The sequence below is a fragment of the Chloracidobacterium sp. genome (assembly GCA_016715795.1).
In the GTDB taxonomy this organism is placed as follows: domain Bacteria; phylum Acidobacteriota; class Blastocatellia; order Pyrinomonadales; family Pyrinomonadaceae; genus OLB17.
Window position 1 is genome coordinate 345,249 of record JADJXP010000001.1, and the last position, 115,343, is coordinate 460,591.

The 115,343-nt window shown below is 56.5% G+C and carries 95 protein-coding genes and 3 pseudogenes (1 of these 98 only partly in view); 39 read left to right on the top strand and 59 right to left on the bottom strand.

The window, feature by feature from the left end; all coding sequences use genetic code 11:
- The 4 genes from IPM59_01620 to IPM59_01635 form a co-directional block, all read right to left on the bottom strand.
- Positions 1-808, bottom strand: partial view of an RHS repeat-associated core domain-containing protein gene (locus IPM59_01620; GenBank protein MBK9214292.1) — the start only. Its footprint begins 1,199 nt before the window's first position; the window shows 808 of its 2,007 coding nt (coding positions 1-808); its start codon is at positions 806-808; the stop codon falls past the left edge of the window.
- Between the two features lie 153 nt (positions 809-961).
- Positions 962-1,444 carry a DUF4265 domain-containing protein gene (locus tag IPM59_01625; GenBank protein ID MBK9214293.1) on the bottom strand — a complete coding sequence of 161 codons (483 nt, stop codon included), beginning with the start codon at positions 1,442-1,444 and terminating at the stop codon, positions 962-964.
- A gap of 9 nt (positions 1,445-1,453) precedes the next feature.
- The gene (locus tag IPM59_01630; protein ID MBK9214294.1) at positions 1,454-4,876 is read right to left on the bottom strand and encodes a hypothetical protein; all 3,423 of its coding nucleotides are present in this window, start codon (positions 4,874-4,876) and stop codon (positions 1,454-1,456) included.
- Between the two features lie 2,083 nt (positions 4,877-6,959).
- On the bottom strand, positions 6,960-8,075 hold the full coding sequence (locus tag IPM59_01635) for a VCBS repeat-containing protein (GenBank protein MBK9214295.1): 1,116 nt from the start codon (positions 8,073-8,075) through the stop codon (positions 6,960-6,962).
- Between the two features lie 748 nt (positions 8,076-8,823).
- Here IPM59_01635 and IPM59_01640 point away from each other — a divergent pair.
- The 7 genes from IPM59_01640 to IPM59_01670 all read left to right on the top strand — a co-directional run bounded on the left by IPM59_01640 (position 8,824) and on the right by IPM59_01670 (position 14,077).
- Entirely contained in the window at positions 8,824-9,438 is a 615-nt protein-coding gene (locus IPM59_01640; GenBank protein ID MBK9214296.1) for a hypothetical protein, read from the top strand.
- A gap of 144 nt (positions 9,439-9,582) precedes the next feature.
- Entirely contained in the window at positions 9,583-10,647 is a 1,065-nt protein-coding gene (locus IPM59_01645; protein ID MBK9214297.1) for a hypothetical protein, read from the top strand.
- 4 nt (positions 10,648-10,651) lie between these two features.
- The gene (locus IPM59_01650; protein ID MBK9214298.1) at positions 10,652-11,311 is read left to right on the top strand and encodes a M15 family metallopeptidase; all 660 of its coding nucleotides are present in this window, start codon (positions 10,652-10,654) and stop codon (positions 11,309-11,311) included.
- Positions 11,308-11,703 (top strand): hypothetical protein, encoded by a 396-nt coding sequence (locus IPM59_01655; GenBank protein MBK9214299.1) that lies wholly within the window; start codon positions 11,308-11,310, stop codon positions 11,701-11,703. Before IPM59_01650 ends, IPM59_01655 begins: the two co-directional genes overlap by 4 nt.
- A gap of 21 nt (positions 11,704-11,724) precedes the next feature.
- Positions 11,725-12,414: a YceI family protein gene (locus IPM59_01660; GenBank protein MBK9214300.1), complete on the top strand. Its 690-nt coding sequence runs from the start codon at positions 11,725-11,727 to the stop codon at positions 12,412-12,414.
- On the top strand, positions 12,411-12,929 hold the full coding sequence (locus IPM59_01665) for a DinB family protein (protein ID MBK9214301.1): 519 nt from the start codon (positions 12,411-12,413) through the stop codon (positions 12,927-12,929). The genes IPM59_01660 and IPM59_01665 overlap by 4 nt, the downstream gene beginning before the upstream one ends.
- Entirely contained in the window at positions 12,926-14,077 is a 1,152-nt protein-coding gene (locus IPM59_01670; GenBank protein ID MBK9214302.1) for an NAD(P)/FAD-dependent oxidoreductase, read from the top strand. Before IPM59_01665 ends, IPM59_01670 begins: the two co-directional genes overlap by 4 nt.
- Positions 14,078-14,257: 180 nt before the next feature.
- On the opposite strand, the gene IPM59_01675 is transcribed toward IPM59_01670, so the two are convergent.
- Both IPM59_01675 and bshB1 read right to left on the bottom strand, forming a co-directional pair.
- Complete coding sequence (locus IPM59_01675; protein MBK9214303.1) at positions 14,258-15,082, bottom strand: J domain-containing protein; 825 nt, start codon at positions 15,080-15,082, stop codon at positions 14,258-14,260.
- Positions 15,079-15,813, bottom strand: coding sequence for a bacillithiol biosynthesis deacetylase BshB1 (gene bshB1, locus IPM59_01680; GenBank protein MBK9214304.1), 735 nt, complete (start codon positions 15,811-15,813; stop codon positions 15,079-15,081). The genes IPM59_01675 and bshB1 overlap by 4 nt, the downstream gene beginning before the upstream one ends.
- Before the next feature lie 41 nt (positions 15,814-15,854).
- On the opposite strand from bshB1, the gene IPM59_01685 reads away from it, so the two are divergent.
- Positions 15,855-16,619 (top strand): MBL fold metallo-hydrolase, encoded by a 765-nt coding sequence (locus IPM59_01685; protein ID MBK9214305.1) that lies wholly within the window; start codon positions 15,855-15,857, stop codon positions 16,617-16,619.
- Here the strand turns inward: IPM59_01685 and IPM59_01690 are convergent.
- Positions 16,616-17,041 (bottom strand): hypothetical protein, encoded by a 426-nt coding sequence (locus tag IPM59_01690; protein ID MBK9214306.1) that lies wholly within the window; start codon positions 17,039-17,041, stop codon positions 16,616-16,618. The two genes, IPM59_01685 and IPM59_01690, sit on opposite strands and share 4 nt — an antisense overlap.
- Positions 17,042-17,142: 101 nt before the next feature.
- Between IPM59_01690 and IPM59_01695 the strand changes: the two genes are divergently transcribed.
- Entirely contained in the window at positions 17,143-17,820 is a 678-nt protein-coding gene (locus tag IPM59_01695; GenBank protein ID MBK9214307.1) for a redoxin domain-containing protein, read from the top strand.
- A 2-nt stretch (positions 17,821-17,822) separates the two neighbouring features.
- Here IPM59_01695 and IPM59_01700 read toward each other — a convergent pair whose 3' ends face one another.
- The gene (locus tag IPM59_01700; GenBank protein ID MBK9214308.1) at positions 17,823-18,341 is read right to left on the bottom strand and encodes a hypothetical protein; all 519 of its coding nucleotides are present in this window, start codon (positions 18,339-18,341) and stop codon (positions 17,823-17,825) included.
- Positions 18,342-18,384: 43 nt separating this feature from the next.
- Here IPM59_01700 and lipB point away from each other — a divergent pair, with 43 nt between their 5' ends.
- From lipB to IPM59_01715, 3 genes are read left to right on the top strand one after another with little or no spacing between them, the layout of a single operon-like run.
- Positions 18,385-19,101 (top strand): lipoyl(octanoyl) transferase LipB, encoded by a 717-nt coding sequence (gene lipB, locus IPM59_01705; protein ID MBK9214309.1) that lies wholly within the window; start codon positions 18,385-18,387, stop codon positions 19,099-19,101.
- Positions 19,098-20,021, top strand: a complete 924-nt coding sequence (locus IPM59_01710; GenBank protein ID MBK9214310.1) for a hypothetical protein — start codon at positions 19,098-19,100, stop codon at positions 20,019-20,021. The genes lipB and IPM59_01710 overlap by 4 nt, the downstream gene beginning before the upstream one ends.
- 50 nt (positions 20,022-20,071) lie before the next feature.
- On the top strand, positions 20,072-20,761 hold the full coding sequence (locus tag IPM59_01715; GenBank protein MBK9214311.1) for an esterase: 690 nt from the start codon (positions 20,072-20,074) through the stop codon (positions 20,759-20,761).
- Between the two features lie 28 nt (positions 20,762-20,789).
- Here the strand turns inward: IPM59_01715 and IPM59_01720 are convergent, their stop codons facing one another.
- The 16 genes and pseudogenes from IPM59_01720 to IPM59_01795 form a co-directional block, all read right to left on the bottom strand.
- Positions 20,790-23,360 (bottom strand): PBP1A family penicillin-binding protein, encoded by a 2,571-nt coding sequence (locus IPM59_01720; protein MBK9214312.1) that lies wholly within the window; start codon positions 23,358-23,360, stop codon positions 20,790-20,792.
- Positions 23,361-23,371: 11 nt separating this feature from the next.
- Positions 23,372-24,493 carry a rod shape-determining protein RodA gene (locus IPM59_01725; protein ID MBK9214313.1) on the bottom strand — a complete coding sequence of 374 codons (1,122 nt, stop codon included), beginning with the start codon at positions 24,491-24,493 and terminating at the stop codon, positions 23,372-23,374.
- Positions 24,494-24,496: 3 nt separating this feature from the next.
- Positions 24,497-26,389, bottom strand: coding sequence for a penicillin-binding protein 2 (gene mrdA, locus IPM59_01730; GenBank protein MBK9214314.1), 1,893 nt, complete (start codon positions 26,387-26,389; stop codon positions 24,497-24,499).
- Position 26,390: 1 nt separating this feature from the next.
- A complete protein-coding gene (gene mreD, locus IPM59_01735; protein ID MBK9214315.1) occupies positions 26,391-26,939 on the bottom strand; it encodes a rod shape-determining protein MreD in 549 nt (182 codons plus the stop codon).
- Positions 26,940-26,958: 19 nt separating this feature from the next.
- Positions 26,959-27,855 carry a rod shape-determining protein MreC gene (mreC, locus tag IPM59_01740; GenBank protein ID MBK9214316.1) on the bottom strand — a complete coding sequence of 299 codons (897 nt, stop codon included), beginning with the start codon at positions 27,853-27,855 and terminating at the stop codon, positions 26,959-26,961.
- A 17-nt stretch (positions 27,856-27,872) separates the two neighbouring features.
- Positions 27,873-28,919, bottom strand: a complete 1,047-nt coding sequence (locus IPM59_01745) for a rod shape-determining protein (GenBank protein ID MBK9214317.1) — start codon at positions 28,917-28,919, stop codon at positions 27,873-27,875.
- A gap of 220 nt (positions 28,920-29,139) precedes the next feature.
- Positions 29,140-34,671 (bottom strand): M36 family metallopeptidase, encoded by a 5,532-nt coding sequence (locus IPM59_01750; GenBank protein ID MBK9214318.1) that lies wholly within the window; start codon positions 34,669-34,671, stop codon positions 29,140-29,142.
- Positions 34,672-34,959: 288 nt separating this feature from the next.
- The gene (lon, locus tag IPM59_01755) at positions 34,960-37,422 is read right to left on the bottom strand and encodes an endopeptidase La (GenBank protein ID MBK9214319.1); all 2,463 of its coding nucleotides are present in this window, start codon (positions 37,420-37,422) and stop codon (positions 34,960-34,962) included.
- The gene (locus IPM59_01760) at positions 37,422-37,781 is read right to left on the bottom strand and encodes an Hsp20/alpha crystallin family protein (GenBank protein ID MBK9214320.1); all 360 of its coding nucleotides are present in this window, start codon (positions 37,779-37,781) and stop codon (positions 37,422-37,424) included. Before IPM59_01760 ends, lon begins: the two co-directional genes overlap by 1 nt.
- Entirely contained in the window at positions 37,782-38,249 is a 468-nt protein-coding gene (locus IPM59_01765; protein MBK9214321.1) for a CBS domain-containing protein, read from the bottom strand.
- A gap of 109 nt (positions 38,250-38,358) precedes the next feature.
- Positions 38,359-39,474, bottom strand: coding sequence for a quinolinate synthase NadA (nadA, locus tag IPM59_01770; GenBank protein MBK9214322.1), 1,116 nt, complete (start codon positions 39,472-39,474; stop codon positions 38,359-38,361).
- A gap of 5 nt (positions 39,475-39,479) precedes the next feature.
- Complete coding sequence (locus IPM59_01775; protein ID MBK9214323.1) at positions 39,480-39,722, bottom strand: type II toxin-antitoxin system HicA family toxin; 243 nt, start codon at positions 39,720-39,722, stop codon at positions 39,480-39,482.
- Positions 39,719-39,928, bottom strand: a complete 210-nt coding sequence (locus IPM59_01780) for a 2-oxoisovalerate dehydrogenase (GenBank protein MBK9214324.1) — start codon at positions 39,926-39,928, stop codon at positions 39,719-39,721. Before IPM59_01780 ends, IPM59_01775 begins: the two co-directional genes overlap by 4 nt.
- A pseudogene (nadA, locus tag IPM59_01785) lies at positions 39,925-40,174 on the bottom strand (quinolinate synthase NadA). The gene IPM59_01780 and the pseudogene nadA (IPM59_01785) overlap by 4 nt, the downstream one beginning before the upstream one ends.
- 95 nt (positions 40,175-40,269) lie before the next feature.
- Positions 40,270-41,346 carry an inorganic phosphate transporter gene (locus tag IPM59_01790; protein MBK9214325.1) on the bottom strand — a complete coding sequence of 359 codons (1,077 nt, stop codon included), beginning with the start codon at positions 41,344-41,346 and terminating at the stop codon, positions 40,270-40,272.
- 10 nt (positions 41,347-41,356) lie between these two features.
- Entirely contained in the window at positions 41,357-41,977 is a 621-nt protein-coding gene (locus IPM59_01795) for a DUF47 domain-containing protein (protein MBK9214326.1), read from the bottom strand.
- 194 nt (positions 41,978-42,171) lie between these two features.
- Here IPM59_01795 and IPM59_01800 point away from each other — a divergent pair, with 194 nt between their 5' ends.
- Genes IPM59_01800 through IPM59_01820 form a run of 5 tightly spaced genes read left to right on the top strand, consistent with a single transcriptional unit; the run spans position 42,172 to position 46,323 of the window.
- Positions 42,172-43,584 (top strand): M48 family metalloprotease, encoded by a 1,413-nt coding sequence (locus tag IPM59_01800; GenBank protein MBK9214327.1) that lies wholly within the window; start codon positions 42,172-42,174, stop codon positions 43,582-43,584.
- A gap of 19 nt (positions 43,585-43,603) precedes the next feature.
- Positions 43,604-43,795 (top strand): DNA gyrase inhibitor YacG, encoded by a 192-nt coding sequence (locus IPM59_01805; GenBank protein MBK9214328.1) that lies wholly within the window; start codon positions 43,604-43,606, stop codon positions 43,793-43,795.
- A complete protein-coding gene (locus IPM59_01810) occupies positions 43,792-44,055 on the top strand; it encodes a hypothetical protein (protein MBK9214329.1) in 264 nt (87 codons plus the stop codon). Before IPM59_01805 ends, IPM59_01810 begins: the two co-directional genes overlap by 4 nt.
- Before the next feature lie 10 nt (positions 44,056-44,065).
- Positions 44,066-45,331 (top strand): MFS transporter, encoded by a 1,266-nt coding sequence (locus tag IPM59_01815; GenBank protein ID MBK9214330.1) that lies wholly within the window; start codon positions 44,066-44,068, stop codon positions 45,329-45,331.
- Between the two features lie 14 nt (positions 45,332-45,345).
- Positions 45,346-46,323 (top strand): hypothetical protein, encoded by a 978-nt coding sequence (locus tag IPM59_01820; GenBank protein ID MBK9214331.1) that lies wholly within the window; start codon positions 45,346-45,348, stop codon positions 46,321-46,323.
- Positions 46,324-46,397: 74 nt separating this feature from the next.
- Here the strand turns inward: IPM59_01820 and IPM59_01825 are convergent, their stop codons facing one another.
- Both IPM59_01825 and IPM59_01830 read right to left on the bottom strand, forming a co-directional pair.
- Positions 46,398-47,423, bottom strand: coding sequence for a site-2 protease family protein (locus IPM59_01825; GenBank protein MBK9214332.1), 1,026 nt, complete (start codon positions 47,421-47,423; stop codon positions 46,398-46,400).
- Positions 47,424-47,498: 75 nt separating this feature from the next.
- Positions 47,499-47,774: an integration host factor subunit beta gene (locus tag IPM59_01830; protein MBK9214333.1), complete on the bottom strand. Its 276-nt coding sequence runs from the start codon at positions 47,772-47,774 to the stop codon at positions 47,499-47,501.
- Between the two features lie 189 nt (positions 47,775-47,963).
- On the opposite strand from IPM59_01830, the gene IPM59_01835 reads away from it, so the two are divergent.
- The 3 genes from IPM59_01835 (at position 47,964) to IPM59_01845 (ending at position 49,885) form a co-directional block, all read left to right on the top strand.
- Positions 47,964-48,794, top strand: a complete 831-nt coding sequence (locus IPM59_01835; protein ID MBK9214334.1) for a neutral zinc metallopeptidase — start codon at positions 47,964-47,966, stop codon at positions 48,792-48,794.
- 189 nt (positions 48,795-48,983) lie between these two features.
- Positions 48,984-49,277: a TM2 domain-containing protein gene (locus tag IPM59_01840; GenBank protein MBK9214335.1), complete on the top strand. Its 294-nt coding sequence runs from the start codon at positions 48,984-48,986 to the stop codon at positions 49,275-49,277.
- Positions 49,278-49,288: 11 nt separating this feature from the next.
- Positions 49,289-49,885 (top strand): riboflavin synthase, encoded by a 597-nt coding sequence (locus IPM59_01845; GenBank protein ID MBK9214336.1) that lies wholly within the window; start codon positions 49,289-49,291, stop codon positions 49,883-49,885.
- Between the two features lie 282 nt (positions 49,886-50,167).
- Here IPM59_01845 and IPM59_01850 read toward each other — a convergent pair whose 3' ends face one another.
- From IPM59_01850 to pilB, 4 genes are all read right to left on the bottom strand, one after another.
- Positions 50,168-51,400 (bottom strand): type II secretion system F family protein, encoded by a 1,233-nt coding sequence (locus tag IPM59_01850; GenBank protein ID MBK9214337.1) that lies wholly within the window; start codon positions 51,398-51,400, stop codon positions 50,168-50,170.
- Positions 51,401-51,488: 88 nt separating this feature from the next.
- Entirely contained in the window at positions 51,489-52,694 is a 1,206-nt protein-coding gene (locus IPM59_01855; protein MBK9214338.1) for a type IV pilus twitching motility protein PilT, read from the bottom strand.
- A gap of 27 nt (positions 52,695-52,721) precedes the next feature.
- The gene (locus tag IPM59_01860) at positions 52,722-53,528 is read right to left on the bottom strand and encodes a hypothetical protein (GenBank protein ID MBK9214339.1); all 807 of its coding nucleotides are present in this window, start codon (positions 53,526-53,528) and stop codon (positions 52,722-52,724) included.
- Positions 53,529-53,544: 16 nt separating this feature from the next.
- The gene (gene pilB / locus IPM59_01865) at positions 53,545-55,383 is read right to left on the bottom strand and encodes a type IV-A pilus assembly ATPase PilB (protein MBK9214340.1); all 1,839 of its coding nucleotides are present in this window, start codon (positions 55,381-55,383) and stop codon (positions 53,545-53,547) included.
- 472 nt (positions 55,384-55,855) lie between these two features.
- Between pilB and IPM59_01870 the strand changes: the two genes are divergently transcribed.
- A complete protein-coding gene (locus IPM59_01870; GenBank protein ID MBK9214341.1) occupies positions 55,856-57,958 on the top strand; it encodes a carboxypeptidase regulatory-like domain-containing protein in 2,103 nt (700 codons plus the stop codon).
- Between the two features lie 4 nt (positions 57,959-57,962).
- A complete protein-coding gene (locus IPM59_01875) occupies positions 57,963-61,937 on the top strand; it encodes a hypothetical protein (GenBank protein MBK9214342.1) in 3,975 nt (1,324 codons plus the stop codon).
- 1 nt (position 61,938) lies between these two features.
- Here IPM59_01875 and IPM59_01880 read toward each other — a convergent pair whose 3' ends face one another.
- From IPM59_01880 to IPM59_01900, 5 genes are read right to left on the bottom strand one after another with little or no spacing between them, the layout of a single operon-like run.
- Positions 61,939-63,831 carry an NAD(P)-binding domain-containing protein gene (locus IPM59_01880; GenBank protein ID MBK9214343.1) on the bottom strand — a complete coding sequence of 631 codons (1,893 nt, stop codon included), beginning with the start codon at positions 63,829-63,831 and terminating at the stop codon, positions 61,939-61,941.
- Position 63,832: 1 nt separating this feature from the next.
- The gene (locus tag IPM59_01885) at positions 63,833-65,242 is read right to left on the bottom strand and encodes an FHA domain-containing protein (protein MBK9214344.1); all 1,410 of its coding nucleotides are present in this window, start codon (positions 65,240-65,242) and stop codon (positions 63,833-63,835) included.
- A gap of 1 nt (position 65,243) precedes the next feature.
- Positions 65,244-67,721 (bottom strand): cyclic nucleotide-binding domain-containing protein, encoded by a 2,478-nt coding sequence (locus IPM59_01890; GenBank protein ID MBK9214345.1) that lies wholly within the window; start codon positions 67,719-67,721, stop codon positions 65,244-65,246.
- Positions 67,722-67,750: 29 nt separating this feature from the next.
- Positions 67,751-68,215 carry a zinc ribbon domain-containing protein gene (locus tag IPM59_01895; GenBank protein MBK9214346.1) on the bottom strand — a complete coding sequence of 155 codons (465 nt, stop codon included), beginning with the start codon at positions 68,213-68,215 and terminating at the stop codon, positions 67,751-67,753.
- Entirely contained in the window at positions 68,215-68,946 is a 732-nt protein-coding gene (locus IPM59_01900) for a hypothetical protein (protein MBK9214347.1), read from the bottom strand. Before IPM59_01900 ends, IPM59_01895 begins: the two co-directional genes overlap by 1 nt.
- A 455-nt stretch (positions 68,947-69,401) precedes the next feature.
- Between IPM59_01900 and IPM59_01905 the strand changes: the two genes are divergently transcribed.
- The 3 genes from IPM59_01905 (at position 69,402) to tnpA (ending at position 72,022) form a co-directional block, all read left to right on the top strand.
- The gene (locus IPM59_01905; protein ID MBK9214348.1) at positions 69,402-69,872 is read left to right on the top strand and encodes a hypothetical protein; all 471 of its coding nucleotides are present in this window, start codon (positions 69,402-69,404) and stop codon (positions 69,870-69,872) included.
- Between the two features lie 80 nt (positions 69,873-69,952).
- Positions 69,953-70,831 carry a hypothetical protein gene (locus IPM59_01910; protein MBK9214349.1) on the top strand — a complete coding sequence of 293 codons (879 nt, stop codon included), beginning with the start codon at positions 69,953-69,955 and terminating at the stop codon, positions 70,829-70,831.
- A 738-nt stretch (positions 70,832-71,569) separates the two neighbouring features.
- A complete protein-coding gene (gene tnpA / locus IPM59_01915) occupies positions 71,570-72,022 on the top strand; it encodes an IS200/IS605 family transposase (protein MBK9214350.1) in 453 nt (150 codons plus the stop codon).
- Between the two features lies 1 nt (position 72,023).
- Here tnpA and IPM59_01920 read toward each other — a convergent pair whose 3' ends face one another.
- The 3 genes from IPM59_01920 to IPM59_01930 all read right to left on the bottom strand — a co-directional run bounded on the left by IPM59_01920 (position 72,024) and on the right by IPM59_01930 (position 73,537).
- Entirely contained in the window at positions 72,024-72,383 is a 360-nt protein-coding gene (locus tag IPM59_01920) for a hypothetical protein (protein MBK9214351.1), read from the bottom strand.
- 218 nt (positions 72,384-72,601) lie between these two features.
- Positions 72,602-72,838 (bottom strand): hypothetical protein, encoded by a 237-nt coding sequence (locus tag IPM59_01925; GenBank protein MBK9214352.1) that lies wholly within the window; start codon positions 72,836-72,838, stop codon positions 72,602-72,604.
- 249 nt (positions 72,839-73,087) lie between these two features.
- On the bottom strand, positions 73,088-73,537 hold the full coding sequence (locus tag IPM59_01930) for a hypothetical protein (GenBank protein ID MBK9214353.1): 450 nt from the start codon (positions 73,535-73,537) through the stop codon (positions 73,088-73,090).
- A gap of 739 nt (positions 73,538-74,276) precedes the next feature.
- Here IPM59_01930 and IPM59_01935 point away from each other — a divergent pair.
- Positions 74,277-76,820, top strand: coding sequence for an Rne/Rng family ribonuclease (locus tag IPM59_01935; protein ID MBK9214354.1), 2,544 nt, complete (start codon positions 74,277-74,279; stop codon positions 76,818-76,820).
- A gap of 36 nt (positions 76,821-76,856) precedes the next feature.
- Here the strand turns inward: IPM59_01935 and IPM59_01940 are convergent, their stop codons facing one another.
- The 4 genes from IPM59_01940 to IPM59_01955 are packed head-to-tail and all read right to left on the bottom strand — an operon-like array spanning position 76,857 to position 81,181.
- On the bottom strand, positions 76,857-77,723 hold the full coding sequence (locus tag IPM59_01940; GenBank protein MBK9214355.1) for a hypothetical protein: 867 nt from the start codon (positions 77,721-77,723) through the stop codon (positions 76,857-76,859).
- Positions 77,724-78,674 (bottom strand): hypothetical protein, encoded by a 951-nt coding sequence (locus tag IPM59_01945; GenBank protein ID MBK9214356.1) that lies wholly within the window; start codon positions 78,672-78,674, stop codon positions 77,724-77,726.
- 59 nt (positions 78,675-78,733) lie between these two features.
- Positions 78,734-79,516 (bottom strand): hypothetical protein, encoded by a 783-nt coding sequence (locus IPM59_01950; protein ID MBK9214357.1) that lies wholly within the window; start codon positions 79,514-79,516, stop codon positions 78,734-78,736.
- A gap of 6 nt (positions 79,517-79,522) precedes the next feature.
- A complete protein-coding gene (locus IPM59_01955) occupies positions 79,523-81,181 on the bottom strand; it encodes a heme-binding protein (protein ID MBK9214358.1) in 1,659 nt (552 codons plus the stop codon).
- Between the two features lie 155 nt (positions 81,182-81,336).
- Between IPM59_01955 and IPM59_01960 the strand changes: the two are divergent.
- Positions 81,337-82,486 (top strand): annotated as a pseudogene (locus IPM59_01960) (ISNCY family transposase).
- Positions 82,487-82,630: 144 nt separating this feature from the next.
- Here IPM59_01960 and IPM59_01965 read toward each other — a convergent pair.
- Positions 82,631-82,846 (bottom strand): hypothetical protein, encoded by a 216-nt coding sequence (locus IPM59_01965; protein MBK9214359.1) that lies wholly within the window; start codon positions 82,844-82,846, stop codon positions 82,631-82,633.
- Positions 82,847-83,051: 205 nt separating this feature from the next.
- Here IPM59_01965 and IPM59_01970 point away from each other — a divergent pair, with 205 nt between their 5' ends.
- On the top strand, positions 83,052-84,272 hold the full coding sequence (locus IPM59_01970; GenBank protein MBK9214360.1) for a diguanylate cyclase: 1,221 nt from the start codon (positions 83,052-83,054) through the stop codon (positions 84,270-84,272).
- 55 nt (positions 84,273-84,327) lie between these two features.
- On the opposite strand, the gene IPM59_01975 is transcribed toward IPM59_01970, so the two are convergent.
- Entirely contained in the window at positions 84,328-84,993 is a 666-nt protein-coding gene (locus IPM59_01975; GenBank protein ID MBK9214361.1) for a dienelactone hydrolase family protein, read from the bottom strand.
- Positions 84,994-85,043: 50 nt separating this feature from the next.
- The gene (locus IPM59_01980) at positions 85,044-87,218 is read right to left on the bottom strand and encodes a TonB-dependent receptor (GenBank protein ID MBK9214362.1); all 2,175 of its coding nucleotides are present in this window, start codon (positions 87,216-87,218) and stop codon (positions 85,044-85,046) included.
- 162 nt (positions 87,219-87,380) lie between these two features.
- Here IPM59_01980 and IPM59_01985 point away from each other — a divergent pair, with 162 nt between their 5' ends.
- From IPM59_01985 to IPM59_01995, 3 genes are all read left to right on the top strand, one after another.
- A complete protein-coding gene (locus IPM59_01985) occupies positions 87,381-87,737 on the top strand; it encodes a hypothetical protein (protein ID MBK9214363.1) in 357 nt (118 codons plus the stop codon).
- Positions 87,738-88,298: 561 nt separating this feature from the next.
- A complete protein-coding gene (locus IPM59_01990; protein MBK9214364.1) occupies positions 88,299-92,966 on the top strand; it encodes a carboxypeptidase regulatory-like domain-containing protein in 4,668 nt (1,555 codons plus the stop codon).
- Between the two features lie 68 nt (positions 92,967-93,034).
- Positions 93,035-97,309, top strand: a complete 4,275-nt coding sequence (locus IPM59_01995) for a carboxypeptidase regulatory-like domain-containing protein (protein ID MBK9214365.1) — start codon at positions 93,035-93,037, stop codon at positions 97,307-97,309.
- Between the two features lie 16 nt (positions 97,310-97,325).
- Here the strand turns inward: IPM59_01995 and IPM59_02000 are convergent, their stop codons facing one another.
- Positions 97,326-97,646: a hypothetical protein gene (locus IPM59_02000; GenBank protein ID MBK9214366.1), complete on the bottom strand. Its 321-nt coding sequence runs from the start codon at positions 97,644-97,646 to the stop codon at positions 97,326-97,328.
- A 107-nt stretch (positions 97,647-97,753) separates the two neighbouring features.
- Here IPM59_02000 and IPM59_02005 point away from each other — a divergent pair, with 107 nt between their 5' ends.
- Positions 97,754-99,154 (top strand): L-seryl-tRNA(Sec) selenium transferase, encoded by a 1,401-nt coding sequence (locus IPM59_02005; GenBank protein MBK9214367.1) that lies wholly within the window; start codon positions 97,754-97,756, stop codon positions 99,152-99,154.
- Here the strand turns inward: IPM59_02005 and serC are convergent.
- Positions 99,151-100,239, bottom strand: a complete 1,089-nt coding sequence (gene serC / locus IPM59_02010; GenBank protein ID MBK9214368.1) for a 3-phosphoserine/phosphohydroxythreonine transaminase — start codon at positions 100,237-100,239, stop codon at positions 99,151-99,153. The two genes, IPM59_02005 and serC, sit on opposite strands and share 4 nt — an antisense overlap.
- A gap of 184 nt (positions 100,240-100,423) precedes the next feature.
- On the opposite strand from serC, the gene IPM59_02015 reads away from it, so the two are divergent.
- Both IPM59_02015 and IPM59_02020 read left to right on the top strand, forming a co-directional pair.
- Positions 100,424-101,716 (top strand): carboxypeptidase regulatory-like domain-containing protein, encoded by a 1,293-nt coding sequence (locus IPM59_02015; GenBank protein ID MBK9214369.1) that lies wholly within the window; start codon positions 100,424-100,426, stop codon positions 101,714-101,716.
- A gap of 61 nt (positions 101,717-101,777) precedes the next feature.
- Positions 101,778-102,254 (top strand): GNAT family N-acetyltransferase, encoded by a 477-nt coding sequence (locus IPM59_02020; protein ID MBK9214370.1) that lies wholly within the window; start codon positions 101,778-101,780, stop codon positions 102,252-102,254.
- Positions 102,255-102,411: 157 nt separating this feature from the next.
- Here the strand turns inward: IPM59_02020 and IPM59_02025 are convergent, their stop codons facing one another.
- The gene (locus IPM59_02025) at positions 102,412-103,068 is read right to left on the bottom strand and encodes a YceH family protein (GenBank protein ID MBK9214371.1); all 657 of its coding nucleotides are present in this window, start codon (positions 103,066-103,068) and stop codon (positions 102,412-102,414) included.
- Between the two features lie 41 nt (positions 103,069-103,109).
- Here IPM59_02025 and IPM59_02030 point away from each other — a divergent pair, with 41 nt between their 5' ends.
- The gene (locus tag IPM59_02030; GenBank protein ID MBK9214372.1) at positions 103,110-103,697 is read left to right on the top strand and encodes a hypothetical protein; all 588 of its coding nucleotides are present in this window, start codon (positions 103,110-103,112) and stop codon (positions 103,695-103,697) included.
- Positions 103,698-103,786: 89 nt separating this feature from the next.
- Here the strand turns inward: IPM59_02030 and IPM59_02035 are convergent, their stop codons facing one another.
- On the bottom strand, positions 103,787-104,254 hold the full coding sequence (locus IPM59_02035) for a PaaI family thioesterase (GenBank protein MBK9214373.1): 468 nt from the start codon (positions 104,252-104,254) through the stop codon (positions 103,787-103,789).
- A gap of 126 nt (positions 104,255-104,380) precedes the next feature.
- Between IPM59_02035 and IPM59_02040 the strand changes: the two genes are divergently transcribed.
- A complete protein-coding gene (locus tag IPM59_02040) occupies positions 104,381-106,057 on the top strand; it encodes a carbon starvation protein A (GenBank protein ID MBK9214374.1) in 1,677 nt (558 codons plus the stop codon).
- Between the two features lie 14 nt (positions 106,058-106,071).
- Entirely contained in the window at positions 106,072-106,443 is a 372-nt protein-coding gene (locus IPM59_02045) for a hypothetical protein (GenBank protein MBK9214375.1), read from the top strand.
- Positions 106,444-106,453: 10 nt separating this feature from the next.
- Here the strand turns inward: IPM59_02045 and IPM59_02050 are convergent, their stop codons facing one another.
- From IPM59_02050 to IPM59_02085, 8 genes are all read right to left on the bottom strand, one after another.
- Entirely contained in the window at positions 106,454-107,047 is a 594-nt protein-coding gene (locus tag IPM59_02050) for a hypothetical protein (protein ID MBK9214376.1), read from the bottom strand.
- Positions 107,048-107,162: 115 nt separating this feature from the next.
- On the bottom strand, positions 107,163-108,974 hold the full coding sequence (aspS, locus tag IPM59_02055) for an aspartate--tRNA ligase (protein MBK9214377.1): 1,812 nt from the start codon (positions 108,972-108,974) through the stop codon (positions 107,163-107,165).
- Positions 108,975-109,223: 249 nt separating this feature from the next.
- Positions 109,224-110,072, bottom strand: coding sequence for a phosphatidate cytidylyltransferase (locus IPM59_02060; GenBank protein ID MBK9214378.1), 849 nt, complete (start codon positions 110,070-110,072; stop codon positions 109,224-109,226).
- A gap of 72 nt (positions 110,073-110,144) precedes the next feature.
- Positions 110,145-110,930, bottom strand: coding sequence for an isoprenyl transferase (locus IPM59_02065; protein ID MBK9214379.1), 786 nt, complete (start codon positions 110,928-110,930; stop codon positions 110,145-110,147).
- A 3-nt stretch (positions 110,931-110,933) separates the two neighbouring features.
- Positions 110,934-111,230, bottom strand: coding sequence for a DUF952 domain-containing protein (locus IPM59_02070; GenBank protein ID MBK9214380.1), 297 nt, complete (start codon positions 111,228-111,230; stop codon positions 110,934-110,936).
- A 4-nt stretch (positions 111,231-111,234) separates the two neighbouring features.
- A complete protein-coding gene (gene truA, locus IPM59_02075) occupies positions 111,235-111,990 on the bottom strand; it encodes a tRNA pseudouridine(38-40) synthase TruA (protein ID MBK9214381.1) in 756 nt (251 codons plus the stop codon).
- Positions 111,987-112,457 carry an ASCH domain-containing protein gene (locus IPM59_02080; GenBank protein MBK9214382.1) on the bottom strand — a complete coding sequence of 157 codons (471 nt, stop codon included), beginning with the start codon at positions 112,455-112,457 and terminating at the stop codon, positions 111,987-111,989. Before IPM59_02080 ends, truA begins: the two co-directional genes overlap by 4 nt.
- Positions 112,454-113,044, bottom strand: coding sequence for an orotate phosphoribosyltransferase (locus IPM59_02085; protein ID MBK9214383.1), 591 nt, complete (start codon positions 113,042-113,044; stop codon positions 112,454-112,456). Before IPM59_02085 ends, IPM59_02080 begins: the two co-directional genes overlap by 4 nt.
- Before the next feature lie 40 nt (positions 113,045-113,084).
- On the opposite strand from IPM59_02085, the gene IPM59_02090 reads away from it, so the two are divergent.
- Both IPM59_02090 and queF read left to right on the top strand, forming a co-directional pair.
- A complete protein-coding gene (locus tag IPM59_02090) occupies positions 113,085-113,906 on the top strand; it encodes a 3'-5' exoribonuclease (GenBank protein ID MBK9214384.1) in 822 nt (273 codons plus the stop codon).
- Positions 113,896-114,324 carry an NADPH-dependent 7-cyano-7-deazaguanine reductase QueF gene (queF, locus tag IPM59_02095; protein MBK9214385.1) on the top strand — a complete coding sequence of 143 codons (429 nt, stop codon included), beginning with the start codon at positions 113,896-113,898 and terminating at the stop codon, positions 114,322-114,324. Before IPM59_02090 ends, queF begins: the two co-directional genes overlap by 11 nt.
- On the opposite strand, the pseudogene IPM59_02100 reads toward queF, so the two are convergent.
- Positions 114,321-114,673: pseudogene (locus tag IPM59_02100) on the bottom strand (four helix bundle protein). The gene queF and the pseudogene IPM59_02100 overlap by 4 nt on opposite strands.
- Before the next feature lie 51 nt (positions 114,674-114,724).
- A complete protein-coding gene (locus IPM59_02105; protein ID MBK9214386.1) occupies positions 114,725-115,258 on the bottom strand; it encodes a hypothetical protein in 534 nt (177 codons plus the stop codon).
- Positions 115,259-115,343 lie beyond the last annotated feature (85 nt).

The following is a 115,343-nucleotide window of genomic DNA, read 5'->3' on the forward strand; positions in this document are numbered from 1 at the left end:
CGAGCGTAACACTCGACGAGTTTTTGACCTCGACCTGTTTGTTTTCTGCATCGTAGGTAAAGGTCTGGTAATTTCCGTCTCGCGTCGTATTTCCGGCGTTATCGTAAAGCCATCCCGTCGAGGTTAAGCGATTATTCGATGTGCTGATCGTCGGATTGCAGATCGCTTCTGTGCAGCTTGATACAGGGACTGTCGTGTTTCCGCTCGTAAAATCAAAGCGTCGGTTTCCGTATCGGTCGAAGGTGAATGTCTGCTTCCACGATTGCGTTTGCGACCCGCCGTTAGGGGTGAGATTCTCGGTTGCGTCTTTCAATCGATTTAGCGAATCGTACGAATAGGTTTGCACAGCCGTGAAGCCTGTGTTTGTCCCAACTGTCGGAACGCTGATGGTCTGCGAAAGAACATTGCCATTGTTTGCCGTCGTTCCGTAGGCGAATTCGAGTTTGAGTTTGTCTGTCGTTCCCGGCGTGGTTCCCAAAGCGATCTGCGTCGGCTGGAGACGGCTGTTGAACGTCGTCGATTCCCAACGCCCGTTCCCAAGCTGCATCGAGGTCACCGCACCGGCGGCGTTGTAGGTGAATGCGTCGGCGTAGTGCCAATAGCCCGCGGCAGAGTTCTTCCTGCTCTCGACTATCAAAAGGTCGCCCGAGTTGTCGAGCACATTCTTCACAACCCGCCCCGACGGATATGTTTCCTCGACTAACGCACCAGCCAGATTGTAGCTGTAGCCCGTCGTGTATTGCTGTCCGTCCGTAGTCTGCTTATGCCCCGTCACACGTCCTAAGATGTCAAACGAAAGAAGGGTCATCCTCTTGTCACTCAAACTCACGCCAACTGATCATCGCCCACCCGATGCCAGCACCCGTGCGCTTGACTAACGCTCTAACTTCATAGATGACCCCATCCGCTTTATTCGCATCAGTGGTTGTCAGCGGCATGCCGGAGGCGTTGCCTTAGGGTTCTATGAGCCATTTTCCCAAAACAATGTGTCTCCGATTGCGAATGAATCTAGAATCTGCTCTAGCTCGCTCCGTATCTTTAACGACGGCGCGTCAATAGAAATTAAACGTGCAGTTCTAAATCGTCGTTCGATCATGCATCCCGCTGACTCAATGGATTCTACTAAACTCTCGTCGACCTTGTCCCGGAACCAAACACGGAGCGTAAAGTGGCCTCTAGTCTTCAATCTTTCTGAAATTACGAATCGTTTCTGTTCGTCAGGACGTGTAGCTACAATGTCCCCCAGAGCGATGCCGTAATAAAAAAATGGAATACAGCAAATCTCAAACATGTTCTCTCCAAGCTCGCGAGCCCACAATTGCTCCCAAACAAAACCCTTCTGAACAGCCTCCTCATCAAGTTTGGCTACAATGATAAAGTTGGCACGCTCCCGCCACGCAGGATTTTCATGCGTGATAACCTCCGATTTATCCGGAATCATCATTATTCTCTCCTACCTCCACCACCACGATGGAGGAAATGGTCCTTCATATCCGGGTGCAGGATTCTTAGGTACCCTTCCCGATCCTTTCGAAGCGTTGCAAAAACGGCATGTTACCTGAGCGTTCTGAATTGTTGCGTTTCCTCCCCGAGAAGCTGCAACAGCGTGATCAATCTCAGTACCCACACCCCTGCAGAATACGCACAAGTTGTTTTCCGCAAACGCCTGTTGTCTAACAGATTCTGGAAAGCGTTGTCCCGCCGTTGGGCCACCCACGCTGCCAGCCTTGATCGGGGCAAAAATCTGACCTTCCGGGACGACCGAAGCTGCCGACGAACCGCCAAAGATAGCTCCTCCGGCGACTCCTAAACCTACCAGTGTTCCGGTGCTTCCAGCCGATCCGTAACTTGCTTCTCTCGCATTATTGAATGCGAACGGGAGCGGTACTTCTAGCGGATTTGAACCCTGGAAATACGCTCCTTGGATACCGGAATTAAAAAGGCCGCTAGTCACGCCGTTCAGACCGACGGCCGGAGCATTCCCAATCCCTTTTCCGATTCCGGTCACACCATCGTCTACGCCGTTAGATACGCCAGTCGCCAGAGCGCGTATGGCCTGGTTTTCCGCGGAGGGAACGGTAAATTCCTCCTTGTTCTTAACGTGAATGATTTCGACATGCCCGTCACCCTCCGGAACGATATTTCGATAGTCCACCTCTGCATAATAATATTTGCCGTCGTTCTTCCCATCACTACCAATGTAATTCAAATCTCGAGTGTAATAATCGCCCGTAATCTGTCCGGTTGGATCGACCAGGATCAATGGGTTATTGCGGACATAGATAAATCGATTAAAAGTCTGCGGATCGGCAGACTTCCCAGATGCTAAGAGCGGATCAATGGCTGTAAACCTGCCAAAACGGTTCTCGTACATCCTCGCTTCGGCGAAATCAAGTGAGCTTTCCGAATCCCTTTGATACCCGGTGAATTTCTGACGGATACTGTCGTCTGCGCTGCCATAACCGAGTCCGGCCGTTCTGCCACCTACGTTGACGGCGAGTTCCTCACCAAAGGGCATGAAATCGCGGCGAGAAATCATATCAGTGTTTTGACCTGTCAGGACGCGTGGACTCGCAAGATGATCTGTCGTCACGTATGAGACTTTGGCATCCTCAATCGGAACGACTTCGGTCGAGTATTCCGCAACGAGTTTCCCGGCTGAATAGACAAAGATGGTCGTTTCCGTGTCCGTAACTTTCTTGATTCTTTTCCCTTCACCGTCATAAAAATACTTGCCGACGACGTGATTTGAGGCTGTGACATCCTTTACCTCGGTTTGCTTATTGTCACCGTTGAAAGTGAATGAGCGAGTGTGCGAGTTTAAGGGATCGACATCCTGCGTGATGCTTCCGTTCTTGTCGTAAGCGAACCCTTGACTTCCACTGAACCGATTCGTGCCGGCGTCGATGCTCGGCGTCGTGTTGATCGTTGTGCTGCCGATAGTTTGGCTAAAACTGGTGCGATTCCCGTACACGTCGTAACCAAATTGCTGTATCCAATTCTGCGTCGAACTAGTTGTTTCCTTCGCCTCGGTAACTCTATTTTGCGAATCGTACTTGTAACCCTGAACAAAGTACGTCCCCGGCACGGTCAACGTCTGTTTGCCAATATTTCCGTTGTTCTTTGCCACGTCGACGCTTCCGTTTGTTTGTAACTCGCCAAACTCATAGTTAACTTTCCATAAACCGTAATCGGTCGCCGAAGCACCAAGTCCCAATTGCACAGGTTGTAACCGTGAATTGAAGCTAGCGGTTTCCCATTTGCCGTTGCCCAGACGCATCGACGTTATCGCCCCAGCGGCGGAGTATGAAAAGTTGTTAGCATAAGGGATGAATACGCCGGAACTGTTTTTCTGGCTCATGACCTTTGATAGGTCGCCGCTTTGATCAAATTCACTCTTTACCTTTCGCCCCGACGGATATTCTTCCTCGATCAACATGCCGGACAGATTGTAGGTGTATTTCGAAGTGTAGGTTTGAGCGTCGGTTATCTGCTGAAATTGTTTTAGGCGACCCGCGACATCAAATTCAACATATTTCGATTCCGAAACGCTGCTACTGACTTTCGTGAGCTTACCTTTTGAGAAATCCGGTGTCGGAGATACACCGACGCCGTCGTAACTGAAAGTTACCGTTGGGGTTTGAGGATTGTCGTTGTAGGTGCGTGACGTAGCCCGGTTTAGGGCGTCGTAAGTGTTCGTGATCGTCGTGCCTTTTGCGTCGGTGGTCGTCAGAACATTGCCATTGCTGTCGTAGGTAAAGCCTGCCGACCACGCATTGTTATTAGGGTTGCCGCTGGTGTTGAGGCCGGTGTTAACCTCCTGCTCCGGCTGTTTGACGCGCAGCATTCTGCCGACGGTATCATACTTGAAATAACGGTTCTGGATCCCCTGCTGAACGCGAATCATCTGTCCAAGCGTGTTGTAGGTATAAAGTGTGGCCTGATTTGGAGAATATATGTTTCCCAGCGCAGTTCCGCTAGTGGTCGGCTCGTCAACACGAATGAGCTGTCCTAGCGCGTTCGTAATACTTCTCCGTTGTTTGTCGGCCTGATCTTCGACCGTGACGACCGTTCCGATCTGGCCGCCAGAGGTGGCGACGGAGTAGGTTGTCTCGACAACCGCACCATCCGGCGTTGTGATCTTCCAAGGACGGCCTGCGGTGTCGAAGGTGTTTGTGGTCCAGAAGATGTCGGATGTGCCGTTAGCCGTCGAGCAATCCTGATCTGTGAGTCCGCGAAACGGATTCGACGCCTTTGAAACACGACCCATATTGTCATAACACGTCAGCACAAACACATCGCCGTCGTCGTCAACCGCCTGAGTCTTTTCAGTTCTGCCGAGGCCGTCGAACCACGTATATGCTTCCTTCCAGTTCGCCGAGTCGACCTGGCTCTTGACCTTTACAAAGCGTTCACCCGCAGGGTACGTACCATCAGATGGTTCGCCGTATTCTGTGATCGTCTCGGCATCATTAGGCGCGGTGACCTTTGTCGGACGGCGCATTGGATCGACGTACAGCATTTCCGTTTCGCCGCCGTTTGGGTCAACTACTTTCGTCGGCAATCCCGTCTCGAACTCATAAGTCGTCTGCGTTTCAAAGGAACTCGTAGAGCCGTTACCGCCGGGCACGGGCGAGATCGTCTTTGTCGGAAAGGCGTAGGTGTGCCTGTTCGTGCTGTCGCTGTACCGGTCGGCATATTCGATCTGCGATAGATTGCCGTTGCCGTCCCACGTCTTTCTTACATTCCCGAACTGGTCGTATTGAGTGTGCGTCTGTATCGGGTTGCCAGAGAGATCGGGCCACGCCTTTGCCGTGGTCGCGAGACCCCGAACATAAGGACTCGCGCTGGGTTCGGGCGTGCCCCAACCAGGCACAGTCCCGGTCGGCGTGTCGGAGACAAGATACGTTGACTGGTCATAGCCGATCTGGGATTTCGCCTTGACGTTCGGCGTACTGCGCCGTCCGTGACGAGGACTTCTGTCGGCAAGCGTAGGATGTTCCGGTTCGTGTATGCTGTTCCAGTCTCATAGGTCATCCACCTTACCCGAACTGGCGTGTCACCCGTCGTGGGATCGTCAAGAGTCGGTGTTGACGTTGGCGGCCATGTCGCAGTTTCCGCCGGAGAATAAGAACCGCCATCGCTAACCGTCTCGTAGGCGTATTCACTCCTTTTTGTGACGTTGAGCGGCGACCCTCGCTCGTCGGCAGAATCGTAGGCGAGTTTCGTCGCTGTTGACACGCCCGAGTTCCCCTCATAGGTTATGTTTTGAGTAGTATCAACCCGGGCGTTCCATTTCAGAGTGGGCCGGGCCCGGGCGCGGATGATAATCTTGGCGTCGGCGGTTGTCGTTATCCACCTCGTAATTGTCCGTTGCTTGATCTGCTTGGGTTGATCGTTAGAAAATACCCGCGTTTCCCAAACCCGCCCGGCGAGCGGGGTGTCGTATCCCCACTTGAGACCGTTATAGTAGTACTCATACTCCGTCTGCGCGTCGCATAAAGGTCTGATGCCCCTGTGCATCAATGTGTCGGTTTGGATCCCGTCGGGAGCGGTCACGCTTGTCCGATAATTGTGGTCGGAGGATGCCGACGAATATGAATATGTTATCGGATTCGATGCGGTGCTCTCATAAACGCGGCGGTTCTCGACCCCTCGGTTTGCCTGCTGAACCCCTTCGGCCTGCCCCGCCAGCGAATCGACCTTCTTATAGTCAAATTCCTCGTACCCGCCAAACGGATACTCGATCTTTTCTATCTCGCCATATTCATTATACTTGAACCGATATTTTGCGCCGTTTGGCAGTTTCACCTCTGCCAACACCATCGGGTTAAATGGTGGATCACCAGTAGAATGGAAATAGTTAAATGCTGATACCGCCAGAAGGCTATTCGTTGGAAACTGTGGTCGGTCTCCGTAGCCGCATGTCGCAAAAATATTCTCATTGACAAAAAGCGGATTCTGCGGGAAGGGCGCGTTAAAGCCCTTGCCGATATACCGCGTGGCATAGTTGGTTTCTGCAAAAACACTGGCCAGCCGCTGCCATTTCAGTTCGTATGAGTTATTTCCCATGCCGGGCAGGAAAAACGTGTCGGTAAATTCCGTCATCTCCTCAAATCCCCAGGGTGTTTCAGGAGGAACCATTACGGGAAACGTACGGCCAAGCTGATCCGTCCATGAGCCATATTTATAGGTTCCATTCGCGGCATTGAACTCAGCGAAATTTCCGTTCACATCCGTAAGTCGTCGCGCGCGTCGAATATAGGATTGCGTAACAGTCAGGCCATGCGGCTCAGGGGGGCCTGAGTTGAAGTCATAAAACGATCCGTCCGACAAATACAATCGGAAGATATTTGCGTTAGTGTCCTGTTCATATTTAAGGCCCGAACCATCGGTCGCAACAAAAATTCCTTCCCAAGCCGAAGCCGGAGGCCAGAGAGGATTAGGAAGTGGTGACGGCATTGGAACGGGGACATCGCTGGCCCGCAGTTCGTGTGATTCGCCGCCGGGAAGAAACACGGTTAACCGACGGACGTAATAGACATGGTAATAGGTAGGACTGGCATTACGCCAATTGTATGGCCTGCCGTGAGTGTCGAAGAGGCGTGTCATGCCTGTATATTCGATATGCGGTTGAGCAAGGCTGCTCGTCCAGCCCGCCGCGGAGTCTTCCGAATAAATGCCGTCCACGCGGGTTATGGCGGAGTTTGCGTCGTATTGGTCTTCCTCGAGCTTCCATACTTTAGACGAGTAACTAAGACCTAGCGGAAGATCGAAACCTCGCCCCTTATAACTACCTAATGGAAGATCGAATTCCATGCCAAGAGTCGAAGGATTTACACGCCCGGAGGAACGCAGCGTCTGATCAACGGTGTTCTTGGTGGTCTGCGTGTGTTGACCAAAACAGATGGCAGATGCGGCCAAAACGATGAAAAAAGATAGGGTGATCCTTTGCATTGCTACCTCCTGTAATATGTCGGCACCGGAATGTCGCCGGCGAGGCCCCATTGGACGGTGCGGTCGGTTTGGGTGGCGGATTGGCGGATATACCACCAGCCGTAGTTTCTGCTATCGACGCGCCAGACGGCGATATCGACCTTGGCGTCGCCGTCGTAGTCATTCGGGACAAGGATGTCGCCCGATGCGCCGTACGAGAGCGATGTCGTGCCGCCGTCTGAACTGCGCCGTATATACCAGGTTGTATTGGACGAGCGCCAGACGGCGTGGTCGGCCCTGCCATCGCCGTCATAGTCGGCTGATACGGGCATGTCTCCGGTCGCCCCGTAATCCTGTGTGCGCGACGCGCCGTTTGAACTGTCGATCGAGTAGAACGTATGGTTCGAGTTTCGCCAGACGGCCAGGTCGGCCCTGCCGTCGCCGTCGTAGTCAACAGGCTTTGGCGTGTCGCCGCCTGCGCCGAACTGTGTCGAAATCTGGCCGCCGCCTGAGCTTGGCAGGTAATACCAGTAATAGGTCGATGGCCTCCAGACGGCGATGTCGGTCTTGCCGTCACCGTCAAAATCGGCAGCCATATTGATATCGCCGGTCGTGCCGAAGTTGACGCTGTAATAACTGCCCGTAGAGGATGGCACCATGTAGAAGACGCCCGTTGGACCGGGCCGCCATATGGCGAAGTCCGTCTTGCCGTCGCCGTCGTAATCGCCCTGGACGGGAACGTCTCCGTTCTGGCCCCATTGGTACGATGTCTGCTGTGAGCCGGGGCCGCCGAGAACGTACCACATGCCGGTGGACGGCCGCCATACGGCGAGATCGGCGGGCGGAACGGCGCTGGCGTTCGCGTCCTCGACCGCGAGAAGCCGCGACCCGGCATAGATGTATTCCTTGCTCAGTTGGGGCGTCGGCGTTGGATCGGGTGGTGCGAAAGGTATCCAACTGTTCGGTGCCCCCTTCGGCAGTTTCTTGCCGAACCAGCCGTAGCGCTGGCCGGTGATGGCGTCCGTGCGCGGCAGCCAGCCATTTGCGGTAAAGACGCCGAGAGCGATCAGCAGTAGCCCCGCGACTCCCGTGATCCAATAGACAAAATCGCCCGAACGCTTTGCTTCGGTTCGTGACATCACAGACATCTCGGACCTCCTGTTGCTTCTGTATCCGGCGGTATGCACCAAACAGCTTCCGCCAAAGCAGAGGCATGCGATGCTGCTAGTCCTTTATTTGCAGTGTTTAGAGAGAACCGGGGGGGGGTAATGCAGACCCCAACCATGGATGCGGTCGGGAGCATGCCGTCGGAACGTATTCATCATTGCCTCGATTCTCCGTCAGGAAATATGATTGCACCCCAAACTGCAGGGATCGGTAAGAGTATCGGAGATCAAGGAACGATCATTTGCAAGATACGCCTGTTCAGGCAGGTTGTCAATATGCTTTCACAAAGAACGTGTTTAGTTGTCAGAACCAGGAGAATTCTCGCAAGGGAATTCACTTATATGCTCAAGAAATAGTCTTTGTTGCTGAAAAGGTCGTTCTTTGCCCCAGACAAACTCATTTTGTTAGCGAACCCGGCCGAAAAGTCCTCAATAAAATGCCAAAGTTCGCAAACAAAATCATTTTGTTAAGGAACATTGCTGTTCCTTTTATGAACAAACCCGCTCCTTAAGGAAACGACCTCTTTCCCCTCACCAACAAAACCATACCCGTCACATGCAAAATGCCATCTCTCGATATCTTTGTAAGGAACATGGGCAGCGTATTGTCTCTGCAACATCGTATAGTCTGCTTGACACGTTGCATAGCTGATGTTAATATCGCAGAGATGCAACCCACACGGGCTGCAGAATACAAAACAACACATTAGGAGAAACCACTATGGACTACAGAAGATTGACCGACGCCGATCTCGTTGACTTTGCAAAGAATGTCGAGCAGCAGCTCATTGGGCACAACGTGGATGGCATCGACAACACGCTTGCCGATTCGCTCGCGGCCACGCTCACCACGCTCAACCCGCCGTTCGAGACGGTGATCGAGAGCAGCGTCACGCAGACCGCCGAGAAACAGTCGGTCATAGCCGACAAACAAAGCATGAGGGACGAATTGATGGCAAAGCTTGCCAAGGTGCGTAACTATCTGGTCGCGGCCGAATCGCCAAAGAAGGCTTATGAGGTGTGCGGGTTTACGTTCCCCTCTTCGCGTTCCACCATTACGGCCTATGACCCAAGCGATCTGGCCGGCGAGGGGCGCTCAAACGGCGTCAATTACCTAAAATGGAATGGCAACAACAAGACAGGCTCGGTGGTCTATGAGATATGGCGACGTTATGGCGACGGACTCCCCTTCGTCCTTCACGCGACGACCAAGAAGCAGACCTATCAGGACTACCCCGTGCAGCCCGGCGGCGAATACACCTACAAGGTCCGTGCCGTCGCCGCTACCAACACGTCAAACTTCTCAAACACCGCGCTCATCTACGGGTCGCCTTAGCCGCAGGCCTGTCAGTATTAGCAAGCAGGGCCGACGTTACGCACGTCGGCTCTTTGCTTGAAAATCAGTTTTCTATGATATACGTGTGACCTGCACCTGGCAGGGAAACCAACGAAAGTATGGTAATCTGCATCTTTCTTTGAGATGAAAAGTTTCGTCGTCATCTTGCTCGTTGCGGTACTTGGTCTGTCAGCCGTGGCCCAGGAAAAGCCAATCACGCAGAAGGAGTACGTATCGCTGCTCTACGCGCTCGAGAAGGCGCCAACTACGAGAGATGAGGTCATCGACGCTCTCCGGCGGCGAGGCATCGATTTTGCCGTCACCGACGGCCTCCGCAGCCTTACGCGCTCCAAAGGCTCAAATAACGAGGAATTGAAGCGCGCGTTGGAAGAGGCGGGGCGTCGGCAAAAGGACCCTGTTGCAACCAAGCTGCCCGGTGAGGCAGAGGCCGCCGAGGTGCTCGTTCAGGCACGCACAAGAACGCGAGAGCTTCTCGACGAGATGCCCGATTTCGTCGTCAAACAGATCATCACCCGCTCTGATTCGTATGCGGGCACAGGCAACTGGAAAGCCTACGATAATCTGGTGATCGCCGTCAGCTATAGCTCTGACAAAGGCGAACAGTATCGCGTCCTGGCCCGCAATGGTGCTCCGGTAACCGATGCGGTGACGGCGGGCAGCTATCACGGCCTCGACGGTGCTACCTCAGGCGGCGAATTTGTCGAGGACCTGCAAAAGATATTCAAGCCGGAAAGCAAGACGACATTTAGCCTGCTCACGACCGATGTCGAGCGCGGCCGCCGCACGATCGTCTATGAATATGAGATCCAGATCGAGAACAATAAGGATGGAGGCGTCGGGCTGAAAGGGCCTGTCTTCTCGTCGTCGCCCGCGGGCGAAAAGGGTCGCATCTGGATCGACCGCGACACGCACCGCGTATTGCGTGTCGAGTACAAATTGACGAATATCGCGGCAAGCTTTCCCGTCAAGGCCGTGACAAAAACGATCGAGTACGACATGGTCGATATTGCCGGCGAACACTATCTGATGCCGACGCTCTCTGACTTTCGCGGCACGGTCGAGCAATCCGGCAAGCGGTTTGAAAGCCGCAACGTGATTAGGTTTAGAAATTATCAGAAGTACGGCAGCGAGGTCCGCATCCTTGATGACGACATCGAACCGCAGCCCGAACCTACGCCGAAACCTTGAGCCGATGTCGAGTAGATTTGCACTGCGAACGGTTTCGATTATCTTTTTCTGTTGTGCGGTAATTGCCGCGCAACCAAAGGAAGAGAACAAGCGCGAGGCCGATCTGGTAGAACTAAAAAAACTCGACAAGTCGATAAAACTCGATATTCGCTACGCGACCGCTGACAACTTCATGGGCCGCGTCGTGTATCCCGAGGCACGTGCATTCCTACAGCGGCCCGCCGCAGAGGGCGTCATCCGCGTTCACAAGCTATTGAAAAAAGAGGGGCTTGGCCTTGCGATATTTGACGGCTACCGGCCGTGGTCGATAACAAAGCTCTTTTGGGACACTGTAACGCTCGAACAGCGAAAGTTCGTTGCCGATCCCGCAACGGGCTCAAAACACAACCGCGGCTGCGCAGTTGACCTGACGTTGTTCGACCGCAAGACGGGCCAGCTTTTGCCGATGCCTTCCGGTTATGATGAATTCACAGAGCGGGCATCGCCAGATTACGCGGGCGGAACCGAGGAAGAACGGGCGAACCGGGACAGGCTGCGGAAATTGATGGAGGCCGAGGGATTCACGGTCAACGCCGACGAATGGTGGCATTTCGACTTTAACGAATGGCAGCAATACGCGATCTACGATATCTCGTTCGAGGAGGCCGCGAAACTAAAGCAATGAAGCTGTGTAAAATGGCAGTCTCGTGTTTGTTCTGCCTGCTGGCAGCGGTTATGTCATTCGCCCAGGGCGGCGGCAAGGCGGAGCCGAAACGGATACAGTTTGCCGCCGGCAAGTCATCGGCGGCGCTCAGCGGGACGCTGTCAAACGGGCAGGAGATGGAATACGTCTTCGGCGCGCAAAAGGGGCAAACCGTCACGATACGCAATACGAGGACGAGCCTATTTGACTTTCGCGTCTTCAACGAGGAATTTGACTTTGAGACCGAGTTTGAGAGTTCGCCAACGCTTACCTTTGAGGTGCCCGAGACGGGCGATTATCTTTTTTTTGTCAGAAAGAAACACGTCAGGAGCCCGCGAACTGCGCGGTTCTCGCTGACCCTTGCTATCAAATAGATCTGGAGGAGTTTGATTACAATGAAAAAGACCACGCTGCTATTGACCATCGCCCTTGTGGCGTTCATGACGATCTCACAGACCGGTGCCGAGGCCCGCGAGCAGACCTTTGCCGACCGCTTTGCCGGGGCGATAGATGCCGGTGAGAGCGGCACATATATGTTTGACAAGAATCACTCGGTGATCAGCTTTAAGGTCAAGCATAACGGCCTGATCGAGATCCCCGGATTTTTCCGGGATTTTACCGGTAAGGTCGAATACAACGCCGCCGACGTGTCCAAATCCACCGTCGAATTCTGGGCCAAGGCGACGAGCATCGACACCGGCGTCGCCGGCCGTGACAATCATTTGCGATCAAAGGATTTCTTTGAGATCGAGAAGTTCCCGGACATCACCTTTAAGAGCACAAAGGTCGAAAGAAAAGGCAAGGTCTGGGTCGTGACGGGCGATTTTACGATGAAGGGCGTGACCAAGCCGATGTCGTTCCCGTTCTACCTCACGGGCTTTCTCCCAGGCAAGGACAAGAGTCCGGCCCGTATGGGTATCACGGCATCGACCGCGCTCAATCGACGTGATTTTGGTGTCAATTACGGCGGCAATCTGCCGAGCGGTGTTGCGGTGATCTCTGACAATATCAATATCGTTCTCGAGATCGAGGCGACGATCAAGAAAGACCTGCCGGCCGCGATCAAGGCCGCGACCGCATTATGAGCCGGCCAGACACGACCGAATACGATGCGGCCTACGAACACTACGTTTCGCTGGTGCCTGAGGACCGGATAGTGCCGGTACTTGAGGCTCAGCCCGCCGAGCTGGAGGCGATGTTTGCCGACATCGCCGAGGAACGAGGCACATTCGCATACGCCGAGGGGAAATGGACGATAAAGGAACTTCTCGGCCACCTGATCGACTGCGAGCGGATGTTTGCCTACCGGACGCTGCGTATCTCGCGCGGTGATAAAACGCCCATCGAGGGTTTTGAACAGGACGGCTATATCGAGAATGCGTTCGCGAACGAGCGGTCATTCGGGGACCTGCTCCATGAGTTCTCCATTGTGCGCGAAGCAAACGTGATAATGTTCGACCACCTAAAGAAGGACGCATGGGCGCGCACAGGCACCGCCAACGACGTTGAGATATCGGTGCGCGCCCTTGCCTGGATCATGGCCGGGCATGTGCGTCATCATAAAGCGATACTGAAAGAGCGTTATCTGGCGCCTGCGTGACCTACGACGCGATCATCATCGGCGGCGGCGCGGCCGGACTTTTCTGTGCGATCACGGCAGGTAAGCGAGGCCGCCGGGTGCTCGTGATCGAGCACAACGCCGAGGTCGGACGAAAGATCCTGATTTCCGGCGGCGGCCGCTGCAACTTCACGAACCTCAGCGTCACGGCCGAGAATTTCATCTCGCAAAATCCGCATTTCTGCCGGTCGGCCCTTGCCGGCTATTCGCCGCAGGACTTTATTGAGCTCGTAAAAAAGCATCGCATTCCCTTCTACGAAAAGAAGCTCGGCCAGCTATTTTGTCGTGACAGTTCGCGTTCGATAGTCGATATGCTGCTCGCCGAATGCCGCAGAGCACGCGTCGAGATCCGCACACAGTGTTCGGTTGCCGAGGTCAATCATGCCGACGGCTTTTCGGTCCAAACAGATCAAGGACGATACAATGCCCTTAACCTCGTCGTGGCTTGCGGCGGCCTCTCGTTCCCAAAGATCGGAGCAACCGACCTCGGCTACCGCATCGCTCGCCAGTTTGGCCTCGGGATCGTTGAAACTCGCCCGTCGCTCGTCGGACTGGTGCTCGAAGGACAGAAATTTCCCGAACTGGCCGGCATATCGCTCGATTGCACAGTGTCGAACCAGAAACACAAATTCCGCGAAGATGTCCTGTTTACGCACCGCGGCCTGTCGGGACCGGCCATTATCCAGATCTCCAATTATTGGAAAAGGAACGAGGCTGTTTCAATAAACCTACTTCCCGACATCGATGTGGCCGCCACGTTGACCGCGAACCGTCATGGCCGGCGAACGGTGGCCAATTTTCTCGGCGATCTCGCACCAAGACGCTTCGCCGAAGCTTTCGCGGCAAACGCGAACAAACCGCTGAACGAACTCTCAAATCGTGCGCTTGCAGAGCTCGGACAGAGGTTCAACTCATGGAGTCCTCGATTCTCAGACACCGACGGCTACTCACGGGCCGAGGTCACACTCGGCGGCGTCTCGACCGCCGAACTTTCGTCAAAGACCATGGAGACGAAAATGGTCCCGGGACTCTTCTTTATCGGCGAGGTTGTCGATGTGACAGGATGGCTCGGCGGCTACAATTTTCAATGGGCGTGGTCGTCAGGTTTTGCAGCAGGAAATGCCCTGTAAAACGATAAGCGAGGGAGGCGTCTCCCACACCGCCTCCCTCTTTTTCGCGGGCATGTACAGGGCGTACACGTATCCGCGAAACCAAGCTGTTATCTTCGGTCACAAGACCGTGCCGAGAGCCCTACAGTGTGGGTGCGCTTAAACAGTTACACAACGGACTTGACCCTGTCAAGCAAAAAGTCATGGCCTTTTGGACGTCTCGCGAAAGTCCGAGATGTCCATTCCGTAACGCTCCTTGACATACTCCTCTGCGGCTGCATTCACCGAACGAAGATTTATCAGCCGCCGCTCGCTCTTCTTGATATGTACGCGGGCACGGGCCGCCATTTGCGACAACAGGTCGCGTCCCTCCGCCATCTCAGACTCGACCTTTTTCCGAAGCTCGAAGAGCTCTGACGCCTCGGCCTCAGCACGCTCTCTAACAAGTTCGAGGAACCTCGTTCTTATCTGCGCTATCTGCCTGATGGCCCGCACCAGTTGGTCGCCGATGCCGTCGCCGCTGATCAGGTCAGGGCTGTGACGAAGGTCTTCGACCAATTTGTTCAGCTTTACTTGGTCGCCGGTCGAATACGCCTGATTTAGCTCGGCCATCAGGCCGTGTCGCCGCTCCTTCTCGGCCACGTCCAGGGCAAGGTCCGGGTGGATGACCCGAGCAAGGTTGTGATACGCCTTACGTGCCTCAGGCGTGGGGTCGAACAGGCCGTCAGACGAAACCGTTTCGGCGGCACGCGCCGATTCCTCAGCCCGGCGACGCAATTCCTCAGCCTTCTTCTTGATCTCTTCATCGTCAGGGACCAGCTTGTATTCTTCCTCCGCGATCTTGGCCTCGATCTCATCATGCTCCGCATAGAGCCTAGCCACATCCATCGTGTACCGGGCCTCAAAGCGTTCCAATGCGAACCGGAGATCGGCCATGTCCTCCTCGCGGTCGGCGAGCCGATCCTTGAGCCGTTCGAGGACGCGGAGCTTCTTATCGAGCTCGATCTCTTCCGGAGGTTTGTTCATGAATACAAGTTCATCGGCCGCGTGAGTAACTTGACCGGATCAGCCACGTTCAACGCCTCGCGAACAAAAAAAGGCTCGCCCGCCGCTACGCCGATCATTGTCCCAAAGTGCCTCGAGCGGTTTTCCAACTGATCAAGGAAACTCTTGCCCGTCAACATCGTTTCAGGCTCGGTCGACAGCGGATCATAAAACTGCGAGCGGTGGGCGCGTATAGCCTCCATCTTATCCTTGAGAAAATCTGAAATATCGACAATGAATGACGGCACTACCCGCCGTGAGAAGAGGCAGTGGGCGACGATCGGCGGTTGCAATCGGTCCTCGCCGGTTTCCGGATCATAATTGCGCATTGCCGCCAGACGGGACGATTCGCGAACGAGTTGAGCAATGTGATCGTGGTCGGGATGCGAGTCCTCGTGCTGATGCGTCAGCACCACACGCGGCCTGAGCCGTCGAAAGACACGCACCATCGCAACTCGCTCTACGTCCGTGACAAACACATGTCCGTCCGTCAGGCCCAGGTTCTCTCGCACGTCGAGCTTGAGAATTCTCGCCGCGTCCTCGGCCTCTCTTGCTCGGCCCTCGACCGTTCCGCGCGTGCCCATCTCGCCGCGGGTCACATCAAGTGCTCCCGTCTGGTAGCCGAGCGATTTCATCTTTAGCATCGTGCCGCCGACCGAGAGTTCGAGGTCGTCGGGATGCGCAAAAACGGCGAGGATGTCGACCTGGCTCATTCGGTTAATTTATCACAGCATCGCTCTGTTAACATTCACCTATGAAGCTAACGGTCCTCGGCTCTGGCACGAGCGTTCCGCATCCAAAGCGGACAAGTTCTGCCTACTGGCTAGAAACGTCTGGCGGCTCGCTGCTCCTTGATTGCTCGGCATCGGTCGACTCGCGAATGGCCGCAGCAGGTCTCGACTGGCCAAACCTCGACACGATCTGGATCTCACACTTTCACCTCGACCACGTCGGCGGCCTCGCACCGCTGCTCGCCGGGACAAAACACGCCGAGGAAATGAACGGCCGCACCAAACCGCTGCGCATAGTCGGGCCCAAGGGCCTTGCCCAACTGATCAATGGATTCAGCGACGCAAATAACTATCGCCTGCTCGAACAACCGTTTCCTGTCGAGATAATCGAGGTCGAACCGCTGGAAAAACATGAGATCGTCACAGGTGTCGAGGCGGTCGCGATGAAAACTCCTCACACCGCAGAAAGCCTCGCGATATACATTCGCGACGGCGAAACAACGCTCGTCTACACGGCCGATACGGCCTTTGACGAAAAACTGGCGACCTTTGCCAACCGCGTCGACCTGCTCCTGATCGAATGCACCTTTTTGCGCAATAAGCCCGTAAAGAAGCACCTTGAGCTCGCCGAGGTTATGCACATAGTCAGAAAGGCGCAGCCAAAACGCGCTGTTCTGACGCACTTCTATCCCGAATGGGACGAAGTCGGTTTTCAGGAAGAGGTGGGCAAATTTCAGCCGGCCTCGGAGGTATTCCAGGCTTTTGACGGAATGACTATCGAGCTCTAGCCATTGGCGTGTCGCTTTGCCATCGCCATCAGGTCGGCGGGCATCCATTCCTCAAGGACCTTTTCCTCTGCAGCGGCAATGCCCTTGGCCCGGTTTCGCCACTCTTTTGCGGGGTCGTCCTCGCGGCCGGATTCCTTGGGATAATTCTCGACCTGTTCGAGGCTGATGACGATGCCGAGGGCAACTTCGTTCCAGTCCTCGTTCTGGATGCCGCGGAGTACGACCGGCAGGCCCGCGGTCCAATCCTCTTCGGGCGCAATGTTGTCAAATTCCGGAATGGTCAAGGTCACGGTTAAGGGAAATGGGCCGCCGCGAAATTCGCTGACGATGCGCTTTCGCAACTCATCAAACGACGCAGACGGATCGCTGCTCCGCATCTCCATCGCACGCCTAAAGATATCTGATACACTAGGTTCGTTCATGGCTTTTCAGCCACAGGTTAGCACATATTGCGAAACCGGCGGAAAGAGCGCAACGTAAACCTTCGTTAACCGCATCTGATGCGTGAGCACTTTTGACCAAGATGAAAACAGCCATCGCTATAGTATTGACCCTCTTTACCGGCACCATCGCGTTTGGCCAGAACGAGCAGGCTCCGATCCTCGAGAAGGAAATCACCTATAAGAACTGGAAGTACAAGGACGTTCGCTCGGGCGAAGAGACGGAGTTACGCAAGTTCGCGAAAGGAAAAAAACTCGTCATCGTTGTCTATTTTGCCCCGTGGTGCGGCAACTGGCGTCACGACGCTCCGTTCCTGCAGCGGTTCTATGAGAAATACCATGGCAAAGGACTCGAGATCATCGGTGTCGGCGAGTATGATCCTGCGTCGTCAATGCGAAGCAATCTGGACACTCTAAAAGTCACCTTTCCCGTCGTTTTCGAATCCGAAAGCCGTGCAGATAAGCAAAAGACCTCGCACTACGACTATCGCAAATCTACCGGAGACAACCGCAATTGGGGCTCGCCGTGGTACGTTCTGCTGAGTCCGTCAGCGATGGAGAAAAAGGGAGACGTGCTCGTGAAGAAGACCCACGTCATCAACGGTGAGATGGTCGAGGCCGAGGGGGAACGGTTCATCCGGCAAAAGCTCGGGTTGCCTGTTGCCGATACAAAGACCGCTGACAAGGATGCAAAGATCGAGGTCTGTGACCCGAATCAACCTTCAAGCGGGCTTATCACCACTGCTGTGAAGAAGCAGTGAGCCTACATCGCAGCCAGAGCATCAGATAATTTCTCCACAAGCATCAGCAACGGTTGTCCGGATTGCGAAAACTTTCCGGCTGCCGCCAGATCTTCGCATTCGGCACTGATCCGCGTGATCCCGTCGATCTGGGGCAGGAATTTCTTGAGGCCCGATTTAGTGCGGAAGTCGACCTCCAGCGTCGCGATACCCGCGCGAAGATTTCGTATCGCCTGCATCACCTTCGCCTTGTTGGCAGAATTTGCGTCAAGCGTCGTTTTGGGCAGCGTTTTGGCATTTGCCTGTGCGTCGATGTCCTCTATCCCGTACGCGATGCCGCCGAGCATGTAGAGGAACTTGGTGACGTTCTTGATCTGGATCGACACTTTATCGGCACCTTCTCTAATTTCCAGGGGCGAGCCGGCGGTCACGGGCTGAGTTGTCGGCTTTTTGGCGGTCGATTTGGTCTTTTGTCCGAACGCGGCTGTCGTTGATATTGCGAAGAAAAGGGCGATGTAGATTAGCGTGGTCAGTCGTTTCATAATGGGCCTGCCTGTTAAATATCCGGCAAAAATCTTATCATAGATGAAGATGCCGGTTCGGGAGTTGGAAGTTCGCCGCCTTGGGCGCATCGCCTATGCGGAGGCACTCGATTTGCAAAAGCAGCTCGAGGATGATGTGATCGCCCGGCGTGTGCCGGACCATTTGTTGTTGCTCGAGCACCCGCACACTTACACGCTCGGACGCCGCTCAAAGGAGCAGGGCGTGTTGGCAACCGAGGCAATGCTTCGGTCACTCGGCGTAGATGTCTTTGATATCAACCGTGGCGGTCGTGTCACGTATCACGGACCCGGTCAGATCGTCGGCTATCCCGTGATCAATCTCTCACCTGATCGTGAAGATGTACACAGATATGTCCGCGACCTCGAAGAGGTCCTGATTCGCTCCATGGCGGACTTTGATATTAAGGCCTACCGGATCGACGGGCTCACGGGCGTCCATACATCGGCTGGCAAGGTGGCAGCTATTGGCGTCCATATTAAGCGCTGGGTGACAACGCACGGATTCGCCCTGAACGTGAAAACTGACCTGAGCTATTACAACTGGATAATAGCCTGTGATGGCGAACCGGTGACATCGATGGATCGGTTGCTGGGACACGAGGTGGAGATGGCTGAGGTCACTGACAGCGTAGTGAAGAATTTTTGTTCCGTCTTTGAGTACGCCGGGATCGTTCACTTCTCCGAACAGACCGCACGCCAGCCGCGCAATGAGACTGGGCTATTAGAGGTACTGACATGAACAAACTATCGATATTGCTTTCTGTTCTATTGGCCGGCCTTTTGTCGGCCGCGTGCGGAGGCTCGCAGAATACTGCAAGCATTAATCCGACGGTCCCGCCTAAGCCGCTTTTCAAGGTTGTCGAACGACCGCAGGAGATCAAAGACCTGATGGCCAAACGCGGCGAGCAGGATCAGGCCGCGCCAACCCTAAAGATCGTCGAGCCGGCCGCCGATACCACGTTGTCGAGTTCGACCGTCAAGGTCAAACTCGAGATCGCAGGTGATCTGAAGGGTTACTCTCCCCATATGGATATGGAGACCAAAACGGGCAACCACATCCATGTCATCCTCGACAATCAGCCATACGAGGCATATTACAATCTGGGCCAGGCTTTCGAATTGCGGAATGTTCTGGACGGGGAGCACACCCTACGCGTCTTTCCTTCACGGCCGTGGCACGAAAGCTATAAGAACGACGGCGCGTTCCAGATGATCAAGTTCACTGTGAAGGGCGGCAAGGCCGACCCGAACAAGCCGACAATCACGAACTCAGGTCAAACTGTGTCCAATACTAGCTCCGCCCCGGTGGGCGAGGGCAAGGACGTTCTGCCCAGCAACGCGGGCCCGGTGGACATGACAAGGCCGCTGCTCACCTACAGCCGGCCGAAAGGCGAATACAAGCTGGAAACCTCGGACGAGATAATGGTCGATTTCTGGCTCTCGAATGCCAAGCTGACAGGTGACGGCGGGGAGTACCGAGTGCGGATCAAGATCGACGCCGCTGAGCCCATCTATCTTGAAAGATGGGAGCCCGTGTGGCTGACGGGTTGGACGCCGGGCAAGGCGATGCTTGCCCTTGAGCTCGTAGATCGGAATGGCAACATCATTGACAACGCGGGATATAACCGCACGACCCGCGACATCACTATAACGAAATAGATATGAGACGAGACATTACATCGTGGTTTAGCCACAATCTCGGCATGGAAATGCCCCTGGTCGCCTACGGTGACCGCGGCTACCCGCTGCTGATGTTCCCGACCGCCGCGGCTGACTATCTGGAGTATGAGCGGTTCTATCTGGTCGATTCGATAAAGGACCTCATTGAGGCGGGACAGATCCGAGCTTACTCGATCAATTCCGTCAATCGCTACAGCCTGCTCAACAAGGAATCGCATCCGGGCTGGAAGGTCGAGATGCTGGCTCGCTACGACCGCTACATCATGGATGAGGTCATTCCGCTGATCCGAAACGAATGCGGCTCTGACGCCCGCCCACTAACAACCGGGGCCTCGCTTGGGGCATTCCTGGCTGCGAATACCTACTTCAAACATTCCGAAGCGTTTCGCGGGACGATCGCGATGAGCGGCAGCTACGACATCTACAACTACCTTGAGAGCTATTTTGACGACAACGTCTACTTCAACAATCCGGTGATGTATCTCAAGAATCTCGATGACGACTATCATCTGCCGCGTTTGCGACAGGCGGATTCGATCGTGATCGTCAGCGGCCAGGGCTCATACGAAGCCCCAGACCGCAGCCGGGAATTCTCAGGCCTGCTGCATTCAAAAGAAATTCCACACCGCCTCGAACTCTGGGGCCACGACGTTAATCATGACTGGCCGTGGTGGCGGCGAATGTTGCCGCATTATCTTGGCGAGTTCTGCAAACAATAAGAGGGATGATCTCTCATCCCTCCTGTGATCAACCGTCACCCTTCTTACCCTTGCGTTTTCCGCCTTCGGGCCTATCCGGCGCCGGGTCGTTTCGCGGCGTCGATTGAACGGTCGGCGGTCGAACGACGATGGGCCGATCGGGGGGTGGTCCCGTATCTGCAGGCTTGGTATCCGCCGATCCGGGCCTCCCTGAATCGGTCATCTGTGTTTCACCGGGCAGAGGTGCATCCGGGTCGATCTTGGTTCCCGGAGTAAAAACAACACCGGTCTTACGGCCCTCAAGATCTGCTTCTTCCAGCTTTTCGAGTTCCTCGCGCTTTCGCATCTCACTTGCCCGTTTTACTTCAGGCGGCATGGGCGGCGGAGACGGGAATGTCTCAGTTGGTTTTCCCTTCAAGAAGGGGACCATGAACGCGTTGTAGTAAGGTAGCGCACCATGTCCGCCGGTCATGCCCGAGCCCAGTGATTCCTTTCTGAGCGGATTGCCCATCCAAACGCCGGTCACGTAGGTCGGAGTATAACCGATGAACCAAACGTCGGTATGGTCGTTCACCGTCCCCGTTTTGCCTGCCACTTGGCTTCCGCCGCCGGCTGCTCCCGGGGCCGTTCCACCGCCGGCGGTGACGCCCCGCATCATCTGAACCATCGTTAACGCTACGTATTCACTCGTGACCTTGGTACTCGCGCCATCATACTCTTCGAGCAGGCTGCCGTCGCGGTTGTATACCTTGCGGATAAGGTGCGGCGCCATGCGAATACCCTTGTTTGGGAATACCGAATACGCCGCCGTCATCTCGAGCAGCGAGGCCTCGCTCGCACCCAATGCGCTCGGCAGGCTGGGGGCCATAGGATTCGATATGCCAAAACGCCTCACCATTTGCCCGCCGGCCTGAATACCAACCTGTTCGAGCAAGTGGACGGCCGCGATGTTATAGGATTTTGCGAGAGCGATCTTCATCGGGACGTTGCCGTGGCTCGTGCTGCCGTCGTAATTGTGCGGCATCCAACCACCGCGTTTTATCGGCGCACCGCTGACCGTCATATCCGGCGTCATTCCGTCCTCAACGGCAGCAGTGTAGATAAACGGCTTATAAGCCGAGCCTGTCTGCCTGAGCCCCTGTGTAGCGTTATTGAATTTGTTGGTTTGGAAATCGTACCCGCCGACCATACACACAACTTCACCTGTTTTTGCATTGATCGTTACCAAAGATGCCTGCACCTCAGGCACCTGTTGCAGTTCAACATCGAGCATTTGCTTGTCCTTATCTACTCCCTTGATAAGGAACTCAGCCAGAAAACCCGGCTTAAGCTCGTCCTTTGGCCTGCGGCCGCTGCGGCCCATATCACCGGCCCGCACGATCGCCTTGTAGCGCCCGAAACGCACCCCGACCTCATCAGATGTCGGGCTCACCTTCATAACAAGACCCTTAATGTACTCACCTTCTTTGTAGTCATCGCCATACCAGTCAGGATGTTTAAACGTGTCCAGCGTCCTCTGGATCTCTTTCTCATCTGTCAGAGGCTCTTCATTCTCATCAACGAGAATATTCTTATAGTCCGAACGCCATTTTCGGCCACGATCAAAGTTTCGCAGACGTTCACGAATGGTTCGGGTTGCGATCTTCTGCGCTTCGACATTTATGGTCGAATAGACCTTAAGCCCACCCTGTGCGACGCGGGTCGTGTATTTCTCCTCGAGGTATTTTCGGATCTCTTCGATCGGATAATCCCACGCGGTCGATTTCGGCTGTGACTGGTAATAGGCGGTGCTCGCCAACTTAATATCAATAGCTTTTGCGGCATCCACTTCGGCCTGAGAATACCTTTCGGGAAAGTACTTCGCCATTTGGTCGAGGACGAGATCGCGCCGTTCGCGCGCCTTCGCCAGATTGCGCGTCGGAGAGTATTCAGGCGATTTTGGGATCGCTGCCAGCAATGCCGCCTCCTCCAGTGTCAGGTCCTTTACAGACTTACCGAAATACGTCCTCGATCCGGCCTCAAAGCCATATGCGCCCGCACCGAGGAACACATAGTTCATGTACATCTCGAGGATCTGATCCTTTGTATAGAGCCGCTCGATCTGCAATGCGACCGCCCATTCGTTGACCTTTCTCGTGTAGGTCTGATCCTTGTAGAGAAAGAGATTCTTGGCTAACTGCTGCGTGATCGTCGATGCTCCCTCGGTCCGCCCTGTAGTGAGGTTTCTGTAAACCGCTCCGATGATCCTGTACGGATCGATACCGATATGTTCGCGATATCGATAGTCCTCAATAGCCAGAAGAGCATCGGTCACGCGATCCGGAACATCCTGGATCTTCAGGGGTATGCGTTTCTCGATAGCGAACTCGGCAAGGACCGTCTCGCCATCATCTGCGTAGATGGTCGTAACCTGAGGCGGACGATATGTCGCAAGGGCCGATACCTCGACCGAGTATCGAGAATTGTTGAGGTAGTAGCTCGCCAATACACCCGTCAGGGAACCTGCTGCGAGGGCCAGCAGAAGCGAGGTAACAAAGAACATCGCCGCCGATGAACGGCTGCGCGAACCCGCCGTCGCCCGTCTGCCGGGAACGTCTAATCGCTGAACCTCTACCGCCACACCAATACCTCCTAGTTAACGAACCGACGCAGTCTAATGCTCACGACGAAGCCGATCGCCACAAACGTCGACAGAATGGCCGACAAGCCTGCACTCATCAGGGGAAGCGGCACGCCGATGACGGGTAGAAACCCCAGAGTCATCCCGATGTTGATGAATATCTGGAAGACCATCCCGCTCACAATGGCCATTATAACAAGCATTCCGGCGCGCTCAGAAGCCTCTCTCGCCCCGGCTATCATCCTTGAAAGCAGTAAAGCGTATGCGAGCAACAGCGATATGCAGCCAATAAATCCTGTATTCTCTGCAGTAACGGCAAAAATGAAATCAGTATGCGGCTCAGGTAGAAATTTCAGGACGCTTTGCGACGTCTCCGTCTCGCCGTGAATGCCCGACAATCCGCCCTTGCCGACCGTGATCATAGACTGTATCGTGTGATACCCGTAGCCGCGCGGATCGACGCTGTCCGGGTCGATGACCGCCATGATCCGTTCCTGCTGATAGCGCTTGATCTTACCGGTGCTGACACCAACATACCATGCCGATGGGATCAGAACCGCCGTTGCGACAAGAGCAATGATGATGTATCGCACCTTGAGGGCGGACAAGAACAGCACAGCCGCGAGCAGCGGGATGTATGTGATCGCTTGACCCGCATCCGGCTCAAGCATGATAAGCGCTAGCGGCCCGGCTAGGATCGCACTTCCGATCAGGGTCTCACGCAGCGTTAGCTTCTTGGGTTTCCTGACACCGAAATACTTCGCCAGCATCAACACCGTAGGGATCTTCACGAATTCCGACGGCTGAAATTGCCCGATCACCGGAAGCCGAAGCCACGCCTTCTGGCCGTTGACCTCCACGCCCAACGGCGTCAAAACAAGAAGCAGCAGAACCAGTCCGACTCCATAGAATACGGGTGCCGAATCTACGATGCGGCGAAAATCAGTAAACGCAACGACTACGAACGCCGTAACGCCGATCGCGATACCGATGATCTGCTTTGACCAGTAACCCTCGCTCGGCAGCGCGTTTCGTATCTGCCAGACGCCAAATCCCGCAATGGCCAAGGCCAGCACAGCCGTTAGCCAGTCAAAATCGCGTAGCTCTCGTTTTTTCTCCAGAATGGCCGCCATGCCTTACTTAGTTGCGACCTCCTGTGGGTCATCCGGTCGCGGCTCCCGTTTGGTAAGGTACGATTGATACATGGCCCGCACGGCCGGCGCGGCATGTGAACCACCAAAACCGACGTTCTCGATCAGCGCGATCACTGCGATCTCGGGTTTGTATGCCGGTGCAAACGATACGAACCAGGCATGGTCCTTCTTTGCTCCAACGTCTTTGCCCAATTCTGCGACCTGTGCCGTTCCGGTCTTGCCCGCGATGTCAAAGCCCGGAATTCGTATCGAGCCGGCGGTACCGCCGCCGTTTACCACACCCCACATTCCCTTGACCATCACCTCTTCTTGTTCGGGCGTCATTGCGATGAGCTTTGGCTGCGTGTGAGTGTAGCCAAAGCCCGGCCGCTCAGGGAAAAAATTTGCGTCGCCCGGCTCGCCGACCGCACCGATCGTCTTGAACTCTTTCAAAAAGTGGGGCACATACATATTGCCGTGCATGCCGACGCTTGAAACGGCCCGGAGCATCGAGATCGGCGTTACGACAACTGTGTCCTGACCGATCCCCGCGTAAACTGTCCGGATATCACTCCACTTACCCTCATTTCGCTCAACCCAACTTCGCCACGATTTTGGCGTCTGACTTACCTTCTCGTTGGGCAGATCGATGCCGGTACGCCGGTCGTACTCAAAGTCCTCGATCATCTGCGACAGGCCGTCGATACCCATCTTGAGCGCAAGACGATAATAATAGCCGTCACAAGATTTTGTGATCGCAAAACTCAGCGGCGGCGAACCGTGGCTGCCCATACACCGAGTAAATTTGTTTCCGATCCTAATACCGCCGCCGCAGGCTACATTGGAATGAGCGACAGTGATCACGCCCTGCCTTAGAGCTCCGACCGATTCCGGGATCTTCCAGGTCGAACCCGGCGGATACCGTCCCTGAATTGCCCGGTTGTAAAGTGGGCGTTTCTCGTCCTGCCAATAGGCCGCGATCTGACGCCGCCCTTCCGGTGTTGAGCTGCCACGAACAAAAATGTTGGGGTCAAACGACGGCGCCGATGCCATCGCAAAGATCTGCCCGTTGTTAGGGTCCATCGAGATGATCGTGCCGCGCTTCGTCGCAGATTCGGCCAACTGCTTCTCAGCCTCCATCTGCAGATCGAGGTCGATCGTCGTTACGAGGTCCTGTCCCGCCTGCGGCCGCACGACCTCAAGCTCGCTTTGAACGCGTCCACGACTGTCGACCAGCACCTTCCTATACCCATCACGGCCGCGAAGATACTCATCATAATACTGCTCGAGTCCGCCCTTCCCGATAATGTCACCTGGTCGAAATCCGCGGTCCTTATAAACGGGGTCTTCTAACTGCTTTGGACTGATCTCGCCTACATATCCGAGTACGTGCGCGAGCGTCGTTCCCAGCGGATAAAACCGCTGTGGCTGCAACTCAACACGCAGCTCAGGGAATTCGAGTGAATGAGATTCGACCCACGCAATATCACGCATGTCGATGTTCTCTTTGAGCACCATCGCCTCGAACTCATTCTGTTGCTTTATCAGGTTGAGCCTTTCAACAACGAAGCCGCGATCAAGCTTGAGTCCATTCGCGTATTCATCAACCCGTTCGCTGACGTTGATCGATTTCAAGGGCTCGTTCGAGAGAACAACATTGTAGGTCGGCCGCGAATCTACCAGCAGCCGCCCGTTGCGGTCAAAGATCGCCCCGCGCGGGGCGGGTATCGGTATCAGGCGAACACGCTGACTCTCAGCACGGTCGCTGAAGTAGGCGCCCCGCATTATCTGCAGGTAATAGAGCCGGACTCCCAGAATGCCAAGCAGCACAAAAGCCAATACCTGTATCGTGGCTACGCGCGCGGCGAGGTTCTGGACGTGATCGCCTATCTTCATTCTATTTGCCCAGCCGGATGGGGTTTCGCCTGCGTGTCTGCCGCCGGGCTCCGAATACGTCGCGCCGTTTACGTCGCGTGCCCTTTTCGCCCGATAGGCTCTGCAACATCAGATAAATGACTGTTCCGACGGTCGTCGTTCCTATCAGCGAATAGGCTCCCGTGACCAACACATCACCCGCAGGCGCCTGTCCGAACAGGCGATGGAGTCCGTAATAGACCGAATCATCCAGCAAACACGCACCTGCTATGATGGGGATCCTGAGCAGAATGTTGTCCAGATACACCCTGCGGGCGATTTCAGAAACGGCGTAGGCGACGAGTGTCTTTGAGAACCCGTTCGCACCGAGCAAGCCGCCGCTCAACGCATCGACCGCGATACCCGCTAATGTTCCAAAGATGATCGCGCGGATAGAGTTTCTCTGAAGAGCTGCGTAAACAACAACGATCAGCGGCAGGTCGACATAAGCCAACGGCTCCGCCACATTGCGCAGCGTCCACTGCAGCACAACGGCGATTATCAGTGCGATGGTCAGTCTTACGCCTTCCACTTACTCACTCAGTTCCAGATCAGTCTTTTGGCCGTACCGAATTAGGCAGCTTTTGGTCATAGTCCGCATTGGCCTGCGGTTCATACAGGAGAATCCCGACTTCCTGCATCGAGCTCAAACGGGCCGCCGGTCGGATCTGGATTACATGCGGCGTCGTAGCCGAACCGGTCACGATATTGACGATCTCGCCGATCTTTAATCCCGCCGGGAATATCCCGTCCTGGCCGCTTGTAAACACTGTCTGACCGACCCGCACATCGATATTTCCCGGGACGTATTTCATCTCGAGGAGCTCCTTCTTGCTCGTGCCGGCGACGACGCCGAGGGCGTTTGATTCACCGATCTGGCCGACAACTGCCCCAACGCCTGATTTGTCACGGGTTATCAGATCTATCTGCGCCGTCAGCGGGCTGACGGCCGTCACGCGGCCGACCAGGCCGCCGTCCGTCACGACCGGCATGTTCAGAGTAACGCCGTCGAGGCTGCCACGATTCACTATTGACGCGTCAAACCAGACAGAAGGGTCACGTCCGATGATACGTGCAGTAAGCACGCGATACCGACTTTGCTCCTTTAGTTCGAGCATCGAACGCAGCCGAGTGTTCTCACTCGCGAGCTCTTCCTTTTGTTTTAGCTCGACCTCGAGTTCCTGGACACGCTGTTTTAGCAGACTATTCTCGTCCTGTGCGGAGCGGAGATTTGAGATGGAGGTGAAATAGTTGGCAATTCCCGAGGTGATGGTTGTGACCGGCGACTGGACAAAATCGGCTACCGTCTGCGTCCATGATCTGATGACACGTTGCCCGGTCGTAATCTCTCTGGCGTCAAACGCCATCAGCACGAAGTTGATCAACAAGAATGCGATCATCAACCACGGCGCCAGCCGCCATACTTCGGTTTGACTACGCTCTACCATTTAACACGGGTTCGTGGTCAGTTTCCGGTCATTAGTGAATTGTCCCACTTAACGCGCTTAAGGAGTTCGAAATCGGACAGCATTTTGCCGGTGCCTAACACGACGGATGACAACGGATCGTCCGCAAGCACGACCGGCAGGCCCGTTTCGATCATCAGGCGTTTATCGAGATTCTTGAGAAGTGCTCCGCCACCCGTCAGCACGATGCCCCGCTCGACTATATCCGCCGAGAGCTCGGGCGGTGTTCGCTCAAGAGCGACCCGGACGGCATTAATGATCGTCGATACCGAATCCGAAAGGGCCTCGCGTATCTCCTCGTCCGTCATCGTGATCGTCTTCGGGATGCCCTCGATCAGATTGCGCCCGCGGACATCCATCGAGAGCGGCTCTTCGAGCGGAAACGCCGAGCCGAGAGCTATCTTGATCGCCTCGGCCGTTCGCTCACCGATCAAGAGGTTGTATTTGCGCTTGATATACTGCGTAATCGACTCGTCCATCTCATTGCCCGCCACACGGACCGCACGGGAATAGACGATGCCAGAGAGCGAGATGACCGCAATGTCCGTCGTGCCGCCACCGATATCGACGACCATGTTGCCGTGCGGTTCGGTGATCGGCAGGCCAGCACCGATAGCCGAGGCCATTGCTTCCTCGACAAGATAAACTTCGGATGCCTTCGCACGATAGGCCGAATCTTCTACCGCGCGTCTCTCAACCTGCGTGATCTCCGACGGAATACCGATGACGACACGTGGGCGGACCCACGATTTGCCGTTGTGAGCCTTACGGATGAAGTGCTGCAGCATCTTCTCCGTGACCTCAAAATTTGCTATCACGCCATCCTTCATCGGCCGGATGGCCACGATATTACCGGGCGTGCGGCCAAGCATTTCTTTTGCATCGCGGCCAACGGCCTCAACCTGATTGGTAATTTTGTTTATCGCAACTATCGATGGCTCAGAGACGACTATGCCGCGGCCCTTTGCATAAACAAGAGTATTTGCGGTCCCGAGATCGATCGCGAGATCGCTCGAAAAGAGACTGAACAGAGACTTAAATGCCATTATCCATCAAATCTTCAGCTAATATCCGGCCGAGGGCGCCATTTTCAGACAAAAATGCCTAATCGAATAGCATACACCGTGTCTCAACGAATTATCCACTAGCAACGCCCTTTGGCAACACCTTTTTTTGCTCGTGCCTAGTTTAGGGCGTCAACGACAAAAAAGGGCGAGGTGCTGAGCCTCGCCCTCTTCAGTCATGTCCGCTTGTTGCGGAGCGTGTCTAGTTGTTAGTGGCCTCCGTGTCGATCGCAACAAAGTCGAGATCGGCAACGTTATCCGTCAGCGACAGCACCTGTGTCGGAACAGCAAAGATGTACCGCCTCGAATTGACCGTCACCATATAGGTCTGGCCGGTCTGCAGGCCTTCGAAGTTGTAGTATCCAAAGCTGCCCGTCTGGACCCTCATCGGCTCCGTCAGAGTGCCGCCAGAGATCACCACCTCAGCATTCCGGATGCCCTGGCCTCCGGCCGTTAGGACGCGACCTGAAACGGACGCGTTCGCTGCCGTCAAGGTGAGGAACTCAATGCCCCAGTCGCTGATGCAACCGGTCACAGCCTCCGGATTCGCCACAGGAACACCTGCATCGTCACGGATAAACAGGTTCCATGTGCCGTTGGCGTTCGTCAGACCGAAGTTGCCAAAGAGCGTCTGTGTTCCCGTTCCGCCGGCCGTGCTGCCGGGCTCGTTATACGGCCCCGCAGGTGCGGCACCCGGGAAGTTGGTCACAGGCGTCTCCCAGGTTGTCGGCTCGAAGTTGCCAGTCGTAAGCGGCCCTGAATTGGGCAGCACACCAGGCCCTGCGTCACGGAAGCTCAGCGTCACCGTGTTATTGCTCGGTATCGCTATCGCTCCGCCTGCATCGCCCATCAGCACGTACTTCTGGCCTCCCGGGCCGACCAGCAGGACGTCAAGGTGATCAGGGAAGATATGCTCCAGGTCATAGAGCGTGACACGCATCGCTCCGATCTGAAGCGGCCCACCTGCAACAGTAATAGGTGCCGGATACGGAGCAGCCGCACCACCAAGGTTGCTGCAGATCGCACCACCAAATCGGAATGCCGATGCTGTGTCGTTAATATTGAGCACAGCATTCTGCACTTCGGGTGCGAGCGTGCCCGGGCCGGTCAGCGTAAGGTTGACCGTCTCGGTCGGCTCGTTTAGCGTGTCGCTAAAGATCGGGACATTGACCGTCTTGAACGTGTCACCCGGGCTGAACACCACGGCTTGGGCGACCGTCTGGTAATCTACACCCGGCCCAGGAGCGGCACCGCCGGTGGCGGTTCCATTCGACGTCGTGAAGGTCACGGCGTTTGTACCTGAGAGGTCACCGCTGCGGACAATGCCGATAACGGCCGTCTGCGATTCATCCTCAGTATACGGGTTCTGAGCGAACGTGATACTGAAAGCGGACGGCGTCGGTGTCGGCGTTGCCGGCGGAGGCGTCGGTGTCGGCGTCGGCGTCGCCGGCGGTGGTGTCGGTGTTGGCGAAGGCCCGCCGCCGCCTGCTACCAGGCACAGGTTAACGGCCGTGACCGTTCCCGTGTCGCCCGCGGCATTGTCGCTGATGTTCAGCGTCCAGTTGCCGTTGGCAGCCTCAGGCGCAAGCCCCTCGAATACCGCAAGCCCGGTGTCATCCTGGGCCGGCCGGACCGGCCCGCCAAAGATTGTGTTCAGCGATACTGCTTCGCCCGGCGTCGTTACGCACCGGCTGGCCGAGTAGTCTCCCGCCGGTACCGGATTGCCCGCTACCGTGTGGAATGTGTTCGGGAATCCGTCACCAAAGTTATACGGCCCGACCAGATCGCTGGACGATCCTACGCCCGTCGGCGGGCATACCGTATTGCCGCGCCGCTCGACGATCGTCGCCGTCGGCCCGCCGCTCGGTGCCTGCAGCGTCATCTTGATGTCGCCGCCCCACGTGTGCATCGGGTTCCAGGTCCAATTTCTCAACTGTGCTGAGGTCAGCGTCCCTGTCAGTCCCGATACCGGGATCGTCACGTTGACGCCCGCCGGCGTAGTGTCTGGCGGTGATACTGGCAACCCCGTCGCCGGGAATGTCTGCCCCGCACATCCCGGTGGAGGTGTAGGCGTCGGTGTCGGCGTTGCCGGCGGAGGTGTAGGCGTCGGCGTTGCCGGCGGAGGCGTCGGCGATGGTGTCGGCGTCACGCCCGGCGTGGGTGGTGGAGTTGGCGTCGGTGTTCCACCGCAGTTGGGCGGTGAATACGTGATCTGCAATCCATCCGACAGACTCGCCGTATTGAATGAGAACTGCGTGAAGTCGGTTCCGGTCCCAGCCTTTTGGATACCTACCGTTGCGCTCGCACCGCCGGCCTGAGCACCGATACCCGTCGAGGCATAAATGTAACGGACCACATCCGAGCCTTCGGTCAACATGATCGCAAAGTTCGTTGTGATCGGCCCGTTCACAGTCTCGGAGAAGTGCTGAGCTCTCCATTCGACATAGAACTGACGATTCGGAGCCGCGCCGACCGTATTCGTATAAATACCGCCATTCGTGACATTCGCCCCCGTCATTATCAAGTCATCCCAATACGGGAACAAATTCGGCGTTGCGCCAAACGCCGAGGCAGGAAGCGCTGCATTGGTAAACGCCGTTGTCGCCGCGGCGTTCACCTTCATGTTGCCGTTCGTGCTGGCGCTCAGCGATGTCACTGCGATGCCATAGACAGATGATGTCCAGCCGGCCGGAAGCGTTATCGCGACTGCCGCATCGTCCGCCTGGCTACCTGCAACCAGGACGCCGCCAGCCGGAATGGTCTGGCCCGTCTGGGTAGTTGACACATAGTTACCGGAGCAAGGCGTCGTAAAGTTGAACGTCGCCGAATACTGTCCGTTGCCGCACGGGCTTACCGCCCTCACTCGCCAGAAATGCTGCGTGGTAACTCCAAGCGGTGATGCCGGTGTGAATGTCGGCGTCGTCAGCCCCGTGGCTGAAGCGACGATATTCGAGAATCCGGCATCCGTCGCTACTTGTATCTCATACGTGGCCGCACCGGCAACCGCGGCCCATGTAAACGTGGGCGAAAGTGTAGCGGTCGTCGATCCATTGGCCGGCCCAGTCAGCGTCGGCGTGCCAGGAGTACCGCTGAAGACGTTCAGCGTCACTTGCTGACTGTGGACCAAAGCCCCTGATGTACCGGTAACGGTGATGATGTAGGAACCGGCTGCGACACCGGTCGTTGTGACCGTCATCGTGGAGGTGCCGGGCGTCGGGTTAACCGGATTCGGGCTGAACGTGACCGTCGACCCGGCGGGATTGCCGGTCGCACTAAGCGTAACCGGGTCAGTGAAGCCGAGCTGCGTCGTGATGTTCACGTTATATGTCGCAGTCGCCGGGACGCACACCGCCTGCGTCGGTGGTGTGACTGCCACGGCGAAATCGGGTGCGCACGGTGCAAAGTTCTCGGTGACCGCAGAAGCAGACTGCACCGATGCAAAACAGCCCATACCGCGAATACGGAAGCCCTCGCGAACATCGTCAGCATCGGCGCTCGTCTCCGGCCCGACCGGAATAGCAGCGGCGGTCGCAACGATCGCATCGCGCTCCTGCAGCATGTTCGGGTTGATCGGAGCAAGCTTCATGCCGTTGGTCACCACATCGAGGACGCGCGTCGTACCGGTGGCAAATCCCAAGCGGGTGACCATCAGGGCACGCACTTCCCATAAGGCGCTCTTCCAGATCTCACCGGCGTTGTGGACCTGCGAGCAGCTGCCTGAGGTCGCAATTCGCGGATTGCGGGGAAATGCGCTGGATACCGCTGTGGTAGGCGTACCCAATGTCGTGTCGCAGCCTGCGTTGATATGGCCAAATGTAAGCGGGTTGTGCGGCAGGTTATTCGGCCCACCCGTGAAAGCCTTGACGGCCGTCGGGAACCGACGAATGCCGTAGTAATGATTCGCCGTCCAGGGCCCGCCAAGGTCCAAAAGCGAATACCCGCCAAGCCCATAAACGGCATTGATCGGATCGCTCGGCTCGGCCGTCATCGTATGAGCATAAAAATCGCCCCAGCCTTCGCCCATCATGCCGCCTTGGTTGCCAAGGCCGCTGCCGTTCCCGTGCTGGCGGTTCGACGTGCCGTGCGTAACCTCGTGTATTACGATCGCGGCATCGGCCGTTCCGTCACGATCCGGCGTCGGGCCGGTCCAAAGGTACATCTGCATGCGGCCGCGGCTGCCGTCAGCCGGCGTCGCAAAATTCGCGTTGTTTGTTCCCGATGAATCTTGGCCTTCTGAACTGACTCGGTCGCCGGCCACGCCGCCCGCACCCGCGAAGTTCAGGTGCTGGAAGTTGCGGGCAGGCTCATTAAACCCACGCTTATACAGTTCGTCGTGGTATAGATTCATCAAATAGAACATCTGCGTGACCGCACCGCGCTGGGCCGGAGGATCTAGCGGATTGTCGCCCGGTGCCGGAGCACCCGGCGGCGGGTTCCATGTTGATGTAAACGTCCTGCAGCCCGCTCCCGGACAAGCAGCGTCGCCGGTCAGAGGTGCATCAACACCGTTAGGCGCCACGCGGTCAAGACCGGCCTCGTTGGCGTTGCCGTCGGTGATATTCGTCCCGTCTGTGATCCAACCGTTATTGTTGAACGAATTCGCACCCTCGTTCCCGATCAGCGTCACATTCGTCCTCGTCAAAAGCGTCCCCTGCGTCCCAAGCCCGGGATCGTTCGGTCCCGGTGACAGCGGCGCCGCGTGGTCGGCAGCGTTGATATAGGCGTTCGAGTTGCCATAGATCGAATACGTGGCAGCCTCACTCTGATCGTCAGAAAGATTCTTATGCCACAGAACGACGCCCGACTCGGCATCGACGATGACGTAATATGCATTTATCGGCTGCCAGATCAGAACGCGCCAAGCGGGCACAGCCACGCCGGGCTCGGTCGGGAAGTACATCTTCTCAGCAAGAGTTGCCCAGTCACCACCGCCAAAGACGACACGGAGGTTGGTTGATTCGGCGTCATTTCGCGTGAGGTCCTCGGCGCGGAGCTCATGATTGATATGTTTTGAGGCCGTTGTAACGGCATCCAGCGGATCACCAAACGTCGTTGAGAGCCGCCCGTAGTCCAAGCCGGGTGCAAGGTTATTGACCACGCGGATCATCTGCCCATTGTGCCGGAATCCTGCCGTCATCTCACCGCGAAAGACCGGTATGCCGTTGATCTCCTGCTCGAGGCGGACATACGACAGATTCCCGTCGGGATTCACGTAATTCGCGGCTGTTTTGAGAGCGTCTATCTGAGTATCACTGAGACCAACGAGGTCGTTATAACCTTTGATAAAGTCTCGCAGAACGGTGGCACGATTGGCCGTGGTCGGCGACGTTAGCCATCTAACGCTCTGCTCGTATACGTCAGGCGTTAGGATCTCAGGAATTCGGATATCGAGATTGTACTCGACCTTGGCTCCGGGATGTTGCTGGCGAAATGCCTGCTCGCCGCGGACAAACCCGTCTCGCACATCAGCGACGCGCGTCGCGTCCATGCTGACAGATTGCCTGAACCGTGCGAGAGCCTCGGTGAACTCATCACCGCTCTGCTCACGGATGTCCCACATCTTAGGCAAACCGTCGTTACCGCTCTCAGTTCGAACAAAAAGACCGCTCTTTTTCTCGCTGGCGGCACTCGTTCCAAACTGAAACGGCACGGCGATCATCGCCGTAATAAATCCCAAAACTAAGAGACACAGCACGATCTGTCGTCTCGTCTCCGACTTTGACCACTTAAACATTAGAGAATCCTCCTGGAACGTTGGGCTTGAAAATTACTCTCGGAACCCGCACCTAAGACAAAAGCTCACTTCGCCAAGGCCAAGTGCCCCGACGAAGCATCGAGCTACGCATTCGTTGCCAAAGGCAACCTTACCTACAGAAACGTAAGCGGAGACAAAGACCTCCGACTACTCTATTTCAAACGTCTTACTGAACAGGACAAAAAGATGGTGGAAGTATAGTCCCAAAGAATCGCGGCTGTCAATCGGCGCGCGAGTAAAATCTATGCGCCTACTGGTCCAACGAGATCAAGCCTTCGCCAATGGTGGCTGGCCCGGTGACCGGCCAGGCCCTTCCTCGCGAGCTGCAGCGTGCTCACGCTCTTTGACCGACTCGGAACCTATGGGTTCGAGCGCGGCCTTAAGTACGTCACTGATCCATGCGGCAAACACGAGTTCAAGTTCCTTTTTCACGTCCTCGGGAATATCGTCCGTGTCCGCCTCATTACGGATCGGCAATATGATCCTCCGGATCCCGGCCCGGTGCGCCGCCAACACTTTTTCCTTAATACCGCCCACGGGAAACACAAGCCCCGACAGCGTTATCTCACCGGTCATCGCCGTGTCCGAGCGGACCTTGCGCCCGGTATAGAGCGATGCCATTGCCGTCGCCATGGTCACGCCCGCCGACGGGCCATCCTTTGGGATCGCTCCGGCCGGCACGTGCAGGTGGACACCATTGTTCTTGATCATCTCGGCATCGAGATCGAATTCGGCCGCGTGTGACCACAGGTAGCTGCGTGCCGCCTGCGCCGATTCTTTCATGACCTCGCCAAGTTGGCCGGTAAGCGTGAGGCCGCCGCTGCCCGGAAGCATTGTGGCCTCGATAAAGAGTACCTCGCCGCCCATCTCCGTCCATGCCATCCCCGTGGCAACGCCCGGCGGCAGTTCTTTTCGGGCTTCCTCAGGGAATACTTTTGGCGGACCGAGATAGCCGCGGACCTCTTCGGCAGATATCGTGACATTCTCCGTCGAGCCTTCGGCGACCTTTAATGCCACCTTTCGGGCGAGATTGCCTATCGAGCGCTCAAGCTGCCTGACGCCGGCCTCACGCGTGTATCGCGTGGACAATAAATTGATAGCGTCATCGGTGATGGCCAGTTGGTCCTTCGTCAGGCCATTCTCCTCGATCTGTCTCGGCACGAGATACTGCTTGGCAATATTCAACTTTTCACGGTCGCTATAGCCCGCAAGCTGGATGATCTCCATCCGATCGCGAAGCGGCATCGGAATCGGGCCGAGTTGATTGGCCGTTGCGATAAAGAAGACCTTGGAAAGGTCAAACGGCAGGTCGAGATAGTTATCGCGAAATGTATTGTTCTGCGCCGGATCTAATATCTCAAGCAATGCCGACGCCGGATCGCCGCGAAAATCCGCACCGAGCTTGTCTATCTCGTCCAGCATCATTACGGGATTGTTGACGCCCACGCGCCGAAGGCTCTGAATAATGCGGCCCGGCATCGCTCCGATGTAGGTCCGTCGATGGCCGCGAAGTTCAGCCTCATCGCGCATCCCGCCGAGGCTTAGCCGATCAAACTCCCTACCCAGCGCTCGAGCGATCGAGCGCCCCAGCGACGTCTTGCCAACGCCCGGCGGGCCGACGAAGAGCAGTATCGGACTTTTACTGTCCGGACGAAGCTTAACGACGGCAAGCGATTCCAGAATGCGTTCCTTTATATCTTCGAGGCCGTAGTGATCCTCATCGAGCACTTTTCGGGCCTCCTTAAGATCAAGCTTTTCCTGACCTGACTTACGCCACGGCAATTCGAGGATGTACTCGAGATATGTGCGGATCACATGATAATCGGGAGCGGCTTGCGGCAATGCCTCCATGCGCTTTAGTTCGCGTTCGGCCTCTTTACGCACATCATCCGGCAGATCGGCCTCCTCGAGCCGTGTCCGCAGTTGGCCCGCCTCGGCCTGTTCACCGGATTCGTCCTCGCCAAGCTCTTTTTGGATCGCCTTCATTTGCTGCCGCAGCACATAATCGCGCTGCGACTTGTCCATTTCGTGCTGGGCTTCGTTGGCGATCTTTGAACGGATCTGCATGATCTCAAGCTCGCGCGCCAAGGCGGCGTGTGTAAGCGTCAGCAGCCCGTCAACGGTCGAGGATTCAAGCATCTTCTGCTCTGTCTCAGTTCCGAGATCAAGAACAGAGGCGAGAAAATATGAAAGTTGAACAGGATCTTCCTGTGAGGTAACGGCGACGCGGATCTCAGGCGGAACCTGCGGGAGCAGTGCCAGGGCCTCCTGGATCATCCCGTGAATGTTGCGCTTGAGGGCCTCGATCTCTTCCTCATCGACGCGCCGCAGCTCTTCAAGCACGAGGATCTTCGCCTTTAAGTACGGCTGTTCGGCCGTCCACTCGATAACCTCAAAGCGGCGCATCCCTTGAACTATGAGCTGCATCACATCGTCTGTGCGCATCATCCGCTTGATGTTGACGAGTGTCCCGACCGTGTAGATGTCTGACGGCTTTGCGTCGTCACCGGTCACATTCTCGGACTTTGTCGTAATGCAGGCGAGCAGCTTCTCTTCGGTCGCAAGCGAGGATTCAACGGCCTTGGTCGAACGTTCCCGGCCAACAGCGAGCGGCACGACCGTGTCGGGGAAAAGCGTCGTATTCTGCAGGGGCAGCACCGCGATCTCAAGCTGCTCCGGCAACTTTATTTCCTGCGTCTTGAAGGCCTGTTCCTGTACTTCGTCCGCCATTACTCACCCTTCTTGAGCGTTATGATCAAGAGTCCATTCTCGAACTCATGCTCGACCCTCGCATTGTCGATCGCAGCCGGAAACCTGAGCGTCTTCTCAAAATTGCTGTAGGTTATCTCCATCTGCTGATAGGAAACACCCGCGGCGCAGCTGCGGTCTCGCCGGCAGCCTGCGATATACAGGACGTTGCCCTGTATATCGATCTCGATATCCTCTGCCGAAACGCCTGCCAACTCAACCTTTACGACCCAGCCGTCCGGCGTCTGAAAGACGTCCGCCGCCGGATACCATAGTTGGCCGCTGCGCACGTCTTTTGACGAGCCGACAAACTGGAATTGCCGATTGAACGATCTGGCCAATTAACGTTTTCCCCAGAATGCTGCTCCGCTCGATATATCGCCGAGCGTCGCCGCGATCTCTCCTTCGTCTTCCATGCTCAGAGCAACGTCCGCCACCGCAATGATCCCGGCCAGTGAGCCGTCGGACGCCACCACCGGTATACGCCTGACCTGTTTGTTGCCCATCAGCCGAATTGCCTCAAACGCAAAATCGTCCGGGCCGGCAGTAAACAGTTCTTTCGTCATCACCTGCGAGATCGGAGCGTTGCCAGAGATGCCGTCGGCAATCGCCCTTACAACCATGTCTCGGTCAGTAACGATTCCTATCAGACGGCCTTCATCAATGATCGGGACAGCCCCTACATCGCCGCTGCGCATGATGGCCGCAACCTCGCTCAACGTCGCCTGAGGCCCCGCCGTATGAACACTCGTCGTCATGATTTCGCTGCATCGCAGCCGCGAAACGACAGGACTACCGGTCTCGGTCATGCTTTCATTCTGTTCGACCACCATAAATAAAGCAAGAAGTTCTAACCACGGATAAACACAGATGCACAGAATAATTCTTCATTCTGTGTCCATCTGTGTTTATCCGTGGTTAATTATTCCTTTCGGTCATCGAGATCATCCGGTCGAGCGCGATGCGGGCGTAGTGCTTCGTCTCGTCGTCAACGATGATCTCATTGACGACAACGCCGTTCGCCAGGTTGTCCAACGCCCATGCCAGGTTTTGCGGGGCGATACGATACATCGTTGCGCACATGCAGAGGTCGGGGGCGAGCAAATGGATCTCCTTGTCCGGAAAGCGCTTTGCCAACCTATTGACGAGATTTACCTCAGTCCCGATGGCCCACTTTGAGCCGGACGGTGAATTCTCAACGGTCTTGATGATGAACGATGTCGATCCGTTAAGATCGCTTTTTTCGACGACCTCGCGAGTGCATTCAGGATGCACCAGCACCTTTACGCCCGGCACCTCGTCGCGGACCTTATCGACATGCCAATCCTTAAAGCGGCCATGGACCGAACAATGTCCGCGCCATAGTATCAGCTTCGCCTCACGCAGCTGCTCTGCCGTATTGCCGCCAAGTTCCTGATGCGGATTCCACAGCACCATCTGATCGAGCGGTATCCCAAAGTTCGCTCCCGTATTGCGGCCCAGGTGCTGGTCGGGGAAAAAGAACATCTTGTCAAACTCTTTCAGATAGATATCGAATAGCGGGATCGCATTTGACGACGTGCAGACGACGCCCTCGTTCCGGCCGCAAAAGGCCTTTATCGCTGCTGTCGAGTTCATATAGGTAATCGGAGCGACTCGCTGGTCCAAAACGCCGATCTCGCCAAGCTGTTCCCAGGCGTCCTCGACCTGATCTACCGACGCCATATCAGCCATCGAACAGCCCGCACCCATATCAGGCAGGATCACCCGCTGCGACGCCTTGCCGAGCACATCGGCCGACTCGGCCATAAAATGGACACCGCAAAAGACAATGTAGTCCGCATCGGTTTGCGAAGCCATCACCGACAATTGATAACTATCGCCCGTCAGGTCGGCATGCCTCACCACATCGTCACGCTGGTAATGATGCCCCAGAATAACTACCCGCGGCCCCAACGCCTCGCGCGCCGCCTCAATAGATTCGGCAATAGCCTCATCCGACATCACGAGGAAGTCCTCGAGGGCTCTGACTTGTTCCAGGACGTCTGTATGCATAGTACTCATAGATCGAGAAGCAACAGCAGCTCGCTCCGGCTCATTTTATGATGGGCAGCTATGTCGTCGAGGATCGATGCCAACGTGCCAATCCTTAGTGGTTGATGATACGGAACGGTTATGTGGTGGGTCCCATTTTCTGAAGTAGTTAGCCGGATGTGGCTCCCGGTTTGACGCGTCTGTACATAGCCGAGAACCTTGAGAGCCTTGACCAGTTCACCCCCCGAAACGTCGCGCGGGATCCTCATGCTGCCATTACTTCTTCGCTTACAAAGTGCAGCCTTATCACCTTGGGTCTTTCGTCGCCCTCGTCAAAGTGGCAATCGACCGCATCTCGAATATTCACTCGAAGCTGCTCGATATCGTCGCCCTCGGTAAAGATCGACTGGCCCAATGCACGCGCAATGTAGCCGCCCTCGACCGCATTCTCTACAAGGAAAATGATCTCATTCATAAGCCGCAGCTCCAGACCTGATTATACGCCTTCTTCTGCTCGAATTCAGTTTCCCGCCCCGAGCATACCGAAAGGCCGCCCGCATCCGTCCGCGATGCCATCACCGACAATTTGAAAACTGTCGCCCGTCAGGTCTGCATGCCGAACAACGTCATCACGCTGATAATGGTGTCCCAAGATCACCACGCGCCGTCCCAAGGCCTCGCGTGCGGACTCGATGCTCTCCTCAATCTCCGCATCGCTCATTACGACGAAACCTCGAGCGTTCTCGCCTGTTCGACAACCGTTAACATTAAAAAAATGATGTCACTTTGGTGGAGTATGCGCAACCCTTGTCGTACTCAGGCCACGCCCGCTATCTTCTCGATCAGCAGGATGATCGCGTAAGAGAGGGCGGCAATGGCGGCGGCGGCTGGGATCGTCAGGACCCAGGCCCAGACGATGCGGCCGGCGACGCCCCATTTGACAGCGGAGAAACGCTTTGCCGAGCCGACGCCGACGATCGAGCCGGTGATCGTATGCGTGGTCGATACCGGAATGCCAAAGGCAGTTGCGCCAAAGAGCGTTATCGCACCTGCCGTTTCAGCGCAGAAGCCGCCCACCGGCTGAAGTTTGACGATCTTTGTGCCCATAGTTTTGACGATGCGCCAACCGCCTGACAGCGTTCCGAGAGCTATCGCCGCGCAGGCCGCGACCTCGACCCATAAGGGCACATCAGGCAACTTACCCGCGGGCGTTAGCTGAAGAAAGCCTCCGGCGACGAGGGCAATGGTGATGATGCCCATCGTCTTTTGCGCGTCATTGCCGCCATGGCCGAGCGAGTATGCCGCAGCCGAAAAAAGCTGGCCAAAGCGAAAGATGCGGTCAACGCGATTGACCGATACGCGATGGAATATCCAGTAAACCAGCACCATCAGCGTAAAGCCCAGCAGCATACCGATCAGCGGCGAGCAGACGATAAAGATGAGCGTCTTGATCCAGCCTTCTGCCTTGAGCACCATCTGCGCGCTCCCAAAGCCGAAGTGCCAGCCGTAGGAGACGATCGCCGCGCCGGCATACGCGCCTACCAACGCGTGCGAGCTTGACGTGGGCAATCCGAGATACCAGGTGATCAGGTTCCAGATGATCGCGCCTATCACGCCCGCAAGCAGCACAAAAAGCTGGTCACCGGCCGGGATCACCGTGATATTGACCATGTCGCCGCCAACGGTCTTGGCAACCGCCGTTCCAAAAACGACGACTGCGATGAAGTTGAAGAATGCGGCCATCGCGACCGCCGCGCCCGGACTGAGAACCCTCGTTGCCACGACGGTCGCGATCGAATTCGCAGCGTCGTGAAAGCCGTTCACATAGTCAAATGCGAGCGCGACGAGAATGATGACAACGACGAGGGCAAGTGAGGCGGTTTGGGTATCCACTGATTACTGATTAGTTGTGTTTCAGGACTATCGACTCAATGATGTTCGCGACGCTCTCGCACCTGTCCGTGGCGTTCTCGAGTATCTCGTAAAGCTCTTTGAGTTTGATGATCGTCAGAGGATCGCCCGGGTTCTTAAACAGTTCACCGATAGACTTGAAGTAGACCTCATCCGCATCATTCTCCAACCGCTGTATCTCGAGCAGATGGCGGCTCATGCCTTTGCCGTCCTTGAGCAGGACGACCGCGGACTGTATCTCATGCGCCTGTTTGGTAATAACGCGGGCGAGGTCAATAATGTGTTCGTTGACCTCCCGCACGTTGTAGATCACAGCCGCCCGCGCCGCCGCATCGATATAATCGCAGACATCATCGAGGGCCACTGATAATGTGTAGATATCTTCTCGATCGAATGGCGTAATGAATGACTTGTTCAGTCGGGTCGTGATCGTATGGGTCAACTCGTCGCACTCATGCTCGACGCTCTTGATACGTTTTGAAGCGGTCTCGTATTCGCCCGACGGGCCTTCGAGCATGTCCAGCAGAGCGCTTGAAGCCTCCTGTATCTTCTCAGCCATTTGAATAAAAAGGCTGAAATACTGGTCCTCGCGCGGAAGTAAGCTAAATCCCATGTTCTATGGTCTCCGGTAACAGGATATCGAGATGAAAGACAAATATAGTAGACCACACGAACATTTGTCTAATCGCGCCAAAGGTAATGAAAATAATACGGACTTTTTAGGGCAAACCGGCGCTTATGGGCGCCTCATCCTAGCAACCGGCCTCGGCACGCCTTATAATCGACCAAACTATCACGGAGGAAAACATGAAGAGATCGTTCATCGGGAGACAGTTTGCGGCAGGTGCCTTGGCTGTCACGATATTGCTCGTACCTGTGGCAGCAACGGCACAGGTCTCTGACATCAAGCCACCCAAGAATAAGTACAAGGTCTCAGACGACATAAAACTCGGTAATGATGCAGCCCGCGAGATCGAGGCCAAGCTTCCTTTTGTGAACGATCGTGAAGCCACTGACTATGTGTCGCGAGTCGGAAGCAGGCTGGTGCAGAAGATGCCGATCCAGTTCCGAAGGTCTGAATTTGTCTACCGATTTAGGATCGTGAATGCGAGTGACCTCAACGCTTTTGCCCTGCCCGGCGGCCCGATGTACGTGAATCGCGGAATGATCGAAAAGGCCCGCAGTGAAGGCGAGATGGCCGGCGTCATGGCGCACGAGATCAGCCACGTCGCCCTTCGCCATGCGACGGCCCAGGCAACGAAACAGAGCAGTTGGAAGAATCAGCTTGGAATGCTGGGTATGGTGCTCGGCGGTGCAGTCCTCGCCGGCGAGGCCGGCGCCCAACTCGGCATGTTAGGTGCGACGGCATGGATGACGAAATATAGCCGAGAATATGAGACGCAGGCCGACCAACTGGGAGCGCAGATCATGGCCGAGGCCGGCTATGACCCACGCGACCTGGCGAACGTATTCCGAACCATCGCGGCCGAGAACAAGGGCGGCGCACCAGAGTGGCTCTCAAGCCATCCCGATCCGGGCAATCGATTCGAGAAGATAAATCGGATGGCCGAGAGCTTACGGATCGGCCCTGCGCCGCCGCGATTTTCGCCCGGATTCACGCAAATACAGTCACGCCTGCGCGCCATGCCGCCTGCCAAGACGATGGCACAGATCGAGAAGGAATCTCAGGGCCAAGGAACACCGAACCCGACCGCAGGCGGACGTTACCGGCAGAATGTTCCGTATCCGTCCGGTCGAACGCGACAATACACGAGCCTGAACTGGATGCGCGTCAGCGTCCCGGGCAACTGGCGCGATTTCACGGGCGGCGACAGTGTTCAGTTTGCACCTGACGGCGCCTACGGCGACAGCGGCATAACGCATGGTGCAATGATCGGCCTCTATAAAGGCGATGAATACAGCTTTGATGTAGGCGCTGACAGCTACTTGAATGACGTTCTCCAGGCAAATTCATACCTGCGTGTTCGCAGCCGGTACTCGCGCACTACGGTCGCGGGACGCCCGGGCTATATGGCAACGCTCGCAGGCCGTTCGCCCATCACCGGACGAACGGAGATCGTTAATATCTTTGTTGCAAGGTTCAGCGGTGACCTGATCGTCTACGCGACAACGGTGGCCCCCGAGGATGAATCTGACAACTACAACTATGCATTTCGCAACATGCTGGGTTCGCTGCGGCTTTACGATCAGAACCAATAGCTGTGTTAGTCTCTGACTCATGCCGGTCGTAAGATGTCCGCAATGCGGCACCGAAACCGAGTTTCAGGGCAACGAACATCGCCCATTCTGCTCCGAGCGGTGTAAGCTGCTCGATTTTGGTGCGTGGGCGGATGAGCAGTACACCATGCCCGGCGAGTCGTCAGGCATCACCGGAGTAGAGATGGAGGAAATGGAGCCCGATCTGCGATGACCCTGTTCCTTTTAGATATGGCTCCGGTCAGCGGCCTGATCGGTGCGGCAGCCGGTGTCGTCCTTTTTCTCGTCGCGACGGCCGTCGCCGCCTTTGTGTTCTTCTTTCTCCGCAGATCCGTCAAGATGGCCGTCCGACTCATTGTCGTTGGTGCGATCCTCATCGTCGCGGCCGCGGGCAGCCTTGGCTTGACGTATCTCGGATATTTAAGCTCAGAACGCCCGCGTCCGGGGCCACCGCCCCGCGTGCGCACCCGCTGACATCGATAGCATGGCTGCCGAACGGACAGTCCGAAAGCCCGCCGTCTGGCGTCGCTACTTTTCACTTCCACGTAATGTCGTTGCGCTGAGCTCGGTCGCCCTGCTGAACGATGTATCGAGTGAGATCATCTACCCGCTGCTGCCGGCGTTCCTCGCCCTATCGTTGGGAGCATCCCCGTTCGCCATAGGCATGATCGAGGGCTTTGCAGAATCTATCGCGAGCCTCCTCAAGCTCATCTCGGGCTGGCTCAGCGACCGCAGCGGTCGGCGCAAACTGCCTGTCCTCGCTGGCTATGCTCTGGCGGCCGTTACACGGCCCGCACTCGGCTTCGTCACAACATGGACTCAGGTCCTTGGTGTGAGGATGACGGACCGCGTTGGCAAGGGCATCCGCGGCGCACCGCGCGATGCGCTGATCGCTGAGAGCGTTGATGCGAGAGAGCGAGGATTTGCGTTCGGGTTTAATCGAGCAGCTGACCACCTCGGCGCGGTTATTGGCCCCGTAGTCGGCTTTGTCCTCCTTTGGCTCTTTGCTGCGAATTCGCAAAGCCCGACGATCGCCGAATATCAATGGGTCTTCCTGTTCGCGTCTGTCCCCGTGGTTATCGGCCTGCTGATCGTCATTTTCTTTGTCAAGGAGAAGCCGCACCACCCGCCCGCGGATGCCGAGCCGCCGAAACTGTCGCTCACCGGCTTTGACAGCAACTTCAAACGGTTCCTTATCGTCATCGCACTTTTTACACTCTCGAATTCTACGGACGCTTTCCTGTTGCTCCGCGCTGCCGACGCGGGCATCTCGCCCGTCGTGCTGCCGCTGCTCTGGATGGCCCTTCACATCAGCAAGGTCGTTTTTTCTTTGGTCGGCGGTGACCTCTCTGATAAGGTTGGCCGAAAGACGCTCATCGTCGGTGGTTGGCTCGTTTACGCGGCCGTCTATGCCGGATTCGCATTTGTCAGCAACGCGTGGCAGGCATGGGTGCTGTTCATTATTTACGGCGCCTATTTCGGAATGACCGAGGGCGTCGAAAAGGCTTTCGTCGCCGATATGGTGCCAGATTCACAGCGCGGTACGGCCTATGGGCTGTATAATTTGGCGTTTGGGATCACGGTCTTTCCGGCATCGCTTTTGTTTGGCCTGGTCTGGACGCAGCTTGGCCCGACAACTGCGTTTCTCACCAGCGCGTCAGTCTCGATCCTCGCAATACTTCTACTGCTGACGGTTCGTCCGCCGAACATTCACGTCGATAAAACCGTATCCGATACATCACTTTTGTGATAAAAGGAAAGTGTATGGGCGACCTGAAAGAAACATTTAGCAGTTGGACAAAAAAGGCGAGCGAAAAGCTCGATGAGATCGATTCGCAATACGGCATTAAAGAAAAGATCGAGGGTGGAGCAAAAACGCTCGTCGACGCCGCAAAGACCGGAGCCGATTACATCAAGACTGAAGCTGAGAAAAGCGATATCGGCCGCCGTGCGGTAAAGGTCACTGAGGACGCTGCAAGTCTCGCCGGCGAGGCTGCAAAAACGGCCTGGAATGCCAGCGAACCGGTCCGTGAGGCCGCAACCGACGTAGGCTCAAAGGCCGGCGGTGTGGTCGTCGATACGGCTGAAAAAGCTACAGACTTTGTCGGCGACGCTGCGGACACCGTCAGCACCAATGCCAAACGCGTGGCAAGGGTCGTCGGCTTTGGCTCGAGTATCTCGACGACGCTCGACTCAGGCTTGAGATCAGCAAAGAAAGCCGTCGACTGGACACGCGAAGATCCGCTGCGGGCTGCCACGACAGGTGTTTCAATGGCGATCGGGGCAGGGCTTGGAGTCATCTTTACGGGCCTCACTTCGCACTGGCTGCTCAATTCGGCCATACCGACATTCACGGTAAAGAAACTCGCCGAGAGTTTCGATGGCTATCTCAAACGTCGTGAAGAGCTTATCGACAAAGGAGCCCTCAATCAGGCCGACGCCGAACGTATTGCGTTCGAACGCGACATCGCAAAACGCGTCGGCGCGCCGCTGCTGGGCGCGTTCTCATTCGCCTCGGGTGCGGTCATGATGACCAACATCTTTGATGCGGGCAGCGTCACGGGCTTTCCCATCGGCAGCATAATCGGCGGCAATCCGCTGCTCGAGGGCGTATGGTTTTTTGGCAACGGCATGGTCTGCTTCAAGACGAGCTACGATTTCTTTATGATCGCCCTCGACGGCGACGAGGACGTCGAACGGATGGTGACAGAGATCAAGGGCCTGTTGCCTTCACCGGGGTAACGAAGAATAGCCGCAAAAAGGCCCAAAAGCACAAATAGGATTCTGGCTCTTGTGCTTCCTGCGCCTCTTTGCGGTTAATTGATTTGTATGGGAAACGGCACAAAACAGAGGGCAAAGATCACCAGCGTAAGGAGGGCTACGGCCTTCCTTTTTGCGTCAAGCGGTGTCATGTCCCACGGCTGCGGGTGACGGATTCGCATCATCACGGCTAAGATCACGGCTATCAAAAAGCCGCTGGGGCTGCTAAAGAAGTAGAACCCGAGAACAGACAACGTCGCCATCACGACGAATGCGATCCGGCCTGTCCAGTAATGCACCCTCTCGCCGAACACGGCGTAGATCGCATGGCCGCCGTCTAGTTGGCCTGACGGTATCAGGTTCAGGGCCGTCACCAACAGGCCAACCCATGCGGCGAAGTAGAACGCATTGCCCATCCCAAACTGCAGGTCGATACCAAAAAATACTGCCAGCAACCGCATCAACAGCGGATCCGTGAATGTCAGGATCCCCTGGCGGTCAACGAGTTGTTCGGGCGGAATCGTTTGCATAGTTGCCAGCCCGATCAATGCGATCGGTATCAGCGCCGCAAATCCGGCGATCGGCCCGGCCACGCCGATATCAAATACAGCCCGCCTCGACGGCATTGGCGAGAGTATTTTGATGAACGCTCCGAAGGTACCGGCCGGCCCAAGCATCGGCGGCGTCGGGATAAAGAACGGCAGCGTCGCATCTACGCGATAGATGCGGCACGCGACATAATGGCCCATTTCATGGCTGATCAGGATAAACAACAGCGAGAGCGAGAAGCTTAGGCCGTATCTCAATAGCTCCCAATGGCTGAGGATCATCTTGACGGTCGTCCCGATCATCACAAAATACCTGACCGGCAGCGACGCCAGGAAACTCAAGAATTCAGACGCCGTCTGCGGATCGTCCGTCGGGAACATATCGATCGCACCGAACGGGAACATCGTTCCCGCCACGGTCGCCGTGCAGAGCGTGACTAGCAGCAACAGCAAGTGCCTTGCGTAGGCGCGCTTTGTGGGTTTTAGGACGGGACGGTCACGATAGAGAGCGTCGAGAGATTCTGATTCGGTCATCTAAGCAAAGAATCGCAGAACCACAAGGTTGCCCGCAACCTCGCGCTTCTGCGATGCAAGAATACTGTGATCAGCTTATCCTACGGTCTTGGCCGAAAGCTCCTTGCCGGGCTTGAACCTAATGGTCTTGCCCGCCGGGATAGGCACTTCCGTGCCGGTGCGTGGATTTCGCCCGACGCCGCGCTTGCGCGCCTTTACGACAAAAACACCAAAGCCGCGCAGCTCGATCCTATTTCCATTGGCCAGGGCCTCCTTCATCGCCTCAAAGAGCGAATCCACAACCTGCTCGGCCTTCTGCTTGGGCACGCCCGTCCGGTCTGCGACCAGATTGACGATATCCAGTTTGATCATACTTCCTCCTGTCGGTCGGAAACTGAGGTGAGAAAACCTAAGTAAAGCGTGCTATGAATAATAGTCCTCTAAATTCGTATCTGTCAAGAAGTTATCTCAAATGCATCAACTAGTAGGATTTTCCTTAGCCGCCAACACTGAACGGTGCTAGAATCGCTTAATAAAATGCGTTAGCGGGAACACGAACCTATGCGTTGGAGAGATCAGCGGCAGAGTACAAATGTAGAGGACCGACGCGGCCTCGGCGGGCCGGCGATGATCGGCGGGGGCGGCCTCGGTGTTCTTGTCATCGCCCTTGCGATCTATCTGTGCGGTGGTGACCCGAGCCAGTTCCTCAATCAGAGCGGCCCGGCCGGCGGGGACGTTCCACCGCCCGGCCAGGCGGCGAACAAGGCCGTGACGCAGGACGAACAGCGGCAGTTTGTCGGCGCCATCATGGGCAATCTCGAAGACGGCTGGCGGCGCACTCTGCCTGAACAGAACCCGCGCGTCCGCTATCAGGACCCGAAGCTAGTCCTGTTCTCAGGTCAGGTGTCGTCCGCGTGCGGTTTCGCTACGGCGGCGAGCGGCCCGTTCTACTGTCCTGGCGACTACAACCTGTATCTCGATTTCGAGTTCTTTAATGAGTTGAAGCGAGAGTTCAAGGCCCCGGGCGATTTTGCGCAGGCATACGTGATAGCCCATGAATTTGGCCACCATATCCAGAACCTCACCGGTATCATGGACCGCGTCCAGAGCGCCGGCCAGAATAATCGCTTATCCGTCGCTCTCGAATTGCAGGCCGACTGCTACGCCGGTGTATGGGCAAATTTCGCCGCCAAGCAAAACCGCCTCGAAACCGGCGACGCCGAAGAGGCGATCCGCGCCGCCGCTGCCGTTGGTGATGACATGATCCAGAAACGCACGCAGGGCTTTGTCGTCCCCGATTCGTTCACACATGGCTCGTCCAAACAGCGGATCGAATGGTTCACCCGCGGCGCACAGTCCGGCAACATGCGACAGTGCGAGACTTTCAGGTGATCGGTCATTTGCAGATGATCTATCACGAACGATCTCGGATGATGTAAACTGCATTCAGTTCATACAGGAGGCCGTATGGCAACACAATACATTACTTGTCCTAACTGCAGATCACAGAACATGGCCGGAACCGGCATGTGCTCAAACTGCGGCACAGTGCTGCCGCAGATCGGTATGCCTCTCCAGCAGATGCCGGGACAGAAACTGCCCGGGGCCGATAAGAAGATCGCCGCCGGTATCTGCGGCCTGTTGCTCGGCGGATTCGGCGTCCATAAATTCATCCTCGGTTATCAGAACGAAGGCATCATAATGCTGTCGGCCTATCTCATCGGCCTCGTGATCACGTTTATCACATGCGGTGTCGGCGTGTTTATTCCCGTGGCGGTCGGGGTCATTGGCCTGATCGAAGGCATCATGTACCTTACAAAATCTGACGAGGAATTCGTCCGCACCTACGTTCAAAACAAGAAGCCATGGTTCTAGGTTAACGAGCATTGTTCACCGGCATCATTGAAGAACTAGGCTCGGTAGCATCACTCACACTGTTGCCGGCCGGCGCCCGTTTGCAAATCGCCGCAAGCATCGTCACAAGCGATCTCGCGAATGGCGATTCAATCGCCGTCAACGGCGTCTGCCTGACCGCCGTCGATGTATCATCCAGTTTCTTTTCAACCGATATCTCGCCCGAGACTTTAGATCGAACAACACTCGGAGACCTTAAGGCAGGTTCGCCCGTCAATCTGGAACGCGCGATGCTGCCGACCACGCGATTCGGCGGCCACATCGTCCAGGGCCACGTCGACGGCCGCGGAACATTCATATCGGCCACGCCCGAGGGTGATTTTCTGACGGTCAAGATCGGCTTCCCGGCCGACCTGGGCCGCTACTTTGTCGAAAAGGGCTCCGTCGCCGTCGAAGGCATCTCCCTCACTATCGCCGCCCTCTCCGACGAACATTTTGACATCGCCGTCGTCCCTAAAACATGGACCGCGACGAATCTCGCATCATTAACGCCCGGCGACCCTGTGAATCTCGAAACCGACATCATCGCCAAATACGTCGAGCGCCTCATTCAGAACCGGGAGCGGTAGCGACCGGATCTCGGAGGCTCAGCCGCCAATCGCGCGGATATAAACCGACAAGAGAATGCGGGATGGACGACCCCCGCGGTTCCCGCGCCAACGGATCGGACCGCGGGCACCTCTGCCTGCGTGTGCTGTGTACGAACTTGAAGCGGATGAAAGGGAACAGTTCTAATGTCCTTATATCAGCGCTTATCCGGCTACGATTAGCGTTTCACGTAGTTGGGGCAAAATGACTGAAGGCAAAAAGGGTGCCCCGGAGGAGACCCTTATTGGTCGATACTGACGATTCTACTTCGCTCCGCCTGAGAGTTTTCCGATCAGGGTGAAGAGCGGCAGGTACATTGATATGACTATCGATCCGATCGTGACGCCGAGGAAGGCGATCAGGACCGGCTCGATCATGGCGAGCAGGTCGGCGATGGCCGTATCGACCTCATCTTCATAGAAATCGGCGATCTTGCTGAGCATCGCGTCGAGTGCGCCGGTCTGTTCGCCGACGCCGACCATCTGGCCGACCATGTGCGGAAACACATCGGTGGCCTTGAGCGGATCGACAAAGTTCTCGCCCCGTTCAACGCCGGCGCGGACCTTGAGGATCGCATCCTCGACCAGCACGTTGCCCGCAGTCTTGGCGGTGATATCGAGCGATTGTAGAATCGGAACGCCCGATGAAAGCAGTGTTGACAGGATGCGTGAGAACCGAGCGACAGCGATCTTTCGGATGATCGGCCCGAATATCGGCAGCTTGAGCAGGAGTTTGTCGATCTGCCACCGGCCCTTTGGCGTCCTATAATAGAAACGCAATCCGACACCAGCGGCGATCAGGAAGACAAGTGTCGCCAAGCCGCCCCAACCTGCGAGAAATCCGCTTATCGCCATCACGATACGGGTCGGCAGCGGCAGGGCTTCGCCCGGGCCCAGAAGGCCGAGAAAGATCTGCTCAAACTGCGGGATCACCACGATCATGATCACGGCGATCGCACCTATGGCGACCGCAACAACAGCAGCCGGATAGATCGATGCCGAGACGATGCTGCGCTTGAGCTTCACGACCTTTTCGATCAAGGTCGCGAGGCGCTGCAGGATCAGGTCAAGGACACCGCCGGTTTCGCCGGCTTCGACCATGTGAGTGTAGAGATTGTCGAAGACTTTTGGATGGCGTTCGAGCGCTGCGTAGAGCGTCGAACCTTCTTCCACATTCTGCCGAACCTGCCGTAAAACGTCCTTGAAGAATGCGTTCAACTGCTGCTCGGCGAGGATGTCGAGACACTGCACCAGAGGCAGTCCGGCGTCGATCATGACCGAGAATTGCCGCGTAAAAACCGCGAGTTCCTTAGCCTTGACCTTCTTACGGCGGCCGAGTTTCGGTATCGATATCTCGCGGCCCTTCTCTGACGCTTGCGTGACGATGATCTGCTCGCGTCTGAGCAGCGCTCGCAGCTCGTCCTGACTTGCCGCATCGCGTTCGCCCGCGATGAGTTCGTTGAGCCGATTTCTTCCCTTAAAAACAAATGTTGGCATGGTTGACTCCGAATTGAGATTTGAGAATCGAGAGGCGAGAATTTATGAATGGTGGTCTATCTTCCATTTTCAATTCTCCGTTCTCCATTTATCGCACCGGCGGACGTTCACCTATCGGGCGGCCCTGTGCATACGGGCTGCCGGCGGTGTGTGGGGCATTGGGCCTGACGCGGCCGCCGTAGGCATCATTCAGCCCGCTGCCGCGTTCGATCAGCTCTTTTAGTTCGTCCGGATTCGACGAACGCTGCATAGCCACTTCGAGCGTGATCTGCCGCTTGTGATAGAGCGTCGCGAGCGACTGGTTAAAGGTCTGCATCCCAAACTTGTCCTGACCGGTCTGCATCATTGAGTAGATCTGGTGGATCTTGTCCTCGCGGATGAGATTACGGATGGCGGAATTCGGGACCAGAATTTCCAGCGCCATGCACCGGCCATCGCCCGAGGCCTTTGGCAACAGGGACTGGCACATGATGCCTTCGAGCACGAGCGAAAGCTGCGTCCGCACCTGTGCCTGCTGCTCGGCCGGAAAAACGTCGATGATTCGATTGATCGTCGAGTAAGCCGAATTCGTGTGCAGCGTCGCAAACGTCAAGTGGCCGGTTTCCGCGATGCGAAGCGCCATCTCGATCGTCTCAAGGTCACGCATTTCGCCAACTAGCACCACGTCAGGATCCTGTCGGAGAGCCGTTCTCAGGGCCGCACCGAACGAATGCGTGTCAGCCGCCACCTCACGTTGATTTACGACGCAGTTCTTGTGATTATGCAGGAATTCGATCGGGTCCTCGATCGTCAGGATGTGGTCGTGACGGTCAATATTGATCTTGTCCACCATCGACGCAAGAGTGGTCGATTTACCCGAACCTGTCGGGCCCGTAACCAGGATCAGCCCTCGAGGCTTCTTGCATAGGTCGCTTATGATCGGCGGCAGGCCCAATGCGTCAAACGTCTTGATCTCGTACGGTATTGCGCGAAAAACCGCACCGACCGCACCCTTCTGATTAAAAAGATTGGCACGGAATCGCGACATTCCCTTCAGGCCGAACGAGAAGTCGAGCTCGAGGTTTTCCTCGAAGCGGTGCTTCTGAGCGTCCGTAAGCACGGAGTATGCGAGTCGTTTCGTGTCGGACGGTGTCAGCGCCGCGTAGCCGGGCAGAGGTGAGAGATGGCCGTGGACACGCACCTGAGGGGCGGAGTTTGTAGAGAGGTGCAGGTCCGATCCGCCCATCTCGGTCATTTTCCGAAGGAGGTCCGGCAGTGTGATACCGGAATCAGCGGCTGATGGTTCGTGGTTCATACGATATAGAGTGGGAGAGGTCTCGAGTTAGTTAGACGCCCGCTGGGTCGAGCGGACACGTGATTTGAGAGAGTTGATCACCTTTTCCGATTCGTCGGCCAGACGTTCTGCCTCCTGCATCGGCGAATTGGTTGCAACGGTGTAGATCTTGCCTTCAACCTCGGTGAAATAGAACATACGCGACTGTACCTGGCCGTTGCGAGCCTGCGATTGCGCTACGACGACGTAAACCGATTGTCCGGCGATGTCCTTCTGATAGTCATTGACGACCCACCCATTCTCGCGGATCATGCGGTCGATCACATCACGCCTTAGCGCCGAAGTGGCAACGCCCCCGACGGACTTTCGATTGTATTCGCCTGGCATCAGGGCCGGGCCGACAACCGAGATAGATGCCGAACCGACCTGAGCTCCGGACGAATTGTCAACGCGAAACTGAAGCTCCGTCGGTGAAACGGTCGCCTGACGCCATCCCGCCGGTGCCGGGTCGCCCGACGGCAGGACAGTTTGGGGCGAAGCGTCGGGTTTGTACACCTTGGTTCCAGTCGAACGCCATGAATCCCGTGTGCGCGACGGCTGCGTCGATCGGGCCTTGGCCAAACGAAGCTGCCGCAAACGCAACGCGCGCCTCCTCTTTGCCCGGAGCTTTTTTCTCCGCTCCTGGGCCCGATAAAGCTGCCACCAGCGTTTGGAATACTTCTTGACGCCGCGCCAGTACCTCTTTTTCTTCTTCGGCTTGCGCTGGCCGGCCTCAGCTAACTCGGTCGCGAGCGGAATGATCGTCGCTCCGCCGATCAGGAGTGCCAATGATAATGCGATTGCCCTGAACAACATATTTCCTCCAGACTTCCTATAGGACGGTTTCCTTTACGACCTCCTCAATGGTCGTGATGCCCTCGCGAATCTTGCACAGGCCCGATTCGCGAAGCGTTATCATCCCGAGTTCTATCGCTTTTCTCCGTAATTCCATTGCGCTTGCGCCAATGATAATGAGTTCGCGGAGTTCGTCCGTGATCTCCATAACTTCGTATAGGCCAACTCGGCCTTTGAATCCAGTATTGTTACAGGTCGCACAACCTCGGCCTTTGTACAGCTTTAGCGAGGCCGCCTCGTCCTTTGTGAAACCGATCTCGATCAAACCGTCGACCGGCACGTGGTAGTCCTCTTTGCATTCGCCGCAGATCCGGCGTATCAGCCGCTGGGCCTGAATAATGTTGACCGATGTGGCAACGAGGAACGGCTCGATGCCCATGTTAACGAGACGCGAGACCGTCGATGGTGCATCATTCGTGTGGAGCGTAGAGAGCACAAGGTGGCCCGTCAAAGCGGCCTTGATCGCTATCTCGGCCGTCTCAAAATCTCGGATCTCGCCGACCAGGACGATATTCGGGTCCTGACGAAGGAATGAGCGAAGTGCCGCAGCAAAGTTCAGCCCGATCTGCTCCTTCATTTGCACCTGGTTGATGCCCTGCAGGTTGAACTCGACCGGGTCCTCGGCCGTCATGATGTTGGTCTCAGACGTATTCAGCGACTGCAGGGCCGAGTAGAGCGTGTTGGTCTTACCCGAACCGGTCGGCCCGGTCACGAGCACCATTCCGTAGGGATTCGCGATCGCCCTTTTGAATTTTTCGAGGCTCTCCGGCTCAAAACCGAGCTTGGTCATGTCGAGCATCAGCTTGTCCTTATCGAGCAAGCGAAGCACGACCTTCTCGCCAAAGAGCGTAGGCAAGGTCGAAACGCGAAAATCGAGTTCGCGCGAACGATTATCGACCTTGACCTTGATCTTGATGCGTCCGTCCTGCGGCAATCGCTTTTCTGAGATGTCGAGCTTCGACATGATCTTCAGACGCGAGATAAGCGGATCGCGGATCTTAAGCGGAGGATGCATCACGTCGTAAAGCACGCCGTCAATGCGAAACCGAATGCGGAAATCTTTCTCGTACGGCTCGACGTGAATGTCCGACGCTCCGCGGCGAAGACTGTCAACAAGCAGGACGTTTACCAGCCGGACAACAGGTGCATCTTCACTGGCGCGAGCAAGTGCCGCCAGATCGATCTCCTCGTTCTCTTCGACAAGCTCAAAATCCTCACCTTCGTGATGATCGAACTGGAATCGATCTAGCGAGACATCCAGATCCGCCGCATTCAACTTGTCACCTGTTCCAACGGCCGCGCCGCCATTCAAATGAAGCCCGTTACTGCCGTTCGTCGCAGCCTTCTCCGCTTCGATCGCAAAGGCAGCATCAAAGATGTCGATCTCGACGGACCCGCTGTAATATTTGGCTATCGCAAGTTGGATCGATGTCTCGGATGCGATCACCGGCTCGACATTCAGCCCTGTCATGAACTTGATATCGTCCATCGCAAAGACATTCGTCGGGTCGGCCATCGCCAATGTCAGCGTCGCTCCGACCTTCGAGATCGGCAGGACGGTATACTTGATGGCGACGTCTTCGCTGATGAGCTTTATCACCTCGCTCTCGATCTGAAATAGGTCAAGGTTGATAGACGGAACACCATATTGTCGCGACAGGACGGCTGTCACGACGTCGTCTGAAATGTAGCCGAGTTTTACGAGATTTGACCCCAAACGCCCGCCATTAGCACGCTGGTACTCAAGCGTCTCCTTGAGCTGCTCCGACGTAATCAGGTTCTCGCGGACGAGGATCTCTCCAAGCTTTGCTGACATCTAGTTTCGTTATTCTCCAGGAAGCCCGAGGGACAAGGAGCCCTCGGAAGGGCGTCGCTTTCGGGTCAAAATGACAGAAGAGACTCAAGGTGAACGATGCGTTCAACATCGTTGACACTTCATAATACAATGTTAAATTCAATAATGTCAATTGATTGTTTTGGTGGTCCTCGTTCGAGAACAAACGCGAAATAAAGCAGAATGACCGAATGATCTCACAGCCTTAGACAGATCTTTCGCCGGCTATTGTCCTCTGGATCATATCCGATGCAGTCACTTGAGAAGGTAGCTATTGGCTAATAGCTACTTTCATAATCCTTTCGCAATCGCAATGCATGACACTAATAGCCGCCCCACGGAATAAGAACACTGTCCTTTCGTCTCACACAGATCAAAAAGTTGTCTTTGGCGACGATATGTGTTACAAACGCAGGCAACGAATTCCGTAATATTTGGTTTGCAATAACGCATTATGCGGTCGAGTTCTCTGAGGCTTGCAGGCACATTGGCGATTGTAGCTATCGCAGCCGTTGCTATCTATTCACAGAGCATCGGCGGACGGCTCTCGGGCAAGGTGCTGGATAAGGACGGAAAGCCGATGCCGGGTGTAACCGTCATTGTCACCAATCAGACCACCTCTTTCGTCATAACAAGAAGGACTGACAAGAACGGCACCTACACATTTAGGCTCAGGTCCGGCGCCTATCGAATCGCGACAGGCCGACCATACGAAGCTAGGTTTGATCGCGGGAAAGCGGGCGAATATGGCGTCTTTGCAAACATCATCTGTGACGAGTCAAAGAAGGCCTGCCGGACACTTGAGAATGTCATAATCGACAACGGCGACAGAAAGATCGATTTCGCGGTCGTCGATCCATCGGCCGATGCAGCGGATAGATCCGATGCCGCGAAGGAATACATAAAACCCGACCGCCGCGAGGCGCGTGACCGTTGGCGGTTTGAGTTTCCGGAGTACGACCGTTATGGCGATAAGGGAGCGCGCGGGCGTGACATCCCATTTCGCCGCGGCAAATGGTACAACCCTTACGACCAGAACAAACTGAAGGGCGACAAGCCGATAATCGGCGATGATATCTTCTTCATCCTCTCTGCCGTCAGCACTACCGCGGTCGAGCAGCGGCGGACGCCATCTGGCAACAACGTTAGTTCGGCCAACCCTAACAGCAACAACTTTTTCGGACGGCCTGAGAGTTTCTCTTTCAACCAGACGGTCCAAGTCTCCGTTGAGCTATTCAAGGGCCAGACTGTATTCAGGCCCCGCACATGGGCCATCAAAATATCGCCAACCTTCAGCGTGCCAACCTATCTGAATGCCCGGGAAAACGGCATCGTCAATATCGATGTTCGCCGCGGCACGACGCGGACCGATTTCCACGTCTCGCTCGAAGAGGCATTTGGCGAGGTCAAGATCGCCGACACCAACAAGAATTATGATTTCGTGTCGATCAGGGCCGGCATACAGCCATTCAATGCCGACTTTCGCGGGTTCCTATTTACTGATAACAACCTCGGCGCCCGCATCTTCGGCGGTTTCGGTAACAACAGGTATCAGTTCAACGCCGCCTGGTTTCATCAGCTCGAAAAAGACACTAACAGCAACCTGAATGCGTTCGAATTTCGCAAACAGAACGTATTTATCGGAAACCTGTTCCGTCAGGACTTCTTAACGAAGGGTTATACGGTCGAACTGATCGGTGCCTACAACGACGACCGTGGCGACATTCATTACGACACTAACGGCTTTCTCGTGCGGCCGGCCCTTGTGGGGAGCGCTCGACAACATAATATAAAGGCCGGATATATCGGGTTCAATGGTGACGGCCATATCGGCCTGCTAAACCTATCAAATCATTACTATTTCGCCTTTGGCGAGGACGACTTTAATCCGATCGCCGGCCGCAAGGTGGATGTCCGGGCCCATATGGCTGCACTTGAAGCATCGCTTGATCGCGATTGGCTGCGGTTCAAGCTTTCGGCATTTTTCGCGTCGGGCGACAGTGACCCGACGGACGATCGGGCCACCGGCTTTGACGCCATATTGGATGATCCGAATTTTGCCGGTGGGCAGTTCTCATACTGGAACCGCCAGGGCATCAGGCTCGTCTCGACGGAGATCGGCCTGGTCCAGCCGAACAGCCTGCTGCCGACGCTGCGATCAAGCAAGACCGAGGGACAGGCTAACTTCGTCAATCCCGGGATATTTATCTACAACGCGGGCGTCGATGCCGAGTTGACCCAGACACTGAAGACGGTCTTTAACGCAAACTATCTGCGGTTTCATCGGACAGAACCGCTGGAATACGTTCTTCTCCAACCGAACATACGCAAAGAGATCGGCTATGACCTCAGCCTCGGCGTGATATATCGGCCGTTCCTTATCAATAATGTCACGTTCACGTTCGGCGGCAGTATGTTCTTGGCGGGAAAGGGCTTTCGCGACATCTATACGAACCGCGCGGCAAATTGCCCCGTCCCGAACTTTTGTACTGGCACCGTAGTGAACCCAAGCAAGCCGCAATATTCGGTATTCAGCCAGTTGAAATTGATCTTCTGACGCTATGAGGTATTTCGACATGAGGGCGGCAGCTACCGCGAGCGAACGCATGAAACTTGTTATCATGCTGGCCTTTTTGTGCTTCCTGGCAGCAGCGCTGTGGCGGAACGAAACCCACGCGACACTCACCGACGACCCGCCGTCGGCACCTCAACAACAGCCGGATGTGTCGACAAGCCCGCCGCGTCAGCAGACCCAGATCGAAGGCTGCGTCAAATGCCACAACAATATCGAACCGATGCATCGATACAACAACCGTGGCGATGTCTTTGACAAGATCGACGCCGATGGCAAAGATGCGATGGGACTTACCTGCACATCGTGCCATGGCGGGAATCCGGCCGCCACGACGTCAAAAGATGCTCACGTCCGGCCGCGCTATCCAAAAGCATGGGGCTGCAAGGAAAATGGCGAATGCTCAAGCCGCAATCCCGAAAGGACAAATACTCTTCTCGCGAAGGAGAGCCGTGAATTCGTCCGGTTCATCAATCCGGGTGATTTTCGTGTGGTCGGCCAATCGTGCGGCGAATGCCATTCGGACGAGAACCGAGCTGCATCGCGCAGCATGATGGCTCACGGCGCGATGCTGTGGGGCGCCGCCCTATATAACAACAGCGGTTATCACCTGAAGGATTCGCGCTTCGGTGAAAGCTACAGCGAAAATGGCGTATCCCAATCCCTGATCGCCGAACCGCCGCCCAGCCACGACGAACAGATGAAAAAGGGCCGGCTGCCTTTTCTCGATCCGCTGCCGCGATGGGAGCTTTCTCAGCCGGGAAACATCCTGCGTGTGTTCGAACGCGGTGGCAAGCGTCGCCTTGAGGTCGGGCTACCCGATAAGGAAGAGGAGAACGGAAAGCCCGATAAGGGGCTCAGCCCTCGCGGGCTCGGGACGAACAACCGGACCGATCCGGTCTATTTGGGCCTGCAAAAGACGCGCCTGCTCGACCCCACGTCAAATTTTCTCGGGACTAACGATCAGGCAGGCGACTATCGTTCATCAGGTTGCAGCAGTTGTCACGTGGTTTATGCTAACGACACCAGTGCTGTCGCATCAGGCCCATATGCGGCTAATGGGAATGAGGGATTTTCGGCCTCCGCCGACGAAAAGATCCCACGCCGCGAGTCGGGTCACCCGATCAAGCATCAATTCACGTCTCAGATCCCTACACAGCAGTGCATGACCTGTCACATGCATCCAGGCACAAACATGGTGGCGACCTATCTCGGCCGCATGTGGTGGGACAACGAATCTGACGGCAAGATGATGTATCCGCAAGACCGACAGATCGACCCAAGCGAAGCTGATAAGGCTCGCAAACTCGACAAGAATCCCGAAGCCGCCTCGCTCAGAGGGCTTTGGTCAGATTCCGCATTCCTGCAAAATTCCGGTACCGCCGAGTTCAACAGCAAGCTCTCTCGAGTACAGTTCGCTGACAGTCATGGACACGGATGGCTGTTCAAGAACGTTTATAAGAAAGATAGAAAGGGCAATCTTCTTGATGCCAACGACCAGATCGTCCTGCCCGGTGATCCCGAAAAATGGAACAAGGCCGTGCATTTGCAGGACATTCACGCCGAGAAAGGCATGCACTGCGTTGACTGTCATTTCAGGCAGGACAGCCACGGCGACGGCATCCTCTATAATGAACCGCGTGCCGCGATCGAGATCGGCTGCGTGGACTGCCACGGTTCGATCAAGGCAAAGGCAAACGCCATCACCAGCGGCCCGGCCGCTGCCGCGCCGTCCAAGGGCGAGCTCACCCAGCGCGAACGAGCCAACAAGCCGCTGATCGGCCGCGATCTGACACGCCTTCGCTTCCGCTCGCCGGACGGCCGCCGTCTGCCGGTGCTCGAGGTGCTGACCGCTGCAACGGCTCGTAACAAGAAGTGCACCGACGAGAAAGGCAGCCCTGTAGCGCTCAAAGCCGGCGACATTGTCCAAAATGCCATTGTCGAAGCTGGCAAGTGCTGGAAGGTAACTCAGACAGTTGACACTGTTACACCCGGCAACACGGATTATAACGAGAAGTCCGCCTACGCTAAGACCATGCAGCGTGACAATGCGACATGGGGCGATGCGGCGGTCGGCGATGACCGTCTGGCCCATCGTGACAGCAGCATGACCTGCTATACATGCCACACTGCATGGGTAACGAGCTGTTTTGGCTGCCACCTCTCGATGGAGGCGAATAGCAAGATGCCGAACCGGCATTTCGAAGGCGGCGATTCCCGGAATTTCACAACCTACAATTTTCAGGTCCTGCGTGACGATATCTTTATGCTCGGCAAGGATGGCACCGTCACCGGCCATCAGGTCGCTCCGGTCGCATCGCGGTCGGCGATCATGGTGAGTTCGCGCAATCAGAATCGCGAATGGATCTATCACCAGCAGCAGACGATCTCGTCCGAGGGCTTTAACGGCCAGGCGTTCAACACGCATGTGCCGCATACGGTGCGGGGAAAAGAGACGCAGACATGCTCCGACTGCCACGTTTCAAAAAATAACGACAACAATGCATGGCTCGCTCAGGTGATGCTGCAGGGGACGAACTTTGTCAATTTTATGGGCCGCTATGTGTATATTGCGGCGGGACATTCGATCGAGGCCGTTGCGGTCACCGAACACGATGAACCGCAGGCTGTGTATGGCAGCACGCTCCATAAGCTCGCCTATAAGGACAACTACGAAGATTTCATCCGCGACGGCCGCGAACTCGATGAGGTCTTTGAGAACAAGGGCCGGCCTGAGGCATTGCAGGTGCAGGTACGCGGCGAATACGCATATGTCGCGGCCGGCAAGGGTGGCCTGCGCATCTATGATGTCGCTCAGATCGACCACAAGGGTTTCTCCGAACGGATCGTGACCGCTCCGGTATCTCCGCTGGGCCAAAGATTTCATGTCGATACAAAGTATGCGACGGCCGTTGCCGCTCCTTCTACGCTTGCTGTTGACCCGACACGATGGCGAACCGTGCGAAAAGATGATGGCACCTTGATACAGGTTCCACCGGACGAGGCCGTCAGGCTTGATGCCGAGGCCAAGGCGGCCGGCAAGCCGTCACCTGCCGTCAACGAGGAAGGGCCGATCCATCCATTGTACGGATATCTTTACGTTGCTGACCGAGAGGAAGGCCTGATCCTCGTAGGGGCCGGCACGCTGCTCGATGGCGACCCGCGAAACAATTTTCTCAAGCGGGCCGTCACCTTTAACCCGAACGGCGCCTTGACGGGAGCCAATAACATTACACTTGCGGGAAACTTCGCCTACATCACGACCGATCGGGAACTGGTCATCGTAGATCTTTCGACACCGCACGAGCCTAAGCTCACGGCTCGTATCGCATTGAATCATCCAAAGGCCGTTGCTATCCAATTCCTCTACGCGTTCGTCGTCGATGGTGATGGGTTGAAAGTGGTAGATATCCGTGAACTTCGATCGAGCGGCCGTGCGAGGCTGGTCGACGGAGCTGCCGTTTCTCTTCGTGACGCTCACGATGTCTATGTCGCTCGAACGTACGCATATGTGGCGAACGGGGCCGAGGGCATCGCCATTATTGACGTTGAGCGGCCGGAGCAGCCAAAGCTCGACCAGGCATTCAATGCGGACGGCACGATCAATGACGCCCATGCGGTTAAGGTCGCGATGACAAATGCCAGCCTGTTCGGATACGTCGCTGACGGAAAGAACGGCCTCAAGGTGCTGCAGTTGACCGACCCTGAGACGATGCCCAATTACGCCGGATTCAGCCCGAGGCCTGAACCGCGGCTGATTGCTACATTCAAGACAAAGGGTGAAGCCCTCAATATCTCAAAAGCGCTCGACCGCGACCGAGCGGCTGATGAGAGCGGCAATCAGATAGCCGTCTTTGGCCGTCGAGGAGCAAGGCCCTTCAACTTTGAGGAGGTCATGCGGATGCTTCGTACTAACAGTGGCAGCGGCGATTTCTTCACTGTTTCAGACGAACCGATCAAATAGCCTATTTGATCGTGATCCCGATAGATTCAAGAAAGCGGTTCGGCCGTTCACCGCCGATGAGAGCGAAAACATAGTCGTTCGGGATCGTCACGATCTCCTGTTTTGTCCTAACATTTTCAATTACAACCTCAGCTTCGCTCATCTCTTTGATCCCGGCGCCAAAGCGCAGATCGATCAGGCCGTCCGTGGCACACTTATAGAGCTGCAGCTTATTGCCAAATTTGACGGTCGGAGCAAGTGCTTCGCGAACGAGCAGCGTGACACGGTTCATATCCGCAGGCGAACGCGGCGAGATAGCCGAACCATCGCGCACAGCGACCAGATCGACTGCGGCCTCGACCGCGACGTTGCCGCCGCCGACTATCACTACGTTACGGCCGCAAAAGTCCATCGGATTTGAAAGGCTGTAAACAACCTTGGACTGCTCGCGCCCATCGATCACGACCTTCATGTCCTCATTTGGCAGTCGTAGTTTGTTTGGGGCCCCGCGGAGGCCGATCGCAATGACAACGCGGCGGGCCGTGTAGGTTCGGATCGCCTTCTCATTGCCACGCTCGGTCGTTACGGTAAAGTAGTCACCTTCTGAGGAACGAACCACTGCCGTACAACTCTCGTGTTCGTTCACCCTCACGCCTTTGTCGTTTAGGGCACCGAGCCAAACGTCGAGTATGTTCTCTCGCTGGTCGCCCGGTATCTTTGTCGCCAGCTGCGTTGCGATCTTCCGTGAGAATTCCGCGATCAACTCATCTTGCCTCGGAATGAATTGCGACGCGAATGCTCCCGCCGGATCGCCGGGACCGCTTGACCTGAGAAACTCGGTGATCTGCTTCTTTAGCTCCTTCTCGATCTTTTCGGTCAACCGCTGCGATACACCGGCCCGCAGGGCATTTGGGACCTCCGCGATCAAGCGGGCGTGGACGGCCGGTGACGCGGCGTGGACTATCGCGGCCAGCTGATCGCCGATAGCGGCCATTCCCGCTCCATCCTCGTCAGCCTCGACGTTGCCATATTTCGTCTTGGCGAGGCCCAGGCCGGTGACTGGCAACCCGCCAAACCATTCCTTGGTGTCAGGCTTAAAGAAAATGTACTTGCCCTTCGGATACAGGTCGATGGTCGAGAGTATGTTGTTTTGCTCCAGCGCGACATAACGCAAACCGCGGTCTACCGCGGCTACTGCGGCTGAAGCACCGCCGGGGCCAACGCCAATGATCGCAATATCATACTCGGCGCGAGGCTCCGGCGCAGAACTCGTCAATTCTGTCCTGATATGCTCAACGACCTCGGCACCTTCCTTGACCGCATTCTTGATCAGCGGCACGCCTGAGACATCGCCGATAATATAGCAGCCCGTCACGTTAGTTTCGTAGCTTGAGCCGTCACGAGTCGGGGTCGGCAGCGAGCGGATCTCTTTAGTTGTGTTGATGATGATGCACGCCTTTGGATTGACCGGACATTCGGCCTGACAAGCGGTGTCTTCCATACACAGGTCCGGAGCGACTGCCGCAGCCGTCCCGTCAACTATCGCCAACACATCATGCGGACAGGCATCAACGCAGGCCTGACAGCCGATACAGCGTTCGGGAAAGATCACCGGATGCGGATAGTCTGGCCCGCGGTATTTGTCGAGGCCGAGTTCAGCAAGCTCGTCCGGCGTGAGTTTTCGTATCACGGGTCGCGATGCTCCGCTGTCACTCTGCCTGAAAATGCCAAACGCCCGCGCGGCATCCTTAGCCAGAACGATGAAACCAACAACGACCGAAACAAGCCCGATGCTTAACCAGCCGACGGCCGTCAGCCCGCCATAGGTTGCGCGCGACTCAGCGGCAGCACCTAGGTTGATCCAAACCAGCAACGCCAGCAGAGCAAAACATATAAAGATGTGGAATGCACGCATCTTATTCCTTTTCGCCGCGAAGCTTGGCCGTTACCGCATCGTTGCGGCGTTTCAGAGCTTCATCCGAGAGAAACTCGCTCCAACGGCCGCTGCTGTAAGGATGCTGCACATGACATGAGATGCAGTTTGCCTGCCCGGCCTGGAAGCGTTGATCGCGGCTCGTATCGCCGGCGACGTTCATGTGGCACGCAGCACACGTCTCACGGGGCGTCACACGATCGATCGGGTCAAAGCTCTTGTGACACGTCGAGCATGAGACGAGGCCAAACTTGTCACCCGCCAAACCTTCCGGTACCTTGAGTCGCGCTACATGAACCGTGTGAAAATGCCGGCTGATCCGATTTTGATCGTCTTTGTCACCGGTCGCCGGGGCATTAACCTCAGGAATCGCATCGGCCTCCTCGCGATAAAGGCCCTGCCACGTCCACTTGCCTTCCGCGGCCGGATACCCGTACGATCCGCCGTGTGCGGTTCGAACGGTCCTGTCGTTGTAACTGTTCTTATTATTATCGTTATGGCACTGGGCACAACCTAATATCGCGGAGCCATTAAGCGAATAGTCCTGACCCTGATGCTCCTTGTGGCAAGCCGTGCATGTGATCCCTGCATCTTCATGGGCCTTCGTATTCGACGCATGGAATTGTTCGGCAGTATGGCATCGAATGCACGCGTTCTCCATTGGCTCACGGGGCGAATGACAAGTCGTGCATGAATTCTTGTTCGCCACCGTTGCGATCATGCGCTCATTGGAATCAGCCGCATGCGGGTTCGCAAGCGGCCTCGGAGCGTAAGCCTGCGGATATCTGTAATACGCAAAGACCGCGATCGCGCCGACAGCGAGTAATGCCCAGATAAAAAGGCCGACTGCCCAGGGCCGACACAGGTCACGTGTCGGGCGCCAGTTGAACATTGCTTTTCCGGGGATCGGCTCGGCCGTCGGCCTCAGCCTTGTGCCCCAGTCTTCCTTTTCCCTTGTCCGTTTATCCCAGAATGCATCGAGGACCCCGCCGGCGGCACTCTCATCAGCGGATGCGGCCGCACCGTTTAATGCTTCCGGCTCGGCCACAACACCCGTCACGGCCCTCTGTGGGCGGAGCAATATCTGCTCGCCTATGCGCGTTACATCTATGATGAACGGGCCGATCTGGATGATGTCGCCGTCGGCGAGCACATCACTCTTTTGCGGCCCGAGCGGACGGCCGTTCAGCGTCAGAACATTAGCCTTTGAGAGATTGACGAGCGAGTAATTGCCGGCTTGAAAATTGATGCTGGCGTGTATTCTCGAAACCGTGCTGTCATCGAGACTGATCTCGCAGCTCACGAGACGGCCGAGATATACGGCATCCTTCGCAAACGGGCGCGACCGGCCATCGGCGGTAATGACAGTGAATTTTCCTTTCTCCGTAGCCACCTTATCTCACGTTAAAGTAAACAGCTTGAACGACATGTATCAACATGAACGTCAGCATCAACGCCGTGAACAGCACATGCGGGGCGAGCCATAACTTCAGTAGCTGGTGCAGATAGATCAAGGCATCGACCCGCCTAAGTGTTGCCGCATTCTCGACCGCTTCCATCAGTTTCGCTCCATCGAGCCTCGACATGCCCTCCGATACCTCACCAAATCCCTCGCGCGCCGATGCCAGCATTGCCGGCAGGTCCTCTCGCCGCCAATACTGCCTTAACAAATAACGCAGGCCGAGAAAACGCCGCCGCACTTTCGTCTCGATAAGTTGGCGAAGCTTGGGTTCGCCTGCCTCATCAGCAGCGCGTATCAGCTCTGCACGAAGCTCATCACGGCGTGCCTCGAGGTCTTCGACCAAGAGCGGTTCGCGTTCGATCTTTGTCATAAATCGAGGAACGACGATATAACATATGGCCCCGAACAGCCCTGATGCGATCACGAGATCAAACGAGATCATCAGCAGCGTCGTCAGCATTCCACCGGAACGCGTCCCGCCATGGATCAAGAGCAGCACACCCGCGATCACTCCGATATAAATGTGCGAGATCATCCAATAGCGCAAGGCTCCGGCACGTCGACGATAGATCTGTTTCCTGACCGGATACAGCATTACCCAAACGATGCCTGCGAGGCCGGTGAGGCCGGTTACCCAGCGCATGGTAAGCCACGATCCGTCGATCAGGGCCGTGTCCTGCGAAAACCTGATGGTTGCCCACAATGCCGCCGCGCCGAGACCGACTATCGCAATGCCGAGCAGCATGTGAAGCATGCGGGCCCGGTTATCCGCCCTGTGGATGTTTACTCCTATGGCATGCGTCTTTGTTCGCTGGATGAGGCCAAGGGCCTGATTGACCTCGTCAAAATACTCCCGCGGATTCACGCGCAGTAGAGCGCCGGTCGGACAGTTCTCTTCGCAAGAGTAGGCCGCGGTCGAGGCCCCGGGCGGATTCAGGCCCGTTCCCTTGCATAGATTGCATTTAACAGCAACAAGACTCTCGGTTTGCGTGACAGGCAGTGGTAGTCGAGCTTCTGACAACGAAAGTTTTGATAAAGCCCTGGCAACAAAACCGCCTGAGGCTCCGTTACCTCCGTCCCGGGCGATCATTGAGATCGCATCATAGGGACACTGTGTCGCACAGTCGCCGCAGCCTATGCACGTCGCCGGTTCGATGTCGATCTCGCCGTCCGGAAACCGCGCGATCGCACCGGTCGGACAACCGGTCAGGCATTCGGCATCCTGGCAATGCATGCATACGGACGGTGCCAGGACACTTTGCATCGCGGCCTTGTTCGGTTTGACCGGCCGTTCGATGTGTATGCCGCGCCGCACAAGCCGCGAATTGCCGTGCACCTGATGACATGCAAGCGAGCAATTGCCGCAACGGACACACTTGGCCATGTCCATCACGAGCAGGTTCACGCCGTCAACCACGCCGGTCTCGATCTCTTTTGTGGTCGCGCTCACGACACGAGTGTCAGTCGGATGAAGCGGCACGGGCGTCTCGTTACCCGCCGATCTCGTAAGAAACGGCAGGACCACATCACTGAGTTCACGATCCTCACGCAGTCGGCCCGCGGCGATCTCGACTATCTCGGCACGGCCCCGAACGGTAGCCGTAAATTTCCACTTGGCCGATCCCTCGATCGCCTCCAGGCCCAGGCAGGAGCCGGGCCCGAGGAAGTCCAGCCCCACCGACCGATCGGTCTCGATCAACAGGTCGGCGGCCCTTGGGTTAAACTCGACGCCGCTCACACGTTGGATCCAGCCATTGCGAACGTAGAGGACGCGGTTGATCGGGTCGCCCTCGGAAAACAGTACGTGATCCTTCTCAAAGACCGCGAAACGAGCAGCGTCGTCGAGCCGCTGCAGGATCGCAGGGGCGATCTCGGTTCCGGCAATGTCGCGAAGTTCATTGAGTGTAAGCGAAAGGCCGTAGCCGCGATAATTCCGGTCGAGCGAGCGGCCAAACTTGGGCAGCTTACGCAGTAGCCGGATCGCCGGGCGCGTGAACTCAAGAACGAGAGCCGGTGCCGCATCAGCCGCAACCGAAACGGTCGCCGTCCGAGGCGTCCCCGACAGCAGGGCCATCTCGCCGAACGAATTGCCCGCCGGTATCTCGCCGACCTTCTTTTGGTTACCGTTCTGTTCCGTTATTGATGCCTCGAGCCGGCCGGAAACGAGGATATAAAAGATGCTGCTTTCCCAGGTGTTTTCGCGGACGATTCCTTCGCCCGGTGCGAACTCGAGCAGCTTTACATACGGCCCGACCTGCTTGCCGCGATAGCTGCGGCCAAAGAGGATGATGTCCATGTCGAGCTCGTTCTTAAATTCACCATTCGGCAATTGCTCGACAAGTTCCGAGACGATCTCGACGTTGCGAAATGCCTCGATCGTCTGCTCGTGGTTTTGGATCTCACGCGGCATCGAGTTGTCTAAAAAGGAACGTTGGAAGTTTAACGCAATCGCGGCAAAATCGCGAAGAATGCGATCAGCAGCCCGACGAGAACCCAGCCCGCAATGATCACCGCGCCGATGATGAGCAGGAGTTTTGTGCGGTTCATTCGAGGTGAGGCCGCTGATGCGGCAGGCGCGAGTTTTTCCTTCCCGATCGGCTTGATCACCTCAACGCCTACGCGAGCCGTGGGCGACTTTGGCGAGGCGGCCGGCGCGAGGTCGTTTAGGATGGGCTTCTCGGCCTCGGTCAACTGCTCGGACGGCACCGAAATGTTCAGCCCCATCTCGGACAGCATCTGGTTATACATCGTCTTCCCGACCTGCATCGTGCCGTCAAGCCTTTGGAATTCTGATGTGTCCTCGCGCTGCTCCTCATCCACGAGGGCATGGCCGCACGCAGGGCAAAATGCCTTGGTTACGCTTACCTCTTCGCCGCATTTGTCGCACGGACGCTGGCTCATCATCAATTGGGCTTGTGGCAGATCGTGCAGTCCTTGCCTGTTGCAAAGCCGGGCCGCTGCTTGACCTCGGGCCGTAGTTTCGCCGCGGCATCATGACAAGTGTTGCAATTGATGTGATACGCGAGCTCGTTGTTGAGGTCCTTGACGACAGATTTGCCGCCCTCGGTGTATGTGGCCGTCGGCATCTCCTTGTCGTCCGGCACGCTATCAGTCTGGAAATGACAATACCGGCACTCATTGACCTTTTGCGAAGAAGCCTTCCACGAATCGAACGTCAGCGTCACGTCGCGTTCCGACGTAAGCAGCGGCGGTTTGAGGGCCGATCTTGGCTGGTCTGTATGGTGGCATTCCACGCAGCCGATGGGCGATTTTCCGTCAGGGCTGTAGGGCTGGAACGCATGCGTATCGTGGTTGAACGGCACCTCGCCATACTCTGACAGGCTGTCTTGGCCAAGCGTAAACTCCTTACGCATCGTCTTGTTCCCGGCCGGGGCAGAATTCGCTGCGGCCGTGTTCGCAGGTATGACGGCATTAGCTGCCGTATTAGTGTTTACCGGCTTATTGACGTTCGTCGCGACGTTAGCGGCCGCCGGCGAAGCCTTTGGCGTCGGCGATGGCACCGCACCCGCAAATGCCAACGAACCGCCCCCCGACGCGCCAACGCCATTCAGCACCAACCCTAGGCACACCAAGCCAAAGACACCTACAACCGCCAATTTAGCCGCGTTTTTCATAATGATGGATCGCACCTATTAGAACTCGATTCCGCGATCAATGTCAATGTTTTCAAGAATTAGACAACATTGACTGAGACGGCCGGAGTAGCAATACGGGTTGTCTCAGAACGCTCCCGGACCTCGTCACCCGCCCGATCACGGCCCGCGCTCCGACGATCTCACTCACCACTCATCACTCATCGCTGTTCCCGTTCTCCATTCTCATTTCTCACTTCTCATTTCTCACTTCGCCGGTGTGCTACTCATTGTCTGTTGATCGCCTGCATACAATGCGTATAATCGGAAAGCGGGCCCCCTTGCCCGCCCGCGGTCCGACAATTCTCAATTTTCAATTTTCAGTTCCCAACTCGTCGCCGGCCTCTCACAAGAACAATGAGCCGAATAAACCGACTGCCGCCGCTACAATCTTGATCTAACACAGCTAGATCAAGTATCCTTTGCGCTCGAAACAAATGGCACGCGCCCACTCATTCGTAATCACCGTCTCAAACAACAAGACGGAACGCGAAGGCATCGATTACCTCCGCGAACACGAGACCGGCTTCTTCTTCGTTGACCGCGTGACGCGGCGCCACATCCTCGACCTGCTCGGCCAGCCATACAGCTTTACGCGAGCGTTCGATATGGTTTACATCCCACGCTACGCCGGCGAAACCGTGACGCCCGAAATCATCGAAACACACCTCGACGAAATAATCCTCGTCGAGCTAAAGACAACAAAAAAATTCCTCCCCAACAACCCAAAAGGCTTCTTTTTCGGAGCCACAGAAAACGAATTCGAATTAGGCCGCCGCCTCGGCGACAAATTCCGCTTCGGCTTCGTCTGCCTCAATCCGCTATCGCAGTCGGCAGTAATGTTGTCGGTCCCGGAGCTAGAGGCGATTTTGCGGAACAGAAGGATTCAATACCAAATAAACCTATGACACGATTACTTGGATTCCATGACGGAGAGCAGATCCCCGAAATAATTAGGCGAGGAAGGCACATCGGTTTACGGTACGCGGTGACGGTAACCTTGTTGTTGCTCTTTGGATGCTCAGGAGACAGGCGCATCCAAGGAAGCGTTTTTGTCGTTACTAACGGTGCCGAAAACGTAAAGCTAGGCCTCGTTAAAATCACAATAATTCCCGAAGACGTTGCTACGAAGTTCGCGAGCGAGAAGAAAGACGCTGTCACTTCTGCACTCTCGGTACTAAGGGAACAAGCTGATGCACTGCGCCCCGAACTTGAACAGGCTCAAGCCGATTTCGACGCATCGAAAAAAAGCTACGAACTAGTAAGCTCTCAGCGCGATAGCGCCAAGTCTAAAGTCAACGCTTTAGACGCACAGTTCAATCCATATGCGCTCGAAACATATTCATTTCTTAGTGAATACGACACGCCTGAGCAAATTGCCGAACGAGCGCGCCAGGCCCGGCTAGGTAAGCAGTTGAATTCTCTTAGGAGACAACTCGTCGCCATTGAAAGTAGATTGGCGCAGGCTGGGACTGAACGAACAAATAAGGAGACCGAGTTGAATGCTGTAAAAGGGCGTCTCGCCGTGATCTTCGCTAAAATGACGTCGATAGCAGCCCCGGCTGTCCTGCTCGACGGCGTGCCTGAAGGAATTGCCAAAGTGGTCACCGACGCCGAGGGGAAGTTCGAATTAAAACTGCCTAGTGGCCGGTACGCTCTTTTCGCATCAGCTCAGCGCCGGATCGTCACTTCGACCGAAGAATACCATTGGATGATCTGGGTAAATGTTGCGTCAGAGGCACCTACCCTAATTCTATCCAATCAAAATCTCCTTGGGGAAGATTCTGAAGATTCCGTTTTCAAACTGAAGGAACTTCTTCCAAAAGATGCCCAACCGGCATCCTCCCCGGAGTCTGTAAAGCTCTGAGTTAGATTGGGCGTCTAAATAGCAAAACTGCTCGTTGGGGCCGAATATTCGGTTGTAAACCACTTACATACTCTGTATTCCCATAGTTCGGATGGGTGGTTTCCATTTCGAGTATTGTGTCGACTAGTTCCCAACCTTCCTTTCCCAGTAGCGTAAGATCATCGTCGCTGAAATTCACGTTAGTACCGTTTAGTCGGGAATTATTTTCAGGGCTCAAACCCAAGACATTAGTCGAAACCTTACTAAATTGAGCTTGGACGTTGATCACCTTGTACGCATACTTCGGAACTGGTTTGAATACAAACCAGCCTAAAAGGATTAAAGTTAAGCCCGCAATGGCAATTAGAATGTAGCCTTGTGTACGATTCATGGTCGGCGTGGGACTCTCCAGACCTCGCGGTCCGGCTGTGTCGTCCGACTGCAAACTCTTGTAATGATACTGCGGAGTATCCTCTCTCATAACACATATCTCCCTGATGTTTTTTTGGCTGCGGAAGTAGAATAGCGCGGATTTATCGAGGTCGTCTATTTCACCATAATTCTATGGGTTCCCATTTTGTCCAGACGAAGGCGGCTTCGCCAGGCAGTTCGTCTGTGTTGTCTAAAACGTCGTCATAGGTTAGGCCGTCCCAATCGTCATCTTCACATCGCCGAGCGATGGCTCACTGTAGCCGTGGGTGATAACCCACGGTAATCGTGTTATAAACGATTCCGTCGCGTAGCGACGATTGAATCGACATGGCAAACACCTATTCACAGATCTATTTCCATCTGGTGTTCAGCACAAAGAATCGGGCCGAGCTGATCTCTCAGGACATCGAGGAGCGAGTTTGGGCCTATGTCGCGGGAGTGGCCAAGCGGCATGGCATTTCGCCGATTCAGATCGGCGGTATGGAGGATCATATTCACGCGCTATTAGGAGTTCCTACGACCATGGCGGCGAGCCAGGCGGCCAAACACGTTAAGGGTGATTCCTCATATGGCATTCGTCGCGAGTTTCCCGGCATGCAAAACTTCCGCTGGCAAGACGGATATGGTGTCTTCTCCGTATCTCGGTCCGCGATTGCGGATGTCGTGCAATACATCAAGGACCAGCGTAAACATCATGCAAAGCAGAGCTTTGAGGACGAGTACGAGGCTCTATTGAAGCTCCACGGTATCGATTTCGACCCTAAATATCTGTTCGATTGATTCAATCGTCGCTACGCGACGGTATGTTTGGGTGATCTCGCGTCCGTGGGTTTTCACCCACGGCTACAATGACCGGGCCGCTACGCGGCTGTTTAGACCAGAGTTCGAGTGGTTCCCATTTTTCCCAGACGAAGACGGTGTTTTCATCTTCGATCACGTCTTCGACGGTTAAGCCGTCCCAATCGTAATCATCGCCATAGCCTTGCGAACGAACGTCGAGCATATCGGGACCATCTCCGGCGTAGCCGTCGAGGAAGAGCATCGCGACTTCGCCGCGGGTCAGCGGGATGCCGCCGCCTGAGCCATTTCGCGGGCGGGCGAGGATTGTTTTTACCACATCGGGGTATTCGCGTTCTTCCATAGATTTCCTCCGCTGAAAAATCTATCGCTCACGAATCAATAGTCCAAAATCGACTATTTCTGAGCATAGCCACGTCGTTCACGGCGTGGATAGGGTCGTAAAGATTTCAGAGGGCGTTTTCAACGTCCTTCTCGCTGTTGGCTTAAGCCGCCAGATTTAAGCCCGTTAAAACGGGCTAAGGAATTGACGTGAATCGTGACCACGCCCTAAGAACGTGGCTATGTAACCGCGAGACGGCGGTGCCAGAGGCAGCCGTGGACAAAGATCGCGAGCCGGTTGCCGACAAAGCTGATGTCCGGACGAACCGAAGAGTGACGAGTAAAGGGTGATGAGTGATGAGCAGAAGACCCAATCCGGATCCGGCGGTGCAGCCGATAGCCTCGGAGGCCTGAGTGCCACAGGGCGCGGCGTAAGAGTAGTTCGGGCTTTGAGTCCTTCGCTCGGTTCGCGCTCATTACGCGCGAGACGACCTCGGTCTTGGGCACAGGAGATCGTTTGTCGCGGACGTACACGTCAATCAATTTAGAATGGAAGATCGAGAATTGAAAATGCGGAGCGGCCCTAGGTCGATCGTCGCCAACGCGATGATATCCTTGCGCGCTCCGTAGCCGTGGGTTGTCACCCACGGCTACGATCACCAAGCCGCTACGCGGCTGTTTAGAGCCAAAGTTCAAAGGGCTCCCATTTTTCCCGGACGGGGGTTGTCACCCACGGCTACGATCATCCGGCCGCAACGCGGCGTGCGGTGGCGACCGTTTGCGCATATGGTTATTCGCCGAGCGGCGTGAGATGGCGGCGGTGCGCAGGTCGAGGATCATTATGCCGTCGATGTCGATCTCGAGTTCGGGGAATTCGAGCGTTTCGCGCACATCGATATTGAATTCCTGCAGCAGGCGATAAGCGCGGATCATCTTGCCGCCGCGTGGGCCTGACGGGCCGATGGCGTATGCGTCGCGAATACCGAGCGCCGTCGCCTGCAGGCCGATCCGCTGGTTGGCCTTGTCAAACAGCAGGTGAACGGCCTTTGGCGCGCCGAACCGCTCCCACGTTCGCTTTGTGAGGCAGATGTGCCCGTCGCGATTGAGGCTCACATGCATCGCCGCCCAGACGCCTCGCGTCTTGTCCTTAGGACATCGCACCCAATTGCCTTTCATAGTTTGATCACTGTAGCATATAAACCCGTGCGTGTCAAGCCTGCAACGTCCGATGTTTCTTAATTCGTGCATTCGTGGCTAATAATTGCCCGGAGAATAAGCCACGAATGCACGAATAGCAACCGCAAAAGGGGTCATAATGGCGGACGACGACGGCCGACACTCGGCATGCGATGGGCGGTGACAAAAATACCTCCACGGCCGCCAAAGTGTGACGACAGAGGCAGTTTTTGTCGATACACAAGCGAATTTTGACCCCCAAAAAGCACTTTTTGTCGATACAGCAACCGGTTCCGTCACGACAAAACGCCATTTTTGAGGGACAGAGGCTCTAGTGTCCCCATGTTCCGACATTTTATGTTTACTAACCCATAATTCTTAGTTATACTTATCTCAGTTTGCCGCGGGCCGAGTGCCTGACGGGCGAATGGTCAGATTTTGAGGGCCCTTTGTGGGCCCTGATTGGAAATTAGAGATCTTTTCGGGTGCTGAGCACGCTCACTGGTTGGGCTAGGTGCTCCCCGAGCGCCGCGATACGTTCGCGGGCTGTATAGAAGCTTCCAGCGTGAATTCAATTCGACACTTGCCCTGGGCACTCGCCCAGGGACCAAGCCATAGGACCAAGGTTTACGCCGGCGGCTCATCTCACGGCCGTTAGGGCCGGATCACATCCCAAAAGCCTGACCACAATTCGCCAAAAGCGGCATTCAAGATAGATTTTTGAAGCAAGGATATTTGTATGGCTAAAGAGCTAATTGTGAGCGTCAATGGACGCGAAAAGAAGATCGCCATTCTTGATAATGGCAAGGTTACAGAGTTTTACATCGAGCGCGGCGAGGAGAACCAAGGCGTCGCGGGCAATGTTTATAAGGGCCGCGTGATGCGTGTGCTGCCGGGAATGCAGTCGGCGTTCGTCGATATCGGGCTCGAACGGGACGCGTTCCTATATGTGTCGGACTTCTTCGATGAGGAAGAGGAGATCGAGCGCATCGTCATGGAAAAGGGCAAAAAAGGCCAATCGGACGAGGCAAAACGCGAGGCCCGCGAGCAGGTCGACCGCCAGCGCGTAGAACGTGAAAAACAGATGGAATCGGCTCAGGAGGTTGCCGACGGCACAGTCAGCGAACCGCTGTCGGACGAGGCGGTTGACGAGATCCTGCCGCCGCCAACGCCTGAGGACAAGCCCAAACGCGGCCGTGGCCGTGGAAAAAAGGCCAAGGACGAGCCGTCAGCTGATGCCGTCTCAGACGACGGCGTCGAGCCGATCGAGATCGATTTTGACGCGTCCGGGTTTGAGCGTATCAGCGACGATTCCGACACCGGCGAGATGTTCAAGGATGCCTATATGCAGGAGGCGATCGTCGATCGCGTGCGGGCTGTAGAGTTTGATATGGAATCGACCGGCGTTGCCGAGGTCGGTTCGCTCCTCGATGATATGGGCGGTGGTGGCTTTGAACGCATCGCCGACGAGGAAGAGGAAGCGAAACCGGCCAAGGGCCGCGGCAAAAAGGCCCCGGCAGCCAAGAAACCGGCCGCCGAGAAGAAGCCCAAGGCCGCGAAGTCACCGGCCAAGAAGGTCGCCGAGAAGAAGCCAAAGGCCGCGTCTTCGCGTTCGAAGAAAAAGCCCGCCGAGGGCGAGGAGCCGTTAGCCGACGCCGAGGCGAGCGTTCGCGAGTCCGACGATAACGCCGAGATGGCGGTTCGTCGTGGCGGTCGGGGCCGTCGCCGAAACGTCAAGCCCAAGGGCAAGGCGCACGCCAACGACGATGTCGATGAGGTAGATGGCGACGAGCTTATCGAGAACGGCGCCGCGGACATTGAGGCCGAGAACTCGCCAGAATCGGCCGAGACCGATGGACCGCAGGCCGACGAGGCAGGCATTTCAGAGGAAGAAACACCCGAGCCGGCAGAGTCTGTTGACACTGACGACGAATCGGAAAACCGTTCGGACAACCGCTCAGATCGCGGCCGCGACCGCAATGATCGTGACCGCAACCGTCGCGGCTCGCGCGGCGGGCGCGATCGCAACGGGCGTTCAGACGGCCGTCGTGACCGCGGGCCGCAGCCTGTGATCTCAGACCTCCTCAAAGAAGGCCAGGAGATCCTTGTCCAGATCGCCAAGGAACCGATTGCCAAGAAAGGCGCACGTATCACTTCGCACATCGCTCTGCCGGGGCGTTACCTCGTCTATATGCCGACGATAGAGCACCTCGGCGTCTCGCGAAAGATCGAGTCGTCAAACGAACGCGGCCGCCTTCGCACAATGCTGCAAAAGATCCGTCAAGACCCGGATATTCCATCGGGCGGTTTTATTGTTCGCACTGCGGGTGTCGGCATCTCAGAGGAAGACTTGCGTAACGACGCCAAATTCCTCGCCCGCAGTTGGCAAGACGCCAAGAAAGGCTCCGAGAAGAAAAAATCTCCGGCGCTCATTCATCAGGACCTCGACCTCGTCCAACGTCTGCTGCGCGATCAACTTGCGGACGATTTTACGGCCATTCGCGTTGACAGTGAGGAAGAGTATCTTCGCACCGTTGAGTTCATGGAACGCATGGCCCCGCGAATGGTCAACCGCGTCAAGCTCTACACCCGCGACGAGCCGATCCTCGACTATTACAACGTCCAGGAAGAGATCGACAAGGCCCTAAAACCGCGCGTTTGGCTCAAATCCGGCGGCTATCTCGTCATCAACCAGACCGAGGCGCTCGTCTCGATCGACGTCAATACAGGCAAGTTCGTCGGCAAGGGCAACCAGCGTCTTGAGGACACGATCACCCGCACCAACATGGAGGCCGTTGACGAGATCGCGCGGCAAATTCGGCTTCGCGACCTCGGCGGCATCCTCGTGCTCGACCTGATCGACATGGAAGACCGCCGCAACCGGCACAAGGTCTCGCAGGCCCTGCAAGAGGCCCTGCAGAAAGACAAATCGCCGACCAAGGTACTGTCGTTCAACGACTTCGGCCTGATCATCATGACCCGCAAACGTGTCAAGCAATCGCTCGAACGCACAATGTGCGCTCCCTGCGAATACTGCGAAAGCTCTGGCTGGGTCAAATCGCCGACAACCGTCGCCTACGAGATACTCTCCGAGGCAAGGCGTCTCTCCAAGCAGGTCGAAGACATCCGCCACAGCACGCTCCGCGTGCACCCCGAGGTCTCAAAAGCCCTCCGCAGCACAGAGCGAGAGGTCATGGAGGAGATCGAGCATCACCTCGGCAACGTCGATATCACCTCGGACCGATCGGTCCACCAAGCCCAGTTCGATTTTGCGTTTATCTAGAGAACTAAGAGGCCGTCTGAAGAGGCGGTCTCTTTTCTATTGAGCCGAGCCGGGGAGCATGTCGAAGCCTGAGCCTTTGTGACAGCGGGCGCAGCTTGAGAAGTTCATCGGATCGTTACCTGAGAACGCTCGCGAGCCATCGTGACACGTCGCGCAGCTATTTGGAGCTCCGTTGTGCTCCTGAGCCACAATGCTTGTAACTTGCCGACCCTGCGGACCCGGCCTGACCGAGTGGCAATCGCCACAGCCGACGCCGGCGTGGTCTCCGTGAGTGAAGACAGCCCGAAACACGTATCTTGATTGAGGCGTTCGGCTATATGGGGCAAGCTCGTGGCAGACGTTGCAGGTGCCGATCTTGCTCTCGGGCGTGTGGCACGAGAAGCAGTTGTTGTGGGCCTGAATGCTCGCCGGGATCGACTTGCCCGCACCGGCCGGTGCGTGGCAATGCGCACAGCCCGCCTCCGGACGGCCCGTTCCGTTGTCGTGCGAGGTGTGCTCAAACTTCATATTAAAGCCCTCGCGGAACTTTGTCGGAAAGGTCTTCACCGTCGGCGGATCGGCGTCAAGCTTATCGTGACAGATCGCGCACATTGCCTGCTCAGGGCTAATGAACTGATTGAGGTGGCAGCCTACGCATGAGTCATGCCCCGCAAACTCGAGTTCACGCTGTTTAGCCTCGCGGCGATGACACGACACGCACTCGAACTGTTTGTGTTCGTCGACCGCGTGCGAGAATTTATCAAAGGCAGATTCCGAGACGCGAGCAACTGGAGCGTCGGGCGTCTCCGATGACGTTATCGTCGGCGGCGTCCGGGCGGCCTGCTGTATGCAGCCGACCACGAGCAACGCGACCGAAATGGTCACAAGCAAGGCCTTTATCTTACGGATGCCTCGTGATCTCATCTATCGGGCCTTATGGCTCTCTGGTATCGGATATCGGCCGACTGCCGGAGCATGGCAATATACGCATTGAAAAACTGCCTGCTTTGCCGCAATGCTGGCATCACGCTTGCCCACCTCGTCGACGATGTCCTTGCCGTGGCAGGAACTCGTGCTGCAAGTTTGAAATGGCACGTCGGCATCCTTCATCTTGCTGACATCACTATTCTGAGTGATCCGAACGTGACAAACCGTGCAGTCTTTGTTCGCGTGATTCTTATCGGCGTGATTGAACTTGAGTGAATACCGCATTGTAACCGGCGACTCAAAATAGGGCGTCGTCAAGCTGTGGCAACCGGCACAATCGGTTTTCGTGGGCTTCACCCCCTGATAATGGCACGAGAAACAGGCCGCGTGAGATTCTGGATCGTTCTTGAAGAATTCCGCCCTAGGCTTGAAGCTATCCATCTCGGCATCTGCCAATGGCTGCATCGCGGTTGGGGCGCGCGGAGCGATTTTTGGTACGGCATCGGGCGTTTTGTGACAGATCGCACAGTTGTTGAATTCCGGCTGGTCATCTGCCCTGAAGCTCGCCAAAACAAAGTGTGCCGCGGCATACCCAATATCGCGCCGCAGCCTAGCGATCAGATTCTGATGAACATCATGCGGAAAGATCGTCTTGAATTCCTCCGAACGCGACCGCACCGGAAAAGGAAATCTCGCCACACCTCGCGGCCCGGGCGACACATGGCAGCCGGCACAAAACGCCGGCCGATTCCCGACGAGCACGCTTCTCAGGCTATGACAGCTAAAACAGGCGGCGTGCCCCGGAAAGTCGGCAACATCTGGGAATTTCCGAGCCGTCGGCCAATTTGCGGTCGGTACCTTATGGCATGATGAGCATGCCGTCTGCTTGTGTTTTGGCGTATTGTGCGAGAAATCGACCTTTCGCCGCTGCGCTGACGAGGGCATCATCAAGGCCGCCAAATAAGTTGCGGTGAGCAAAAGAAGTGTCGATGTCCTCACCAGTGTCTTCACTTATCGGGGCAGCCCTCGCTGTTGCAAACCCTGAGTTCGCGAACAAAAACCTCGCAATTCTTCACAGTCTTATTCCCTTCAGGCACCGCCAGTCTTAGGCTCGCCGGTTTCTCAGTACCGATCTCGACCTCGCAGGCCCATAGATAGCTCTTGCCGCCAAACTCAATAGGAACGATGTTGGATACCAGAAAGGCCTCGCCCTTTTTCCCGGCCGACGGCACCACCGGAATATCTAGAAAGATCGCCCGTACAGTGACGCTGTCGGTCATCGACGATTGAAGCGGCTTTGAACCGGCGAGCAGGCGCTCGGTGAGTCTGCGTCGTTCGATATAGAAACCGCTCACGAGTGCCGGGGGCATATTCGTCGTAATCCAGTCGCGTGCGATATCGGTGCGGCCATTGTATTGGGTCAACCCCTTTTGATACGCCGCCTTGAACTCGGGAATCCTATTGACCTCGTCACGTTCGACCGCACGGCAAAAGGGCGATTCGCAATTCTCGGCCTTGAGCCAGCAAACGAACTCGGGGCTTGCATTTGCGTCGCCGTAGTAACAATCTCGCGATCTGATCTCGGCTGTGCGAAGCCTGTCGATCAGATCCTTGTTTTCGTTCAGCCCGCCCTTTAGCAGGTAAAAGCGCTTTCGGGAAAGTTTCTCCTGTTTGCCATCTATCTTTACCCTGCCTGACAGTTCGAGCGAACCGAGGCCTTGGCCGCAAATACACACCGCCGACAGAGACACCACGAGAACGGCCAGTACTTTGCCGCGAATATCGAGCATTCGGTATCAATCGAGGAACGGACGCGCGGGAAACTTAAGGAACGGAAGCCGGACCCCGCGGACAAAAAACTTATCGGACCTCATGGCATCGGGCGGCGAAAAAAGACTTGCTCCACCGGCCGCGATGAGATCGTCCTGTTCGATACCGTCGCCGCTGACGCCGATTGCCCCCACGAGCGTCGAGCCCCGATAAAGCGGAATGCCGCCGGCGAATATTTGTAGGCCATTCTTGATTTCCGGGATCGTCGTGCACGGGCACGGAGCCACTAGCATCGTCCGCCTGGTATAGGCCGCGCCGCGACACACCGGCGGTGGCGAGGTCGTCAGGGCGGTGAGGACAAGATCGAGTTGAAGGCCGTTATTGAATGGACTCCAATCGGCAAGCGGTGTGCTGAAAGGCCCCGCAGACGTTCCATTGATACCATCAGGGAAGAGCGGCCGGTGTAGAAATCCGATGCCTCGATCGCTAAAGGCGATCGAGCCATTGAGCGCAAGGCCATCCGAGCTGGCCCTCGTGACATACGATCCAAATCCCGCAGCGGTCAGCTTTGCCCCGGCATCACTACGGGCGAAAAAGCCCGATGAACGCGCCTTCTGTACCGCAACATCAAGTCCAAAGACAGGTGCATCCGATTGCCGAAAAATACCAAGCACCTTGCCATCAACATCCGTTACCGCGATCGTCACTCGCGCATTGCTACCGATGGGCTGTCTGATCGCGCCTCGCGTCCGGTTTGCGAAATCCGCTGCCGCTCCAAGTATCTGGGTTACCTCGGCCGCCGACAGGGCCGAGCCCGCAACGATCGGGAACCGCGAACTGAACTGGCCGTTGACGCCATTCAAGACGCCCGGCACAAAATCGCTCGCCGGAGCTGCTATCACCGGACTGGTAACGCCACCGGGCAGACTACCAAAAGGAATGGTTGCAACATTCGGGGCACTCTCAACGTTTGCGAAAGGAAGTCGTATCCCCTCAACAAGGATATTGTCCGCCCGAATGAGCGCCGGCGTCTGAAAGCCCCGCGTCGCGGCAACTGCGATCAGTTCTTCATACGGCTGGTCGTCATCCGTAGGAATGCGGTCAACAGTGTAGATCCCATCGCCTTCGATCCCGACGCCGCCGACGGCAACACCACTCTTGTAGATCGGCCGCCCGCCCGGGTCGCCGGACAGGCCAAGCGGCAAGCCCGCAATCGCAATATCCGAACACGGCAGGCTCGAGAACTGCACGCCGTATAACGGGCCGCCCGGACGGTTGTTAATGCCCGGAGGGAAATGCTCCTGAATAATAAATGAAGCAGTGCGCGTGGAAAACGCGTTGCCACCCGACGACAGGATCGCGGCCGTCCCGGCCTTTGAATGGGAGGCGGCAGACGAGGGTACCAATAAATTCTCAAGCCCCTGGCCCGACCGCCCGACGCTTCGGATCAGCGTACTCGTCGCCGAACCTGTCATCGCAAAGGTTCCCAGCAGATTGCCTTCCTTGTCCGTTACGGAGACGGTGACGGGTCGATTGATCGATACTGCAGTCGATACCGCCTGGGCTATGATCAACTGAACGTCAGCTACGGTCAGGGCCTGAGAGCTTGCCGACCGGGCCGAGCACAGAACCAGAACGAAAGCAGCAAACAACCCGCTTTTTTTCAGGCCCGACAGATTCTTCATGATGTCTCTGGAATATGTTACAAAACGGCCGATTAGTCAAGCGCATTTTGGACCATTGTAAGTAGCACATCATATGTCCGGTAGTTGTAGCAGATGAAATGTCCGCTTTCTGCGGCGAGGGGTGAAAGAGAAGATAGCTTCAGGAAAAAGAAGCTATGGAAGAAAGCCCGGGCGTCGCGATGGAGAAGGCGATGACAAGACAGGAGATCATATTGCGAGCGTTTGCAAAGAAGATCAGTTGGATAGAGGCGGCAGAGATATTAGATATCAGTTGCCGGCATTTACGGAGGATACGGGAGAAGTATGAAGAGGTGGGGTATAGTGGCTGTTTGACAAGCGAGTAGGCAAAGCGAGTCCGAAGCGGATACCAGTTGAAGTGGTAGAGCAGGTGATGGGGCTTTATCGGGACAAGTATTTTGATCTGAATGTAAAGCACTATCACGAGAAGCTCGTCGAGGAGCACAAGATCGAGGTGAGCTACACATGGGTCAAGGGGGCTGCGAGGAGCGGGTCTGGTGGCGAAAGACGCTGTGCGAAAGAAGCACCGGAGAAAGCGGGACAGAAAGCCTCTAAAGGGGATCTTGCGATATCGACGGGTCACATCACCAGTGGTTTGGCGATGAGAGCTGGCACGATCTGATCGTGATACTCGATGACGCCACGGGCGAGATCTATTATGCCGCTCTGGTCGATGCGGAATCGACTTCGACGATCATGAGGGCGATCAGGCAAGTTGTTGAAAAAGAAGGCGTTTTCTGCAGTCTCTACTCTGATCGTGCAAGTCATTTCTGGCTGACGCCAAAGGCGGGAGAACCGGTGGATAAACAAACACTCACGCAGGTCGGACGTGCACTGCGCGAGCTCGGGATCACAATGATCCCGGCTTACTCGCCGCAGGCACGAGGGCGCAGCGAACGCAGCTTCAAGACGTGGCAGGGGCGTCTTCCGCAGGAACTGAGGCTTCGAGGGATATCAACGCCTGAGGAGGCAAACAGATTCTTGAAAAGAAGCTATATTCGCGAGTTCAACCGAAAGTTCACCGTCGTGGCCGCCGAGCCTGGTGCTTCGGCTTTTGTGCCATGTTTGAGGGACGATCTCGACCGTGTTTTCTCGATCCAGACCGAGAGGACCGTTAATCGAGACAACACCGTCAAATATCGTAACTTGGTGCTCCAGATCGACCGCCAAATATGGCGCTCCTCCCTCGACGGCTGCCGCGTCACTGTATATCAGCACTTGGACGGCTTCATCTCGATCGGCTACGGGCCCAGGCAGATCGGCCGATATTCAGCCGATGGAAAACCATCTGCCCGAGGTGAGCGGCTCAGACGGCCCGTTGCAGGAAACGGGCGCGCCCCTTTCCTGCAACAAACACAAACCGGACATTTGATGTGCTAACAAAACCGGACATCTTCATTTGCTATCAACAGCGCATTTTGGACCATGCGGTTAGTATCGCCCGTCATCAAAATCGTAGGAATCAAATCCGTCAGACTCTGGCATCTCGCTCTCATCATCCTCAGTACGCAGGTCGAGCTCGATCGGATCGAGTCCGGCCACGACCAGTCCGGCACCGCATTCTTCGCAGGCAACGTGGTCTCCTTGCTCCGTTTCCGCATCGACATAGACCTCTTCGCTGCACTCGGGACAAATGGATGTGGGCATACAAACCTCCGGAATGATCTCGTAATCAATCTAACTTGAATCCTCACAATTTAGCAAGATTTGATTAGCGGGAAAGGGGCGTTGAAAAAAACATAGACAATGCCAACATTGTTGATATATTATTAATTCGTGGTCTCTCACTTACCACGCGCTCCTCATTTCGTTTCGATCGTTTCGCCCACGCTTTGCTTAACGGCCTCGCCTTATGGATTCGAAGATCGGCCTGATCATCCAGATCGCAGGCGTCGCAATGATCACATTGCTGACGCTGTTTCTTAGACGTTCAATAAATGTTGCTGCCCTGCGCCACTGGACGAACGCGTGGCTGTTTCTGTCGTTCGCCCTGTTTTGTCTCAGGCTGGCATTCAGCTATGAGGAGTATTCGACACAGCTCTTTAGCTTCTATTTTCTCACCGAGTACCTGTTTGGGTTCCTGTTGATAATGGGCTGCCGGAGCCTGTCGGATGGCTGGCAGATGAAGATACGCCAGGAACTGATCGTTCTGCCGCTGATCATCGTCGCGTTTGGACTGCCATTCCTGGGCGACGATTTCAATCTTGTCTTCAACATCCATTCCTTGACGCTTTCGGGCTTTTTTGCAATCGCTTTTACCTCGCTTTGGCGTGCCAAGATTCGCACCTTCGGCTGGCGAGTGATGCTGGTCGCGTTGGCGTTGCTCTTTGTCGATTTTCTGCAGTATTTCGTAGTCTTCTCGATCCGACAGTACATGGTGCTCGAGTTTGACTATCTGCAATACAATTCCGTGATCGACCTCGTGCTGCAGATTCTACTCGGATTTGGCATGGTGATCGTCCTGCTGGAGCAGGTTCTTACGGATGCAAAGGTCGCGAACGAGAAGCTGCAGAAGGCCCACGAAAAACTCGAAGAGCTCGCTCACATCGACCCGCTCACTACGGCCCTCAATCGCCATGCGTTCCACGGTTATCTAAAGCGTCGGGGCAACGAAGGCCAACCTGTTTCCGGCTGTGTCGGCTTCTTTGACATCGACGACCTCAAAACGGTCAATGACGTTTACGGCCACGCGATCGGCGACATCGTGATCCGCACCGTGGTGAGGGCTATACGCGAGGTCATTCGTGCGGAAGACCTGATATTTCGGTGGGGCGGAGACGAATTCTTCGTGATCATGATCAGCCTCGATGCCGCGTCGGCGGGCCGGCGGATGAAGCGCCTCGAAACACTGCTCGCCGATGTCCGAATCGAAGGCGTCAGCCGATCGTTCAACGTAGGCGTCTCACACGCATTTGAGGATTTCCAAGGCCTGAATGATCTTGAATCAGCGATCCAAAAGGCGGATGAAGGAATGTACAAGCAAAAGCAGGTCCGCAAAGGCTATATTATTGATGACGCCGATTTCCACCTTGAGGGCTTAGGCGAACCGGTAACACTCGTCGAACGGCGTTAGTCACAACAAACTTCAGCGTCGGGCCGCGGCAAGGTGTTCCGCGGCCCTTGGCTTTTTACAGCTTGTCGTTAAAGAACCCAACTGCGATTGCCCACGCATCACGAGCGGCGTCGGCGTCATAGACCTCGGGCCGCGTATCGTTGAAGAATGCGTGGTCGGCGTCGTATTTGACCGAGCGGATGGGCAGTTCAAACCGTTCGGCGGCGTCCACTAATCCCGCGACCTTCTCAGGCGTGATCCATTGGTCGCGTGTGCCTGAGATAAAGATCGTCGGCACCGTCAGCCGTTGCAGGACATCGTCGTCCGGAATGTCGCCATAAAACGCGACGGCCGCGCTGATGCCCTCCAGCTCGCACGCCGAGCGCAGGGCAAACGTGCCGCCCATGCAGTAGCCCGTGATGCCAAAGTGCGAGATGTCGAGGCTCAGACGCGCCGCGTCGATCGCGTTCCCGATCGTATCCAGCCCATCCTCGATCTGCAGGCCGTGCATCATCGCGGACGCCTCAGACGCATCGGTGGCGACCTTTCCGCGATACAGGTCCGGAGCAATTGCCACAAAACCTTCGTCCGCATAGCGCCCCGCAATGTCCCGGATATGATCGTTCAGTCCCCACCATTCCTGAATGACGAGTATTGCCCGATTGCCGCCCGCGTCAGGCATGGCAACATACGCCGTCGTCGGCCCGTTAGCGGTCTCAAATGAAAGTGTCTCTGTTCTCATAGCGAGATTATACAATAATGCCCTATGGCAAGCGTCGCCACGTTTCGCCCCTAGAAATACCTAACAGTGTAAGTAAACCTTACGCCTCGGCCGATCTCGGGGGAGATGTTTTTGATGAACGAGATGTGGTTGTAGTAGAGCTTGTTGTTGAGGTTATAGGCGTTCACCGAGAATAGATGAGCGAAGTGTTGGCGCGAGATGACGTAGGATGCGGTCACATTCGCCGTGACGTAGCCGGCGGTTGGGGTCTCGTTGTCGAATATTCGAGACTGGCGGCCGACGACGACAATTTCAGGACGGATCGTAAAGGTGGTGCTGTGAAGATCGATTCCAACACGGCCTCGCAGCGGCCCAATTCGCGGGAGCGGCCGGCCGTCGGAGAGTTGCGCGTTCACGTAATCCAAACCGGCAAAAACATTGGCGAATTTGCTCACCCTAACATCGACGCTCAGTTCCGTGCCCGTAAAGCGGCTGTCAGCCTGTCGATACTCGGCGATCGGAAAGCCGCTCGCGGGGTCGGTCGTGCCGGTCGGCGCGAGAAAGACAAAATCGTCGAACGAATAGTAGTAATAGTTCGCCTCGGCGCGAAACCGCGGCGTTTGGTGCCGCACCGAAAGGTCGATGCCATTACTGATCTCGGGCCGCAGGTTTGCGTTGCCGATCTCGAACGACAGCGTCCCGTCGTGCGGGCCGTTATTATAGAGTTCCTCAAGCGCAGGGGCACGATAGCCGTGTGAAAAGTTCGCGACGAAAGCCCCGCCCTTCCACGTTTCAAATCTCGCACCGGCGGCCCCTGAAACGCCTGTGAATGTCCTGTCGATGAGCGACGGGCTGAGGGGATCATACGCATTGTGCTCAACGCGGCTGCCGAATTGCAGCGTGACGCGTTCGAACTTCACCTCTTCGAGGCCGAAGACTGAGAACGAGTCCTGCACAACGGGACCGTCGATCAGCACCTCGTCGCCGATCGTGCGGTAATTTCGGCGGTAGCCGTCAAAGCCGAAGCGGCCCGTCAGAAGGCCCTTTTTCTGCTGTTCAAACATTCCGCGATACGACGTGACGCGATTATCGAACGTCGTCCCGACTTCGCCGTCGGCGAGTTCCTGGTGCCGGTAGCGGCTGATATCGAATGTGAATTTTGCCGACGTTATAAAGGCGTCGAGGTCAGTCAAACCGCCCGAAAGCTTGACGTTGTGCCGATGCATGCGCAGGCTCCGCTCTTCGGGGTCGGTCTCAAAAATGTCCAGCGGTATGCCGTAGCGATTGCGGTAATAGCTGTAGTTGGTGCTAAAGAACGCCTTTTTGCCAAATCCCGCAAGGCCGCCGTTGCCGGTCGCGTTTCGCGTAAACGTGTTCTCGACGGTGCCAAAACCGCCGCCGGCATTATAGTCACTCGTTCGCTGCGTGCCGGCATTGCCCCAAAACATCCAGCGTTTTGTGCCATATTCGAGGCCGCCGCTCGCGGCACCCTGAGAGTTGTTTGTGCCTGCGATGCCCGAAAAATAACCGCGAAATCCCGGATGTGCGCCCTCGTCATGTCCGCTGACGGCATTGACCACGCCACCGATGGCGTTGCTGCCATAGAGCAGCGTCGCAGGCCCCTTGACGACCTCGATTCGCTCGACTGAGAGCGTATCGACGGGCTCGGAGTGATCCCCCGATTGCGAACCAAGCGAGCCAACGCGCACACCGTCGGTTGATATCAGCACACGGTCGCCGTCAAATCCGCGGATGACGGGCCGGCTTGCGCCGCCGCCGCCCGTGCGCTTAGCGACGCCGGCCTGATTATCGAGCACGTCGCCGAGTCCGACGGCGGCGCGGGTCGCGATCTCGCTTGAATTTAGTGTGGCGACCGATTCGATCGATTCAAATGTCGATTGTTCGCTGCCGCTGGCCGTCACGGTCACACTCGCCTTTAGCCCCGCGAGCTGCAGCCGAATATCGACCGTAAGCGTTGCCCCGGCCGCAACGATCACCGTCTGTCGAGCGTCGTCAAATCCCTCCTGATGGGCAACCAGCGTGTACCGGCCCGCCGGTATGTCGGCAAATGTGTAATGGCCATTCTGGTCGGTCAGCGCCGTTCGCTTTAGCTCAATGATCTGTATCGAGACCTGATGCAGCACGGTATTTTCGCTGTCGAGATATACCGTGCCCGCGAGCATGCCCTGCGATTGGGCGAGACCTGTCGTGGTTAAAAGAAGTAGTAGTAAAAAGACCTTGTGCATAATTCCTCCAAACTCGTTACCAACCGGTGAGGGCCGGTTGTCAAACCAAAGACGCGCGGGCCAGGAGCCCGCGTTCCGGCGATTGACGCTGTTCTTGGTTAACCGAGTTGTGGAGGACGAAAATGAGGATCGGGCGGCCGCGGTGACGCCGATGAGGTGATAATGGTCACGCGGCCGTCGGGCCGCAGGCCGCTTGCGATCCTCGCCACCGCGGTTGACTCGGGCACTTTCAGCAGTTTTAGCGACCGGCGGCTGGCCATGCTGTTTGTATCAGACCCCGAGCAGTCCGCTCAGGCCGTTGACGACGTGCTGATAAGGATGTATGGCCTGACGCGGGCCGAGGCCCGCTTTGCCGCGCTGCTTGCAGAGGTCAATGACGTCAAGGCCGTCTGCGATCTGCTCGGCGTGCGAATCACCACGGGGCGCACGCACCTGAACCACATTTTTTCCAAGACCGGCACTAACCGGCAAGCCGCGCTCATAAAACTGATCCTCACCGGCCCCGCGAGCATTCAATAATTTTTTTTCAACACGTCATTCATTTGGTGGATGACATCACGCGCTGCAAGGCGTAGCATTCTACAAGTTTAGTTACAGATCTGATCTGCGGTCATCGAGGGCCGACCAGGTCAACCCCGCCCGATACGGATCGGACGAGATTCCCGGCCGGTGCTCGAAGAAGCAGTCGTAAGCTTCCCGTCTCGAGATATTCGCGAAAGCTTCGATGCCTCCCGCAAGGTCGGTCTGTCATTAAGGAGGGTCGCTTTTGGTGACGCTTGAAGATCCGGCCGGCAATTCGAGGTACCGGCCGGATGCAGGCTCACCAATGTTGAAACGGAACGTCTCAGATCAGTGAGGCCACGCAACCACGCATTCTAAGGCATTCCGTTTCTCTTTTTCAACTGGAGGGAAATCTGAGGTCGATCTGTCCTCGGTAGGCCGGCGGGAATTCGAGCCCGCCGCCCCACGGCATACCTCACTTTTCCACAGGCCGCGTGCCGCCCTGCGGGACACACTCCTCGACCCCGCACCCCAGCACGCTAACACCGGCCGACAAAGGCCGGAAGGAGAAGATTCGGTATGTCAAATCACTCAGGCTGTTGCTCAAGTCGAGCAGCCAAAATTCTTTACAGGCCATTCATGGTCGCGGCGTTCGTGGTAATAACCGCGATGGTGGCCGCGGCCCAAACATCGATTAATTTCGAAGCGCCAACGTATACGCTTGGCAATCCCAACGGCCAGGACGGTTGGGTGTTTACCGGGCCTTATGATGTGGCCGTCTCATCCAGCCTCGGCACGGCAGGTTTTGGTGCTCAGAGCTTCAGGATTTCCAACGCTTCGACAAGCGGCGGCTTTGGTGATTGGGCATTTTCAAAGTCTATTTTCAACGAAGCAGGCGAGGCCGGAGCGGACAATGCGGCGTTGTCGGGCGGTGTCCGAATGAGCCGATTCGTGGCTCGTTATTCAATCGCCTCGGCGGTGCCGGGCTCTCAGCAGGTCGGTCTTCAGTTTTCAACGGCTGCGGATCGCGGTGACGGAGCACGCATGACCTATTTACGGTACGAGGATCAGCCCGACGGCATACACGTCCTATTTGACGACTATAAAGATAACGCGCCATTTGGCGGTGCTATCGGCGATTCCCTCGGCTGCCAGATGTTGCTCGAGGACGGTTTCGTAGAGACCGACATCGCCACGCTCGACCGCACGGTTCCGCACCTGATCGAGATGGTAGTGGAATTCGTCGCTGGCCCGCGCAACGACATAGTCAAGGTATATGTTGACGGCGTCCTGATGATCACCGGAACGACATGGGAGGACTACTTCCGATACTGTGAAGGCAATCCGCCCCGAACCGTCGATTCATTGATATTCCAAGCCAGAACGGGCAGTGGAACTGCGCCGGGAACGCTAGGCAACGGATTTTTGATCGACAACATGACGCTGGACTCCGGGCCAGTAGCCAACATCGTGAATATCGGTGCGGGCAGCTTGACGGCCACACCGAATTATACGCAGTGGTTCTGGTGGAATGATGAGACTGATGCTATTGACAACAGCCTCGGCTCGTTCGTTACAGGGCCGGGAACCCCCCCATATGGAACGGGAAGCGCCCAGACAAGCGTAAGCGGAAGCCAGCGACGCAATCTCGCGACATACCAGTTTGCCGGAACACCATTGGCGGCGATCGGCACCTTGAAGTTCAGCACCTACAATCCGTCCGCCGGCAATGGCGGGGCTGCAAACCGCAGTGGTTATTTGCAATTCAATGTCGATTTTGACGGCAGTGACACCTGGCAGAGGCGTCTGCTCTTCCAGCCGGCGATAAACGGAACCGTCATCCAGGACACTTGGCAGGAATGGGATACCATTGGGGACGGCACAAAGTTGTGGCACTACTCGGGTTCGACCTGGCCGGGGACGGCCTTACCGGGGAGTTCGCCGCGGACTTGGAACGACATCCTCACATCCTATCCGGGGGTGCGCATTCGTGTTACAGATTCGTGGTTTGGAGTGCGTGTCGGCAACCCATATCCTGACGGCTATACAGAGAATATCGACGGCATAAAATTTGGAACGGCGACAAGCCTGACCATCTTTAATTTCGACCCGCTCCCGCCGATCACATGGGTTGACGATTCGTGGACGGGCTCTGCTCCGGGCAGCGATCCGGATGGCCCGGGACCGGCAACGAGCTTTGGCTACGATGCCTTTGCCACCATCCAGGGCGGCATCAACGGTGTTGACGGCGGCGGGACCGTGAATGTTGCTGTCGGCACATACAACGAAGACGTGCTCGTTAACAAGGTTGTCGATCTCGTCGGCGCCGGTCCTGCCGGGGTTAACGTCATCGGCCCCATCGGCGGTGTCGCAGGATCGACAATGACCGTCAGCGCGAGCGGAGCTGAGATATCAGGATTCACGATCACCAGGGCCGGAAATAACCTGGCGGACTGGAACGACCCGAACCTGAACTCGGCATGCATTGCATGGATCGGCGTCGCCTTCACAGGGATCAACATCCACGACAATTACATTACGGGCTGCCGAACCGGTATCGACGTAAACAACAGCAGTGGAAACACTATTCATCGCAACCGGATCGATTCAAATCGGACCGGCCTGATCTTTAGAAACCAGACCGACAGCACCACCTTTACGGAGAATGAGGTCACAAACAACTGGACGGTCGGCGTGCTGTTCCTCGACGCAAGCAGCGGATCGAACAGCCCGGTCCAGACGGCACTAACCTCGACGTTCTTTAACAACAACATCAGCGGTAACTGGTATGGCCAGATCGTCGATCGCCAGACGGGCGGCTCGCTGCCTGCTCCGGGGACGACGAACCTGAAGAATTTCAGCGGCAACTGGTACGGGACAGCCACGCCGGTAGTCTCGATAGCTAACAGTGCGGAGCCAGGCTATTCGGCGTTGATCCCGGTCGCCTATGGCGGCTCATCAGTGCCTCCGGGCGGCCAGCCTGACATTCTGGGGCCGGCATCGGCGAACTTTGATTACTCGCCGTTCCTGGCCACGGGCGGAGATATCACTCCCGGAACCTACGGATTCCAAGGCAGCTTCTCGCAGCTCAATGTCAGCCCGGGCTCAGCTCAGACCCAGCCGATCAGCAAGCTGCAGGAGGCCAACGATCTGATGGTGGCCCCCGGAACATTGAGTGTTCCGGCCGGCGTCTATCCCGGAAGCGTGGATATCAACAAGGCGATCCACATTAAGGGATCGTTCACGGTTGGCGGCACGTTCACGCTCAGCAATGCGGGTGCGCAAGTAAGCCCGGGAACGAGTCCGGGCATCATCAACTCGGGCAGCCTGTCACTGACATCCGGTTCGACGGTCAATATTGAGATCAACGGGCCAAATGTTGGTTCGCAGTATGACCAGTTGAACGTGACCGGGACGGTCGATCTTGGCGGAGCGACGCTCAATACGACGCTCGGATATACGCCGACCGCAGGCCACAGCTATACGATCGTCAACAACGACGGCTCTGACGCGGTGACCGGCACCTTTGCCGGCATGCCTGAGGGAACGGTGTTCTATGAGGGCGCACATTCCTTCAAGATCAGCTATGTCGGCGGCACGGGCAATGACGTGGTCATTACGTCAGTCGTGTACTGCAACACGGTCTCGATCTCGACCGGCATTACAACGCTGACAGGCGTCAGCGTCAACGTGCCCATCAATGTCGATGACACGACGGGCAAGGGGCTGTATTCGACAGACTACACGCTCACCTACAACCCGGCGGTGATCAACGCTCCGGTTGTATCGCTCGGAACGGTAAGCGCGGGCAGCGTCCTGACGGTCAACGACCTGACGCCGGGCACGCTGATCATCTCGATCTTCCAATCGACGCCGTGGACAGGTGCGGGCACATTGGCGAACGTCTCGTTCAGTGTTCCGGGCTTGCCGGGCACGTCGAGCCCGGTTACGTTCTCAGCGTTTAAGTTCAACGAAGGAACTCAATGTCTGACCACGTCGAACGGCCTCGTTACGGTGATCGGAGGCACGATCACCGGCACGGTCACATACGGAAACGCCCTTAGCGGCCCCTTGCCACCACGGTATGTGCCAAATGCGACCATTAACGGCAGCGGCCCGACGCCCGTCTCGACGACATCGTCAGCCGTTGGCTGTCCGATCGCACCATGCGGCACGTATTCGTTGAGCGGATTTGACGGGGGCAACTATACAAGGTCGGCGTCAAAGACCGGCGGGATTCCGGCCGTCACGATCACTTCGTTCGACTCGTCGAGGATCGCCCAGCACGTGGTCGGATTGGTTCCCTTCATTGGGCCCAATCAGCCTACGGTTGCGGACGTGAGTGGAACAGGGGGCGTTACGTCATTCGATGCGGCGCTGATCGCCCGTTACGTCGTGTCGCTGCCCGGGTCGGGGACGACCGGCAACTGGACGTTCAGCCCGAGCTATGGGCCGTCCACCGTTTACGCAAACATCACCGGTGAGGACTATGTCGCACTGCTGATGGGCGACGTGACCGGTAACTGGGATTGGCCGGCCGCACATCCGGGCGGACGCATGGCACTCGGCGAAAGGCCGCGGCTTCCAACGCTAACCGCACCGACGATGACAGCCCGATCTGGTATGGCGTTCACGGTCCCGCTCAGGGTCGCAAACGTGGTCGATCAGGAGGTCACAGCGTATCAATTTAACGTGCGATACGATTCGACCGTCATCAGGCCGGCCGCCGATCCGATCCGTCTCGCAAGCACGGTCAGCGACGGCATGGTCGCCACAGTGAATGCTGAGGAGCCGGGCCTGCTTAGGGTCGCGGTATTCAGTGCTCTGCCGCTGACTGCCGACGGCGTTCTCGCCAATCTGAGGTTTGTCGCCGTCGGCCATGCGGGCACAGCGACGTCGCTCACTTGGGAAGACGCCCTGATCAACGAGGGAACGCCCGGACATCGCGCGGTCGATGGGCAGGTCAGCATTATTGCCGGCCCGACCGACCTCGACGAAACGGGCCTCGCCGGCCGTCTGCTGACAGCAACGGGCGAACCGGTCGCTCTCGCTGCGGTGACGATCACGGACAGTATGGGGGTCACACACACAAGCTACTCCGATAAGGCGGGTAACTTCCGGTTTGACGGAGTGCAGCTCGGTGAGTCCTATACCGTGTCGGTCGTCGCAGATCGCTATACGTTCACGCCCATTACCGTGAGCGTTGTCGATGCAGTGACGCTCATTGACCTGATCGCGCAGCCGTAATACGCGATCACTTCACTTAAAAGGGCGGGATCGCTCCCGCCCTTCTTTTCACTTTTTAAGGAGGATGTATGAGGTCTAAGCTTCGACGGTCGCCGGTGGCCGCACTAGTGCTCGGTCTTCTAATAGTTTGGGTCGCTGTGAGCGAAGGTCAGCTTCGCACAGCCGTCGATGCAGCTGGATCGCCCGTCGTGGTAACAGCCCCGACGATGAATGTCCTGCCCGGCTCGAGCATCACTGCTCCCGTAATGGTCAGCGATACCACAGGCCGCAACATCCTCTCGTACGATTTTAGAGTCACATACGATCCGGCGGTGATAACGCCGCAGGTCCCAGCCGTCACCGTGGCCGGAACCATCAGCGATCCCGGCCTGGTCACGATCAATGACCTGACGCCGGGGCTATTGATCGTCTCGTATTTTCGCGCAACACCGCCGATCACAGGTGCGGGCACGTTATTCAATTTCAAATTCAACGCGATTGGCGGGATCGGAACATTCTCTAACCTGACATGGACCGACTTCTACTTTAACGAGACGATTCCCGAAGATCTTACGGTTAACGGTTTGATAAGCATCATCGGGCCAACCCCAACTCCGACGCCAACTCCAACACCGACACCAACACCGACACCAACTCCGACGCCGACTCCAACGCCGACGCCGACGCCTACACCGACACCGACGCCGACGCCAACGCCGACGCCGACGCCTACACCGACGCCAACACCGACACCGACACCGACGCCGACACCGACGCCGACGCCGACGCCGACGCCAACACCGACACCGACGCCGACACCGACGCCGACGCCAACACCGACGCCTACACCGACGCCGACGCCTACACCGACGCCGACGCCGACGCCAACACCTACACCAACGCCTACACCGACGCCGACGCCGACGCCTACACCGACGCCGACACCTACGCCGACGCCAACGCCGACGCCAACGCCGGTGGCCGCTTATGTAGGAGAGAATGCGGCGACGGACTTTGTGATCACCAATGATGTGGCACCGGCCGGGCTCTCCACAGGCGACACGGTCACGTGGAACCCTGACGGCACGCAGCATCCGCTCGGAACGGTGACCGGGCTTATCTTCGACTATCAGGCATTCGCTACCGTGCAGGGCGGCATAAACGCCGTAACGCCGGGCGGAACGGTCTATGTCGAGGCGGGAACTTACACCGAGAATGTGGTGTTGAACAAGAGCGCCACTTTGAGCGGTGCCCAGGACAACGTCGATGCCCGTACGCGGCCGGGCACGAACGAAGCGATTGTCACGCCGGTGAGCGCCGCGCGTGCACTTGAACTGCAGACAGGGTCGGCCGGATCTGTGATCAACGGCTTTACCTTCTCGGGCGGCACGCTTGTCGGGTCATCGGGCCTCATTGAATCAACTTCGGGGCCGCTCAACGACCTTCAGCTGCTGAACAACCGGTTCACGTCGTTCCCGGGCCGTGCGGTCAACCTGAATGACAGCGGGACCGATATAACGGCAAACCAGAACCTCGTCGAAGGCTCAGGCAACACGACAGCCGTCAGCGGTGTCTTCCATCTGGACACGGACACCTTCCACGGGTTCCATTTCACCAACAATACGGTGAGGAATGCTGATTTTACGGAAGGCTTCTTTGTTGACGGTAATCACAATGTGGGCCCGAGCGGGATGCGTAATCCGTCGATCAGCGGCAACCTGTTCGACAACAACAATGTTGGTGTGAACCTCGGGACCCGTGCCTTTGGCTCGTTTGCGACGCCTAACGCCGGCACGATCTCGAATAACACATTCAGCAACAACGACTTTGACGGCCTGCAGGGCGGCATGCAGAATGTGGCGATAACCGGCAACCTCTTTACTGGTAACGAACGCCACGGACTGGCTCTGACGAGCTTTGGTAATACGAACCCGGATCGCGGTGCTCAGAACAACACAATCACAGGCAACTGCTTTACGGGCAACGGCCTTGTGGTCGGAGGCACGAGCGCCGGGGTCTCGTTCAGTGCGACTCAGGCAGCGGGAACCATCTCGACCAACAACTTTGAGCAGAACAATATTGGCGGCAACAACGTCGGTGCCACCTACACCGGCACTGAGACAATTGACGCCGACAACAACTATTGGGGATCGCCGACCGGTCCGACCCATACCGGCAATCCGGGGGGTATCGGTGATGTGGTCAATGGAACGACTATCAGTTTCGTCCCGTTCCTTACTTCACCGGCCACGATCGCTGGTTGTATGCTGCCGCCGGCACCAACTCCGACGCCGACGCCAACACCGACGCCGACACCGACGCCAACTCCGACGCCGACTCCTACACCAACGCCTACGCCAACTCCGACTCCGACACCGACGCCGACACCGACGCCTGTTGACCCGCCGCCGACAGCGGTTGGGAGTTCGGTGGACATAACGGCCCCGGGCGGAGTGATGCACTTCTTTGACGTGACATACACGGACACGGGCTTTAATGCGGGGATGAATGTCGGTTCACTGGATGGCGGCGACATACGCGTGACCGGGCCGGGCGGTTTTGACGTGCCTGCGGCGTACTTCATAGTGGACAATCCGACAAACGGCACGCCTCGGACGGCCCAGTACGGGATCATCCCGCCGGGCGGGACGTGGGACTTTGCGGATAACGGGACGTATCAGATAGTGGTGCAGCCGACACAGGTGGCAGACATCGGGCCAAACTTTGTAGCAACGGGCACTGTGGAGACATTCACGGTGAATATACCCTTCGTAACACCAAGCCCGACACCGACACCTACACCGACGCCGACGCCAACTCCAACACCGACGCCGACGCCGACGCCGACGCCAACACCGACGCCAACACCGACGCCAACACCGACGCCGACACCGACACCAACGCCGACACCGACACCAACGCCGACACCGACACCAACGCCGACACCGACACCAACGCCTACGCCGACGCCAACTCCTACGCCGACGCCTACGCCGACGCCAACTCCTACGCCGACGCCAACTCCTACGCCGACGCCAACTCCTACGCCGACGCCTACGCCGACACCGACGCCGACGCCGACGCCGACGCCTACTCCGACGCCAATACCTACACCAACGCCGACGCCTACTCCTACACCGTCACCGACGCCGTTTATCACATTCGGCTCTCTGACGTATGTAGAGGACGAATCACAGACGGCTGTGATCGAGATAGTCAGGACGGGAGACCTGTCAGGCACAAATACAGTGACGTTCTCGACGTCTGACGGCACGGCAACAGGCGGGCCGGCCTGTACTTCGGGGATCGACTACATAACGGTCACGGGACAGATAGTGACGTTCAACCCGATGGAGACGCTCAAGACGGTCAACGTCATAGTGTGCGGCGATGTGATAACGGAGCCGACTCAGACGGTTAACCTGCATCTGACAGGGCCATTCACACGGCCGGGCAGCCTGCCGCCATTTGACACGATGGCGGATGCCCCTGAGGCACAGAACGCCCTTCTGAACATCAACGACACGGCGAGCCAATTCAGGAACGCAGACCCGATGTGCGTAACGCTGGCCGGAACGGCTGCTCCGTATCCGTCAGCGATCAACGTGACGAATGCCCCGCTGGCCCTTGGGTCGATGCGTGTGACGCTGTATGACCTGTCATACACGGTGCCTGACAATATAGACGCCCTGCTGGTAGGCCCGCTGGGGCAGAAGTTCGTGATAATGGGCGATTCGGGCGGGGCACTGGCCATTCCGACGGGCAACCCCGTGACGCTGAGCTTTACGGATGCCGGTACGGGCGTGCTGCCAAATGCAGGGCCGCTTGCATCAGGGAACTTTGAGCCGACCACATGGGAGTCGCCTGTCACTAACTTCCCGGGAGCGGCACCACCGGGGCCGTACTCTGAGCCGGGCAGCACCATTGGCGGCACGGGCACACAGACGTTCTTTGGCAACTACGGCCTGACGAACGCCAACGGCGTGTGGAACCTCTACATCCGCGATGACGCCGGCAACCCGCTGCAATTGCCTGAGTCGATATCAGGCTGCTTCGCGGGCGGCTGGGGCATAGAGTTCTTTGCGACAACGGCCGCACAAGCCTCGATCTCAGGCCGCGTGATGACAGCAGACGGGCGGCCGATACGCAATGCCACCATCACCGTCACCGGCAATTCGCTCAGCGAACCGCGTGTGGTCCAGACGGGCTCATTCGGCTACTACTCATTCGACGGCCTCGCCACGGGCGAGACGTATGTTGTCACCGTTGGCCAAGGACGTTATACGTTCCAGATGCCAAGCCGCGTTGTTTCGCTGATCGACAATATCACTGACCTCGACTTCACGGGTGAGCCGGTGAACTAGGTCGATCTCAAAAGTGTCAACCGACCTCGAGGCCTTTGGCTTTCAGGGTTCGGCGCCAGAGTTCGCGGTATGAGGTGAATCGCGAGACGAGTGTATTGAAGTAGTATCGCTGCGCGTAGGTGAGCGAGCGATTGTCGCTCAGGCGTTTGATGAATGAGTCAAGCCGCGCACGAGCTTCGAGCGGCGGACGTTTGGCGGCGCCGTTGAAGTAGATATCAAAATCGATCTTGAGCTTGCGGATGTCTTCCTCCATCCGGGCGAGCTGCTGGTCGATCTCAGCAGCCTCTTCCTGTTTGGTCTGATCCTTGCGGTAAAGCTTGTTTCCTACTATCGCCATGAGTGTACTTCCTTGGGATGGGACGGACGCGGGAGCACCTATTAGATAAAAATCAATAAACAGCCCTGCGTTCCAGCTTTTTCGATCAATCAGGTAACATCAGTTTGATGCCCGCACCACGGAAAACGCACGTTACCGGATCGCTCCGAAACCTGCCATCAGTTGATGAGCTGCTGCAGACCGATGTGGGCCGCGTGATCGCGCAAGCGGCAGGATCCCGCCACGCCACGCGACAGGCGCGAGCGGCAGTTGCAGCCCTGCGCAAGCGGGTATCTGCGTCAAAAACCGAGCGTTCGTCAAAGGCCGATCTGTTATTCGCGGCCGTCGAGCAGATGCAGGCAACATGGGCGGCTGAGGGCCTCTCGGCCAATCAACGGGTCATTAACGCCACGGGCGTGGTCGTCCACACAAATCTTGGCCGGGCCCCGTTCTCGAAGGCGGCCGTAATGGCACTCACTCAGGCAGCGGGATACTGCTCCCTCGAATTCGACCTTGCGACCGGCGGGCGCGGACGTAGAGGCGGCCGTGCTGAGAGCCTGATTAAGGAGCTTTCAGGTGCTGAGGACGCTCTGATCGTCAATAACTGTGCGGCGGCGGCATTCTTTGCGCTGAGTGTTTTTGCCGCCGGCGGCGATGTCGTGATATCGCGCGGTGAGTTGGTCGAGATCGGCGGCGATTTTCGCGTGCCGGAGGTGCTGTCGGCGTCCGGCGCAACGCTCTGCGAGGTTGGCACGACAAATCGGACGAAGCTCACCGACTATGAATGGGCACTCACGCGTCGTGCCAAAATGATCCTGCGAGTGCATCCGTCAAACTACCGGATCGTCGGCTTTACTGCCTCGCCGCAGCTCGCCGAGCTTGCCGACCTTGCTCACCGACGAGGCGTGCTACTCTACGAGGACCTCGGCTCAGGTGCCCTGATCGATCTGGGCGTCGGTGAACCGACAGTGGCTGATTCTATAAAAGCCGGCGTCGATGTCGTCACCTTCAGCGGCGACAAGCTGCTTGGCGGCGTCCAGGCGGGCATCATCGCAGGCAGGAAAGAGATCGTAGCAAAACTCCGACGCCATCCGCTCTATCGTGCACTGCGTCCCGACAAACTAACGTATGCCGCGCTCGAAGCGACGCTATTATCGTATCGCCGCGGCACAGCAAAGGCAGACGTGCCGGTCGCACGTATGCTCACCGCAACACGAGCACAGATCAGGCGACGAGCAAAGGCCATGATAGCAAAGATAATGACATCTGAAATTTCACATTTGAGATTTGAGATCGCCAACGGCATTTCCGCGACCGGCGGCGGTGCGGCGCCGGGAATCGAGCTTGAGACGGCTCTGATCGCCGTCACGCACGGAAAAAGATCTGCTGTTAGATTGGAGCAGACGTTACGGCGTTACGATCCGCCCGTGATCGCACGGATCGTTGACGATCAGGTTGTGATCGATCTAAGGACCGTAAATGCGGATGAGGAAGACTTTATCGTGGCGGCGATAAGGACTCTTGATTAGGCATTCCTCGCGGCAAAATCCTGCATAAAATCGACAAGCGCCGTCACTCCTTCCTTAGGGAAGGCGTTATAGATCGACGCGCGAACGCCGCCAACGCTTCGGTGGCCTTTGAGTCCGTCAAGGCTGGCGGCGGCGGCCTCCGCGCAGAATAGCTGTTCGAGGTCCTCACTTGGCAAGCGGAATGTCACATTCATCAGAGAGCGGCAATTGCGATCCGCGTGGCCCGCATAGTATCCATCGCTCGAATCTATCGCATCGTAGAGTATCGCCGCCTTCTCCTCATTTCTCTGCTCCATCGCCGCCAGGCCGCCTTGTTCGAGCAGCCAATCGCAGACGAGGCTTATAACGTATATGCCCCATGTGTTCGGCGTGTTGAGCATCGAATCGTTCTCGGCCATCAGCCGATAGTCGAGCATCGAATGCTGGTTCTCAGGCACGGCTGCAATCAGATCATCGCGGATAATCACCAATGTTACGCCGCTCGGGCCGATGTTCTTTTGCGCACCCGCGTAGATCAGAGCGTACTTCGAGATGTCTAACGGCTTTGACAGAATGTTTGACGATGCGTCGCAAACGACCGGAACGCCTCTGCCATCGAGGTCATACTTGAACTCGACGCCCTCGATGGTCTCGTTCGAAGTGTAATGGACGAATTTGGCATCCGAGGTTAAGTTCAATTCAGCCTGCTCCGGCACCGACCGGAATCCGTCCTCGGCGGACGAGTAGATGACATTCACGTCGCCGCATCGCCTTGCTTCCTTCAGAGCCTTTTTCCCCCATGCTCCGGTGATAAGGTAGTCGGCAACATCGCCCGACCCGAGAAAATTCATCGGCACCATCGAGAATTGAAGTGTTGCGCCGCCTTGGAGAAACAAAACGCGATAGTTATCGGGCACCGCCAGAAGCCTGCGAATGCCCTGTTCAGCGCCATCGAGGACAGCCTGAAAATGTTTGGACCGGTGGCTGATCTCCATCACGCTCATGCCGATGCCCTGCAGGCTGAACATTTCTTCGCGTGCGCGTTCGAGCACCGGAAGCGGCAACACGGCGGGCCCTGCGCTGAAATTGAATATGCGTTTGGTCATGTTTTATACGGCGACGATGCTGTCAAATAGGTAAAGATATCACACCGGATTTCGATAGCAAATCGCACTTCGATTTGGCCGGTGATTGCGATAAAATAGCGCAAAAGTAACGAACCGCACCGCAGGCTTTGGCATCTTAGACTGCGCGATTGACGGATACTCGCACACTTATTTTGGAGGAGTCATGCAATACAGATCGTTCTTAACACTGATCGCCGCGGCAATCTTCTTGGCCGCCGGTTCGATCACTATTCTTGGCCAGACGGCCCCTGCAAGCGGAACCGTTGAGGTTGAAAACACCGACGGCTCGCGAGCCCCTGTCGCCGGCGCCCTCATCGAGATCTACAGAACCGATATCAAGAGCGGCTTTCCGTCCGTCAAGACGAGCAAAAAAGGCGAATTTGCGATAGCCGGCCTAATGCTCGGTGCAGAGTACACGTTCTCGATCAGCGGGGCAAATATCGCCCCTGCTCTCTACCCTAAGATCAAGGCTGGCCAGGAGCGCATCGTTATTAGAGTGTTCCCTGGCGACGGCCGGAAGTTTACCGAGGAAGAGGCACGCAAGGGTGTTGTCGATCTGGCGGCAAACCCGACAGCCGAGATGAGCGAGGAGGAAAAGAAGGCGCGCGCCGAGTACGAGGCCCAAAAAACTGCTGTCGAAGCGAAGAACCAGAAGGTCCAGAAATCCAATGAGATCATCGCCCGGGCGGCTAAGGAGGGGGCCGATGCCTTCAACGCAAAGAACTACGATCTCGCAATAGCCAAGTACACCGAAGGCATCGATGCCGATCCGGATTTTATCGGCAGTGCACCGATCTTCTATAACAATCGGGGCACCGTGCTGGTCACCCGGGCCGTCGATAGTTACAATCGCGCTGTAAAAACGACAGACCCGACCGAAAAGGTCGCTCTGCTTGGCAAGACGCGCAAGGACCTTGCCGACGCAGGTGACGGCTTTCTAAAGGCCTGGAATCTTCTTAAGACTGCCGATCCTCAAACCGCGAATCTTGATGCGAACAAGGCCACTTCTCTTCGAGGAGCAAAAGATGCACTCTCAAAGGCCGTCAGGACCGAGCAGATCGATCCATCGCTAGTCGAGGTTGCCAAGGTGATGCTGCCCGAGGTACAGGCGGCCGAAACGGATGCCACCAAAAAATCTGATTCCGATCTGATCATGGCTGACATGTATCGCGTCCTCGGTGAGTCTGAGAATGCGGTCATCGCCTACCGAAAGATCCTCGATACTTCGCCGGACAACGTCGATGCTCTGGCCGGAGTCGGTTTTAGCCTAGTCAATATTGGCTATCTCAGTAACGACAAGGCCAAGTTTCAGGAAGGAGCTAACTTCTTGCAGCGGTTCGCCAGCTCGGCGCCGGACACGCATAAGTTCAAGGCAGATGCCGTGGCTTTGATCGAGATGCTCAAGAAGGAGCAAAACGTCACGCCGCAAAAGGCTCCGGGCAAAAGGAAGAGCTGAACCCGCGCTTCTTTTGATGTATTGGCCGGGCCCGTCATTGGCGGGCCCGGCCCTCACTTTTATGGATACTGAGATCAGACACCTCGAGCCTGAAGATATTCCCGCCGTTGTAGCCCTCATCCGCGAATTTGCGGAGTTTGAACAATTAAGCAAATATTGCGAGGTCACAGATGAGCGGCTTCACGAGGCTCTCTTCGGTAACGGAGCCGTTGTCGAAGGCCTCGTTGCCCTCGACCGCCCTCGCATCATTGGTTACGCCCTGTACTTCCCAAATTTTTCGAGCTTTCGCGGCCAGTGTGGGCTGTATCTCGACGATATCTATGTCAACGCGGCGTATCGAGGACAACGTGTCGGCGAGGCTATGATTAGACGGATCGCCGGTATTGCGGCTTCGCGGGGCTACGAGCGGATAGATCTAATGGTGCTCGACTGGAATACAAGGGCGGCGGACTTCTATCTCAGGCTCGGCGCCGTCCGAGATGACGAAGAGCGGCACTTTAAGTTCACGGACGATGCGTTCCGTGGTCTCGTGTCCTAATTTTTTGTCATTTTCGTTGGCCGCGCGGTGTTCGCATATATGTATCGATATGTAAGTCAACCGGAGCGCCTTATGAAAAAACATCTGCTAAGGGCGATCGCGCCCTTTTCATTCATTATCATCGTGATCGGCAAGTATGTGATCGTCGCCTGAATCGTCATTCAAACTGCTGTCTAAACTCGTCAAACATCGCCTTAAGCGAGTTGACCTCACCCCGCAGCGAGGTGACCTCATTTTCTAGTTTTCCAATACGGTCGGCGGCGGCCTCGGCTTGGGCGGCGCGTGTTGGATGGGCGGCAGCAAGGGCCTCGACATCGATTTCGCCGGAGAGCAAATGGGTGAATCGCGCCTCCTTTCGTCCGGCCTGGACCGGCAGCCTGACGACAACCGGATCATCGCGCCGCATCAGACGGTCGAGTGTTTCCTGTGTTTCACCAAGGTTCGCAAACTCATGCATTCGGCCCGTTCGTTCGCGAAGTTCGCCGAGCGTCTGCGGCCCGCGAAGCAGGAGCACGGCCACGATCGCCACCTCATCGGGCTCAAGCTCATAAACGCTCGGCAACATGTGCTTGTATTTCGGCACGCGGCTCGTCGAACCGTAAAAAACATAGACGAGATTGCGGTCGCGCAGGTCGTCCAATGCTGCGCTCACTGCGGGTTCGGTCAGCGACATCACCGGCTCGCGGTTATTCTTCTGGTTACACGCCGTCACGAGCGAATTGAGCGTGAGCGGATAATACTCGGGCGTCGTCAGTTGTTTCTCGACCAAGGATCCCATAATTCGGGCCTCGGTCTCATTCAGGATCTCGGGCATAAGGGTCGTTTCTCTGTCTCTAGTAATTTACAATCTGCAATGTGGATATCCTAGTCGCACGAAGTTCGGACGAGTTACGAGCCGCATTTGAACGGTTATCGTCAGCAGCATCGCTCGGGTGCGATACGGAAACGTCCGGCTTTGACGCCCGGCACGGACGGCTTTTTTCCATTCAATTCTCAGACGGCGAATTTAGCGTGCTCGTACCCGTGAGCGAAGGCGTCACCCTCGGCCCGATGGCCGAGCTGCTGACCAACGCAGCGATAACAAAGATATTCCACAACGCTAAATTCGACCTCGAATTCCTCACCGCCGCCGGCCATGCGGTCGAGAACGTGTTCGACACGATGATCGCCGAAAAGGTCCTTACCCGCGGTGCCGGGCAATCGTCGTCGCTCGCCGACACGCTCTATCGCCACTTCGCCGTCGATCTCGACAAATCCCCGCGTGCCAAATTCACCCGCAACTGGAACGGCATCTGGACTGATGAACTCGTCAACTACGCGCTGTCGGACGTCGTTCACCTGCCTCGATTGATGGCGGAACAAACTGAGTGGCTTGAAAAGTTGGGTTTGGCAGGTGAGTTTGACACACAATTTCGGAAGATCATGTCGGAACCGCCTGCGTAAGCGGGCGGTCAGTTCAGTCGACGAGTCACAGGCACCGATGTTTAGCTCATTGTGGAACTGGCCGCCCGCTTTACCCAGGCGGTTCTGACTTACCAACGATGGTACGCCGGATGGCCTTCTTTGACCGCGACAAAAACCCCTCGGCACGTGTCGCAGACCTTGCCGCCCGCGATCAGCTCGGCCTCGACGGTTGCGCGGTCCTCGCTCGATTCGACAACTCGGGCTTTTAACGTTATCGGCCCGTCAATCGGCGTCGGCCTGAGTAGTTTTACGTGAAACTCGGCAGTCACCGTGCACGGTGCCTGCTCGAGGCCGTCGCGCTTCATTAGAAAATACGCCGCCGTCCAGTTTGAATGGCAATCGAGTAACGCCCCGATGATGCCGCCGTTCAAAATGCCCGGAAACGCCTGATGATGCGGCTCGGCATACCATTCGGCAACCACCTCGTCACGTTGGGAAAAGCTGCGAATATGCAGCCCCTTCTCATTCGCCGGCCCGCAGCCGAAGCAAATGCCATGCGGTGAGTACTCTTCCTGGAGTGATTTCTCGATCGTCATTCGTCTCTTTCGAAATAACTGATATATAAAACCCGTTAACAGTTCTAAGTTATCAGTTTTCATCTACTCCGGATAGTTGCCGGTGAGGCACAAGTATCGTAAATTTAACCGGATAACAATTAACCTATGCTCGCTCTGCTTGCCGTCGCCGTCATTGCCTGGCTCGTCTTTGGCTACTTTGCCTACGGCCGTTGGGTCGCACGGCAGTTCAAGCTCGACGACGCGAACCAGACGCCCGCTAACGCGGTTAACGACGGTGAGGATTTTGTCCCGACACGGCCATTCTACTTGTTTGGCCAGCACTTCTCGGCGATCGCGGCTGCGGGCCCGATCGCGGGGCCGATCATCGCGTGCCTTGCGTTCGGGTGGCTCCCGTGCCTCTTGTGGGTGGCATTGGGCGTGGTTCTCATCGGTGCGGTCCATGATTTTGCCGCGTTAGCGTCGTCCGTTCGACATGGTGCGCAATCGATAGCTGAGATTACTCGCGACAAGCTCGGCGGCGGCGCGGGCCGTGCGTTGATGGCTTTCATTTGGATAGCATTGGTATACGTTTGCGTCGCTTTCACCGACATAACGGCGGGAACGTTTGTCGCGGGCGACGAGGCATTTGCCGGTGAGACGGCATTCGATCCCGGCGGAGCCGTGGCGATGGCAAGTGTGCTCTATCTCGGCCTGTCGGTCTGTCTCGGCCTCGTCGAACGCTTCCTCAAGCCGCCGCTCTGGCTCGCCACGCTCATCTTTGTCCCGGCGACGTTCGCATTGTCGTATGTCGGAACGTTGTACTCGTACGTGCTGCAGTTCGGCCATCAGACGTGGGCAGTTCTTATTCTGCTCTATTGCGTCGTCGCCTCGCTCATGCCGGTCTGGTCGCTTCTGCAGCCGCGCGGCTATCTCGGTGGCTTTGTTCTCTACGCAGCGATCGCGGTCGGCGTGATCGGGATATTTTTTGGCGGATACACGATACAGCAGCCGGCTTTCAGGTCATTTGATGTTGGCGGCATGACCGGAATGCTCTTTCCCTTTCTGTTCGTCACGATAGCCTGCGGTGCGTGCTCCGGTTTTCACGGCCTGGTCTGCTCAGGCACTACGTCAAAACAGATCGATAAGGAAACGCACACGCGGCCCATCGGCTACGGCGGAATGCTCGCCGAGGGCTTTGTCGCGTTTATCGCTCTCGTGGTCGTAATGATCGCCGCCGGTGACGCACTGGTCGGGCCCGACGGCAAGAATCTGCCCGCCGGCAAGATCTACGGCAACGGCATCGGCTCGTTCCTGTCGCTGATCATCGGACAGGAGAATCTCAAGTTCGCTGTTACGTTCGGTGCGATGGCGTTCTCGACGTTTGTCTTTGACACGCTCGATGTGACGATGCGGCTTGGGCGTTATCTGGTACAGGAGTTGATCGGCATGCCCGGCCGTCTCGGAGCAGCGATTGGCACGCTAGTGACCGTCGCGTTGCCTTTCGCCCTTATCTTCTTCGCCAAGCCGGGCTCGTATGTCGAGTTTTGGACGCTCTTTGGAGCATCGAACCAATTGCTCGCGGCCTTAACTTTGCTATCGATCACCGTCTGGCTCTACAAGGCCCGCAAGCGGATCGCATTCACACTGCTGCCGATGCTCTTCGTCCTCGTGATCACGTTGTGGGCATTGAGCTCGATCGTGATCGGAAATTTCCAAGCGACCAGCGGCTTCGACATCAAGCTGATAAACGGCGTGATGTCGCTCGCCCTGATCGGCCTGGCCATCTTCCTCGTTGTGACCGGAATACTGAAGCTTCGGCGCGACGCCGAGGCCGCAGCTTGATCTAGGAGAAAAATATGAGATATACAAATTCTATTATTGGTGCTTCGCTGGCGCTGGCGCTCGTGCTCGGGCTTGTGCTCGGCTGCGGCGGCAGCAAGAGCGACGCGTGTATCGGAACCGTCACGTATCAGGGCAAGACGTTCCAAGGGGCGGGTAAGAACGAGATCGACGCAAAACTGTTTGCCTGCAATAACTATTGCGCCGATGCTGACCCCGAATATGATGCGCGTTACGGTATCTGGCTCGAGTCAGCCAAAGGCAGGGCGGCCGGCTCACCAAATAAGCGTGACGCTATGTTCAAGGATAAGGATCTGCTTGATTATGTTACGGACGTTTGCGCCAGAAAGTGCTCTGCGGAGATGAACCCGACGGCGAACTGTAAGTAGCTAGCCCAGTTCACGCTCTAGGGCTGATCTTGTCCTCGAGCCAGTTGGTCAGATCCTCGATCGACTCGATATGGACGGGCTTGCCCTGCCACGCCTTGATCGCAAAGACGACCAGCATGATCGATGTCACCAGCGTAAAGATGAGGTTGCCGATATTCGCCACGTCAGTTGCCTCGCCGATCACGCCGAGGATCGTCGTGACGATCAGGATGCCAATGTGTGCCGCTAGGCCCTGCGCAGCGTGAAACCGCACTTTGGCCTCGCTCTTTGGCACAACGAACAAAATGATGAGGCCGGCGATCAGCCCCAGGTACCACGGTATGTAGGGCACCGCCGTTAGGACGTTTTCAGGCAGGCCCAGCTTGTCGATTTTTCGGTCCGGCGTCACGACCGGCCCGGCGCTGTACGGTGCGGGCACCGTCTGGCCGTTGAAAGGCGGTGAATACGGCACGTCCGCGACCGAGAATTTGCGCGTCTGCTCCTCGGTCGAAGCAGGGGGCGGAAACTGATGCGTCTCGGCATTCGCTTGCCCAAGCACCTGCGTGGCTCCCACTTTTTCAGGAAACTCAGGATCGAGCGGATTTGTGTCGTACTTTGACGGCATATGTCAGAACCGCCTGCGTAAGCGGGCGGCCAGTTTCATAAGTATTCAATTCTACGACGAGAGAAGCGGCATTGTTCGTTAAACGTGTGTGCGGGCCGACGAACTGGCCGCTCACCTACGCAGGCGGTTCTGGCTTGATCCCCAACTCTTTTAGCTGTGCGTCATCCACTTCTCCCGGCGAGTCCATCATCAGGTCCTGCGCCGAAGCCGTCTTTGGGAACGCCATCACGTCGCGGATGTTCTCGGTCCCGCACAGGATCATGCACGTTCGCTCGATGCCCGCGGCAAAACCGCCATGCGGCGGCGTGCCGTACTCCAACGCATCGAGGAAAAAGCCAAACTGTACGCGAGCCTGCTCGGGCGTCATTCCCAACGCCTTAAAGTTCAGATCCTGTATCTCCTTCTGATGAATACGTATCGAGCCGCCCGCGCATTCGTAGCCGTTGATAACGGCGTCGTAAGCCTTCGCACGCACGTCGCCGAGCAGGTGATGCTGGGTATCGTCGTTGACCGCGGTCTTGAACAGCTCCAGGTCCTCGTCCATCGGCGATGTGAAGGGATGATGCGCCGCCATGTATCGGTCCGTCTCTTCGTCGTGCTCGAACATCGGAAACTCGGTCACGATTAGCGGCTCGTAGCGGCTGCGGTCGATCAAACCCTCACGCCGCGCGATCTCATTGCGCAGAGCACCTAGGCTGGCGGCAACAACAGACTTCTTTCCGGCAACGATCAGAACGGCGTCGCCTTTCTTGGCTCCGGCTACCGACGCCAACTCTCTGACCTTTACCTCACCGAGCACCTTGAGCAGAGACGATGACATCTCGTCGCCCAGCTTGATCCATGCCATCGCACCGGCTCCGTAGCGTTTCACGAATTCTTGCAATTCGTCGGTTTGCTTTCGTGAGTAATCGGCACGACCCGTAACGACGATGCATTTGACCTCGCCGCCGACCGCCAGCGTGTCGGCAAATGGTGCGAAATCGGTGTCATGCAAGGAATCGCTCAGGTCACACAGTTCCATCCCAAACCGCAGATCGGGCTTGTCGGAACCGTAACGCCGCATCGCCTCGGCATGCGTCAAACGCGGCCATTCTGTCGGTAGTTCGACATCGATCAGCCGCAGGACGTGATTGAACATCCCTTGCATCTCGCGATAGACGATCTCTCGATTCGGGAATGACATCTCCATGTCGAGCTGCGTAAATTCCGGCTGCCGGTCGGCTCGCAGGTCCTCGTCGCGAAAGCATCGCGCGATCTGATAATACTTATCAAACCCCGCTATCATCGTGATCTGCTTGAGAATCTGGGGCGATTGCGGCAGGGCAAAGAACTTGCCGGTATGAATACGCGACGGCACGATAAAATCGCGTGCCCCCTCAGGCGTGGACTTGAGCAGTATCGGCGTCTCGATCTCGATAAACCCGCGGCTGTCAAAGTACTCGCGTATCGCCGCCACCGCTTTCGCTCGCATCCTGAGGTTGTGCTGCAGCTGCGGCCGCCTGAGGTCAAGATAGCGATACTTCAACCGCGTCGATTCGTCGGCAAGCTCTTGTGTGCCAGCCACTTCAAGCTGAAACGGCGGTACCTTCGCATCGTTCAGAATAAGGATTTCATCCGCGTGGACCTCGATATCGCCGGTCGCGAGCTTTGCGTTGTGGGTTCCCTCGCGTTCAACGACACTACCCTTGACCGCGACCACGAACTCGCCACGAAGCTCCTTTGCCCGTGCATGCGCCGCTGCATCGGTTTCCTCATTCAACACGACCTGCGTCACGCCCTCGCGGTCGCGCAGATCGACAAACGTCAACGGGCCAAAATCACGCTTCTTCGCCACCCAGCCCATCAACACGACACGCTGCCCGACATGCTCCATGCGAAGCTCACCGCAGGTGTGCGTTCGTTCGAGATCTCCTAAAACGTCCAACATAAAAATAAAAACGCCTTTCGGTTGAGAGACAATCGAAAGGCGGAACGCGATCTAAACTGCGTTCACGCCTCACGTATTATTGTCGTCAAACCGAACTGCGTTCATCACCGTCGAAGCCCAATGATACTAAAGACGCGAGGCTCGACGCAAACAGCCGTCAGGATAGCTGTGATACCAAGAAAACGACGGCTTACAATTCAGATTGGCCGTTCTTTTCTTCTGTCATACAATCTCCTCAAGTAGTCAGGATCAAAAAGCCGCAAAATAATATCGGGCGAAATAGTAAAGTATCGGCGCTCCAAAGAGCAAGCTGTCCAATCGGTCGAGAAAACCGCCGTGGCCGGGCAGAATGCTCGCGGCATCCTTCGCCCCTGCCCCGCGCTTGATCGCGCTCTCGCACAGATCGCCGAGTACGCCGACGGCCGCGAGAACGATGGCGAGCGGGATTGAGACTTGGTATGGCATTTCGTGAAGAAAGGTCAGCGTCGCTAACGCCGCTGCAACAGCAGCGAAGACCAGCCCCGCGACTAGTCCCTCAACGGTCTTCCCGGGCGAGATGGCCGGGGCGAGCTTATGTCTGCCGAGGGCCCGTCCACCCAAATAGGCCCCAATATCCGACGCAAAAATAACAAGAAAGAAATAGCCAAGCAGGAAAGTTGATAGTCGGGGGCGATGCTCAAAGCCAATCCGTACCGCCACGAGGAAACCACCGAGTAACGCAATATAGACTACGCCCAGCAGCGTCACACCGATGCCGGTAAGCATCTTCGAAAATTCCGCACGAAAGCGGAATGCCTGCGTTATCAACAGAATGATCACGATCGTCGCGACTGTCGCGATCAGCAGGTCAGGAGCATTCGCCGGCGCATCAAACAGAAAGCCGACAAACAACGCCGCCGAGCCAAGATACCCGACAGCCGCATCGGCCTTAAGTTCCATTTTCTTGGTGAGCGAATAGAACTCGAACAGGCCGGCACCGAGGGCAAAAGCCGCGACCGCAACAAACAGCCAGACTGCCTCGCGCCACCAAAGCGGCAGGATGATCGCGGCGATCACGATCGGCAAGGCAATAAGGGCTGTTAATACTCGTGTCTTCACTGCCTGGTTCTTTCCAACAGGATAAACAGGATGGACAAGATAAGAACGTCCTGTTGATCCTGTTTATCCTGTCTATCCTTTTTGACTGTCCACCCCGCCATAGCGGCGGTCGCGTTTCTGATAGTCAATCACCGCCTCAAACACCTGCGGCCGGCGAAAATCCGGAAACAGCACCGGCGTCACGTAGATCTCGCTATACGCGAGCTGCCACAGCAGGAAATTCGAGATGCGAAATTCGCCGCTCGTGCGTATCAGCAGATCGACCTCGGGCAGGTTCCACGTGTATAGGTTGCGGGCGATGTCCTCTTCCCTGAGATGGTCGATCACGTCGTTTCGCCGCTCGATGTCCTGATAAGCCAATATCGCCGCTCGCACGATCTCGGCCCGGCCGCCGTAATTTAGCGCGACGCACATCGTCATGCCGTCGTTGCGAAAAGTCTTCTGCTCCGCCGCATGTATCTCGTCCTGAACATCCGGCGGCAGTGCATATCGGTCACCGATCGCCTGAAACTTGAGATTGTTCGCATGAACCTCTCTTAATTCAGATCGGATGAACCGTTTCAGCATGCGCATCAGCCCGGCGATCTCGGTCTTCGGCCGTTTCCAATTCTCGGTAGAGAATGCGTAAAGCGTCACCGCCCTTACGCCGAGCCTCGCGCAAGTATCGACAATAGACCGTACCGAATCAGCACCGGCGCGGTGGCCAAATATGCGGGGTTTGCCGCGCTGCTTTGCCCAGCGGCCGTTGCCGTCCATGATGACGGCGATATGAGCCGGAACCCGTTCCGGGTCGATCGCAGCCAGCAGCTTGCCCTCGGCCGAGTTCGGTTTGATGATGCCCTCAAAGTCCTTGAACATTCTTCAGGTCTTGCGTCGCTGTGAACTTACGATCGCGTCGCGGTTCACCGGCCCATAGATATGCGGATAGATCTCGTTCGCCGTCGAGGCCTCATTCACCACCCTCGACATCAGCCGATCGGTTTCAATGGCCAACACGACGATCTCATCTGTCCCTGCGTAATAGCGTTTGATCACAACCTCGACCTGGTCCTCAAAACTGCAGTGAATAAACCCTTCGGTCTCAAGGCTCCGTGCGGCATACAGTTCCGTATCGAACGGCGCCCAGTTTTCCGGTAAAACAATATGATAAATGAGCATCGGCCTAGTCGTAATCGACCTGCAACAGTGTCAAGCCCTGCGCCGGTGCCGTTTTACCTGCAAGGTCACGATTTCCTGTGATAATGGCCGTCTGAATTGTATCAAAATCCTTTTCGCCCCGTCCGACCTCGATCAGCGTGCCGGCAATGCATCGCACCATGTATCGTAAAAAGCCTGTCCCGCAAACGCGCAACTCGATCATCACGCCTTGCGCGGCATCGTCCCACAGCGAATCGACGCTCATATCGAGTATCGTCCTGACGCGGCTCTCGCCGTCCGAGCGTGCCGACGAGAACGCCGTCCAATCGTGCTCGCCGAGGAACAACCTCACTGCCTCGCTCATTCGCCCCACATCGAGCGGCTTGCTTTCAAAATGAGCAAATCGCCGCCAGAACGGCGACATCACCGGTGCATTGACGATGCGATACACATAGGTCTTCTTCTTTGCGGAGAACCGCGCATGAAAATCGTCATCCACCTCGTCACACGTCATCACACGAATATCACGCCAGAGATTGCCGTTGATCGCGGAGCGCAGCTTTTCCGCTGTAAACTTGCCGTCCGGCAGATGAACATTTGCCACCTGTCCTGCCGCATGAACGCCCGCATCCGTCCGCCCTGAACCATTTACTGACACCTCAGTATCTACGAGCATCCCGATGACACGCTCAAGCTCGCCCTGGATCGTGCGGTCATTCTCCTGCACCTGCCACCCGTGAAAGTCGGTGCCGTCGTATTGGATCAGGAGCTTGAAATTCATCGCTTATACAACAATCGAAATTGCTCGCAGCAGACGATTGCTTGATCGTCAAAAGCGAACCCGAGCTGTTTAGCCTCGCGTTCATAATAGTCGCGATGAACGGCACGCCAATACTCCAGCGACAGATCGCCCTCGCCCTCAAGTGCCGCAAATTCCGCCGTTACATCGCAAAACCGGACATGATCGATCTCGGTCGTCTGCAGCACGCACTTTGGCTCTCCGTGAAAGTCCGTAACGACACTATGACCGCCGACAATCGGTGCGTCGTCCGGTCTGATCTCGTTGGTTTTCAACAAGCTGGCCGTCGCAAGCTTCTTTCCGGCGAGCACCAGTGCCGTCAGCTCATCAGCCATCGCGGCCGAATTGCCGAAATACCAAACCTGATACGGCTCATCGAGATCGACTGAGTACAAGTCGCAAAAATCCGCCCAAAACTGCTTGACCTGATCCGAAACAGACTTTGTCATGGCCGTGGGGCGGACGTTGTCCGGCTGCCTGGCTTGATCAGCGTATCGCCGCGTTCGCACATCGGGCAAGCGTCATGCGTATAAGCCGGCACATCGAGACAGACAAGCGAAATACGTGGAACACGGACATCCGCCGCACCGTTCGACCGGTCGATGATCGACGCTGCTGCAACAGTCTTACCGCCGTTAGCCTCCAATGCGGCGATGCACTCGCGAGTCGAACCGCCGGTCGTTATAACATCCTCGACCACGAGAATGCGCGTCCCATCGGCGAGCGAAAAGCCCCGCCGCAGGGTCATCTCGCCGTGCTGTCGCTCGGTCCAGATAAACGGCACGCCCAACGCCTGAGCGACCGCGAATCCGATCACCAGCCCGCCGATCGCCGGCGAAGCGACCGTATCAAACTCCGCATCACCAAATTGCCTCGCTATCGCATCACCAAACCTAGCCGCGTCCGCCGGATGCTGCAAGGCCAACGCGCATTGCAGATATTTTGGACTGTGCAGTCCGCTCGACAGGACAAAATGCCCCTCGAGCAGTGCGTTTGTCGAGCGAAAATGCTCAAGTATCTCGGTTTGGTCCACGATTGTTTACCTGTCGAACTGTAACGGCTAATATAAACGATAGATGACGCCGCACTCAAACCTCATCTCCGATTCGATGCTGATCAGCGAGACCGTGTCGCTGCTTCGCTCGTTCGGCGGGCGAGCGTCGGCTGTGAGCATCGTCGATTTTGTTATGCGCATCCGTCGGCCTGACCCGATGCTGGCCCGAATACTGGTTACAGACCTGATCGATCGCGACCCCCGGCTCACCTTAAATGGTGACACAGTTGAGCTTGCCGAGGCAGCATTCGACGAGCGTGGCCTTGCCGAAACGGACTATGTCGTTTTTGACCTCGAGACCACCGGCTCAAAAGCGCCGCCCTGCCGAATCATCGAGATAGGCGCCTATCGCATATCGAACGGTGAGCTCGCTGGCGAATTTCATTCACTTATCAATCCCGAAATGCCGATCCCGGAGTTCATCCACCGGCTGACGCGTATTGACGATGCGATGGTCGCGAACGCACCGGTGTTCGCTGACGTAGCCAACGACTTGCTTGAATTCGTCGGCGACTCGGTCCTAGTCGCACACAACTCAGGCTTTGATATGCGGTTTCTCAACCACGAGATATCGCTCGTGTATCCCGAAATGCGTCTCGCAAATCCGTGCCTATGCACGGTGCAGCTTTCACGTCGCCTGGTGCCCGAAACCGACAATCACAAGCTCAAGACGGTCGCCGAATTCTATAACATCGACCTAACGAACCATCACCGCGCGAGCGCCGACGCCTTTGCGACCGCACACATTTTCTTGAATCTTCTCACACGCCTGCACGACGGTGGCGTCACCGGCCTCGGCCAAGTGCGGCGGATGAGTTCGCGAAAGAACCGCTATGTCAGATAAGACAGCCGCAACGCCCGCCAACGCACAGGGCCTCGAAATTTGCTCCACGCCGCGAGAGGAAATGGACCTTTTCCCGCTCGATACTTTTGCCTACGAATTTCCCGGCAAAGAGATATGGGTTGAATTCGAAATGCCCGAGTTCACTGCGATCTGCCCGTTCTCGGACTTCCCCGATTTCGCCGTGATCCGCCTCAAATACGTTCCCAGTAAGCTCTGCATCGAGCTAAAAAGCCTCAAGCTCTACATCAATTCGTTCCGCGACATCAAGGTCTTTCACGAACACGTCGTCAACATCATCCTCGAGGATTTCGTCGCGGCATGCGACCCGCTAAAGGTCGAGATCGAGGGCGACTTTCACGTGCGCGGCAACATAAAAACGAAGGTCCGTTCCAATTACGAATTAGGAATTACGAATTAGGAATTGCGTCGAGTTGTTACTAGTATCTTTCCGATGATCTTGAGTAATTCCTCGACATCGTCCAGCAAGCTGAGACCGTGCTTTTCATCGATGAAGCCGGTCGCGATCAAGAGCGGATCCAGTACTTTGTCTCCCTTGCCTCTTTGTAGGCGATGCTTAACTTCGAGACGAAATCCGGCCTTGATTGGCCGCCGACAGCCTCCTCTGCGTTCGCACCGATTGACGTTCCGCACCGCAAGAACTGTTTCGACATTACGGATTCCTTTTTCTCTTCAACAAGGAACTTGTAAGCATTAACGGTGCGAATTGCGAAAGCGAATGTCTTCTCAAGCAAAACGTTCTCTTTCATCCCGTTCCTAATTCCTAACTCTTAATTCGTAATTCGTAATTCCTAATTGGGTCAGTGAACGGCGGCCATCGCCTTGGGCTCTGCGTAACCGTGTTTGAGGCATGCAGCTTCTACGCGTTCCATCACGTCATCCTCAAGGAAGGACTTACCGTTTTTTAGCGCATTCTCGATCTCGGAAAGTATGAGGTGCTTGGATTTTTCGAGCATTGTCTGCTCGCGGAATGAGAGCTTCTTTTCGTGACTGAGCAGGGCCAATGTCTTAAGCACGTCGGCGGCCTTAAAGACGTCGCCTGAGCGCAACATTTCGCCAAAGCTGCGTGCTCGCGCTTTCCAGTCGCCCGGCAGCGGCTCAAAATTCTCGCTGAGTTTGTCGATCAGGCGGCGGCACTGCACCGAACTAATCAGCGGCCTGAGGCCGACACTGTCGGTATTCTCAACCGGCACAAAGATCGTCGAATTATCGCCCAAAACGCGCAGGCTGTAGCCGCTCACCGAATCGTCGCCGACCGAACGTTGTTTGAATTCCTCGACCAGGCAAACGCCCTGATTGGGGTAAGCGACCTTTTGACCGACCGAAAGCCGCATGATGCTATCTCCTGTGAATTGACCGACGCGCAGCACGTGCCCACTCGGAGCCTGCCCGCCTAATGCCTACTTTCTCAAAGAGTAA

What these genes read in the sequence shown, in the direction of transcription:
- IPM59_01625 (MBK9214293.1), bottom strand. Translation starts at nt 1,444, where the DNA reads ATGATGATTCCGGATAAATCGGAGGTTATCACGCATGAAAATCCTGCG.
- IPM59_01635 (MBK9214295.1), bottom strand. Translation starts at nt 8,075, where the DNA reads ATGTCACGAACCGAAGCAAAGCGTTCGGGCGATTTTGTCTATTGGATC.
- IPM59_01640 (MBK9214296.1), top strand. Translation starts at nt 8,824, where the DNA reads ATGGACTACAGAAGATTGACCGACGCCGATCTCGTTGACTTTGCAAAG.
- IPM59_01645 (MBK9214297.1), top strand. Translation starts at nt 9,583, where the DNA reads ATGAAAAGTTTCGTCGTCATCTTGCTCGTTGCGGTACTTGGTCTGTCA.
- IPM59_01650 (MBK9214298.1), top strand. Translation starts at nt 10,652, where the DNA reads ATGTCGAGTAGATTTGCACTGCGAACGGTTTCGATTATCTTTTTCTGT.
- IPM59_01655 (MBK9214299.1), top strand. Translation starts at nt 11,308, where the DNA reads ATGAAGCTGTGTAAAATGGCAGTCTCGTGTTTGTTCTGCCTGCTGGCA.
- IPM59_01660 (MBK9214300.1), top strand. Translation starts at nt 11,725, where the DNA reads ATGAAAAAGACCACGCTGCTATTGACCATCGCCCTTGTGGCGTTCATG.
- IPM59_01665 (MBK9214301.1), top strand. Translation starts at nt 12,411, where the DNA reads ATGAGCCGGCCAGACACGACCGAATACGATGCGGCCTACGAACACTAC.
- IPM59_01675 (MBK9214303.1), bottom strand. Translation starts at nt 15,082, where the DNA reads ATGAACAAACCTCCGGAAGAGATCGAGCTCGATAAGAAGCTCCGCGTC.
- bshB1 (MBK9214304.1), bottom strand. Translation starts at nt 15,813, where the DNA reads ATGAGCCAGGTCGACATCCTCGCCGTTTTTGCGCATCCCGACGACCTC.
- IPM59_01685 (MBK9214305.1), top strand. Translation starts at nt 15,855, where the DNA reads ATGAAGCTAACGGTCCTCGGCTCTGGCACGAGCGTTCCGCATCCAAAG.
- IPM59_01690 (MBK9214306.1), bottom strand. Translation starts at nt 17,041, where the DNA reads ATGAACGAACCTAGTGTATCAGATATCTTTAGGCGTGCGATGGAGATG.
- IPM59_01695 (MBK9214307.1), top strand. Translation starts at nt 17,143, where the DNA reads ATGAAAACAGCCATCGCTATAGTATTGACCCTCTTTACCGGCACCATC.
- IPM59_01700 (MBK9214308.1), bottom strand. Translation starts at nt 18,341, where the DNA reads ATGAAACGACTGACCACGCTAATCTACATCGCCCTTTTCTTCGCAATA.
- lipB (MBK9214309.1), top strand. Translation starts at nt 18,385, where the DNA reads ATGAAGATGCCGGTTCGGGAGTTGGAAGTTCGCCGCCTTGGGCGCATC.
- IPM59_01710 (MBK9214310.1), top strand. Translation starts at nt 19,098, where the DNA reads ATGAACAAACTATCGATATTGCTTTCTGTTCTATTGGCCGGCCTTTTG.
- IPM59_01715 (MBK9214311.1), top strand. Translation starts at nt 20,072, where the DNA reads ATGCCCCTGGTCGCCTACGGTGACCGCGGCTACCCGCTGCTGATGTTC.
- IPM59_01725 (MBK9214313.1), bottom strand. Translation starts at nt 24,493, where the DNA reads ATGGCGGCCATTCTGGAGAAAAAACGAGAGCTACGCGATTTTGACTGG.
- mrdA (MBK9214314.1), bottom strand. Translation starts at nt 26,389, where the DNA reads ATGAAGATAGGCGATCACGTCCAGAACCTCGCCGCGCGCGTAGCCACG.
- mreC (MBK9214316.1), bottom strand. Translation starts at nt 27,855, where the DNA reads ATGGTAGAGCGTAGTCAAACCGAAGTATGGCGGCTGGCGCCGTGGTTG.
- IPM59_01745 (MBK9214317.1), bottom strand. Translation starts at nt 28,919, where the DNA reads ATGGCATTTAAGTCTCTGTTCAGTCTCTTTTCGAGCGATCTCGCGATC.
- IPM59_01750 (MBK9214318.1), bottom strand. Translation starts at nt 34,671, where the DNA reads ATGTTTAAGTGGTCAAAGTCGGAGACGAGACGACAGATCGTGCTGTGT.
- lon (MBK9214319.1), bottom strand. Translation starts at nt 37,422, where the DNA reads ATGGCGGACGAAGTACAGGAACAGGCCTTCAAGACGCAGGAAATAAAG.
- IPM59_01765 (MBK9214321.1), bottom strand. Translation starts at nt 38,249, where the DNA reads ATGACCGAGACCGGTAGTCCTGTCGTTTCGCGGCTGCGATGCAGCGAA.
- nadA (MBK9214322.1), bottom strand. Translation starts at nt 39,474, where the DNA reads ATGCATACAGACGTCCTGGAACAAGTCAGAGCCCTCGAGGACTTCCTC.
- IPM59_01775 (MBK9214323.1), bottom strand. Translation starts at nt 39,722, where the DNA reads ATGAGGATCCCGCGCGACGTTTCGGGGGGTGAACTGGTCAAGGCTCTC.
- IPM59_01780 (MBK9214324.1), bottom strand. Translation starts at nt 39,928, where the DNA reads ATGAATGAGATCATTTTCCTTGTAGAGAATGCGGTCGAGGGCGGCTAC.
- IPM59_01795 (MBK9214326.1), bottom strand. Translation starts at nt 41,977, where the DNA reads ATGGGATTTAGCTTACTTCCGCGCGAGGACCAGTATTTCAGCCTTTTT.
- IPM59_01800 (MBK9214327.1), top strand. Translation starts at nt 42,172, where the DNA reads ATGAAGAGATCGTTCATCGGGAGACAGTTTGCGGCAGGTGCCTTGGCT.
- IPM59_01805 (MBK9214328.1), top strand. Translation starts at nt 43,604, where the DNA reads ATGCCGGTCGTAAGATGTCCGCAATGCGGCACCGAAACCGAGTTTCAG.
- IPM59_01810 (MBK9214329.1), top strand. Translation starts at nt 43,792, where the DNA reads ATGACCCTGTTCCTTTTAGATATGGCTCCGGTCAGCGGCCTGATCGGT.
- IPM59_01815 (MBK9214330.1), top strand. Translation starts at nt 44,066, where the DNA reads ATGGCTGCCGAACGGACAGTCCGAAAGCCCGCCGTCTGGCGTCGCTAC.
- IPM59_01820 (MBK9214331.1), top strand. Translation starts at nt 45,346, where the DNA reads ATGGGCGACCTGAAAGAAACATTTAGCAGTTGGACAAAAAAGGCGAGC.
- IPM59_01825 (MBK9214332.1), bottom strand. Translation starts at nt 47,423, where the DNA reads ATGACCGAATCAGAATCTCTCGACGCTCTCTATCGTGACCGTCCCGTC.
- IPM59_01830 (MBK9214333.1), bottom strand. Translation starts at nt 47,774, where the DNA reads ATGATCAAACTGGATATCGTCAATCTGGTCGCAGACCGGACGGGCGTG.
- IPM59_01835 (MBK9214334.1), top strand. Translation starts at nt 47,964, where the DNA reads ATGCGTTGGAGAGATCAGCGGCAGAGTACAAATGTAGAGGACCGACGC.
- IPM59_01840 (MBK9214335.1), top strand. Translation starts at nt 48,984, where the DNA reads ATGCCGGGACAGAAACTGCCCGGGGCCGATAAGAAGATCGCCGCCGGT.
- IPM59_01850 (MBK9214337.1), bottom strand. Translation starts at nt 51,400, where the DNA reads ATGCCAACATTTGTTTTTAAGGGAAGAAATCGGCTCAACGAACTCATC.
- IPM59_01855 (MBK9214338.1), bottom strand. Translation starts at nt 52,694, where the DNA reads ATGAACCACGAACCATCAGCCGCTGATTCCGGTATCACACTGCCGGAC.
- IPM59_01860 (MBK9214339.1), bottom strand. Translation starts at nt 53,528, where the DNA reads ATGTTGTTCAGGGCAATCGCATTATCATTGGCACTCCTGATCGGCGGA.
- pilB (MBK9214340.1), bottom strand. Translation starts at nt 55,383, where the DNA reads ATGTCAGCAAAGCTTGGAGAGATCCTCGTCCGCGAGAACCTGATTACG.
- IPM59_01870 (MBK9214341.1), top strand. Translation starts at nt 55,856, where the DNA reads ATGCGGTCGAGTTCTCTGAGGCTTGCAGGCACATTGGCGATTGTAGCT.
- IPM59_01875 (MBK9214342.1), top strand. Translation starts at nt 57,963, where the DNA reads ATGAGGTATTTCGACATGAGGGCGGCAGCTACCGCGAGCGAACGCATG.
- IPM59_01880 (MBK9214343.1), bottom strand. Translation starts at nt 63,831, where the DNA reads ATGCGTGCATTCCACATCTTTATATGTTTTGCTCTGCTGGCGTTGCTG.
- IPM59_01890 (MBK9214345.1), bottom strand. Translation starts at nt 67,721, where the DNA reads ATGCCGCGTGAGATCCAAAACCACGAGCAGACGATCGAGGCATTTCGC.
- IPM59_01895 (MBK9214346.1), bottom strand. Translation starts at nt 68,215, where the DNA reads ATGATGAGCCAGCGTCCGTGCGACAAATGCGGCGAAGAGGTAAGCGTA.
- IPM59_01900 (MBK9214347.1), bottom strand. Translation starts at nt 68,946, where the DNA reads ATGAAAAACGCGGCTAAATTGGCGGTTGTAGGTGTCTTTGGCTTGGTG.
- IPM59_01905 (MBK9214348.1), top strand. Translation starts at nt 69,402, where the DNA reads ATGGCACGCGCCCACTCATTCGTAATCACCGTCTCAAACAACAAGACG.
- tnpA (MBK9214350.1), top strand. Translation starts at nt 71,570, where the DNA reads ATGGCAAACACCTATTCACAGATCTATTTCCATCTGGTGTTCAGCACA.
- IPM59_01920 (MBK9214351.1), bottom strand. Translation starts at nt 72,383, where the DNA reads ATGGAAGAACGCGAATACCCCGATGTGGTAAAAACAATCCTCGCCCGC.
- IPM59_01925 (MBK9214352.1), bottom strand. Translation starts at nt 72,838, where the DNA reads ATGAGCGCGAACCGAGCGAAGGACTCAAAGCCCGAACTACTCTTACGC.
- IPM59_01930 (MBK9214353.1), bottom strand. Translation starts at nt 73,537, where the DNA reads ATGAAAGGCAATTGGGTGCGATGTCCTAAGGACAAGACGCGAGGCGTC.
- IPM59_01935 (MBK9214354.1), top strand. Translation starts at nt 74,277, where the DNA reads ATGGCTAAAGAGCTAATTGTGAGCGTCAATGGACGCGAAAAGAAGATC.
- IPM59_01940 (MBK9214355.1), bottom strand. Translation starts at nt 77,723, where the DNA reads ATGAGATCACGAGGCATCCGTAAGATAAAGGCCTTGCTTGTGACCATT.
- IPM59_01945 (MBK9214356.1), bottom strand. Translation starts at nt 78,674, where the DNA reads ATGATGCCCTCGTCAGCGCAGCGGCGAAAGGTCGATTTCTCGCACAAT.
- IPM59_01950 (MBK9214357.1), bottom strand. Translation starts at nt 79,516, where the DNA reads ATGCTCGATATTCGCGGCAAAGTACTGGCCGTTCTCGTGGTGTCTCTG.
- IPM59_01955 (MBK9214358.1), bottom strand. Translation starts at nt 81,181, where the DNA reads ATGAAGAATCTGTCGGGCCTGAAAAAAAGCGGGTTGTTTGCTGCTTTC.
- IPM59_01965 (MBK9214359.1), bottom strand. Translation starts at nt 82,846, where the DNA reads ATGCCCACATCCATTTGTCCCGAGTGCAGCGAAGAGGTCTATGTCGAT.
- IPM59_01970 (MBK9214360.1), top strand. Translation starts at nt 83,052, where the DNA reads ATGGATTCGAAGATCGGCCTGATCATCCAGATCGCAGGCGTCGCAATG.
- IPM59_01975 (MBK9214361.1), bottom strand. Translation starts at nt 84,993, where the DNA reads ATGAGAACAGAGACACTTTCATTTGAGACCGCTAACGGGCCGACGACG.
- IPM59_01980 (MBK9214362.1), bottom strand. Translation starts at nt 87,218, where the DNA reads ATGCACAAGGTCTTTTTACTACTACTTCTTTTAACCACGACAGGTCTC.
- IPM59_01985 (MBK9214363.1), top strand. Translation starts at nt 87,381, where the DNA reads ATGGTCACGCGGCCGTCGGGCCGCAGGCCGCTTGCGATCCTCGCCACC.
- IPM59_01990 (MBK9214364.1), top strand. Translation starts at nt 88,299, where the DNA reads ATGTCAAATCACTCAGGCTGTTGCTCAAGTCGAGCAGCCAAAATTCTT.
- IPM59_01995 (MBK9214365.1), top strand. Translation starts at nt 93,035, where the DNA reads ATGAGGTCTAAGCTTCGACGGTCGCCGGTGGCCGCACTAGTGCTCGGT.
- IPM59_02000 (MBK9214366.1), bottom strand. Translation starts at nt 97,646, where the DNA reads ATGGCGATAGTAGGAAACAAGCTTTACCGCAAGGATCAGACCAAACAG.
- IPM59_02005 (MBK9214367.1), top strand. Translation starts at nt 97,754, where the DNA reads ATGCCCGCACCACGGAAAACGCACGTTACCGGATCGCTCCGAAACCTG.
- serC (MBK9214368.1), bottom strand. Translation starts at nt 100,239, where the DNA reads ATGACCAAACGCATATTCAATTTCAGCGCAGGGCCCGCCGTGTTGCCG.
- IPM59_02015 (MBK9214369.1), top strand. Translation starts at nt 100,424, where the DNA reads ATGCAATACAGATCGTTCTTAACACTGATCGCCGCGGCAATCTTCTTG.
- IPM59_02020 (MBK9214370.1), top strand. Translation starts at nt 101,778, where the DNA reads ATGGATACTGAGATCAGACACCTCGAGCCTGAAGATATTCCCGCCGTT.
- IPM59_02025 (MBK9214371.1), bottom strand. Translation starts at nt 103,068, where the DNA reads ATGCCCGAGATCCTGAATGAGACCGAGGCCCGAATTATGGGATCCTTG.
- IPM59_02035 (MBK9214373.1), bottom strand. Translation starts at nt 104,254, where the DNA reads ATGACGATCGAGAAATCACTCCAGGAAGAGTACTCACCGCATGGCATT.
- IPM59_02040 (MBK9214374.1), top strand. Translation starts at nt 104,381, where the DNA reads ATGCTCGCTCTGCTTGCCGTCGCCGTCATTGCCTGGCTCGTCTTTGGC.
- IPM59_02045 (MBK9214375.1), top strand. Translation starts at nt 106,072, where the DNA reads ATGAGATATACAAATTCTATTATTGGTGCTTCGCTGGCGCTGGCGCTC.
- IPM59_02050 (MBK9214376.1), bottom strand. Translation starts at nt 107,047, where the DNA reads ATGCCGTCAAAGTACGACACAAATCCGCTCGATCCTGAGTTTCCTGAA.
- aspS (MBK9214377.1), bottom strand. Translation starts at nt 108,974, where the DNA reads ATGTTGGACGTTTTAGGAGATCTCGAACGAACGCACACCTGCGGTGAG.
- IPM59_02065 (MBK9214379.1), bottom strand. Translation starts at nt 110,930, where the DNA reads ATGTTCAAGGACTTTGAGGGCATCATCAAACCGAACTCGGCCGAGGGC.
- IPM59_02070 (MBK9214380.1), bottom strand. Translation starts at nt 111,230, where the DNA reads ATGCTCATTTATCATATTGTTTTACCGGAAAACTGGGCGCCGTTCGAT.
- truA (MBK9214381.1), bottom strand. Translation starts at nt 111,990, where the DNA reads ATGAATTTCAAGCTCCTGATCCAATACGACGGCACCGACTTTCACGGG.
- IPM59_02080 (MBK9214382.1), bottom strand. Translation starts at nt 112,457, where the DNA reads ATGACAAAGTCTGTTTCGGATCAGGTCAAGCAGTTTTGGGCGGATTTT.
- IPM59_02090 (MBK9214384.1), top strand. Translation starts at nt 113,085, where the DNA reads ATGACGCCGCACTCAAACCTCATCTCCGATTCGATGCTGATCAGCGAG.
- queF (MBK9214385.1), top strand. Translation starts at nt 113,896, where the DNA reads ATGTCAGATAAGACAGCCGCAACGCCCGCCAACGCACAGGGCCTCGAA.
- IPM59_02105 (MBK9214386.1), bottom strand. Translation starts at nt 115,258, where the DNA reads ATGCGGCTTTCGGTCGGTCAAAAGGTCGCTTACCCCAATCAGGGCGTT.